Annotated in this window: 108 protein-coding genes and 1 pseudogene (2 of these 109 running past the window's edge); 62 read left to right on the forward strand and 47 right to left on the reverse strand. The window is 47.4% G+C overall.

Annotated features, from left to right (window positions below; all coding sequences use genetic code 11):
* Both ABV409_RS05550 and ABV409_RS05555 read right to left on the reverse strand, forming a co-directional pair.
* Window positions 1-189: the 5' end (the start) of a DUF2975 domain-containing protein gene (locus ABV409_RS05550; protein ID WP_353876551.1), read on the reverse strand. It extends 327 nt beyond the left edge of the window; the window shows 189 of its 516 coding nt (coding positions 1-189); its start codon is at window positions 187-189; its stop codon lies beyond the left edge, outside the window.
* Between the two features lie 58 nt (window positions 190-247).
* Complete coding sequence (locus tag ABV409_RS05555; protein ID WP_353876552.1) at window positions 248-775, reverse strand: GNAT family N-acetyltransferase; 528 nt, start codon at window positions 773-775, stop codon at window positions 248-250.
* Window positions 776-835: 60 nt separating this feature from the next.
* On the opposite strand from ABV409_RS05555, the gene ABV409_RS05560 reads away from it, so the two are divergent.
* Genes ABV409_RS05560 through bioD form a run of 3 tightly spaced genes read left to right on the forward strand, consistent with a single transcriptional unit; the run spans window position 836 to window position 2,962 of the window.
* Complete coding sequence (locus ABV409_RS05560; protein ID WP_353876553.1) at window positions 836-1,960, forward strand: aminotransferase class I/II-fold pyridoxal phosphate-dependent enzyme; 1,125 nt, start codon at window positions 836-838, stop codon at window positions 1,958-1,960.
* Window positions 1,950-2,333: a putative signal transducing protein gene (locus tag ABV409_RS05565; protein ID WP_353876554.1), complete on the forward strand. Its 384-nt coding sequence runs from the start codon at window positions 1,950-1,952 to the stop codon at window positions 2,331-2,333. Before ABV409_RS05560 ends, ABV409_RS05565 begins: the two co-directional genes overlap by 11 nt.
* Entirely contained in the window at window positions 2,330-2,962 is a 633-nt protein-coding gene (bioD, locus tag ABV409_RS05570) for a dethiobiotin synthase (RefSeq protein WP_353876555.1), read from the forward strand. The genes ABV409_RS05565 and bioD overlap by 4 nt, the downstream gene beginning before the upstream one ends.
* On the opposite strand, the gene ABV409_RS05575 is transcribed toward bioD, so the two are convergent.
* Complete coding sequence (locus ABV409_RS05575) at window positions 2,937-4,427, reverse strand: ArnT family glycosyltransferase (RefSeq protein WP_353876556.1); 1,491 nt, start codon at window positions 4,425-4,427, stop codon at window positions 2,937-2,939. The genes bioD and ABV409_RS05575 overlap by 26 nt on opposite strands.
* A 51-nt stretch (window positions 4,428-4,478) precedes the next feature.
* Here ABV409_RS05575 and bioA point away from each other — a divergent pair, with 51 nt between their 5' ends.
* From bioA to ABV409_RS05595, 4 genes are read left to right on the forward strand one after another with little or no spacing between them, the layout of a single operon-like run.
* On the forward strand, window positions 4,479-5,774 hold the full coding sequence (gene bioA / locus ABV409_RS05580; protein ID WP_353876557.1) for an adenosylmethionine--8-amino-7-oxononanoate transaminase: 1,296 nt from the start codon (window positions 4,479-4,481) through the stop codon (window positions 5,772-5,774).
* A 2-nt stretch (window positions 5,775-5,776) separates the two neighbouring features.
* On the forward strand, window positions 5,777-6,946 hold the full coding sequence (locus ABV409_RS05585) for a beta-ketoacyl synthase N-terminal-like domain-containing protein (RefSeq protein ID WP_353876558.1): 1,170 nt from the start codon (window positions 5,777-5,779) through the stop codon (window positions 6,944-6,946).
* 60 nt (window positions 6,947-7,006) lie between these two features.
* A complete protein-coding gene (gene bioB / locus ABV409_RS05590) occupies window positions 7,007-8,107 on the forward strand; it encodes a biotin synthase BioB (RefSeq protein ID WP_353876559.1) in 1,101 nt (366 codons plus the stop codon).
* 56 nt (window positions 8,108-8,163) lie between these two features.
* Complete coding sequence (locus ABV409_RS05595; RefSeq protein WP_353876560.1) at window positions 8,164-9,036, forward strand: cupin-like domain-containing protein; 873 nt, start codon at window positions 8,164-8,166, stop codon at window positions 9,034-9,036.
* On the opposite strand, the gene ABV409_RS05600 is transcribed toward ABV409_RS05595, so the two are convergent.
* The 3 genes from ABV409_RS05600 to ABV409_RS05610 all read right to left on the reverse strand — a co-directional run bounded on the left by ABV409_RS05600 (window position 9,029) and on the right by ABV409_RS05610 (window position 11,638).
* Complete coding sequence (locus ABV409_RS05600; RefSeq protein WP_425589992.1) at window positions 9,029-9,454, reverse strand: regulatory protein RecX; 426 nt, start codon at window positions 9,452-9,454, stop codon at window positions 9,029-9,031. The genes ABV409_RS05595 and ABV409_RS05600 overlap by 8 nt on opposite strands.
* 97 nt (window positions 9,455-9,551) lie before the next feature.
* Entirely contained in the window at window positions 9,552-11,099 is a 1,548-nt protein-coding gene (locus ABV409_RS05605) for an Rne/Rng family ribonuclease (protein WP_353876562.1), read from the reverse strand.
* A 248-nt stretch (window positions 11,100-11,347) separates the two neighbouring features.
* On the reverse strand, window positions 11,348-11,638 hold the full coding sequence (locus ABV409_RS05610) for an HU family DNA-binding protein (protein ID WP_353876563.1): 291 nt from the start codon (window positions 11,636-11,638) through the stop codon (window positions 11,348-11,350).
* A 121-nt stretch (window positions 11,639-11,759) separates the two neighbouring features.
* Between ABV409_RS05610 and mutY the strand changes: the two genes are divergently transcribed.
* The 4 genes from mutY to gldD are packed head-to-tail and all read left to right on the forward strand — an operon-like array spanning window position 11,760 to window position 15,179.
* The gene (gene mutY / locus ABV409_RS05615; protein WP_353876564.1) at window positions 11,760-12,794 is read left to right on the forward strand and encodes an A/G-specific adenine glycosylase; all 1,035 of its coding nucleotides are present in this window, start codon (window positions 11,760-11,762) and stop codon (window positions 12,792-12,794) included.
* A 21-nt stretch (window positions 12,795-12,815) separates the two neighbouring features.
* Window positions 12,816-13,271, forward strand: coding sequence for a single-stranded DNA-binding protein (locus tag ABV409_RS05620; RefSeq protein WP_353876565.1), 456 nt, complete (start codon window positions 12,816-12,818; stop codon window positions 13,269-13,271).
* Between the two features lie 25 nt (window positions 13,272-13,296).
* Complete coding sequence (locus ABV409_RS05625; RefSeq protein WP_353876566.1) at window positions 13,297-14,619, forward strand: gliding motility-associated protein GldE; 1,323 nt, start codon at window positions 13,297-13,299, stop codon at window positions 14,617-14,619.
* A complete protein-coding gene (gldD, locus tag ABV409_RS05630) occupies window positions 14,616-15,179 on the forward strand; it encodes a gliding motility lipoprotein GldD (RefSeq protein ID WP_353876567.1) in 564 nt (187 codons plus the stop codon). The genes ABV409_RS05625 and gldD overlap by 4 nt, the downstream gene beginning before the upstream one ends.
* Window positions 15,180-15,181: 2 nt before the next feature.
* Here gldD and ABV409_RS05635 read toward each other — a convergent pair whose 3' ends face one another.
* Both ABV409_RS05635 and ABV409_RS05640 read right to left on the reverse strand, forming a co-directional pair.
* The gene (locus tag ABV409_RS05635) at window positions 15,182-15,595 is read right to left on the reverse strand and encodes a hypothetical protein (protein ID WP_353876568.1); all 414 of its coding nucleotides are present in this window, start codon (window positions 15,593-15,595) and stop codon (window positions 15,182-15,184) included.
* 101 nt (window positions 15,596-15,696) lie between these two features.
* Window positions 15,697-16,113, reverse strand: coding sequence for a hypothetical protein (locus ABV409_RS05640; protein ID WP_353876569.1), 417 nt, complete (start codon window positions 16,111-16,113; stop codon window positions 15,697-15,699).
* A gap of 229 nt (window positions 16,114-16,342) precedes the next feature.
* Here ABV409_RS05640 and ABV409_RS05645 point away from each other — a divergent pair, with 229 nt between their 5' ends.
* The 3 genes from ABV409_RS05645 to rpmA all read left to right on the forward strand — a co-directional run bounded on the left by ABV409_RS05645 (window position 16,343) and on the right by rpmA (window position 17,718).
* The gene (locus tag ABV409_RS05645; protein WP_353876570.1) at window positions 16,343-16,789 is read left to right on the forward strand and encodes a DUF4199 family protein; all 447 of its coding nucleotides are present in this window, start codon (window positions 16,343-16,345) and stop codon (window positions 16,787-16,789) included.
* Between the two features lie 102 nt (window positions 16,790-16,891).
* Window positions 16,892-17,431 (forward strand): 50S ribosomal protein L21, encoded by a 540-nt coding sequence (rplU, locus tag ABV409_RS05650; RefSeq protein ID WP_353876571.1) that lies wholly within the window; start codon window positions 16,892-16,894, stop codon window positions 17,429-17,431.
* Between the two features lie 26 nt (window positions 17,432-17,457).
* A complete protein-coding gene (gene rpmA, locus ABV409_RS05655) occupies window positions 17,458-17,718 on the forward strand; it encodes a 50S ribosomal protein L27 (protein WP_353876572.1) in 261 nt (86 codons plus the stop codon).
* 47 nt (window positions 17,719-17,765) lie between these two features.
* Here rpmA and ABV409_RS05660 read toward each other — a convergent pair whose 3' ends face one another.
* Window positions 17,766-18,305 carry a DUF1569 domain-containing protein gene (locus ABV409_RS05660; RefSeq protein WP_353876573.1) on the reverse strand — a complete coding sequence of 180 codons (540 nt, stop codon included), beginning with the start codon at window positions 18,303-18,305 and terminating at the stop codon, window positions 17,766-17,768.
* Between the two features lie 160 nt (window positions 18,306-18,465).
* Complete coding sequence (locus ABV409_RS05665) at window positions 18,466-20,850, reverse strand: TonB-dependent receptor (RefSeq protein WP_353876574.1); 2,385 nt, start codon at window positions 20,848-20,850, stop codon at window positions 18,466-18,468.
* A gap of 259 nt (window positions 20,851-21,109) precedes the next feature.
* On the opposite strand from ABV409_RS05665, the gene ABV409_RS05670 reads away from it, so the two are divergent.
* Entirely contained in the window at window positions 21,110-22,168 is a 1,059-nt protein-coding gene (locus tag ABV409_RS05670) for a sensor histidine kinase (RefSeq protein WP_353876575.1), read from the forward strand.
* Window positions 22,168-22,926: a LytR/AlgR family response regulator transcription factor gene (locus tag ABV409_RS05675; RefSeq protein WP_353876576.1), complete on the forward strand. Its 759-nt coding sequence runs from the start codon at window positions 22,168-22,170 to the stop codon at window positions 22,924-22,926. The genes ABV409_RS05670 and ABV409_RS05675 overlap by 1 nt, the downstream gene beginning before the upstream one ends.
* A 70-nt stretch (window positions 22,927-22,996) precedes the next feature.
* On the opposite strand, the gene ahcY is transcribed toward ABV409_RS05675, so the two are convergent.
* Window positions 22,997-24,313, reverse strand: a complete 1,317-nt coding sequence (gene ahcY / locus ABV409_RS05680) for an adenosylhomocysteinase (protein ID WP_353876577.1) — start codon at window positions 24,311-24,313, stop codon at window positions 22,997-22,999.
* Window positions 24,314-24,381: 68 nt separating this feature from the next.
* Between ahcY and ABV409_RS05685 the strand changes: the two genes are divergently transcribed.
* The 12 genes from ABV409_RS05685 (at window position 24,382) to ABV409_RS05740 (ending at window position 40,022) form a co-directional block, all read left to right on the forward strand.
* Window positions 24,382-25,023, forward strand: a complete 642-nt coding sequence (locus ABV409_RS05685; protein WP_353876578.1) for a 4'-phosphopantetheinyl transferase family protein — start codon at window positions 24,382-24,384, stop codon at window positions 25,021-25,023.
* Between the two features lie 34 nt (window positions 25,024-25,057).
* Window positions 25,058-25,318, forward strand: coding sequence for a YkoF family thiamine/hydroxymethylpyrimidine-binding protein (locus ABV409_RS05690; RefSeq protein WP_353876579.1), 261 nt, complete (start codon window positions 25,058-25,060; stop codon window positions 25,316-25,318).
* Complete coding sequence (gene pnuC / locus ABV409_RS05695; protein ID WP_353876891.1) at window positions 25,302-25,934, forward strand: nicotinamide riboside transporter PnuC; 633 nt, start codon at window positions 25,302-25,304, stop codon at window positions 25,932-25,934. Before ABV409_RS05690 ends, pnuC begins: the two co-directional genes overlap by 17 nt.
* On the forward strand, window positions 25,895-27,988 hold the full coding sequence (locus ABV409_RS05700; RefSeq protein ID WP_353876580.1) for a DUF4301 family protein: 2,094 nt from the start codon (window positions 25,895-25,897) through the stop codon (window positions 27,986-27,988). The genes pnuC and ABV409_RS05700 overlap by 40 nt, the downstream gene beginning before the upstream one ends.
* Before the next feature lie 103 nt (window positions 27,989-28,091).
* Window positions 28,092-28,268, forward strand: a complete 177-nt coding sequence (locus tag ABV409_RS05705; RefSeq protein ID WP_353876581.1) for a hypothetical protein — start codon at window positions 28,092-28,094, stop codon at window positions 28,266-28,268.
* 288 nt (window positions 28,269-28,556) lie between these two features.
* Window positions 28,557-28,853: a hypothetical protein gene (locus ABV409_RS05710; RefSeq protein WP_353876582.1), complete on the forward strand. Its 297-nt coding sequence runs from the start codon at window positions 28,557-28,559 to the stop codon at window positions 28,851-28,853.
* Window positions 28,854-29,142: 289 nt separating this feature from the next.
* Window positions 29,143-31,404, forward strand: coding sequence for a TonB-dependent receptor (locus tag ABV409_RS05715; protein ID WP_353876583.1), 2,262 nt, complete (start codon window positions 29,143-29,145; stop codon window positions 31,402-31,404).
* A 357-nt stretch (window positions 31,405-31,761) separates the two neighbouring features.
* Window positions 31,762-34,797 (forward strand): ATP-binding protein, encoded by a 3,036-nt coding sequence (locus ABV409_RS05720; RefSeq protein WP_353876584.1) that lies wholly within the window; start codon window positions 31,762-31,764, stop codon window positions 34,795-34,797.
* 297 nt (window positions 34,798-35,094) lie between these two features.
* Complete coding sequence (locus tag ABV409_RS05725) at window positions 35,095-35,460, forward strand: hypothetical protein (protein WP_353876585.1); 366 nt, start codon at window positions 35,095-35,097, stop codon at window positions 35,458-35,460.
* Complete coding sequence (locus tag ABV409_RS05730) at window positions 35,457-36,248, forward strand: hypothetical protein (protein ID WP_353876586.1); 792 nt, start codon at window positions 35,457-35,459, stop codon at window positions 36,246-36,248. Before ABV409_RS05725 ends, ABV409_RS05730 begins: the two co-directional genes overlap by 4 nt.
* Before the next feature lie 49 nt (window positions 36,249-36,297).
* Window positions 36,298-38,397, forward strand: coding sequence for a hypothetical protein (locus ABV409_RS05735; RefSeq protein ID WP_353876587.1), 2,100 nt, complete (start codon window positions 36,298-36,300; stop codon window positions 38,395-38,397).
* Window positions 38,394-40,022 (forward strand): OmpA family protein, encoded by a 1,629-nt coding sequence (locus tag ABV409_RS05740; RefSeq protein WP_353876588.1) that lies wholly within the window; start codon window positions 38,394-38,396, stop codon window positions 40,020-40,022. The genes ABV409_RS05735 and ABV409_RS05740 overlap by 4 nt, the downstream gene beginning before the upstream one ends.
* A gap of 26 nt (window positions 40,023-40,048) precedes the next feature.
* On the opposite strand, the gene ABV409_RS05745 is transcribed toward ABV409_RS05740, so the two are convergent.
* Window positions 40,049-40,486 (reverse strand): Rieske (2Fe-2S) protein, encoded by a 438-nt coding sequence (locus ABV409_RS05745; protein WP_353876589.1) that lies wholly within the window; start codon window positions 40,484-40,486, stop codon window positions 40,049-40,051.
* 177 nt (window positions 40,487-40,663) lie between these two features.
* Between ABV409_RS05745 and greA the strand changes: the two genes are divergently transcribed.
* The gene (gene greA, locus ABV409_RS05750) at window positions 40,664-41,140 is read left to right on the forward strand and encodes a transcription elongation factor GreA (RefSeq protein WP_353876590.1); all 477 of its coding nucleotides are present in this window, start codon (window positions 40,664-40,666) and stop codon (window positions 41,138-41,140) included.
* Window positions 41,141-41,198: 58 nt separating this feature from the next.
* The gene (locus ABV409_RS05755) at window positions 41,199-41,591 is read left to right on the forward strand and encodes an HIT family protein (protein WP_353876591.1); all 393 of its coding nucleotides are present in this window, start codon (window positions 41,199-41,201) and stop codon (window positions 41,589-41,591) included.
* Here the strand turns inward: ABV409_RS05755 and ABV409_RS05760 are convergent.
* A complete protein-coding gene (locus ABV409_RS05760; protein ID WP_353876592.1) occupies window positions 41,584-41,934 on the reverse strand; it encodes a hypothetical protein in 351 nt (116 codons plus the stop codon). The genes ABV409_RS05755 and ABV409_RS05760 overlap by 8 nt on opposite strands.
* A 2-nt stretch (window positions 41,935-41,936) precedes the next feature.
* On the reverse strand, window positions 41,937-43,085 hold the full coding sequence (locus ABV409_RS05765) for a sensor histidine kinase (protein WP_353876593.1): 1,149 nt from the start codon (window positions 43,083-43,085) through the stop codon (window positions 41,937-41,939).
* A gap of 121 nt (window positions 43,086-43,206) precedes the next feature.
* Between ABV409_RS05765 and ABV409_RS05770 the strand changes: the two genes are divergently transcribed.
* From ABV409_RS05770 to aat, 3 genes are read left to right on the forward strand one after another with little or no spacing between them, the layout of a single operon-like run.
* Window positions 43,207-43,584, forward strand: coding sequence for a DUF3127 domain-containing protein (locus ABV409_RS05770; protein WP_353876594.1), 378 nt, complete (start codon window positions 43,207-43,209; stop codon window positions 43,582-43,584).
* Window positions 43,585-43,586: 2 nt separating this feature from the next.
* Window positions 43,587-44,963 (forward strand): short-chain fatty acid transporter, encoded by a 1,377-nt coding sequence (locus ABV409_RS05775; protein ID WP_353876595.1) that lies wholly within the window; start codon window positions 43,587-43,589, stop codon window positions 44,961-44,963.
* A gap of 33 nt (window positions 44,964-44,996) precedes the next feature.
* Window positions 44,997-45,671 (forward strand): leucyl/phenylalanyl-tRNA--protein transferase, encoded by a 675-nt coding sequence (aat, locus tag ABV409_RS05780; protein ID WP_353876596.1) that lies wholly within the window; start codon window positions 44,997-44,999, stop codon window positions 45,669-45,671.
* Between the two features lie 4 nt (window positions 45,672-45,675).
* Here aat and ABV409_RS05785 read toward each other — a convergent pair.
* From ABV409_RS05785 to ABV409_RS05800, 4 genes and pseudogenes are all read right to left on the reverse strand, one after another.
* Window positions 45,676-47,334, reverse strand: a pseudogene (locus ABV409_RS05785) (solute:sodium symporter family transporter).
* 103 nt (window positions 47,335-47,437) lie between these two features.
* Complete coding sequence (locus tag ABV409_RS05790) at window positions 47,438-48,001, reverse strand: DNA-3-methyladenine glycosylase I (RefSeq protein WP_353876597.1); 564 nt, start codon at window positions 47,999-48,001, stop codon at window positions 47,438-47,440.
* Between the two features lie 121 nt (window positions 48,002-48,122).
* Window positions 48,123-48,509 (reverse strand): hypothetical protein, encoded by a 387-nt coding sequence (locus ABV409_RS05795; RefSeq protein WP_353876598.1) that lies wholly within the window; start codon window positions 48,507-48,509, stop codon window positions 48,123-48,125.
* Window positions 48,493-48,882 carry a hypothetical protein gene (locus tag ABV409_RS05800; RefSeq protein ID WP_353876599.1) on the reverse strand — a complete coding sequence of 130 codons (390 nt, stop codon included), beginning with the start codon at window positions 48,880-48,882 and terminating at the stop codon, window positions 48,493-48,495. Before ABV409_RS05800 ends, ABV409_RS05795 begins: the two co-directional genes overlap by 17 nt.
* Before the next feature lie 125 nt (window positions 48,883-49,007).
* On the opposite strand from ABV409_RS05800, the gene ABV409_RS05805 reads away from it, so the two are divergent.
* From ABV409_RS05805 to ABV409_RS05830, 6 genes are all read left to right on the forward strand, one after another.
* Window positions 49,008-49,694, forward strand: a complete 687-nt coding sequence (locus ABV409_RS05805; RefSeq protein WP_353876600.1) for a TetR/AcrR family transcriptional regulator — start codon at window positions 49,008-49,010, stop codon at window positions 49,692-49,694.
* On the forward strand, window positions 49,687-51,369 hold the full coding sequence (locus ABV409_RS05810) for a peptidase domain-containing ABC transporter (RefSeq protein ID WP_353876601.1): 1,683 nt from the start codon (window positions 49,687-49,689) through the stop codon (window positions 51,367-51,369). The genes ABV409_RS05805 and ABV409_RS05810 overlap by 8 nt, the downstream gene beginning before the upstream one ends.
* Window positions 51,362-52,714 carry an HlyD family secretion protein gene (locus tag ABV409_RS05815; protein WP_353876602.1) on the forward strand — a complete coding sequence of 451 codons (1,353 nt, stop codon included), beginning with the start codon at window positions 51,362-51,364 and terminating at the stop codon, window positions 52,712-52,714. The genes ABV409_RS05810 and ABV409_RS05815 overlap by 8 nt, the downstream gene beginning before the upstream one ends.
* Complete coding sequence (locus ABV409_RS05820; RefSeq protein WP_353876603.1) at window positions 52,711-54,114, forward strand: TolC family protein; 1,404 nt, start codon at window positions 52,711-52,713, stop codon at window positions 54,112-54,114. Before ABV409_RS05815 ends, ABV409_RS05820 begins: the two co-directional genes overlap by 4 nt.
* A gap of 3 nt (window positions 54,115-54,117) precedes the next feature.
* Window positions 54,118-55,026, forward strand: coding sequence for a YitT family protein (locus ABV409_RS05825; RefSeq protein WP_353876604.1), 909 nt, complete (start codon window positions 54,118-54,120; stop codon window positions 55,024-55,026).
* A gap of 78 nt (window positions 55,027-55,104) precedes the next feature.
* Window positions 55,105-55,731 carry a thioredoxin family protein gene (locus tag ABV409_RS05830; RefSeq protein WP_353876605.1) on the forward strand — a complete coding sequence of 209 codons (627 nt, stop codon included), beginning with the start codon at window positions 55,105-55,107 and terminating at the stop codon, window positions 55,729-55,731.
* Here the strand turns inward: ABV409_RS05830 and ABV409_RS05835 are convergent.
* The 5 genes from ABV409_RS05835 to ABV409_RS05855 form a co-directional block, all read right to left on the reverse strand.
* Complete coding sequence (locus ABV409_RS05835; RefSeq protein WP_353876606.1) at window positions 55,714-56,433, reverse strand: hypothetical protein; 720 nt, start codon at window positions 56,431-56,433, stop codon at window positions 55,714-55,716. The genes ABV409_RS05830 and ABV409_RS05835 overlap by 18 nt on opposite strands.
* Window positions 56,434-56,517: 84 nt before the next feature.
* Window positions 56,518-57,213 (reverse strand): tRNA pseudouridine(55) synthase TruB, encoded by a 696-nt coding sequence (truB, locus tag ABV409_RS05840; protein WP_353876607.1) that lies wholly within the window; start codon window positions 57,211-57,213, stop codon window positions 56,518-56,520.
* Window positions 57,214-57,247: 34 nt separating this feature from the next.
* Window positions 57,248-58,042 carry an undecaprenyl-diphosphate phosphatase gene (locus tag ABV409_RS05845; protein ID WP_353876608.1) on the reverse strand — a complete coding sequence of 265 codons (795 nt, stop codon included), beginning with the start codon at window positions 58,040-58,042 and terminating at the stop codon, window positions 57,248-57,250.
* Between the two features lies 1 nt (window position 58,043).
* The gene (locus tag ABV409_RS05850; RefSeq protein ID WP_353876609.1) at window positions 58,044-58,307 is read right to left on the reverse strand and encodes a DUF3098 domain-containing protein; all 264 of its coding nucleotides are present in this window, start codon (window positions 58,305-58,307) and stop codon (window positions 58,044-58,046) included.
* Window positions 58,308-58,404: 97 nt separating this feature from the next.
* A complete protein-coding gene (locus ABV409_RS05855; protein ID WP_353876610.1) occupies window positions 58,405-59,283 on the reverse strand; it encodes a cell division protein FtsX in 879 nt (292 codons plus the stop codon).
* Between the two features lie 90 nt (window positions 59,284-59,373).
* Between ABV409_RS05855 and ABV409_RS05860 the strand changes: the two genes are divergently transcribed.
* On the forward strand, window positions 59,374-60,240 hold the full coding sequence (locus ABV409_RS05860) for a UbiA family prenyltransferase (RefSeq protein WP_353876611.1): 867 nt from the start codon (window positions 59,374-59,376) through the stop codon (window positions 60,238-60,240).
* A gap of 1 nt (window position 60,241) precedes the next feature.
* Here ABV409_RS05860 and ABV409_RS05865 read toward each other — a convergent pair whose 3' ends face one another.
* Window positions 60,242-62,122, reverse strand: coding sequence for a T9SS type B sorting domain-containing protein (locus ABV409_RS05865; protein WP_353876612.1), 1,881 nt, complete (start codon window positions 62,120-62,122; stop codon window positions 60,242-60,244).
* A 94-nt stretch (window positions 62,123-62,216) separates the two neighbouring features.
* Between ABV409_RS05865 and leuS the strand changes: the two genes are divergently transcribed.
* The 3 genes from leuS to ABV409_RS05880 all read left to right on the forward strand — a co-directional run bounded on the left by leuS (window position 62,217) and on the right by ABV409_RS05880 (window position 67,204).
* The gene (gene leuS, locus ABV409_RS05870; protein ID WP_353876613.1) at window positions 62,217-65,015 is read left to right on the forward strand and encodes a leucine--tRNA ligase; all 2,799 of its coding nucleotides are present in this window, start codon (window positions 62,217-62,219) and stop codon (window positions 65,013-65,015) included.
* Between the two features lie 312 nt (window positions 65,016-65,327).
* Window positions 65,328-66,428 carry an alanine dehydrogenase gene (gene ald / locus ABV409_RS05875; RefSeq protein WP_353876614.1) on the forward strand — a complete coding sequence of 367 codons (1,101 nt, stop codon included), beginning with the start codon at window positions 65,328-65,330 and terminating at the stop codon, window positions 66,426-66,428.
* 80 nt (window positions 66,429-66,508) lie between these two features.
* Window positions 66,509-67,204, forward strand: a complete 696-nt coding sequence (locus tag ABV409_RS05880; protein WP_353876615.1) for a zinc metallopeptidase — start codon at window positions 66,509-66,511, stop codon at window positions 67,202-67,204.
* 31 nt (window positions 67,205-67,235) lie between these two features.
* Here the strand turns inward: ABV409_RS05880 and ABV409_RS05885 are convergent, their stop codons facing one another.
* From ABV409_RS05885 to ABV409_RS05895, 3 genes are read right to left on the reverse strand one after another with little or no spacing between them, the layout of a single operon-like run.
* Window positions 67,236-68,153 (reverse strand): lipid A-modifier LpxR family protein, encoded by a 918-nt coding sequence (locus ABV409_RS05885; RefSeq protein ID WP_353876616.1) that lies wholly within the window; start codon window positions 68,151-68,153, stop codon window positions 67,236-67,238.
* A gap of 11 nt (window positions 68,154-68,164) precedes the next feature.
* A complete protein-coding gene (locus tag ABV409_RS05890) occupies window positions 68,165-68,635 on the reverse strand; it encodes an Lrp/AsnC ligand binding domain-containing protein (protein WP_353876617.1) in 471 nt (156 codons plus the stop codon).
* 48 nt (window positions 68,636-68,683) lie between these two features.
* Complete coding sequence (locus ABV409_RS05895; RefSeq protein ID WP_353876618.1) at window positions 68,684-70,057, reverse strand: saccharopine dehydrogenase family protein; 1,374 nt, start codon at window positions 70,055-70,057, stop codon at window positions 68,684-68,686.
* 81 nt (window positions 70,058-70,138) lie between these two features.
* On the opposite strand from ABV409_RS05895, the gene ABV409_RS05900 reads away from it, so the two are divergent.
* Both ABV409_RS05900 and pckA read left to right on the forward strand, forming a co-directional pair.
* Entirely contained in the window at window positions 70,139-70,522 is a 384-nt protein-coding gene (locus ABV409_RS05900; protein ID WP_353876619.1) for a DUF423 domain-containing protein, read from the forward strand.
* A gap of 73 nt (window positions 70,523-70,595) precedes the next feature.
* Window positions 70,596-72,212: a phosphoenolpyruvate carboxykinase (ATP) gene (gene pckA, locus ABV409_RS05905; RefSeq protein ID WP_353876620.1), complete on the forward strand. Its 1,617-nt coding sequence runs from the start codon at window positions 70,596-70,598 to the stop codon at window positions 72,210-72,212.
* Window positions 72,213-72,268: 56 nt separating this feature from the next.
* Here the strand turns inward: pckA and ABV409_RS05910 are convergent, their stop codons facing one another.
* From ABV409_RS05910 to ABV409_RS05920, 3 genes are read right to left on the reverse strand one after another with little or no spacing between them, the layout of a single operon-like run.
* Window positions 72,269-73,012, reverse strand: a complete 744-nt coding sequence (locus ABV409_RS05910; RefSeq protein WP_353876621.1) for a uroporphyrinogen-III synthase — start codon at window positions 73,010-73,012, stop codon at window positions 72,269-72,271.
* 4 nt (window positions 73,013-73,016) lie between these two features.
* Window positions 73,017-73,643: a DUF4271 domain-containing protein gene (locus ABV409_RS05915; protein ID WP_353876622.1), complete on the reverse strand. Its 627-nt coding sequence runs from the start codon at window positions 73,641-73,643 to the stop codon at window positions 73,017-73,019.
* Window positions 73,644-73,669: 26 nt separating this feature from the next.
* On the reverse strand, window positions 73,670-75,346 hold the full coding sequence (locus tag ABV409_RS05920) for an ArnT family glycosyltransferase (RefSeq protein ID WP_353876623.1): 1,677 nt from the start codon (window positions 75,344-75,346) through the stop codon (window positions 73,670-73,672).
* 117 nt (window positions 75,347-75,463) lie between these two features.
* On the opposite strand from ABV409_RS05920, the gene ABV409_RS05925 reads away from it, so the two are divergent.
* The 3 genes from ABV409_RS05925 to ABV409_RS05935 are packed head-to-tail and all read left to right on the forward strand — an operon-like array spanning window position 75,464 to window position 77,973.
* Window positions 75,464-76,192, forward strand: coding sequence for a polyprenol monophosphomannose synthase (locus tag ABV409_RS05925; RefSeq protein ID WP_353876624.1), 729 nt, complete (start codon window positions 75,464-75,466; stop codon window positions 76,190-76,192).
* Between the two features lies 1 nt (window position 76,193).
* Window positions 76,194-77,528, forward strand: coding sequence for a dihydroorotase (locus ABV409_RS05930; protein WP_353876625.1), 1,335 nt, complete (start codon window positions 76,194-76,196; stop codon window positions 77,526-77,528).
* Between the two features lies 1 nt (window position 77,529).
* Window positions 77,530-77,973 (forward strand): DUF4296 domain-containing protein, encoded by a 444-nt coding sequence (locus ABV409_RS05935; protein ID WP_353876626.1) that lies wholly within the window; start codon window positions 77,530-77,532, stop codon window positions 77,971-77,973.
* On the opposite strand, the gene ABV409_RS05940 is transcribed toward ABV409_RS05935, so the two are convergent.
* Window positions 77,945-78,955, reverse strand: coding sequence for an NAD-dependent epimerase/dehydratase family protein (locus ABV409_RS05940; protein ID WP_353876627.1), 1,011 nt, complete (start codon window positions 78,953-78,955; stop codon window positions 77,945-77,947). The genes ABV409_RS05935 and ABV409_RS05940 overlap by 29 nt on opposite strands.
* Before the next feature lie 86 nt (window positions 78,956-79,041).
* Here ABV409_RS05940 and tyrS point away from each other — a divergent pair, with 86 nt between their 5' ends.
* On the forward strand, window positions 79,042-80,340 hold the full coding sequence (tyrS, locus tag ABV409_RS05945) for a tyrosine--tRNA ligase (protein WP_353876628.1): 1,299 nt from the start codon (window positions 79,042-79,044) through the stop codon (window positions 80,338-80,340).
* A gap of 20 nt (window positions 80,341-80,360) precedes the next feature.
* Here the strand turns inward: tyrS and ABV409_RS05950 are convergent, their stop codons facing one another.
* The 5 genes from ABV409_RS05950 to ABV409_RS05970 all read right to left on the reverse strand — a co-directional run bounded on the left by ABV409_RS05950 (window position 80,361) and on the right by ABV409_RS05970 (window position 86,374).
* Entirely contained in the window at window positions 80,361-81,344 is a 984-nt protein-coding gene (locus ABV409_RS05950; RefSeq protein WP_353876629.1) for a long-chain-fatty-acid--protein ligase, read from the reverse strand.
* 67 nt (window positions 81,345-81,411) lie between these two features.
* Window positions 81,412-81,735 (reverse strand): T9SS type A sorting domain-containing protein, encoded by a 324-nt coding sequence (locus ABV409_RS05955; RefSeq protein ID WP_353876630.1) that lies wholly within the window; start codon window positions 81,733-81,735, stop codon window positions 81,412-81,414.
* A 128-nt stretch (window positions 81,736-81,863) separates the two neighbouring features.
* A complete protein-coding gene (locus ABV409_RS05960) occupies window positions 81,864-82,166 on the reverse strand; it encodes a T9SS type A sorting domain-containing protein (protein ID WP_353876631.1) in 303 nt (100 codons plus the stop codon).
* A 149-nt stretch (window positions 82,167-82,315) separates the two neighbouring features.
* Entirely contained in the window at window positions 82,316-83,527 is a 1,212-nt protein-coding gene (locus tag ABV409_RS05965; RefSeq protein WP_353876632.1) for a multidrug transporter, read from the reverse strand.
* Between the two features lie 21 nt (window positions 83,528-83,548).
* Window positions 83,549-86,374, reverse strand: a complete 2,826-nt coding sequence (locus ABV409_RS05970; RefSeq protein WP_353876633.1) for a TonB-dependent receptor — start codon at window positions 86,372-86,374, stop codon at window positions 83,549-83,551.
* Between the two features lie 197 nt (window positions 86,375-86,571).
* Here ABV409_RS05970 and ABV409_RS05975 point away from each other — a divergent pair, with 197 nt between their 5' ends.
* Entirely contained in the window at window positions 86,572-87,258 is a 687-nt protein-coding gene (locus tag ABV409_RS05975; protein ID WP_353876634.1) for a response regulator transcription factor, read from the forward strand.
* Window positions 87,258-88,310 carry a sensor histidine kinase gene (locus ABV409_RS05980; protein ID WP_353876635.1) on the forward strand — a complete coding sequence of 351 codons (1,053 nt, stop codon included), beginning with the start codon at window positions 87,258-87,260 and terminating at the stop codon, window positions 88,308-88,310. Before ABV409_RS05975 ends, ABV409_RS05980 begins: the two co-directional genes overlap by 1 nt.
* Here the strand turns inward: ABV409_RS05980 and ABV409_RS05985 are convergent.
* The gene (locus ABV409_RS05985) at window positions 88,238-89,350 is read right to left on the reverse strand and encodes a glycosyltransferase (protein ID WP_353876636.1); all 1,113 of its coding nucleotides are present in this window, start codon (window positions 89,348-89,350) and stop codon (window positions 88,238-88,240) included. The genes ABV409_RS05980 and ABV409_RS05985 overlap by 73 nt on opposite strands.
* 71 nt (window positions 89,351-89,421) lie before the next feature.
* Between ABV409_RS05985 and trmB the strand changes: the two genes are divergently transcribed.
* The 7 genes from trmB to ABV409_RS06020 all read left to right on the forward strand — a co-directional run bounded on the left by trmB (window position 89,422) and on the right by ABV409_RS06020 (window position 94,038).
* Window positions 89,422-90,090, forward strand: coding sequence for a tRNA (guanosine(46)-N7)-methyltransferase TrmB (gene trmB / locus ABV409_RS05990; RefSeq protein ID WP_353876637.1), 669 nt, complete (start codon window positions 89,422-89,424; stop codon window positions 90,088-90,090).
* 3 nt (window positions 90,091-90,093) lie between these two features.
* Complete coding sequence (locus ABV409_RS05995) at window positions 90,094-90,723, forward strand: LysE family transporter (RefSeq protein ID WP_353876638.1); 630 nt, start codon at window positions 90,094-90,096, stop codon at window positions 90,721-90,723.
* Window position 90,724: 1 nt separating this feature from the next.
* The gene (locus ABV409_RS06000) at window positions 90,725-91,060 is read left to right on the forward strand and encodes an MGMT family protein (RefSeq protein WP_353876639.1); all 336 of its coding nucleotides are present in this window, start codon (window positions 90,725-90,727) and stop codon (window positions 91,058-91,060) included.
* A gap of 144 nt (window positions 91,061-91,204) precedes the next feature.
* Window positions 91,205-92,344, forward strand: a complete 1,140-nt coding sequence (locus tag ABV409_RS06005) for an Mrp/NBP35 family ATP-binding protein (protein WP_353876640.1) — start codon at window positions 91,205-91,207, stop codon at window positions 92,342-92,344.
* Between the two features lie 2 nt (window positions 92,345-92,346).
* Window positions 92,347-92,586, forward strand: a complete 240-nt coding sequence (locus ABV409_RS06010; RefSeq protein WP_353876641.1) for a NifU family protein — start codon at window positions 92,347-92,349, stop codon at window positions 92,584-92,586.
* 59 nt (window positions 92,587-92,645) lie between these two features.
* Complete coding sequence (locus ABV409_RS06015) at window positions 92,646-93,704, forward strand: NAD(P)/FAD-dependent oxidoreductase (protein WP_353876642.1); 1,059 nt, start codon at window positions 92,646-92,648, stop codon at window positions 93,702-93,704.
* A gap of 1 nt (window position 93,705) precedes the next feature.
* Entirely contained in the window at window positions 93,706-94,038 is a 333-nt protein-coding gene (locus ABV409_RS06020; protein WP_353876643.1) for a 2Fe-2S iron-sulfur cluster-binding protein, read from the forward strand.
* Here ABV409_RS06020 and ABV409_RS06025 read toward each other — a convergent pair.
* The gene (locus ABV409_RS06025) at window positions 94,035-95,771 is read right to left on the reverse strand and encodes an ABC transporter ATP-binding protein (RefSeq protein ID WP_353876644.1); all 1,737 of its coding nucleotides are present in this window, start codon (window positions 95,769-95,771) and stop codon (window positions 94,035-94,037) included. The two genes, ABV409_RS06020 and ABV409_RS06025, sit on opposite strands and share 4 nt — an antisense overlap.
* A gap of 129 nt (window positions 95,772-95,900) precedes the next feature.
* Here ABV409_RS06025 and ABV409_RS06030 point away from each other — a divergent pair, with 129 nt between their 5' ends.
* Complete coding sequence (locus tag ABV409_RS06030; RefSeq protein ID WP_353876645.1) at window positions 95,901-98,072, forward strand: acylase; 2,172 nt, start codon at window positions 95,901-95,903, stop codon at window positions 98,070-98,072.
* Here the strand turns inward: ABV409_RS06030 and ABV409_RS06035 are convergent, their stop codons facing one another.
* From ABV409_RS06035 to ABV409_RS06045, 3 genes are all read right to left on the reverse strand, one after another.
* A complete protein-coding gene (locus ABV409_RS06035) occupies window positions 98,073-98,708 on the reverse strand; it encodes a hypothetical protein (protein WP_353876646.1) in 636 nt (211 codons plus the stop codon). It lies immediately after the preceding gene.
* A gap of 98 nt (window positions 98,709-98,806) precedes the next feature.
* The gene (locus tag ABV409_RS06040) at window positions 98,807-99,940 is read right to left on the reverse strand and encodes an acyltransferase family protein (protein ID WP_353876647.1); all 1,134 of its coding nucleotides are present in this window, start codon (window positions 99,938-99,940) and stop codon (window positions 98,807-98,809) included.
* A gap of 98 nt (window positions 99,941-100,038) precedes the next feature.
* Window positions 100,039-101,199: a helix-turn-helix domain-containing protein gene (locus ABV409_RS06045; protein WP_353876648.1), complete on the reverse strand. Its 1,161-nt coding sequence runs from the start codon at window positions 101,197-101,199 to the stop codon at window positions 100,039-100,041.
* A 92-nt stretch (window positions 101,200-101,291) separates the two neighbouring features.
* Here ABV409_RS06045 and ABV409_RS06050 point away from each other — a divergent pair, with 92 nt between their 5' ends.
* Window positions 101,292-102,557 (forward strand): aminotransferase class V-fold PLP-dependent enzyme, encoded by a 1,266-nt coding sequence (locus ABV409_RS06050; RefSeq protein ID WP_353876649.1) that lies wholly within the window; start codon window positions 101,292-101,294, stop codon window positions 102,555-102,557.
* Here the strand turns inward: ABV409_RS06050 and ABV409_RS06055 are convergent, their stop codons facing one another.
* The gene (locus ABV409_RS06055) at window positions 102,558-103,457 is read right to left on the reverse strand and encodes a metallophosphoesterase (RefSeq protein WP_353876650.1); all 900 of its coding nucleotides are present in this window, start codon (window positions 103,455-103,457) and stop codon (window positions 102,558-102,560) included.
* Window positions 103,458-103,571: 114 nt separating this feature from the next.
* Between ABV409_RS06055 and ABV409_RS06060 the strand changes: the two genes are divergently transcribed.
* Entirely contained in the window at window positions 103,572-105,944 is a 2,373-nt protein-coding gene (locus tag ABV409_RS06060) for a GAF domain-containing protein (protein ID WP_353876651.1), read from the forward strand.
* On the opposite strand, the gene ABV409_RS06065 is transcribed toward ABV409_RS06060, so the two are convergent.
* Complete coding sequence (locus ABV409_RS06065; protein ID WP_353876652.1) at window positions 105,945-107,138, reverse strand: Pycsar system effector family protein; 1,194 nt, start codon at window positions 107,136-107,138, stop codon at window positions 105,945-105,947.
* Window positions 107,139-107,191: 53 nt separating this feature from the next.
* Here ABV409_RS06065 and ABV409_RS06070 point away from each other — a divergent pair, with 53 nt between their 5' ends.
* Complete coding sequence (locus ABV409_RS06070) at window positions 107,192-110,893, forward strand: metallophosphoesterase (protein ID WP_353876653.1); 3,702 nt, start codon at window positions 107,192-107,194, stop codon at window positions 110,891-110,893.
* Here ABV409_RS06070 and ABV409_RS06075 read toward each other — a convergent pair whose 3' ends face one another.
* The 4 genes in view from ABV409_RS06075 to ABV409_RS06090 are tightly spaced (at most 24 nt apart) and all read right to left on the reverse strand, a layout consistent with a single transcriptional unit that may run on beyond the window.
* Window positions 110,894-111,757, reverse strand: a complete 864-nt coding sequence (locus ABV409_RS06075) for a hypothetical protein (protein ID WP_353876654.1) — start codon at window positions 111,755-111,757, stop codon at window positions 110,894-110,896.
* Complete coding sequence (locus ABV409_RS06080) at window positions 111,750-112,655, reverse strand: GyrI-like domain-containing protein (protein WP_353876655.1); 906 nt, start codon at window positions 112,653-112,655, stop codon at window positions 111,750-111,752. The genes ABV409_RS06075 and ABV409_RS06080 overlap by 8 nt, the downstream gene beginning before the upstream one ends.
* Window positions 112,656-112,679: 24 nt before the next feature.
* On the reverse strand, window positions 112,680-114,008 hold the full coding sequence (locus ABV409_RS06085) for a vanadium-dependent haloperoxidase (protein ID WP_353876656.1): 1,329 nt from the start codon (window positions 114,006-114,008) through the stop codon (window positions 112,680-112,682).
* Window positions 114,009-114,015: 7 nt separating this feature from the next.
* Window positions 114,016-115,343, reverse strand: the final stretch of a protein-coding gene (locus ABV409_RS06090; protein ID WP_353876657.1) for a VCBS repeat-containing protein. Its footprint extends 1,909 nt past the window's final position; 1,328 of the gene's 3,237 nt are visible here — the last part of the coding sequence; its start codon lies off the right edge, out of view; the stop codon is at window positions 114,016-114,018.

Raw genomic sequence — 115,343 nt, forward strand, 5'->3', positions numbered from 1 at the left:
GAATGGGGCATTGATCATGTTTTCCTTAAATAAGGGTGCTCCAATATAGAATCGCCCATCTGCAACCTTATACGTTTTGAAAACGAACGATAATAGAATGAAGGTAGCAAGTAAGCTACAACCTAGGGCGAACAATCGGGCGCCATAATAGCACCATGTTGAAAGGGATTTTGGACCAAAGAATTTCATATGTTATTGTTTAACGATAATAAAATTATAAAAATAATTGATAAACAATAAAAAAATATTAAAAAACAATTAACGACCATTCCTTATCTCCCGATCGATAGCGTTTCAATTCTCGGAACCCAACCGCCTTGTGGGCCTGCATGGAGCGCACGTTTTTTACATCGACCTCGGTTATGATCTTGTCGAACCGATTTGTTAGGAACCGCTGCATGTGGGTATAGAGCCCTCTAAAAACCCCCTGACCCCTGTAGTTTTTGGCCACGCAGATTTGACCCATAACAAGGTAGCGATCGTTCTTGTCCATCGCTTTTTTGATTTCAACGAACATGGATCGCAACACTTCGATTTCATCGACGAATTTCGGATGCATGGAGAGGGCATAACCCACTACTTCATTTTGATGGACGGCCATGGTGTGGGGTACGACATCGTGCATGGCCTTCAGCAAAGGAAAGGTATGTTCGACGGTTAGAAACCCTTGGCTTCGCATTTCTTGCTGCGACAAGTTGGCGGGTAGATTGAGGCGTTGAAGGGCTAAAATCTGCCTTAAATGATCGTCTGTTCCTGTCTGTTCATAACGGACCATATGACTTAAAGATAGTACATTTGGGGCATGGCGGAATTCCCACGGCGCTTAGCTCGAAAATTGCAACAACGAAAGGAAGAGGATGCATTGCGCAGTCTGGGTGCGGCAAGCGGTGATGTCGATTTTTCATCGAACGATTACTTAGGCTTGTCCGTTCATCCAGAAATAATCGGACATAGCGCAAAACTGCTTGAAGGGCAACCCAAGGTTATGGGCGCAACGGGGTCACGATTGTTGACCGGTGACCAAAAATTGTATGCCGAACTCGAATCACAACTGGCCGATTTCTTCGCATTCGAAGACGCTTTGATCTTTAATTCCGGCTATGATGCGAACCTTGGTTTGATTTCTTCGGTTCCACAGCGCAATGATCTCATCTTTTATGACGAACTGGTACACGCCAGCATTCGGGAAGGTATCCAGTTGGGAAACGCCAAGGCCTATAAGTTTGCCCATAACGATATCGAGGCCTTGAACAAGCTGGTCGAAAGGCGGTTGTCGGATCGAAGTCCCGGACAGGAAGCGTACGTCATTACCGAATCGGTTTTTTCTATGGATGGTGATTCCCCCGATCTTGTGCGGTTGGCGGCAATCTGTGACAAATATGGGTTGCATCTGATCGTTGACGAGGCGCATGCCCTAGGGGTTTTCGGCAAGGGGTTGGTGCATCGCTACGGCCTGCAAAATTCCGTATTCGCCCAAATAGTGACCTTTGGGAAAGCTATGGGGAGTCATGGAGCGGTCATTTTAGGGAGTGCCATGTTGAAGGCGTATTTGCTCAACTTTGCGCGCAGTGTGATCTACACCACGGCCTTACCCGGTCACAGCTTGGCGGCAATATGCGCTGCTTTTGATTTCTTCGACACCCCTTCTGGCCGGTTACTTTCGGAAACCCTGGGGCGCAATATCGCCCTATTCAAAAAAGAAATATGCGACCACGGCCTTGAAGGATTATTTTTGGCTAGTGATTCGGCCATTCAAGTGGCCATGATACCCGGAAATGCTAAAGTCAAGGCATTGTCCGGCCAATTAGCTTCATCTGGGTATGACGTACGACCGATTTTGGCCCCGACTGTGAAGGAAGGGAACGAACGCTTGCGTTTTTGCATCCATGCGTTCAACACACCAGCGCAGATCGAAGGGGTCGTAAAGAAAATGAAACATTATTTGGAACATGGGGAATGAGTTAGTGACCATAGGGAGCTTTGAGTTTTTGGCCGACGTCATGATCATTAAGGGGAAGCTGGAATCAGAGGGCTTCACCGTTGTCCTAAAGGATGAGAATACGGTAGGTATCGAGCCTTTTGCCAGCAATGCCTTAGGAGGAATCAAACTTCAAGTGCATCGTTCGGTAGCCGAAAGTGCGAGCCGGATTTTGGATGAAATACGGAATTATGCCGTTGATGACGAAGGGAATCTCATTCAATGCCCGAATTGCAAGGCACGAAAATCGGAGGTGTATTACCAACGCAATACCCTCTTTTATAAATTATTCCCTTTTCTCGAACCGAAAAAATACCGCTGTACGAACTGTCAATTCATAACCCGAGCCGAATGAAAAAGATATTTATCACGGGCATTTCGACCGAAGTGGGCAAAACGATCGGCTCGGCCATCGTTACCGAAGCCTTGGAAGCCGACTATTGGAAGCCGATTCAAGCAGGGGATTTGGAAGATTCGGATAGCCATAAGATCCAAAGGCTTGTTTCTAATTCAAAAACCCTTGTGCATCCCAATAGCTATGCCTTGAACACGCCTATGAGTCCGCACGCCGCGGCTGATATCGATGGTATCCAAATCGGTCTTGCCGGCATCCGTCCCCCTAAAACCGATAATCATTTGGTCATTGAAGGCGCTGGAGGACTTTTGGTGCCGCTGAACGATACCGACACGATTTTCGATTTGATCCAGGCTGACTATAAGGTAATCGTGGTGTCTCGGCATTATTTAGGGAGTATCAACCACAGCCTATTGACCATCAAGGCGCTACAGGACAAGGGATTCAAACCCGGTATTATTTTTAGCGGTGACGAACATCCGACGACGGAAGAGATCATCTTGAAAAAGACCAAAGCCCGTTTCTTGGGGAGGATCGAGGAACACCCGAAATTCGATGCTGCTTTGATCGGCGCCTATGCCGCACGATTTAAAAACGCATTGACTACTTTTTTATCCGATGATGAATGACCGCATGGTCAACGGTATCAATGACCTTGAAGGCATTTGCCAAATAAGATTCGATATACCTATTCGCTTCGACGAACTCTTTGTCGAATGCCGTTCTATTCTTACGGGTCACTACATAGTCGGGTTGTACGTCTTCCATGATAAAGCGCAACTCTTCGATTCCGGTCGTGCGGTCTTGCAGCATAAAGGGAAAGAGCTCATCGCGAACCAAATTGCTGGGGTGGGTGGCCGCTTTGGTCGGGGGTCGATGGTCCATAATCCAATACCCGATGTGGTATTCTAAAAATAGGGTCCGTTGCGGGCTAAGGTCCTTGGCTTCGAAATAACGGGGAACATCGAACCCTTCCCCGTTGTAAAAGGAGCCCGTTTCGTTTTTCGCTTTCAAAATATGGGCGTATTCCAAATACGTCTCTACCGGAAGGAGTACCAAAGTCAAAAGTGCCACGGGTTTGTACCAAGGTTTTAAGGAAATGCCGCTACGTGCTACCATCATCGCCAAAAAGAGCGCTAAAAAAGGATAGACCTGAAGTAAATAGTGCCCATTGACCTTACCTATTTGAAGGAAGGAAAACAAAATTCCCAAGGTTGCCAAAAGCAATAATGCAACTTCAAAGGAGCGCCACGGTACCATTTTTTTCCATATCCCAAAACCCACAAGTGCCGTGATACCCAAAACAAGAGGTAATACATCGAAGACAGAGTGGTTTTTCGAACCACTATAGGCCAGAGGGGCTTCAAATACCGATTGCCACCAGAGATGGAACAGGCCCTCGTTTTGATAGGGTATGGCCGTCGCGTAAACCACGAGCAACACCATACATCCGATCCAAACCAACTTTTTGAGCGTCGGCCATATGCCCTCGGTTTTGAGCCCGAACCACGCCATCCCCAAAAAAATGGAAACCAGGGCATAGCCCATGTTGAGTTTCGTCATGATGGTCAAACCCAATAGCACCCCTGCAGTTGCCGTCCAAAGCGTACCCTTTTTAGTAGCCAATAGGAAGAGTGCCGCCATAAAAAAGCAACTTGAAAGATGCTCCGACATGACCCCTTGAACGCTGCCGAACAAGCTGTACAACAAAACGACCAATAGACCAGACCAAAACCCGGCTTTCTTTCCAAGCAGCCCCTTGCCCAATAAAAAAGTCAAGAGGGCGGTCAAGGCAACGACCACCGTACCTGCGAATCGAATGGTGAAAAAGCTTTTCCCGAAGACGTATATAAGTCCCCCGAAAAAAAGAAAGGTGACCGGCGGTTTCAAGTCCCATAGTTCCGTATAGGGCAAGAACCCATCAACCCAAGCCTGGCCCATCAAGATAAAAGTACTTTCGTCGCGATCGACATAATCCCTGAAAAAGAATGGGAAACGCAATGTTAACGCGGCAATCAGGTAAAAAAGGAAAATGGCCTTTGAAGAAGCCTTTCGGTACATTTTGGTGATATGGTTGACCGGTTTTTTAAGCAATGTGCCAATCGGATTTTATAGTTTTAATCGCATCTTTGCAAGATAGATAAATTGAAACGCTTGATTCCGTTGAAGGCTGTAAAAAAACTTGTTGAACGTGACCGCGAATTGCTTTGGCATCCGCTGACCCAGCATCAGACCGCGGCGGCACCATTGGCTATTGTCAAAGCGAAAGGTGCCCTGCTCTATGACGAGAGCGGCAAGGCCTATATCGATGGCATCGCTTCGTGGTATACCAGCATGTACGGACATGGTAACAGCGCTATCACCAAGGCCATGGCCGAGCAGATGGAGGCCCTTGATTTCGTCATGTTCAGTGGCTTTACCCATGAACCGGCCATTACCCTGGCAGAACATTTGATGGCCATTTTACCAGAAAACCAAGCCAAGGTTTTTTTCAACGATAATGGATCGACAGCGATTGAGGCCGCTATCAAGATGTGCCTACAATATTACCACAACAAAGAGGAAAAGCGGGATACCCTGATCGCTTTTGAAGGCGGTTTTCACGGTGATACCTTTGGGGCTATGAGCGCCTCGGGCATCTCTTCTTATAATGGCCCTTTCGAAGCGTTCTTGCTAGAGGTAGAGCGCATTCCCGTGCCAACGGCAGCGAATATCGATGCGGTACTTGAACAACTGGAGGGCATCTTGAGTACCCGCGCTTGCGCGGCTTTTGTTTTCGAACCCCTGATCCAAGGTGCCGCCGGGATGAAGATGCACGAAGCAGCGCATTTAGATCGATTGATTTCGAAATGTCGCGACCACCAAGTGCTTTGCGTGGGCGATGAGATCATGACCGGATTTGGAAAGACCGGCAAGAATTTCGCTTCCGATCACTTGGATAACAAACCTGATATCCTCTGTTTGGGCAAAGCGTTGACCGCAGGGATGTTTCCCCTGAGCATTACAAGTTGTACACAGGCCGTTTTCGATGCTTTTTTAAGCGCCAGGGTAGAAAAAGGATTCTTTCACGCGCATACATTCAGTGCACATCCGATCGGTTGTGCCGCGGCCATCGCCGGACTTCGGCTTTTGAATTCAGAGCACATCCGTGAACGTCGATCGGCCATTGCCAATGCGCACCTTAAGTTCGCTGAGCGCCTGGAAAAACACCCGAACGTTGCTGAAATACGCTGTAAGGGGGTGGTGCTTGCCGTAGACTTTAAAAGCAAAAGAGACCGCTATGGGAGCTTCCGTGACGAGCTCTACACGTTTTGTATGGATCGGGGTGTCATATTGCGACCTTTGGGGAATACCCTGTATACACTGCCACCATATACTATCGAAGATGCTCAATTGTCACGGATCTATGAAGTGATTGAAAGCGCACTCAACTCGTTTTGACCATGTTGAATAGTCCGATATCATTGACTTCGCTTGCTTCGATCTCCCCTTTGGGGATGGATCCCAAGGCTATATGGGAGGCCTATTGCGATCAGCGACATCGCATTTCGAAAACATCGATCGGTAAGCATTCGTTTTGGGCAGCGGTTCTTGATGGACAGCTCAGGGCCGAGGTAGCTAAACTTCGAGAAACCTCAAACCAATATGCCAAATTGGATGATTCCGTCCTTTTTGCGATACATGCCTCGCGAAGGGCAGTAGCCGAAGCCGGATGGGAAGCCGGAGCCGACTTCGGAATCAACATCGGTTCTTCTCGAGGGGCGACTTCCTTGTTCGAAACCTATCATGGAGAGTTCTTGAAGTCGGGGAAGACACCGACCTTGAGTTCGCCGACAACGACCTTAGGGAATATAGCCTCTTGGGTGGCACATGATCTAAAATCGGGTGGGCCGACCATTTCCCATTCGATTACCTGTTCAACAGCGTTACATGCCTTGATCAATGGAGTAGCTTGGTTACAAAGTGGGCTTGCCGACAAATTCCTTGTCGGGGGCAGCGAGGCTTCGATTACGCCTTTTACCATTGCCCAAATGCGGGCCTTGAAGATCTATGCTGAAGGAGACCATGACTATCCTTGTGAAGCATTACAGCTAGATAAACCAACGAATACCATGGTATTGGGTGAAGGGGCTGCCGTAGCTTGTTTGGAAAAGGGGCAACGACCCTGGGCCATAGCTACTATCGTGGGTATGGGCTATGCCACCGAACCTTTACAGCACAGTGTATCCTTGTCAAGCGATGCGAAGTGTTTTCAGGATGCGATGCGAATGGCTTTGGGTTCCATGGAAACCGATGCTATCGATATGGTGGTGATGCATGCCCCAGGAACGATCAAAGGTGATCGATCTGAAGTAGCGGCCATTCAAAAGGTCTTTGGAAAGCGACAGCCTATGTTGACTACCAACAAATGGAAGATAGGCCATACCTTCGGAGCCTCCGGTATGCTCAGCGTCGAACTGGCCGTTTTGATGTTGCGGAACCAAAAGGCGGTTCCCGTACCCTTCGTGACTTCAGAACCATATACGGGCCCTGTGGATAGGGTGATGGTCAATGCCGTCGGTTTTGGGGGAAATGCCGTAAGTATCGTACTCGAACGACCGGGCATTGGCTAAGATGCTTTCAAAAAGAAAGATCCCTTGGGGATTCAACGCGAATTCACCTATTTTTGAACCATGATTGAGACACGACACAACTGGACCAAGGAAGAAATTCTCGAGATTTACAACAAGCCTTTGATGGAACTGCTGTATGAAGCGGCTACCGTGCATCGGGCATACCATGATCCGAATACGGTGCAAGTTTCTACCTTGTTGTCGATCAAGACCGGGGGCTGTCCTGAAGATTGTGGCTATTGCCCACAGGCTGCAAGATACCATACCGATATCGAAGGCAATGATCTGATGTCGGTACAACAAGTTAAGGCCCAAGCATTACGTGCGAAAGCTTCCGGAAGTTCAAGGGTCTGTATGGGAGCCGCTTGGCGAAATGTGAAAGACGGACCTGAATTCGATCAAGTCTTGGAGATGGTCCGGACCATCAACAAATTGGATATGGAGGTGTGTTGTACTTTGGGCATGGTCACTGAAAACCAAGCAAAGCGTCTGGCCGAAGCAGGATTGTATGCCTATAACCATAACCTGGATACTTCGGAAGAGTATTACAAAGAAGTCATTTCTACCCGTGGGTACGAAGACCGTTTGGAAACTATTGAAAATGTTCGAAAAACCAATGTTACCGTTTGTAGTGGTGGTATCATCGGTATGGGTGAAGCAATCGCTGATAGGGCAGGGATGTTGGTCGCTTTGGCCACTTTGGATCCGCAACCCGAGTCGGTACCGATCAATGCTTTGGTAGCGGTCGAAGGCACGCCTATGGAAGAGGAACAGCCGGTTGGGATTTGGGAAATGATCCGCATGGTTGCCACGACCAGGATCGTCATGCCAAAAACCCAGGTACGCTTGTCGGCCGGTCGAACCAGCATGAGCCGCGAGGGCCAAGCCATGTGCTTTTTTGCCGGGGCCAACTCGATTTTCGCAGGCGATAAATTGTTGACCACACCCAACCCTGATGTGAATGAGGATATGGCCATGTTCAAGACCTTGGGGCTTAATCCGCAGCAACCTTTTGAAAAAGCTCCCCAACCAGTCACAGTTGAGGCTTCCGATTCGCAATTGGAAAGCCAAGGTGAGAAGCCCAAATGGTCACGGCCCGAACACCAGATCGAACGAAACGAACTGGCCAAATCAAAGGCCAAGTTGGTCCGAAAGGGGTAAATTCTTACGGTTTACGAAGCTTTTGCTAACTTAGCTTGCTTGAAACAAATTCGATTTTGGGACTTAACCTTCAAGAAATTCCGCGGGTAAGCACCCTGACCAAGGAAGCCTTTATCCGAGATTACTTCAAACCGCAACGACCGGTGGTCATTGAGCGGTTTATCGAAGATTGGCCGGCTTTCGAGAAATGGAACCTCGACTATATCAAATCAGTAGCCGGTGATAAGGAAGTACCCCTTTATGATGATCGCCCGGTACGCCATGACGAAGGGTTCAATGAACCTCATGCGAAAATGCGAATGGCCGATTACGTGGATCTTTTGAAAAGGGAACCAACCAAATTCAGGATTTTTTTATGGAACGTGCTTAAAGAAGTACCGATACTCCAAAAGGATTTCACGTACCCTGATTTCGGATTGCGGTTGATGAAAGGGCTGCCCATGCTTTTTTTCGGGGGTACCGATTCGTATACCTTCATGCATTACGATATTGATTTGGCCAATATTTTCCATTTCCATTTCGAAGGCAAGAAACAATGCATCCTTTTTTCGCAATCCGAGACCAAGTATTTATATAAGGTTCCGCATTCCTTGATTACTCGGGAAGATATCGATTTCAGTGATCCTGATTTCCAGAAATGGCCAGCTTTGAAAATGGCGAAAGGTCATGTCGCCGATCTGGAGCACGGTAACGTGATTTATATCCCAGAGGGCTATTGGCATTATATGCGTTATGTCACCCCAGGTTTTTCGATGAGTTTACGGGCCATTGCCCGAAAGCCCAAAAACTTGGGCAAAGCACTGTACAACATCTTCGTCATGCGGCATTTCGACAATCTCATGCGCAGGTGGAAAGGCCAAGCCTGGATCGACCGTAAAAATGAGCGGGCCCTTCAATATACCAACGGGCATTTGAACGGCATCAAGTGAGTTCGTATACCTTTTGGTAAACTAAATCGCTTTCCCAACCCCGATATAAGAGATAATCGGCTAATTTTTTTCTTTTTTTCATCAAATCGGTGGCTTCGATCTGCGCTGCTTTTTTTTCGGCCAATTCGTCGAAAGTCGCATGATAGGCCTCATCGGTGATTTCGGCAAGTGCCGAGTTGATATTGAACCGCGAGATTTCGCGCATGCGCAATTCGCGAACGATGCGGGTCTTGCCCCATTTTTTTTGATTGAACTTGCCGCGGGCGAAGCTTTTGGCGAAACGCTCCTCATTGAGGAAATTCGCCTCGATAAGGTGGGTGATGATTTGATCGATGGCTCGGGGTATCATGCGCATGTCCTTGAGCTTTTGCACCACCTCTTTATGGCAACGCTCTTGATACGCACAGTAACGTTCCATTTTTCGGGTTGCTTCTTGAACGGAATGGAACTTGGTCGGGTGCATGTCCAAATGTATATAAAACAAAAAAGCGACCCCAAATATGGAGTCGCTTTTCTTATCTCAAAACTTTGCCCGACTTATCCTTGAATCGATATTCAAGATACGTATAGGCGTCACGTGGTTGGATTTTAATCCAAACCTTATGTTCTAAAAACCATTGGTAACGGATGGATCTGAACCCTTTGGTCAGATAGGCCGCGATAAATGGATGGATGTTCAAAACAATGCCTTTTTTGTTTTTAGGATTTTTTAAAATCCGTTCTAGATCGGCATTGATCTTATCGATCAAGACGATGGGCGCTTCAACCTCTTGGCCACTGCCATTCGGGTTTTTCTCGCTGGTCTTGATGTTCATTTCGGGCCTTACCCGTTGTCGGGTAATCTGTACCAATCCGAATTTACTTGGTGGTAGGATCTTGTGTTTCGCACGATCGTCTTTCATCTCATCCCGAAGGTGGTCGAAGAGCCTTCTTCGATGTTCCCCTTTGGTCATGTCTATGAAATCGATAACGATGATTCCTCCCATGTCACGCAATCGAAGTTGTCTGGCGATTTCAGAAGCAGCGAGCATATTGACTTCCAATGCCGTGTCTTCTTGGTTTTTCGCCTTGTTCGATCGGTTACCACTGTTGACATCGATGACGTGCAACGCCTCTGTGTGCTCGATGACCAAATAGGCCCCTTTGCTCATTGAGGCGGTTCTGCCAAATGATGTTTTGATCTGCCGTTCTATCCCGAATTTTTCATAGATAGGGGCTGATCCGGTGTACTGCTTGACGATGGATTCTTTGTGTGGCGCGATTTCGTGCAGATAGTCCTTGATGTTTTCATAAAGGGCCTCATCATCAACATGGATTCCGGTAAAGGAATCGTTGAAGACATCACGGAGAATGGAAGATGCCCTGTTGAGCTCTACCAATACTTTGGATGGATGTTCGGCCTTGTGTAGTGACTTGCACATTGCGATCCACTTGTCATACAAGTTTTGTAGATCTTTGTCGAGTTCTGCGACTTTTTTGCCTTCTGCGACGGTACGTATAATGACCCCGAAACCTTTTGGCTTGATACTGGTAACAAGCCTTTTAAGTCGATCTTTTTCTTCCTTGCTCCCGATTTTCTGTGAAACGGAGACACGGTCTGAAAAAGGGACCATGACCAAGTATCGGCCGGCTATCGAAAGCTCGGAACTGATTCTCGGACCTTTGGTCGAAATGGGTTCTTTTACAATTTGTACCAATAAGGATTGATTGGATTTAATGACATCGTTAATACTGCCATTCTTATCTATATCTTTTTCAAATGGAAAAGCTCTAAGGGAAAAGTCTTTCATTTTTCCCGTTCTGGCTCTCTTGATGAATTTCAACATCGAAGCTAATTGTGGGCCAAGGTCATGATAATGCAGAAAGGCATCTTTCTCATAACCTACGTTTACGAAGGCTGCATTTAGGCCGGTAACAGGTTTTCTGATCTTGGCGAGGAAAATATCGCCTACTGAAAAACTGTTGTTGTCTTCTTCTTTATGGAGCTCTATGAGTTTTCCATCTTTTAGTAAGGCAAAATCGACGGCATCAGAACTTGATCTTACGATTAATTCTCTATTCACCTTTTCGATTTTTATCCGCTTACCGCGGATGGATTAAACAATATGGAACCGGTTGTTAAAACCGATTGGATTTGAATACTTGTGAACCTGGTATGTCAAAGAACGTGTTAAAATGAAAAAGTAGTTGTTACAACTACTTTTTCTTGTGTCGGTTAGCTCTTCTGCGCTTCTTGCGCTTGTGTGTCGCTACCTTATGTCTTTTTCTCTTTTTTCCACTCGGCATATAGCTTGGCTTTTTTGTTTGGTTATTATTTTACCTGAACGTTGCTTTTCACTCCTTCTACAAAAACCTTTGCAGGTTTAAATGCAGGAATATTGTGCGCAGGAATCTTGATGGTCGTATTTTTCGAAATATTCCTTCCTGTCTTTTCAGCTCTTGTTTTGATGATAAAGCTGCCAAAACCTCTCAAATAAACATTGTCGCCATTTTCCAAAGATGCTTTTACCTCTTCCATGAAAGATTCTACCGTTGCTTGCACATCTCCCTTTTCAATACCCAGCTTTTCTGAGATTCTAGATACAATATCCGCTTTCGTCATTTTATGTTTAATTTTCGTTTTTTTTAGGCTTGCAAATATATAAATTTATATCATTCTTTAGCTTAAACCTCTAAATTTTAAGTATATAAACTGCGTCTTCGATCGGTTAGTATTTTCGCGCATGGTTTTTTCCGAAATTATTTTGAATTGGTACGCTAAGAACAAGCGTGATTTGCCTTGGCGAGCCTCCCGCGAACCTTATCGGATATGGCTTTCCGAAGTCATGTTGCAACAGACCAGGGTGGCCCAAGGAATGCCCTATTACGAAAAGTTCATTGCGGCCTATCCGACGGTACACGATTTGGCAGCCGCCAGAGAAGAAGAGGTCTTGAAACTTTGGCAAGGGTTGGGATATTATTCAAGGGCCCGTAACATGCATGCTACCGCCAAAACCGTCGTATCCGAATACCAAGGACGATTTCCGGAAACCTATGACGGGCTCGTTCGACTAAAAGGAGTGGGCGATTATACGGCCAGCGCTATTGCGAGCATCTGTTTCGATTTGCCCGAACCCGTGGTCGATGGCAATGTTTATCGCGTTTTGGCGCGGTATTTCGGTGTCGATTTGGCGATCAATTCATCAAAAGGGGCCACCTATTTCAAAGAATTGGCACGCACCGTCATGGCCGCTGACGACATTCGCGATTACAATCAGGGGATAATGGAATTCGGTGCCATACAATGCGCCCCAAGAAATCCCGATTGCGACTGCTGCCCCCTACAGCCGGGTTGCATGGCCCATGGGAAAAGCCAGGTTGGGGAGTTGCCGGTGAAAATACGGAAGACGGCTGTTAAGAAACGCTATTTCAACTACCTGGTCTTTCGGGATCCGCTGGGCAAGACCTTGCTCGAAAGGAGAACCGAAAAAGGGATTTGGCAACATTTGTACCAGTTTCCGCTGTTGGAATCGACCGGGGAGTTATCCGAAATCGGACACAGTAGCGGTTTGCCCATCGAAATCCCTAAAAAAGGAACACGGATCAGCTTGTTCAATGAGAAGCCGATCGTGCATAAACTCTCCCACCAGCATCTGGTCACCAAGTTTTGGATCGTCGATGTCGATAACCCATTGCCGGATGGTATTGCATGGGAAGCGTTAAATGGATTTCCGGTCCCGGTTTTGATCGCCGACTTTATCCAAAGCGTTAAATTTTAGTACTTTTGCCTAAATAAGATTATGAGCGGAACATTGAACAAAGTGATGCTCATCGGCCATTTGGGCGATGAGGTCAAAGTACATTATTTTGAAGGAGGCGGATGCGTAGGAAGGTTCCCTTTGGCAACCAATGAGACCTATACCAATAAGCAAACCGGTGAGAAGGTGACCAATACCGATTGGCATAATGTGGTGGTGCGCAATAAGGCCGCTGAAATTTGTGAGAAATACTTGAAAAAGGGTGATAAGGTATATGTAGAAGGACGGTTGAAAAACCGGCAATGGCAAGGCGAAGACGGCAATACCCGATATACCACCGAAGTACATGTACAGGATTTTACCTTTTTGACGACCAAAAATGAGAGCATGGCCCCAACGAATGCCGGCCCATCAGCTGCGCCGACCATGCCCCAAGCCCCATCAGGTGGGGAACCATCGGTTGCTGAAACCGAACAGGATGACGATTTGCCATTCTGAACCAGCTAATTAAAATCAAGCGGCATTGGACCCTGACCCCAGTTGTTTCCTTTATTTTTCGTTGGCCCTTAGCGGGATGTTGACGGCTAAGGTAGTCGTATTGGTGCTTCTTCTTACGGGTTCGGCCTTGATATCCGGGGCTGAGGTCGCCTTATTCGGTCTTTCGCAGACTGATTTGAATGAGTTGGAGGAAGAAGGCAGTGCCCGCGGGAAACTCATCGTCGATCTTCTCAAAAAGCCAAAGAAGCTCCTTGCTACGATCCTCATCGCCAACAACGCCATTAATATCGGAGTGGTCTTGTTGTTCAGTGATATCGGAGACTATTGGTTTTCGGCGATCGATCAGTTGTTGTTCGGGACCCTATCGCTCCGCTTCCTGCTTGAAGTAGTGGTCGCCACCTTCTTGATCCTGATGTTTGGGGAAATCCTTCCAAAGATCTACGCGAACCGGAATCGGAAGGTATTTTCCAGTTTTATGGCTACTCCGTTACGTATTTTAAACGTGGTCTTTGCTCCTTTGAGCATCCCAATGCACGGGGCCATGGGGTATTTGCACGAGAAATTGGGTAGGGAAAAATCGAATTTGAGCGTTGATCAATTATCCCAAGCCTTGGAGTTGACCTCCGAAGGCGATACCACTAAAGAAGAACAGAAGATCCTTGAAGGTATCGTAACCTTCGGGAATACGGATACCAAACAGGTCATGCGCCCGCGTATTGATATCTTCGCCCTAAATGAGGAAATGAAATTCCCCGAGGTGATGGAAGAGATCAAAAAGAACGGGTTTTCACGGATTCCGGTATTTTCGGAACATATGGACAATGTTTCCGGGGTGCTCTATGTTAAGGATTTATTGCCCTATCTCGAACGCAAGGTCTTTGATTGGACCAGCCTGATGCGCGAACCGTATTTCGTTCCTGAAAACAAAAAGTTGGATGACCTTCTTTTGGAGTTCCAAGAGCAGAAAAAGCATCTGGCGATCGTGGTCGATGAATATGGGGGTACCTCGGGTATCGTCACCCTCGAAGACATCATAGAGGAAATTGTGGGTGATATCAGCGACGAATTCGACGACGAGGACCTGGTCTTCTCGAAACTTGACGAATACACCTATGTGTTTGAGGGGAAAACGACTTTGAAGGATTTTTATCGGGTGGTGAAAATCGCCGATGAAGATGCCTTTGAAGATCGAAAAGGTGAATCGGAGACCATTGCCGGGTTCGTATTGGAGATTTCCGGAAGCTTTCCCAAGCGCGGCGAGAACGTCCGGTTCGGAAATTACCAATTCGTAGTCGAGAGCCTTGATAAAAAACGATTGAAACAAATAAAAGTTACCCTGCCCAAATGAAATCAAGACACCTAATGCCCATCGTGTTGCTCATATGCTGTTTTGGCTGTAAGGAAACCCCCTTGCCCAAGCCCAAGGCGATGTTGCGTCTCGAGTTCCCGGAAGCCCATTTCGAGCGCTATGGATCGGACTGTCCTTTCGATTTCGATAAAAACCGGGCTGCCGGCTTGACCCAAGAAGAAAATTGTGCGATGGTCTTGGATTATCCGCAAATGAAGGGATCCATTTACGTTACTTACAAACCGGTTACGGGGAATTTGGACAAATTACTGACCGATGCCCAAAAACTATCTTATGAACATGTGGTAAAGGCCGACAACATTATCGAACAGCCCTTTATCAACGACGAGGGCCAGGTGTACGGCATGTTCTATGAAGTCAGTGGTAATGCGGCGTCACAGTCTCAATTTTATGTCACCGATAGTGTATCACATTTCGTAACGGGTTCGCTTTATTTTTATGCGAAGCCCAATTACGACTCCGTTTATCCGGCGGCCATTTATTTACAACGTGATATCCGTAGGATAATGGAAAGCTTGCAGTGGCAAGCGAACGATTGATCCTATTGAAGGATCGCTTTAGCCGATGCGATACTGCTATCGATTTGCGATTTCAGTTTGTTCAGCTTATTCTCTTCTTCAGTCAACCACCGCTGCTTTTGTCCGCTCAGTGCTTTTCCTTTCATCATTTCGTCTGCGGTGAAGCGTGAACCGAACCCTTGCATCCAATCTGCCATGGCTTTATTGGCCAATTTCAAATCGGTGACCGCCCGATCGTATTTTTGGGTATCGCCACCAGCTTTCGATTTGGTCTGCAATTGCCCGATCAAACGCACCATCGTCCCCATATCCTCGGCCATTAAGTCGTCGTGAACTTTCATTACCCGTTCCATTTGGGTGGTTTCAGTAGAAGCTTCCTGGCCATATCCACTCGAAATGGCGGCTAGAAAAATGAAGAAGGATAGCAGTTTTTTCATGAATTTTTTTTGCAAGATACTAACGGCCCCAAGACCGTGAAATAGTGATCGATTAATAGGCGTTTTCGTGGTTCAACGGTTTTTCGGGTCCTTGTTTGGGGTTATTCACTTAACAGCTGTTGTGCCCTGGCGATACTGGTGTTGATTTCTTCCCGCAGGGCTTTCACTTTGGCCTCCTCTTCAAGGAGCCATTCTTGTTTTTGCGCGGTAAGCGTTTTGCCGTTCAAGATCTCATCGGAATCGAAACGGTTTCCAAATCCTTGCATCCAATCCATCATGGATTCATTGGCCGCCTGAAGTTCCTTCATTGCCGCTTCATGGGCTTTGCCAGAGGCTGTAGTATCCACTTTTTCCTTGAGTTCCGCGACCAATTTTCCAAGGGTCCCCATTTTTGGCATTACTTCATCGTGAATGGCCATAACCTCTTCCATTTTTGAAGGGGTATCCGGTTCGGTCTTCGCTTGTTTGCAGGCTACCATTAATGTGAATAACGATAGCACCGCCAGAATTCGTTTCATAAAACCTCGTTTAGTGGGCAAAAATAAGAAAGGCTTGGTGAACGATCACCCTTTGCTATGTTAAGCCTTGAAGCTGATTCCAAGAAAACCCGATGCGGCTTTGACCGGCCTGACAAGGTATGGCGCTATCCGGATGTGAAATTGCGCATTTTCAATGGGTTAGCTTGGGCTTCACTTGGGTCTTACACAGAAATTATGTAAATTAAAAGTCCAACCGAAAACAAGGATCATGAAAAATTTGAGCTTACCCATCCGTTTTGGAATCGTGGCCAGTGGTTGCCTAGTGGCCTACTTCTTGATTTTATCCTTACTGGGGAAACATACCAACATCTTTTTCAGCCTTTTTAATGGGGTAATCACCGGTTTCGCTATTTTCGAGACCCTCAAGGTGACCAAGTTAAGGGAAGGGGAAGCTTTTAACTATGGCAGTGCGTTTAAAGCCGGAATGACTACTGGTGTTGTCGCGACGATTTTGTTCACCATCTTTTTCGCGCTGTATTCCACCGAACTGAACCCTGTTTTCCTGGATGAACTTTCAGCGGTTTGGTCAAAGGATTACACGAATTTCAAGGGAATCGTCTTTTTCACCGTCGCGATCATGGGCTTTGCGACCACCCTTGTGCTGACCCTATCGTTCATGCAATTGTTCAAAACCTCCAATAATCTGAAAAAATAATTGCTCTGATTGCCAATTACAGCTTGTAGATTAAGGATTTAGCGCTATATTTGCACCCGCTATTTGCGAAAATAGAATCAATATTAATCAAGTTAACGCATTATGTACGCAATTGTAGAGATGGCAGGGCAGCAATTCAAAGTTGCGAAAGACCAAAAAGTGTACGTTCACCGTTTGCAGACCGAGGAAGGTAAGAAAGTCACATTCGACAAAGTCCTTCTTTTGGATGATGGTAAGAACGTAACCGTTGGCGCCCCGGTCATAGACGGCGCGGCCGTAGAGGCCAAGGTCGTCAAGCATCTGAAAGGCGATAAGGTCATCGTCTTCAAAAAGAAAAGACGTAAAGGCTATCGTAAAAAGAACGGTCACCGCCAGTATTTGACGGAAATCGTTGTTGAAGGAATCGTTGCCAAAGGCGCCAAAAAAGCGGCTCCTGCAAAAGCCAAGGCAGAGAAACCTGCTGAAGCCAAAGCGGCACCTGTCGAAAAGAAAGCAGCTCCAAAGAAGGCGGCCGCCCCGAAAGCGACCGAAGATTTGAGCAAGAAAACCGTAGCCGAACTTAAGGAATTGGCAAAAGCCGCAGGGATCTCCGGAATTTCTTCCATGAAGAAAGCCGAATTGATCGAAGCGTTGAACAAATAAGAAATACGAACTAAAAAGAAAATATCATGGCACACAAAAAAGGTGTAGGTAGTTCTAAGAATGGTAGGGAGTCGGAATCGAAACGCTTGGGCGTTAAGATTTTCGGAGGCCAAGCGGCAATCGCCGGTAACATCATCGTTCGTCAACGAGGAACAAAGCACAACCCAGGTGACAATGTATACGCGGCGAAAGACCATACGTTGCATGCCAAGGTAGATGGCATCGTCAAATTCGAAAAGAAAACGGGTGGAAAGTCATTCGTTTCCATCGAACCTTTCGAAGCGTAGAGACGATGACATAAGAGTTGAAAAAGCCCGGCTAATGCCGGGCTTTTTTATTTCGCCATGATGTCTTTGATGATCTTCAAGTGATGGTTGGTATGCACTTCTAGAAAGCGCCGGGTTTGGTCACGATCCAGATGATCGAATACCGGATGCTCGAAATACGCCTTTTCCGTTAGGTTATGGATCAGCGATAAATTGGTCCGTGCCAATTCCAATTGGGCATGTAGACTGTCCAATTCGATCTGTTCAGGGGGTCGAACGTTCGCCGGCGACTGTGCCGCTCCCCTAGGAATATGCCCTGTGGTATGCACAAAGACGCGTTGCATGTTGAATTTGGATTGGTAACGTTCCGGATCCGACGCAATAAGCGCACTGGATATGCGATTGATGGTTTTAAGCGTGTGATCCAAATGCCACTCGACATTGGCTTGTGAAACCGAAAGATTGGCCGTTTTACGATGGTCGAAAAGGGCTTCTACTTCGGCCAATTGGGAAACAAGGAAGTCTTTCTCCGTCTCTCGGTTATTGATACGGACGGCGATCAAGACGATCGCTAGGAGTACAAGGATGGTGATTGCTGCTTTTTTCATGATTATGTGGTTTTCCAACCCCACCAGAAAAAGGCCGGGCCGGTCGTTTTTGGCTTTTTGAGCGTAAAGGAAACCGCCCTTGGCCGCTTGGTTCGCCCGGTGGCATCCCGTTCAAAGGTAGTTTCCTTTTTTGGTTTCATCGTCAGTGTTTTCGCTACGCTTAAAATTGGAATTTATATCCGAAATCAGGAAAAAACCCGATTTGGTCGACTTGATCGATCTCATTGGTCAATCTGTTGTACCTTCGAACGAATACGTTCTCGTTCGCCGTTACGTTTTGGAAATCGAAATAGAATTGGTGTGATCTTTTTTTGTTCCGGCTGTTGATTTTCAATCCGAATTTCACATCCCATCTAAAGTAGGCGTCATACTGCTCACTGAAGGCCAGGTCTTCTTGTAAGACTTCAAAACCGACCTGTTGTGAAGCGGCCAGATCCACCGGTGTGAAATAGCGCCCACCTGAAGTGGTCACCCGGGTATCTACGAACCAGACATTTTTGCCCGAGGCCCCGGTTTTAAACTCTTTACCTGCTAAAAGATTGACGACATACCCATTGTTGAAAGGGGTGTTGCGTTCGATTCCGTCGCTTCCTTCGTATTTGCTTTCGAAAAACGAACTGGTCAATAGCCCGTAATAGCCATCACTGAAGAATTTCTCAAGCGTCAACTCGATGCCTTGGTTATAGCCCGTACCTTCATTTACCAGTGAAACACGGTCATTGTCGAAAATGAAATTCGCCCCTTCGGTCAAAGTAGAATAGCTCGATGCGAAGGGTTCTACCGCCGCTTTTTCGATGTCTTGTCGATACACTTCGACTTTACCCCGCCATGAATTGCCCAATTTGACATCATATCCTAATACATAATGGCTGCTTTCGACGAAATCAAGGTCGCGGTTGGTCTGTTGCAAGCTTCCGTTGACATTTTCATTCAACAGCAATAAGGGTAAAGGAATGGTCTGATAGTGCAGTCCGTACCCGAAATTCAAGGTATGGTTCGGTGCGACATTATAATTTAAGGCCGCTCGGGGCCCCAAAGCGAATTGCTTGTTCAGGGTGCTGTATTGCGAATGCAGCCCGGCGTTCAGGGTCAGGTCTTCGGTCAATCTCCATTGACCTTGAACATAGGGTTGCAAGATGTTGAGGTTTTCATCAATGTCCCTGAAGGTAATCAGGTCTGGATCGCCATCGCCATCACCGTCGGCCTGTTCATTACGGTCGAGGAGGAGACTTTGTACATTGAAGTTTTCGATCAACAGCCCGGCCCTTAAACTGAATTTATTGTTCAACTTGGTATTGTACAGGGTCGAAAGGGTAAACCGCACCTCGGTATTGTCGGCTTCCGTATAGCGTATAACCCGCTCTTGGGGACTATCCTTATCGATAAAGCGGTCGGCTTTGAAGTCATTGCCGGAATAAGATCCCGAGAGTATCGTCCGCAGGAAGGAGTTGTCGTCAATGCGCCAATTGTACTTCAACCCGATGACCCCGAATCGCGATTCGACAAAGGTATTCTCGTCTTCTGCTGCAAAAAGGTCGTCTTCATCGATATCATCACCCAGGAATTCGATATCCGAGTTTCCTATGATACCGAATATGGATAGGTTCCCTTTATTTATTTTTCCAAAATCGAGGTTGAAACTGATATCGTTGTAGTTTGGTGTGGCCGCGGTTCCGCCGGCCCCGACCCCGAGCAAACCTACTAAGGAGTACCTAGCGGCTACGAGGAATGAACCCTTGTTGTTTCCCATCGGACCTTCCGCCATGGCTTCCACCCCGGTGAATATCCCGGTTTGTAAGGTGTATTCGTAGTCATCGATATTCCCTTTTCTAAAACCCAGATCAAAGACCCCCCCAACGGCGTTTCCGTATTCAGCCGGAAAAGCGGAGGTCAAGAAATCGGAATTTTTTAGGAGGTTCGGGTTGAGGGCCGAAACCGGACCACCGGTCGTGCCCAAGGTCGAATAGTGGTTCGGACTGGGAATCGGTACCCCTTCCAATCGCCACAACAATCCTGTGGGCGAATTTCCTCGAATGACGATGTCGTTCCGACTGTCATCCGGTGCCGAGACCCCGGCAAAATTGGCGGCCAAACGCCCGACATCGCTTCGACCACCTGAAAAGCGACCCACTTCCTCAAGCCCGAATTGACGGGCCGAAACAGTGGCCAATTTGTTCAAGGCCCTGTCTTTATCGGCCTCATTGGTCAATACGATTTCATCGAGTTGGTTGAAAGATTCCAGCAAACTGATCGATAAAAACACGTCTTTACCAGTGGTGACTTCGATGTTCGGTATGGTGGTACTTTCAAAACCGATATAACTGACCCGGATGGCTCGGCGCCCAATCGGAACCTCCTTCATCGAAAAGCGCCCGTCGAAATCGGTGATGACTCCGGTCGCGGTGGCGGCGTTGAGTAATTCAATGGTGGCGCCTTCAAGGGGCTGTTCCGATTGTTTGTCGATTACCGTACCCTTAATAGTTCCGGTTTGGGAGAACGAATAGAGCCCACAGAGGGCGATTAGGATCCACAGGATTTTTTTCATGACATTGTTGTTTTCCCCAAAAGTGGGCTATAACCACCTTCCATTTTTTACCGCTGTTGATCGATCGGCAAAATAGCGGTTGAAAGGTCGAATATGATGTTAACTTGATTTGGGAGGGGCGATCTGTGGAAATCACGGTTCAACCCTGGTATCGACATTTCAACCCTTTTTATGCGGATACAGTTAAAGACCATCCGCTGTTTTAAAGGGCTTGCTTACCTTTAGGGTTGATATGGGAAAATGGTTTACAAAACAAGGCTTGCGTAAGTTCTTCTTGCGATGGATGGTGGTCAATGTGGTTTTCGCCTTGATCAAGATTTCCGTCGAACATGGCAAAGGGGGTGCTGAAAGCATATTCGAACCGACGACGGTCTTTTATTATGTCACCGCCTTCCTTTTCTTTATGTTGACCTGGGAATACAACGATTGGCTGATCCATAAACAGCTCAGGGACGGTGGGTTGAACCTCAAGAACAGTTTGGTCATTTTCGGAAAGACCATGGCCTTATTGATCCCTTTGACGACTATCATCTATTATTTGGCCTTGTTTCCTCTTAGAGAGACCTTACAGATTATATGCGAAGATCCCGTTTTGGAATTTCGCGGTAATATTTTCCGGGCGTGGCTGCTTGGTGTGTCAGTGGTCTTTATCAATCTATTTTACTTTTCGATGAAGCAGAAAGACGAGTTGACCAAACAGATGGAAGACTTGAAAAAGGAAATGATGGCTTCACAATATGCCACCTTGAAAAATCAAATCAGTCCGCATTTCTTGTTCAACAGTTTGAACACCTTGACCTCCTTGATGTACCAAGATCGTGATCTCGCCTCTGATTTTGTGACCCGATTGGCCAAAACCTATCGCTATATTCTGGATAACCGCGAACACGACCTGGTCAGTTTACGCAAAGAACTCGACTTTTTGGATTCTTATGTATTCATGATGAACGTTCGTCATAAGGATGCCGTGATCATACGCAGTGACATCAAAGTCGACGCAGATGATTTCCTGATACCGACCTTATCACTCCAAATGTTGGTTGAAAATGCCTTGAAACACAATCAATACAGTAAGGAGAAGCCGCTGACGATTACGGTGGGAACCATTCAAAACGATGCTTTGGTGGTCCATAACAACCTGCAAAAAAGATCGCGCCCCGAACCCACAACTAAAATGGGTCTGCCGAACATCAAAAAGCGCTACGCCTATTACACCAACAAACCGGTATTGGTACGAGAGGAAAACGATATGTTTGAAGTGATCCTTCCGTTATTGGATGCTTCGGTTCTGAAGTCAACCTTAAAATCGATTTCCTAATGCGGGCCGTAATCGTAGAAGATGAGGAATTCGCGGCCAAACGCTTGGAACAGTTGGTCAGTGAACTGGCTCCGGAAATCAACATTATTTGTGCTTTGAATTCTGTGGCCAGCGGCATCAAATGGTTCGATGAAAACGAAGCCCCAGACCTCATTTTTCTCGATATCCAATTGAATGACGGCTATGGGTTCGATATTTTGGACGGATTGGAAGAACATCCGCCCGTCATCTTCACCACGGCCTATAATGAATTCGCCATTCGTGGATTCAAATACAATGGCTTGGATTACCTGCTCAAACCGATCGTCAAGGAAGAATTGGCCAAAGCATTAGGGAAATTCCATAAGAACAGCCTACGAAACAGCGGTTCGGGTAGTACGGAGAACCTCGAACACCTGAAACAATTGTTCCACAAAGAATACAAACACCGGTTTATGGTCAAGGTGGGCAATATGTTCAAATCCTTTAATGTGGATGACATCGCCTATTTTAAATCACATGAGGGCTTGATCTACCTATACACCCATACGGCCCAACATTATCCGATCGAATACACCATTGATCAATTGGAGAACATTCTGAATCCCATCCATTTTTTCAGGATCAATCGCAAGTTCATGGTTTCGGTCAAAGCGGTTGTCGAAATACACAGCTATTTCAATAGCAGATTGTTGCTGCGATTACTACCCAAAGAAGAAGAGCAGGTTATCGTTTCGCGTGAACGAACGACCAATTTCAAACGATGGCTCGATATGTAAAAAACCCCTGCTCGAATGGCAAGGGTTTTTCTTCGATCGGTTTCCCGAATGCTGTGTTATGTGCTGATCTTTAGTAGCGGTAATACTCCGGCTTGAACGGGCCTTTTACGGTAACACCGATATATTCCGCTTGATCTTCTTTGAGTTCCGTCAATTCGGCACCAAGTCGTGAGAGGTGCAATTGGGCCACTTTCTCATCCAAATGCTTGGGCAACATGTACACCTCGTTTTCATAACGATCGCTGTGGTTCCAAAGTTCGATTTGTGCCAACGTCTGGTTGGTAAACGAATTACTCATTACGAAACTTGGGTGACCGGTGGCGCATCCAAGGTTGACCAAACGCCCTTCGGCCAGTACGATTAGGTCTTTTCCATCGATCGTATACTTGTCGACCTGTGGCTTGATTTCGTCTTTGGTATCACCATAAGCGCCGTTCAACCACGCCATGTCGATCTCGTTATCGAAATGACCGATGTTACAAACGATGGCCTTGTCCTTCAGGGCCCTGAAGTGCTCTTCGCGAATGATATCCTTATTCCCCGTGGCAGTAATCACCACATCGGCTTTGGCAATGACCGATTCCAATTTCTTGACTTCATAACCGTCCATACAGGCTTGTAAGGCACAGATCGGATCGATTTCGGTGACCGTTACGATGGCCCCAGCTCCGCGAAAAGAGGCCGCAGTTCCTTTTCCGACATCACCGTAGCCCGCTACGACGACCCGTTTGCCTGCCAACATGGTATCGGTAGCCCGACGTATGGCGTCGACCGCACTTTCTCGGCAGCCGTACTTGTTATCGAATTTCGATTTGGTAACCGAGTCGTTCACATTGATGGCCGGCATCGGTAGCGTTCCGTTTTTCATACGATCGTAAAGGCGGTGTACCCCAGTGGTGGTTTCTTCCGATAACCCTTTGATTCCCGAATTAAGTTCAGGATAGCGATCCAAAACCATATTGGTCAGGTCACCCCCATCATCCAAGATCATGTTCAGGGGTTGGCGTTCTTCACCAAAGAACAAGGTCTGTTCGATACACCAATCGAATTCTTCTTCGGTCATGCCTTTCCATGCGTAGACAGGAATACCTGCAGCGGCAATGGCAGCGGCGGCATGGTCTTGGGTAGAAAAGATGTTACAGGAACTCCAAGTTACCTCGGCACCAAGGGCCACCAAAGTCTCGATCAAGACGGCGGTCTGTATGGTCATATGAAGGCAGCCGGCGATGCGGGCACCTTTCAAGGGTTGTTCACTTTTATATTCTTCTCGAAGTGCCATCAATCCGGGCATCTCCGCTTCGGCGAGTTCAATTTCTTTGCGCCCCCAATCAGCCAAAGCAATGTCTTTTACTTTAAAAGGAACGTAAGGAACCGTGTTAGTGCTCATTTTTTCTTAATTTACTTTCGTAGCCTGATTTAACGGCCACAAAGGTACAATTTACTTAACTCTTAGCCGTGCCCCTTTACAAAACCATAACAGTTTCAAAGGACATCACCGCATACCTCTGGAAGGTGACCGAAAGTGAGGAACAGCTTTCACACGGAATTGCACTCACCGACCATTGCCAAAAGCGACTTGATGCTATGAAATCGACCATGCATCGAAGGGCGTTCTTGAGCATAAGGCACTTGCTCCGTCAAGAAGGGTATGAAGACCGGGATCTGTATTACAATGAGTTCGGAAAACCCCATTTGGTAGACGGCAACCACATTTCGATCACCCATTCCAATGAATTCACCGCGATTATCGTCAGCCGCAACGAATTGGTGGGTATCGACATCGAAAAACAACGGGACAAAATTTTGAGGATCGCCCACAAGTTTACACCGATTCAAGAGTATCGTACCCTGGCCAATAGTGAAGCCGTGATGCGAAAATTGACCATCGTGTGGGGGGCTAAAGAGTCTTTGTATAAAATCTATGCCCAACCAGGGCTCAGTTTTTTAAACCATATCGATGTCAAGGATTTTCCCTTTGATGCCAAGACCACTACGGCGACCATTTCGTATGAAGGCAAGAAGTCGACCTACGCCGTCGATTTTTTCGAATTCGAGGGCTTTACCTGTGTTTTTGCCCGCAGTTCGAACGGTGGCTAAGACGTTTGTCGTAGTTTTACAATAAAAAGCAGGAATGGACATTTCCGTCGAACTGACCCTAACCCCATTGCAAGACGATTTCGAGCCCCCGATCATAGAGTTCATCAAAAAACTCCGGGCTTCAGGATTGCGCACCCTTGAAAATCCCTTGAGTACCCAAGTATATGGATCATATGACCAGGTCATGGATCTTTTGAAAAATGAAATAAAAACCGCGTTTATCGATTTGGATCACGTGGTTTTGCAAATGAAGATCGTCAAATCGGACCGCAGTGGATATCAACCCCATTTTTGATTTTTTCCTAGAAGCGTATCGCGGCAAACCGTCTTTCATTATCGTTCTTGAGGCCGTGGTGTTCGTAATGGGTATTGCAAGCGTCTGGTTTGCTAAAAAGGAGCACATTCTCGTGTACCCGACTGGCTTGGTTGCTACTGTAATCACGGTCTATTTGTTTTTTCGTGATGGCTTGTTGGGCGATATGATCATGAACTTTTATTGGTCGGTAATGAGTGTATATGGGTGGTGGAACTGGTCACGAAAAAAGGACAATGTGAAGGTCGTACGCATTTCACGAACTTCGAAGAACGAAAAAGTTATCGGTGTACTCCTGTTTTTGGGTACCATGCTGGTCAATTATGGGATTTACCGCATTTTCGACTATGATATCGCGCCTTCGAATTATGTTGATATTTTCACTTCGGGTATATTCTTCACGGCCATGTGGTACATGGCCAATAAAAAATTGGAGAATTGGACGCTGTGGATCCTTGCCGATATCATAACCGTTCCTTTATACGCCTCTAGGGGTTGGGGTATGTTATCTTTGCAATATCTGATTTTCACCGTAATGGCCGTTCAAGGCTACTTGGCATGGAAGAAGCACTTACACAAGCACCCAGTGGGCTCGTAAAGGTCGTTTTATTCGGTCCCGAATCAACCGGTAAGACCACCTTGGCACGACAGCTGTCCGAATACTACGATACGGAGTGGGTACCTGAATATGCAAGGGAATACCTTCAGGATAAATGGGACCGTGAACGGAAAACCTGTGAACCCCATGACCTGCTGCCGATTGCCAGGGGCCAGATGCGCTTGGAAAATGAATTGTCTAAAAAGGCGAACCGACTGCTGGTTTGCGACACCGATCTTTTGGAAACCAAGGTCTATTCGGAAGCCTATTACCTGGGGTACTGTGACCCATTGCTTGAAAAGGCCGCCCTATCCAATAAGTACGACCTGTATTTCCTGACAGGGATCGATACCCCTTGGGTCAAGGACGATCTTCGTGACAAACCCGATGAACGTGAACGTATGTTCACATATTTTCACGATACCCTAAAGCATAACGATAAGAAATTTGTTACTTTAAAGGGCGAAAAGGATGTCCGATTACGTGCGGCCATCCACCATATAGATAAACTCCTCGAACACATGATCGATCTGTCGAAAAAAGACCTTGACCAGCTTGCTGAAAAAGGCATTTCCGAAGCTCAATTGACCCAGCAAATGAACACCTTCAAAAAGGGGATTCCTTTTGTGGACCTGGAACGGGCCGCCATTGTCGATGACGGTATATTCAGGTTCGATGCGGAGCAGCAACAGCAACTGGTTTCCTTTTTCGATGACCGGGCCGAAGGCTTGTCATTGCTCAAGTTCGTTCCAGCATCCGGAGCGGCCTCAAGGATGTTCAAGGCCATGTTCAATTTTTTGGAGGCTTATGACCCCGAAGCGGAAAGTTTAGGGGAATATCTCTCGAGAACCAAGGACGCTGCGGTAGAACGTTTCACCAAGGATATGGAGCGATTTCCTTTTTATGGGGAAATCATGAAGGCTATCGGCACGGAACACGGTGAAGCCGGAAGCAAGGTGTATGCGTTCGTCAAATACATGCTCGAAGAAGATGGGATGAACTTCGGGTTCTTTCCCAAAGGCTTATTGCCTTTTCATAAATGCAAGCATGGCGGGGCGACCCCTTTTAAAGAGCACCTGAAAGAAGCCGCTTTGTATGCCAAAGGAAAAGGACTTGCCAAATTGCATTTCACCATATCGCCCCAACATGAGACCATGTTCAAGGATGAAGAGGCCCTTTCGGTTCCGCGGATTTCCCAGAAGACCGATACCGAATTCGAAGTGACCTATTCCAATCAAAAGCCAAGTACCGATACCCTCGCGGTCGATATGGAGGATCGACCATTCCGGAATTCGGACGGTTCCATACTGTTTCGCCCTGGAGGCCATGGGGCTTTGATAGAAAACCTTAACGACCAAGACGCCGATGTTATTTTTATTAAAAATATCGATAATGTGGTCATCGATGCGAATTTGCAACAAGTTGCCGATAGCAAGAAAATGCTGGCAGGATTACTGCTTCGAACCCAAGAAAAGGCATTCGACCATGCTAGGGCCCTTGAAAATGAAACTGCCGATGTTGTGGAGGTAAAACGGTTTTTGGAAACGGAATTGAACGTTCGTTTTGAACAAGCTTACGAGGCTTTGGACGAAGCCGGAAAACAAACCGCCCTTTTGGCCAAATTGAACCGCCCCATACGGGTTTGTGGTATGGTCAAAAACGAAGGTGAGCCAGGAGGCGGGCCTTTTTGGGCTAAAAATTCACAAGGCGGGGTTTCCCTACAGATCATTGAATCGGCCCAAGTCGATATGTCGAGTTCCTCCCAAGCTTCAATATTTAAGGATTCTACCCATTTCAATCCTGTAGATTTGGTCTGTGGCCCGCGCGATTATCGGGGAAAGAAATTCGACCTCATGCCTTTTATCGATACGGAACAAGGTTTTATCACAGCTAAGACCAAAGAAGGAAAAGAATTGAAGGCCTTGGAACTCCCCGGTCTTTGGAACGGGGCCATGGCGTATTGGAATACCCTTTTCGTAGAGGTACCCTTGGTGACCTTCAATCCGGTCAAAACGGTAAACGACCTTTTAAAACCCTCGCATCAGGCTGGTTGATACAGAGGTTTCAAAGCACAAAAACCGCATCGCGAATTCGCTTTGCGGTTTTTTTTGTGACTTTTTCAAAAGGATCGTGTCCAATAAGTAAAGCATCTGAAAAATGAACGATCTATTGAAATCCGGACTGATGGCAACCGCACTGATCATCACCTTGTTGTTGGCGGCCCCATCGATCAATGCCGATGTATCCGTTTCCAACGATGCCGAAGAGAAAGAAACCCTGGTGGCCGATGAACCGGTCGCCGCTATTATAAAGGAAGAACATAATCCGCTGTAGCCAGTCTGGCTCGCGGTTTTGGTTGGTTGATTTGGTTGAAAGGGCCGCAAGGTGTTCGCTTTGCGGTCCTTCATTCAACAAAACGATTTGATAATGCTATGCGACACTAACCATAGATTATCGTTCGGGGCCTTCAAGACGTTCAATGATTTGAATGACTTCCCCCAAGTGTCCTTGAGGGGCCTCAATAAAAGATCGCTTCGGCGATCTTTTGTTTTTTTAGCAAACGGGCATCTGAACTTTGGACTTCAACGTAGATACGTTAGATGTTGAATTAAAACGAAAACAATGAAGAAAACGATGCTCTACACGATACTAGCCATTACCATGACCTTGACTTCGATCGAGTCTTACGGCCACCTCAATGACATTAAGGTGCATGCCATGACCGACGGTTTCAAGAAAATCGATAGCGCCGAGCTTCCGCCACCAGTGGTTGAAGCCTTGCTCAAAGACTATCCGACCTCTCGATTGAAAGAAGCTTATAAAAACCCTCAAGGAAAGTACAAGCTGATCATGGTGTTGAAAAGTGGTACGAAGCGTACGGTGTATATCGATGCCTATGGCCGTTGGACGACCAAATAAGATCGTCATGTATTTCACAAAAAAAGGCCGTCTTGTACGGCCTTTTTGTTTTTAGGATTTTCCACCCTACATTTGCCGCATCTCAAAGGGGTGCTTTGACATCGTTCAGGGCTGAGATCATACCCATTGAACCTGGGCAGGTAATGCTGCTAAGGGATGGCCGAACGGCAAAGGTATCGCGCCTTTGCGGTGAGGGGCGGATAGGCATCGATGCCGAATTCCTGCCGTTTCACATACAAATCAAGTCAAACCAGAATAATGACCCCTTTTATTCGTGAATTTTTTACGAATGAAAATAGCATGTTCATTTTTCAGAAAAGAGATCGACTCACAATCTTTCGGTCTTCAACAACACCTAACGAACAAATTGAATGTTCCCAAACAGGGGGTACTGTTCTTTTTGGTGGTTTTCGGTCTTTTGACCAAGGGGAACGCCCAAGAACAGGAAAAAGACACGATCGAGGGCAAGAAAATCGTCTTGGAAGAGGTTTTGGTCCAAGCCGTTCGGGTGACGAAAGAGTCTCCGGTAACGTTTTCGAACCTGGATAAGGAAGAGATCGCACCGCGAAACCTTGGCCAAGACATTCCCATATTAATGAACTTTTTACCCGCGGTGGTGACCACTTCGGATGCTGGGGCCGGAATTGGGTATACCGGTATCCGGGTACGTGGTAGTGATGCCACCCGGGTGAACGTGACCATCAACGGCATACCTTATAACGATGCCGAATCACAGGGTACCTTTTGGGTCAATATGCCCGATTTCGCTTCCTCTACCGAGAATTTGCAACTCCAGCGAGGGGTAGGGACTTCTACCAACGGGGCAGGGGCCTTCGGAGCGAGTCTGAATTTGTTGACGGATGGCTTTTCGGAAGAAGCCTACGGACAAATCGGAACTTCGATAGGTTCCTTCAATACGCTACGAAACAATGTCAAATTCAGTACCGGTTTGCTGAATGACCATGTCGAAATATCAGGTAGGCTTTCAAGGATCACCTCCGATGGCTATATCGATAGGGCAAGTTCACAACTCGAGTCTTATTTTTTGCAAGGCACCTATGTCGATGACAATACCTTGGTGAAGGCCTTGCTTTTCGGAGGTCATGAAATTACGTACCAATCGTGGTTCGGTATCGATGCGGCCACCTTGGCCTCTGACCGCACCTTCAATCCCGCAGGTCAGTATACCGATGACGACGGAAACGTACGATTTTATGATAAAGAAGAAGACAATTACAAACAAGATCACTTTCAATTGCATTGGAACGAGCGATTGGATGATAATTGGAGTACGAACATCGCTTTCCATTACACTAGGGGGCGTGGGTATTTCGAACAGTTTCGTGAAGATGATGATTTTGACACCTATGGTTTTGAAGAATTGGTCGTCGATGGCGAAGTGGTCAATACTACGGATCTCATTCGCCGCCGTTGGCTCGACAATGACTTTTACGGAACCGTCTTTTCGGTCAACTATAAAGACGAGAAGTTGGATGTGATTACCGGAGGGGGGTTCAATATTTATGAAGGCGACCATTTCGGTGAAGTGATCTGGGCGCGTTTCGCGAGCAACAGTTCGATCAGGGATCGTTACTACGAAGATGATTCGAGAAAGACCGATCTGAACCTCTATTCAAAAGGGATTTTCAAACTGGATTCAAAATGGAGTCTTTTCGGTGACCTACAATATCGTAGGGTAGGCTATGAAGCCAATGGGGAAGACACGGGCATAGTCGATGATACGTTCAACTTTTTCAACCCAAAAACGGGGATTACATTCAATCTGAATCAAAACCACAATTTCTATTTTTCATACGCGCGTGCCAACCGTGAACCCAACCGAAACGATTATGAAAACGGGAATCCCAGACCCGAACGCTTGAATGATTTTGAGTTGGGGTGGCGGTATGTATCACCCGATGTTCAGGTGAATACCAATGTGTATTACATGCGCTACAAAGATCAATTGGTCTTGACCGGTGCTTTGAACGATGTTGGAGCTCCACTACGTGCGAATGTTGGGGATAGTTATCGTCTCGGACTGGAAGTCGACGCTACGGTCAGGATTGGTCGCCGTTTCGTATGGCGCCCCAATATTGCTTTAAGCGACAACCGGAACCTGGATTTTTTCTTTCAACGTGACGGCCAATTGCAGAATTTGGGTAAAACCAATATCGCTTATTCGCCGAACTTGGTCGCGGGTAATATCATTTCGTTCGTGCCCAGCGAAGACTTTCAAATATCGTTCTTGTCGAAATTCGTGGGCAAACAGTATATGGGCAACATCGATTCGGAAAACTCCGTACTCGACGCGTATTCGCAAACCGACTTGAACCTTCAATACGTTATTGAAATGAACGGGTTCTTCGATAACATCGTCCTTTCGGGCTTGGTGAACAATTTGTTCGACCAAGACATCGTATCGAACGGCTATTTTTTCACCTTCGATGACGATTTCTCCGATCCAGGTACCATCACTACCATAGAAGGGGCCGGATTTTATCCACAGGCGGGGATCAACTTCCTATTGGGGGCGACGGTGAACTTTTAAGTGTGCCTCTTTTCGGTATTGGTGTTCGCTCCGGCTAGGTATTGCCAGTTCCCCCGGGCGGACACTGCCGAAGAGGTGATTCTAAGCCCTCGGTTTCCGTGTGAGGGTCGGCAACATCCATTGGTTGATCGTGGCGTACCATCCTTCGATTCGCAAACGGCGGTTGCGCTTTACTAAATCCCTTTTCGATTGAAGCGCAGTTCGGATCTCATGGGGCTTGACCTACATTGGGTTCTTGCCGCTTCCCTATTGAACACATATGTAACGCGATTTGTTACATAAGAGGTTAAAAATTCTTTCGGAAATCCATATCATTGGAGGTCAGCTATGGCAAAAACACAGCTCACCATTGACTGAATGGACTTATTTCGATCCGTATCGCTTCTTTTTTTACTTCCGTTGTGCCTAACGGGTCAAATCGAAATTCCCTCTTTTAAGGAAGTCCTCATCAATAATGATGATGGCCTGAACTCATGGTTGATGATCGAACATATCGAACAAACCCCGGACGGGGCGCTTTGGTTTTTGATTAATGAAGGGGTGTATCGATACAACGGAATACGGGCCGTGAACGTTTCTAGATTTCTTTCGACCCGCACCGAACATCGGTTAACCGATCAACAAGCGACCTGCTTTACTTTCGATTCTGAGGGGGTGTTATGGCTCGGACGAAGGAAAGGCCTGTACAAAATCGATTTGGATCGGCTCGACATAGTGAAGATCGCCCTCGATGAACCCATGCGACCCTCGAACCATCGCAATTACATCTTGCAAATCGAAGAACATCGTGATACGATGTACGTCGGTACGGCGAATGGATTGTATTTGGTCGACCGCAACAGTGGTAGTAAGCTTAAGGGTTACTTGAACCATGGCGATCTTCCTGAACGATTTCGGGAAACCACGAAATCCGTCAAATCCATCTATCCCGGTATTGAGGAAGGCATCATCTGGGTCGCCTTGATGGATGGACTCTATCGCATCTCCAAAAAAGATGATCGTTTCGAACGCTATACCATTCCAGATCAGTGGTCCGACTCACTATCGCATAATTTTTTCCCTTCCGATCAAATTAGCGACAAGATCTATTTTCCCTCATGGGGTTTGGGTATGGTCTCTTTTGAATTTGAAACCAAAAGGTTCCATCGATACCCCACTTCCGATCAACAGCGCGATGCGCATGATCACAATACCATTCGCACGACCATACCGGTCAACGACTCCCTGATGTTTCTAAGCGCCTCAAGGATCGGCAACGGAATTTTTAACCGGAACAGCAATACCTACACATGGTTGCCCACACCTGACGAAATGAAACAGACTTGGGCCACCCAATTGTTCCGGGATATGAACGGCTTTATCTGGAGTGCTCAGACCGGTAGGATTTTCAGAACGGAAGAACCGATCCCAGGTGATTTTGGTCCTTCACCTGCCGTTTTGGATATTTCGGCGGTCTACGTCAATGGCAAGTTGCAAACCATACCCGCACTTCTGAAAAACCCGCTGCTAGAACTTAACGAATATCAAAAAGACGTGGGCTTGGAATTCACCTTGACCAGGCCCCATACGTTCACATCGGTAACCTATGAATATCGATTGTGGAATGGACCTTGGAAACCGATACCGGACGACAACTTTTTACAATTGTCCCTCAAAACCGGAAGCAATCCGGTTTACCTCAGGGCATTGTCGGCCAAGGGTACGCCAATCGCCGAAACGGAGCTTGGGTTATCCGTAGTGGTCCCGTTTTATAAGACGATATGGTTTCTCGTGTTGGTCGCCTTATTCCTAATAACGACTACCTATTTCTTGGTCCATTATCGGAACGAAAAAGCGTTGATCAATAAACTTCAGGAACTTGATATGGCGAAGTCGAAGTTCTTCAACAATATTTCGCATGAGTTCAGGACCCCGCTGACCATCATGGCAAGTCCCTTACAACGTCGTTTGGAACATGACGTGGTCGACCCTTTGGACAAAAAAGAGTTCGGTCTCATCTTGAAAAGCAACAGGCGTTTGTTGCATTTGGTCGATCAATTGTTGGAACTGTCAAAACTGGAATCAGGGAATGCCAAATTGATGGTTTCCTTGGTTCATCTTGCCCCATTTTTGAACACCTTAGCCGAGCCCTTTCAATATCAAGCTGAGAATCGCGGTAAGGCCTTTCAATTCAACAACCAACTGTCGGAAGCCTCTGTATGGTGTGATGCCCAAGCCCTGCAAACCATACTGACGAACTTGCTTTCGAACGCGATCAAATATAGTGAGGAAGGGGGCCATATCGAGCTTGAGGCCAAATACCACAAGCATATATTGAAGGTCAGGGTCGAAAACTCGGGACAACCCCTAGCAAAAGACCAGCAAGAGCGCCTTTTCGACCGATTCTACCAAACCGATCCGAATAATATCGGTGTTGGCATCGGACTCGCGTTGGCCAAGGAATTGGTCGAATTGCACAAAGGCAAGATCTGGATCGATCGTTTTTATAAAGAAGGCACGGCTTTCGAGATCGAATTGCCCATACATAAATCCGCGTATGCCGTTTCAGAGATTACTAGTGTGAAGGAAAATAAAGTCATGGAGTTGGTCACCCTTGAGGAAGCCTTGTCCGAAACTTTGGACGCTGAAGCGGATGATGACAAACCCCATATACTCGTGGTCGAGGACAATGACGATCTTCGGGCGATTTTGGTTGAGAATTTCAAGGAATCCTTCAAGGTGTCAACCGCGGGAGATGGATTGGAGGGAGAGGCCAAAGCCATCGGAATCGTACCTGATCTGATCGTTTCCGACATTATGATGCCCCATAAAAATGGGATCGACATGACCAAGGCCTTAAAACAAAATGAATTGACCGCCCATATCCCGATTATTTTGTTGACTGCCAAGGCTGGTAGCGAAAATGAACTGGTCGGCGCCCAGATCGGGGCTGATGATTACATGACCAAACCGTTCAACAATACCCTTTTGAAGACCAAGATGCTAAACCTCTTGGCACTCCGCCAAAAAATGCGTTCCCGATATAGCCAAGAAGTCGTCTTGAAACCTAAGGATATTGCGATAAGTCCACCTGATGAGGTTTTACTCAAACGCTTACAGGCGGTTTTGGATTCGAATTTGACGGAATCCTCTTTTTCTGCTCATGATTTCGCAAGGGAAATGGGATTTAGCCGGATGCAGCTGCATCGAAAGTTAAAGGCGCTTACGGGCCTTTCAACAACCGGCTTCATCAGGTCCCAACGTTTGAAACTAGCAGTCCAACTCCTTGAAAAATCGGATGCCAACGTTTCCGAAGCCTGTTATCGATCCGGCTTCAACAATCTTTCCTATTTCGCCAAATGCTTTAAGAATGCATATGGGGTAAGTCCGTCCGAGTATTCGAACAAGGCTTGAATACGACCATCCACCATCGATTTTAGACCATTGATACAGCATGTTACATAGCTGTTCAATTCTGTTACGTTCATGGCAGCCACCTTGTCGTCGCCGCCCTACATTCGTTGAGGTATTCCCGCATTGGAAGCAATGAAATGAATCGAAATGAGGACGTCTTAGAAGGAGAACTGGGCCCCTCCCACCAGTTCAAGATTTTTTTGAATATCGACCATTTGAACCAGGGGGCATACACCCTTTACATCACCTGTAAAGACAAAACGATCACAAGCATACGATTTACTAAATGATTCGGATATGAAAACAAAAGTACTGTTAGTTTCAACTCTGCTCCTGGCTACCACCTACTGGGTGGGTGCACAGGAAACCAAGAAAAAGAAAGACTCCATTGTCAACAAGCAAGACAATTTTATGGATTTGGCCACCAAATCATTCTCCGGTGTATTCGGGGAAAGCCTTAATGGGAACCCAAAGAAAATGGGAAAGGGAATGGGATTTTTGGAATTCTTGGAACAGAGCGGTTTCACTGAAAAAGAGAAAATGGAATACCGGTCTTTATATGTGATGCAAAGCCAGGAAATGACCCAAGAACAGCGCGATTCGCTCGGATTGGTATTGTCTAAGAAGATTATTGAAGGTGAAAAGAAAAAAAATAGACCATGAAAATTACGAGGATAGTCGTCATCGCGGTACTGATCTTGACCACCCACACCGCGAATGCACAGTTTTTGAAGAAATTAGGAAAGCGTGCCGAACGTTCGGCGAAAAATGCGATCGAATTCAAAGTTGGTCAAAAAACAAGAAGGATCACGCAAAGGGCCTTTGATTCGGTATTCAACAATGAAGGCAAACTGCTGAAAGGTAAAAAAGGGGCCCCGAGCTCCGATTACACCTTTACTCACAAATACGTGCTAAGGCTTGATGATGGAAAGCACCAGAGTGATTTAAACTATTTTCTTAGTGCGACGAAACTCCAGTTTGCCATTTACCAAACGCTTGATGAACAAAGTAGTATGATAACCGTGATAGACGGCGAAACCAAACGGATGCATAATTTTTCCGATTTAAAAGGAAAGAAATCGAGAATGAGCATGCAATTCAACGATCAAAAATCCTTGCAGCAGACCATGGAAACACCCGAGTTTTCCATAGAACCCACCGGCAATGAAAAAGATATCCTAGGATTTCACAGTAAAGAATATGCCGTAAGTGGTAAATATGCGGAAGGCACCATTTGGATGACCACTGAGGCGGGTGTTGGTTTTCCTTCAGAGATGTTCAAGGCCATGGTCAAGAAGAATAAAGGAAACCAATGGTTTGGGTTGAAGGGTGGTCTGGTGATGGAAATGGACATGGTCGACCTAAGCTCAAAAAAGAACGAACGCATCACGATGCGCTGTATCGAATTAAAGGCTGAAGAACTGGTTTTGGAAGTCATGCCATATAATTGATCCGTAATACCCAATGGTTTTCAATTCAATTACCACAAATTTTCGAAAGATGCAATGGACCATTAGAATCCTATTGCTTTTGGGCCCACTGTTATTTACAGGGATCGTATATGCCCAGAAGAAACCCTCGTTGACCCCACCGTCCTTAAAGGACCGCGTGAAAACCACCGTTACCCTTACACCCGACCCACAAGAACTGGGGGTGATGTCTTATTATACCGAAGACAGCGTGTTGAGGGATAGTGCCAACTATTTGATCAAGGGAACGACAACCGTTCAAAACGTGATGGTCACTGTGATCGCCAAAGATCCCAGTGTACCGCTTACCGTCGATTTTGTTAAAAAGGATTGGAAGGACCATCAGCGGTCGGGAGTGACCGAAGACGGGATTTTTCAAACATCCTTTGACACAGCGGGTGATTTTGGGATCATATTGAGCGGTAAGGACCGCCCTGCTTTTTATTTGGCTGTTTGGGCGTCGGGAGAAGTGATTCCGAAGGCCGAGACACTTTTTTACTCGAAAACCGATGTTCCTGAGAGTGTGCCTTCCGATACGACGGATTCCTATGGGTCGCTGTACCTCATCATAGCGGCGATGGCAGCGCTGATAATCATCCTGTTGTTCTTGGTCTTAAGGAAAAAACGAAAGCTTAGAAACATGGTCATCCCGCTGTTGGCCCTTCTGCTCACGCATTCCTTACCGGCACAAGGTCGCGGAGGGGTGATGAGGATCATGAACAAGATCAACGATATTATAAAAAACAAAAGTACAGGCGATGCCATTTCCGATTTGAGCGACTACGGTGAGCTCGTAAGCAAAATTCGATCCGGGGCCATTAATATGGGCAATTTCTTGGCAGTAGGAGATGAAAATTCCAGTGTCGAACTCGATCCCCTCGGGCAACCCCCGATGCCTTCATCCTGTTTGGATTCCTATACGGAACGGGAAGGCGAGTCTACTATCGAAAGCCCGTCCATCGACCGGCGATCTCCGTCAGAAGATCGTACAAATGAGGCGTCAAGTGGTACACGGACGGATGCCAATACGAAGTATGGGACGCCTGAAGCGGAAGATACCAAATACGGCGATCCAAGGGTTTCCGATATGGATCCAAAAGATACCCCGTTCAGGATGCCCTTGTATGATAAAGAAGGCAATTTGATCGATAAGGGAGATGCCGACGACCCGCCCGAAAAGATAAGCACGGACCTTGAAGGGGGAATACCGAATCCTTTCATCGGTTTTTCGTCGAGAAGTGGGGCATTCGAACGGCTTCCTAAGTATGATTTGAACGGGGGACTACTTGACCGGGGTGATTTTCCGGACGCACCCTTGTTGATAAATCCGCAAACCGGAATGCCATTTATGTCTCCCATCATCGACGGATCGGAAAGACGCTCCAGTTTTATACGACAACCGAAATATGATGCAGACGGAAGGCTGCTCGATCCAGGCGATTTTTCAAATGCCCCGAAGGAAATAGACCCTGACGGCCAATTGGATACAAACGGCGTTTTTACCGGTGATTCACGGACCATCACGCAAGAGCGGGAACCCAAGTATGATAGCAAGGGCAATCTTGTGGATGCCGGCGATGACCCCAACCCACCGAAACAGATCGAGGCTTCGAACACAACTCCCACAGCAGTGATTACCGATGAGGGTAGAAAAATGACACAGCCGTCCGATAGGCCAACTCCAACGAACCGACCGAATCACGATAGGCCGCAAAATAGGGAGACGCCATCGGATGGGATAGGCAAGAACGATGCTAAGGATGGATGTGAGTGCTTACGCAAGGCCTACCGAAATTTAGATCATGCCCGGTTTACCTTGGAAAAACTGCGGATCATTTATGCCAACTATAAAAAGAAAGTTGACTTTGGTATCAAGTTCGGCGATGATGTTTCATCCATTCACGGCGTTTCCGGTTTGGTCTGGCAGAATGAGAAGATCAAAATCTTGAAAGGCGTTAAAAACCTAGAACGGACCTATGACCAAAAACACCCTGAGTTGATAGCGAGCCTTAAAGCGGCCTTGTTGGAAATCAGTACCTGCGAGGCCATGCTCGGCGAAAAAGACTGGTACCAAAAGTTCGGATATTTTTATTTGACGTTCATGAACGATAAATACAAAAGAAAAGGATGAAAAGGCCGGTTTTGATTGTCATTATCCTGCTCCTATGCGCGTGCAAGAACGATGTCGCTAATTCCGAAAGGGCCGGGGCGGAACGGCAAATCAGCGTCGAGGTCACAACATCTGACCCAAGTGAGATCGAACCAGTGGAGTCCGAGCCAGCATCAAATGCCACTGTGGCCACGTTTTCTTCCTTGGACATGGATGGACAGACTCCTGAAACGATCATTCAAAAATTGGAAGAATTAAAAAATGATCCCACACTACCAACGGAACTCCTGCCGGTAATAGAACAACGGATTGCCTTGGAAAAAAGCAAATCCCTCGAGAATAAGGAAGCCAAAATGCTTTCGGCGTTCGATGCGGCACGATTGGTCACGGCCTTCAATGCCTTGAACGCATCGGAAGGATTGGTGGCTAAACTTGAAAAATTGGGAAAAGTGGATTCGATGATGGGCAGGGGCCCCCGAAGTGAAATCCGATTGGATACGGATGTGGCCGAATTCGTATCGGCCGAAATCGAGACCGACGCCACACCAATGTCAAATGATGAGACCTTGTTCCTCCGGGCGTTCAGCAGTGTGGTCGAAAATCAAAAGAGCGCCGCGGAAATTAGGGCCTTGATAAAGAAATTGGACAGTTTTGCCATCGATCCCAACACTAAAAGTGCGAAACCAAGCGAAGCGTTCCAAAATCAATTTAAAGTCGAACGTAGCAAGGCGAAGATAGCACTTGACTATAAGTTAAAGAAAGCCCGTCGGGCAAAGGAAAAGTTCAGGAAAATGAATCCCCATCTTTTTTTCGAAGACGGTAAGGGGGCAACGTATTTCGGGAGTAATACGGCCATCTACTTACCCATGGGCGATTTATCATTTGCCGATGAGCTGGTCGATTCGAAACATCCCGAACAACTTGGGACCGCCAGCAATATCCTTGGGGTCCCCGATGGTATCGAGCTTAGCAAAGAACGACTGGAGAACGTGCATAGCCTGGGTTTGGGAGGATCGGTCATTCTTCAATTCACCGACAATGCCCTGGTCGATGTCAACGGTCCTGATATTTTCGTATTTGAAATGGGTAAGATCGAACCCACGGCATTGGAAGTTTCGATCGATGGCAAAAATTGGGTTTCCATTGGGGAAATAGGAGGCGGAACGGCCCAAGTCGATATCGGAGAATACGTTGAACCCAACACCCTATATTACTATGTACGGTTGACCGACTTGATGACATCAAGTGCGATTCCGGGTGCGGATGTGGATGCCGTTGCCGCAATAGGAAGCGCGATGCGCTTGAACCTCGATAGCTCCGTATTGTTCGATACCGGTGCATCAAACCTCAAACCCGAAGGCGTGGTTGCGATCAAAGAATTGGTCGGACAAATCCTTTTTCTTGAGAAAGGCACCATTGTGGTCGAAGGGCATACCGATGACGTGGGTAGTTCACAAAACAATCAAAGACTGGCCCTGGCCCGGGCGAGAAGCGTCTCCGAAGAGCTGAAAAAGCAATTGAATGATCCAGGCTTCGACTTCATTGAAAAAGGGTTCGGTGAGCGTCGTCCAATAGCCACGAACGAGACCGAAGAAGGACGTCAAAAAAACCGACGGGTCGAGGTCTTGGTGGTGCCCAGGGGTTAGGAACAAAAGCGCAAGGGGGTTTGACGTCAATTCGAGATGATGACCGAATTCCCGCTCCGAACGGCTCGATAAAATAGCAAATCGTAATACCGAACGCCATCATCAGGTCGGTTGAGTTGCTGGCCCGTGAACAGACTATAGGTGAAATTTTCACAAGAACACGTAACATTTTGCCCATCGATTGTCATGGTCGAACAGGCGTTCGGGGTATGGTTTGGGCAACTGGCCTCAAAGGCGAAAAAAGTATCGTTACCGGTACGCATGACAAAAGCACCGCGGGTGCCCACGCCATTATTTCCGACATAGACCGGATTTCCGATATTGTTAAGACCGTTGTATAGGGGCAGGTTGAGGTTCAATTCGAACTGAAAACCGACTTCTTGTAAAAAGGGATTCCGATTGGTGGAATCGTTCCCGCAGGAAAGTAAGATCAGCAAGCAGAGCAACAGGGAGGGGAGCCTCATAAACCGATGATTTTGGGCAAAAATGCCTAAAATTTGTGTATCTTTGCGTTAAATCCTCGCTAAAAACCAATCAATTAGGGTCTAGCAGAGGATTTTTCTATTAAAAGGACTACAAGGTGGCATTGGGAAAATGAAATCGATTTTCCACAGTGCGCCTTTGCATTAAACGGAATGGATATGGGAAAGATATCATACTATACGGCTGAAGGATTGAAAAAATTGCGCGAAGAGCTCGATCACTTGCGTGATATCGAACGTCCTAAAGCCTCGCAGGCTATTGCCGAAGCCCGAGATAAAGGGGATCTATCGGAAAATGCCGAATACGATGCCGCGAAGGAGGCCCAAGGCCTGCTCGAAATGAAGATCTCCAAAATGGAGGCCACCTTGGCCAATGCCCGTTTGATCGATGAATCCCAAATGGATACTTCAAAGGTGTTGGTGCTTTCGACCGTAAAGATCAAGAACCAAACCAATGGGATGGAACTGAAATATACCTTGGTCGCTGAAAGTGAAGCCGATTTGAAATCGGGAAAGATCTCCGTGACTTCGCCCATTGGAAAAGGGCTTTTGGGAAAGTCGGTCGGAGAAGTGGCCGAAATACAGGTACCGAACGGGGTAATGAAATTCGATATTCTTGAAATCACCAGGGAATAACAGGATAAAATCTTTACTTTTAATCCCGTCTCACAAGACGGGATTTTTTATTTGAACCATGGCCAGTATTTTTACCAAGATCATCAACGGCGACATCCCTTCTTACAAGGTTGCCGAAGATGCCGATTACATTGCTTTTCTCGACATCAACCCAAATGCCGTGGGCCATACCCTTTGTGTACCCAAAAAGGAAGTCGATCAATTGTTCGATTTGGATGATGCCACTTATCTCGGCTTGATGGCCTTTGCGAAGAAGGTCGGCAAGGCTATCGGGAAAGCAGTACCCTGTGAACGTGTGGGCCTGACCGTTATCGGGCTTGAGGTGCCCCATGTACATATCCATTTGATTCCGTTGCAATCGATGGAAAACGCCACCTTTCAACATAAGGTCTCCATGGATACGGAAGCCTTTGAACGAACCGCTGAAAGCATCCGAAAAGAGCTTAGTTGAATCCTTCGAGGTAAAAATACGCAAGGGCTGCCGCTGCAGCCAATAGCAATAGGGTCAAAACGTAAAACAGCGTTGTGAAGCGCACCGAAGGCCGATCAGCCGCCACCAATTTTTGATAGTATTCAAAGACACGTTCAATGTCCTCCGTCCAATTCACAGGATAGATGATGGAATAACACTTTTTGCATTTGATCTCATGGGTGACTTCCCCGGTCGTTCGGTGGAAAAAGGGGTTGTAGGTATGTTTTTGGTAGAAGGTCAATTTAAGTTCCTGATTGAAACATTCCGGACAGTTATTGGTGAGGTCCGCGTGCTTGATAGCGATATTTTTTTCCTTGGCCATAGCTATACTTTAGCGCGTAGTGAAATTTGCATGATGGTACCTTCCTTGCTTGAAGAAAGTACTTTGATCTTTCCTTTGTGGTACTCTTCGACAATCCGTTTGACCAGCGAAAGTCCCAAGCCCCAACCCCGTTTTTTGGAGGTGACCCCTGGGTTGAAAATACTTTGGTAATCGCTTTTGGCGATGCCATGGCCGGTATCCGAAACCAAAATTTGGACCATGCCCCCTTTTTGTTCGATTTGGATCGCGATATTGCCTTTGCCCTTCATCGCGTCGATACCGTTTTTCACCAAGTTCTCAATACTCCAATTGAATAAGGGTAGGTTCAATAATACCGGCATTTCCGCGATATCGGAACTAAAGGAGAAGTGGATCAATTTCGAACTTCTGCGCTTCAGGTATTCATAGGCCTTTTCGGTTTCAGAAACGATATCATGTACTTGAAGTTCAGGAACCGAACCAATTTTTGAAAACCGTTCGGTAATCGTTTGCAAACGGGCGATATCCTTTTCGATTTCGACGGTGATTTCCGGATTGATCTGTTCCGACTTCAACAATTCGTTCCAGCCCAACAAGGAGGTCAAGGGAGTGCCAATCTGGTGGGCGGTCTCTTTCGCCATACCCGCCCAGAGCTTGTTCTGTTCTGAAGCTTTATTGGTTTTGAAAAAGAAAAAAATCACCGCTCCGAAAAGGAATATGATCAACATCAAAGCGATGGGATAGTATTTCAGTTTGTTGAGCACTTCGGAATTGCCATAATACAGGGTGGCCAGGACTTCCCCTTTATCGTCAACGATAATCGGGGCGTTTTCACTGGCGAATCGCTTTATACGCTTCGCAATGGCCGTCGAATCACTTTCGATTTCCTCAGGCATATTGTGGGTCTTTACCGAACCATTGGAGTTCACCAGGATCATGGGGGTGGTCGTATTGTTGCCCAAAACCTTGAGGGTCAGGTTGCCCAGTTCTTGGTCGACCGTCATTTGCAGCAGTTCGGATTGGGCAGCGGCCCAGTTTTCCATCTTTAGGCGCTCTTCTTCTTTGAATTTCTCAAAAAAGATGTTCGTGTTCCATAAAATTAGGCTTACCACCACAAATGCCGATAGCAAAATGATGACATTCGAGGCGCGCCTTTTCCGGTTGAACTGCATTGCTGTAGTATTCTATCTAAAGATAACGCAAAAAGGAAAAAATTGTTGAAAAGCCGTCTTCGAATACCTTCTCGTTGGGGTCGTTTTTATGTATTTTTGGTGATTATCTAAACGGGTTACCATGGAAGTTCAAGGAAGAATAAAAATGATCGACGAAACCAAAACGTATGGCAGCAACGGGTTTCGTAAAAGAGAGGTCGTCATCACGACCGAGGAGCAATATCCACAACACATTTTGGTAGAGTTCATCCAAGATAAATGTGATTTGCTGAACAATTTCTCAGTTGGTCAAATGGCCCGTATCAGCATTAATTTAAGAGGACGTGAATGGGTCAACCCACAAGGGGAGACCAAGTATTTCAATTCGATCCAAGGATGGCGTATCGAGAATCTTGAACAAGCCGCCGATTCGGCCAACGCCGCGCCATTGCCTCCCTTGGAGACCTTTGAGCCGGCCGATGGTCTTAATGAAGAAGAGCACGACGACCTGCCCTTTTAACCATGGGCCTTACCCGGATCATCGAAGGCTTATTTCGTAGATTCCTACCGTCCCCTTTTACCATTGCGGTGGTGCTGACCCTATTGACCATAGGCTTGGCCACCGCCTTCACCGATTCCGCTACAGGCGACAACCGTTTTTTCGAAGTTTTATCGTATTGGGAAGAAGGGGTGTGGAACAATGCCCTTTTGGTCTTTGCCTACCAAATGATGCTCATCTTGGTACTCGGCCATGTGCTGGTGCTTAGCCGTCCGATGGAACGATTGATCCTAAAAATCGTGGGATTCGTTACGAATTCGGCCAATGCAGCCGTTTTAGTCGCCCTGCCGACCCTTATCATTGCCTTTTTCAATTGGGGCCTTGGCTTGATTTTCGGAGCCATCTTGGCGCGAAAGGTCGGGGAGTATGCCCAAGCGAAGAACATTCCGATCAATTATCCTTTGGTCGGTGCTTCAGGATATGTAGGCTTGATGGTTTGGCATGGGGGTATTAGCGGTTCGGCCCCGATAAAGGTGTCTGAAGAAGGACATTTGAAAACCCTGATGTCGACCATCCAACAAAACGGGTTTTCAATCGAATTGCCCAATAGCATTTCAACGGTGGAAACCGTTTTCAGTAGTTGGAACTTGATACTCTTCTGTATTGTTTGCTTATGTATATCGGTTTTGGTGTTTTATTTAGGCAAGCAGACGGCGGCCAAACCGTTTCGTTTGCCATCGTACCACATGCAGCGTTTTGATGGGAAGGCTCCGGTCGGGGCCGAAAAGCTCGACCATTCGAAGCCCATGGCCTTATTTTTCGGACTGCTCTTACTGGGGGCGTTCTTCATCCAGTACCTCCCCGCCCTGCGCAGTTTGAACATCACCCCGAACCTGTTGAACTTTTTTATGCTCGGGCTTGCCATCGTTTTACACGGAAGTTTCGCGTCCTTTCTGAACGCCGTTGAAGAGGCCATAAAGGATGTTTCGGGTATTTTGATCCAGTTTCCATTGTATTTCGGGATTATGGGGATTATGGCCGGAAGTGGGATGATTGCCCTAATATCGGACTATTTCGTCTCGATCAGTTCGACCACGACCTTGCCTATTTTTACCTTTTTCAGTGCAGGATTGGTAAACATTTTCGTGCCAAGCGGTGGAGGGCAATGGGCCGTTCAAGGGCCCTTGGTCATCCAATCCGCAGTGCAGTTGGGAGTACCTTTGCCAAAGGCGATCATGGCTTTGGCCTATGGCGATCAATTGACCAATATGTTACAGCCTTTTTGGGCACTGCCCTTATTGGGGATTACCAAGTTGAAAGCCAAGGAAATCTTGCCGTATAGCATGTTGTTCCTCTTGGTAGGCGGTGTGATTTATCTGATCGGATTGCTGCTTTTTTAGGGGTTTTGAATACCTTTAAAAGAAAACTTTGCCTTGGAAAAGAACAGCGACGACTTTCCGTTGTATTTTTTGAGCGATAGGCTCGAATTCCCTCCGGTACACTTGGCCAACGAAGACGGGCTTTTGGCGGTAGGTGGTGATTTGTCGACCGAACGCCTTTTATTGGCCTACCAAAGCGGAATTTTTCCCTGGTTCAACGATGATGATTTGATTTTATGGTGGAGCCCAGACCCCAGAATGGTCCTCTTTCCTGAAAAAGTCCGGATTTCGAAAAGCATGCGCAAGGTCTTGGCCAAATCCGATTTTGAACTCAGTGTGAACCAACATTTCGAGGCCGTTGTCGAACAATGTGCAACGTTGACCCGCAAGGGTCAGAAAGGGACATGGATCACCGATAATATGAAAGAGGCCTATATCGGTTTGTTCAAGAAAGGGTTCGCACGTTCTTACGAGGTCAGTAAAGACGGTGAATTGGTCGGTGGGTTGTACGGTGTCGACCTTGGCCATGTTTTTTGTGGGGAAAGCATGTTCTCCAAAGTGACCGACGCTTCGAAATTCGCCTTCATCCAAATGGCGCAAGAACTCCAGCGACAAAACTATCAGCTCATCGATTGCCAGGTACATACCGCCCATTTACAGACGCTAGGGGCCGAACTGATTCCGAGACCTCAGTTTATGGATATCCTACAAGAGGGGGCTAAAATTTAAACCCTTAGGAGAATATGAAATAGGTGCTTATCACCAAGACCGAAATTACGGCGCCGATCAACATCGCATATTTCCACGGAGTCGTATCGATGGCTTCGGTCGTATCTTCGGCCATGACCTCTGTCTTCGGCATGAACCTTCCAAAGGCCAGCATGACCAAAACATTGAACACGAACAAGATGCCCATAACATGCAAATAGTGTGGGTAGGCTTCGGCCTTGATAATGCTTAATTGCGAAAGATCGGTGATCCCTTGGGCTTGTGCGGCCGCCACGGCGGTTTCCCTGAAGTGCGGTTCCAAGAACAGCAAGCTGATGAGGTACAATAGAACGCCTCCGATCATGACTACCTTAGCTCCTAAGGCCGGTACTTTCTTGGTCATGATGCCCGTCATCACCACGGCAAGAATGGGAACACTCAAACTACCCAAAGACTGTTGGATGTAGCTGAAGAGCCCGTCGGGTGCATTGGCGATAAAAGGGGCAATGGTCATTGAAATGATGCCTAGGGCCAGTCCGAATCGTTTACCGGCCTTTACCGTTTCCATATCGGTAGCATCTTTTTTGAAGAACATTTTAAACAAGTCGAATCCGAACAAGGTCGCGCTACTGTTCAGTAGGCTATTGAACGAACTCAAGACGGCACCGAAAAGTACGGCAGCGAAGAATCCGGTCAGTCCGGCAGGCAATACTTTCGCAACTAGGGCAGGATAGGCTTGATCTGCATTTTCCAACTGCCCTTCAAAGACATGCCATGAGATGATGCCCGGTAGTACAACGATTACCGGTATCACGAATTTGACGAAGGCGGCGAGTAACATCCCCTTTTGGCCTTCCTTAAGGCTCTTGGCCCCGAACACACGTTGTAATATGGATTGGTTCGTTCCCCAATAATAGATTTGGGCGATCATCATTCCGGTAAAGACCGTTCCGAACGGAATCGATGAATCGACTGCCCCTTTCATCACGAACTTTTCCGGGTTGCTTTCCCATAAGATATCCAAGCCTTTCCCGAAACTTCCGTCCCCGATCAACATCAATCCGAAAATCGGAATCAATAATCCACCGATCAACAAACCGATCGCGTTGATGAGATCCGATACCGCAACCGCTTTCAGTCCGCCGAAAATCGCATAGACCATCCCGATAAGTCCGATGGTCCAAACGCAGAGCCAAATCACCGTCCAGGGTGCCATCCCGAGCACCTCCGGAAGATCGAACATGGTGCTGAACGCTAAGGAACCTGAATAGAGTATGGTCGGTAACAAAACGATCCCATAGGCAAACAAGAACAATATGGATAACAAGGCCTTGGTCTGCTTGTCGAAACGTTTTTCTATAAATTCGGGAATGGTCGTGATACCCTTACTCATGTATTTGGGCAACAAATAAATAGCGGTGAAAATCATGGCTATGGCGGCCAAGGTTTCCCAGGCCATCACCATCAGCCCTTCGTCAAAGGCCTGACCGTTCAAGCCTACGATCTGTTAGGCCGAAAGGTTGGTCAACAGTAAGGAGCCCGCAATGGTGATCGCCCCAAGGCTCCGTCCGCCCAAGTAAAAACCATCAGCTGATTTTTCGTCGGTCTTTCGGGTGGCGTACCAAGCCACCACGGCAACGAATAAAGTAAAGCCCAAAAAAGAAAGTAAGGTAAGTAGTCCCATAGCGGTTGTTATCGTTAGTTGGTGACCTAAAATAGTGAAAATATCGGTATTGGCCGAGCTGGGTGCTAGATGCCATTCCTAGCAGGTCTTCAGTGGTTTGGAATTAGACTTGGTCATACCGAAAACAACCGACCTCATGGTCGTTGACCACTCCAACGGCTTGTAGGAACGCATAGATCACGGTGCTGCCCACGAATTTGAACCCTCTTTTTTTCAGGTCTTTGCTAATGGTATCCGAAAGCGGAGTGGTTGCCGGGGCGTCTTTATAGTTGGTCCAAGCGTTTTTTATCGGGGTATGGTCTACAAAGGCCCAAAGGTAGTCGCTGAAACTACCGAACTCTTCTTGTACCGTCATAAAGGCCTTGGCATTGCTTACCGTCGCGTTTACTTTTAATTTGTTCCGCACGATACCGGTATCTTGAAGTAGGGCATCGATTTTGGGCTGCTGGTACCCGGCGATTTTTCGATAGTCGAATTGGTCGAAGGCGGAACGGAAATTTTCACGTTTGCGAAGAATGGTAATCCAACTCAATCCTGCTTGAAAGGTTTCCAAGACCAGGAATTCGAATAAGATCCCGTCATCTTTTACGGGCACTCCCCATTCTTCATCGTGATAGGCTTCATAAAGTGCGTCCCCTTCACTCCAGCCACAGCGGTTGACCTGCATGCAATGCGCTTAAAGATTTTGTTCAAGATACGTATAAAGGGGCATTCGTTAAAGGAAAAGCATCGGCCCAGGAAAAAAAGGTGAACATGAAGCGGGCCAATGCTTTTACAGAGAACAAACGTTATTTTACGATCGCACCTTGAGCGCCTTCCGACTTCGGAAGAGTGAGCTCCCCTGCTTCAAGGGCTCCCTCGATATCGACCGTAAGGGTTCTGAAGGCCTTAAAGAAGCGTCTTTTATCGGTACGCTCGATTATAGCGTATGACGTTTCCTTTTCGTAGACCAGATCTTTGATGATGACGCTACTGTTCCTGAATTTCGAGAAATTCAAAATCCCGCCCCGTTTCATAATGATGTTCTTTCGGGGCACTTCGATATACTCATAATCATTGGAGGGAACGGAGGCGATTTTCAGTTCGTCACCAATGTTCACGACCGGTACCTTGTTTTGGGCATGAAGACCTATCGCGAACAGAAAGATCAGCAAGCCGTTAATCGTTGTTTTCATTTGTATTGGTTTTAGGTATGGAATCCATTTGATCGATCGGTCTCAAGATCGCTTTCAGGGTACGCCGATAGCCAAAAAAATCCTTTCCGTCTTCCCTTCGTATCACCACTGCCGTCGTTCCATCGGGCTGCACGTCCATTTGCTCGATGACCACGATGTTCCCGTGAAGGTTGAGTACCGGCCCTAAGCCAGACCTACTATTCATCGGATTGAACTGCACCACGGTCTCTAAGTATGGCAATTCGGCGATGAGTCGTTTTTCACTATCGCCCCTGCTTTCATTGAAATGCTCAAAACGGATTTCGTACAACCGCTGTTGTGCGTTGACCGAAAAGAAAACCAATCCAAGAAACACGGGTAAAAGTCGAACCATTCATCTCATTTTCAGTATAAAGATAGTATAAGTGTTAAGTATTATAGTTTTACCACCGTTAAAAATTAGTTAATCTATTAATATATAAAAGTAATACTATTATTTTTGCGGGGTAAAATTTTGATATGGAGCGATTATTGCAAAGTGTGAAAATCGGGATTAATGAAAAGATCTATGTGAAAGATCCGGAGTCTTCCGATTTGGGAAAACGCATCGTCGAACAAAGCATCGTCATGATCGATGAGATGGGTTTTGAGGCGTTCACCTTTAAAAAACTAGGGGTTAAGATCGGCTCGAACGAAAGTTCGATCTATCGCTATTTCGAGAATAAGCACAAGTTATTGGTGTATTTGACCTCGTGGTATTGGGGTTGGGTCGAATACCGCCTGGTCTTTTCGACCAACAGCATTTCAGACCCCAAGCTGAAATTGGGCAAAGCCCTCGAAGTGGTTTCAGGCGCCCCCGACCAAGACTTGCATTTTTCGCACATCAATGAGGTATTGCTCCATAAAATCGTTATTAATGAATCGTACAAATCCTTCCTGACCAAAGAGGTAGATCAAGAGAACAAGGAAGGGTATTTCGGTATCTATAAGCGGATGGTGACCCGGATCGGTGAAATGGTACATGCCTATGACCCGGCTTACGACTTTCCGATGAGTTTGGCCAGCACCGTACTCGAAGGGGTGATGCACCAGCATTTCCTCCGTTCCCATTTCGCCACCCTGACCGATTGCAACAAGACCATCAGTCCAGGGGATTTCTTCGCAAACTTGGTGTTCAATACACTAAATCCACAATCGAATGGCTAAAAACATTCTCACAGCTTGGCAAAGGTTAATTGGCCTTTTAAAGCTGGATAGAAAAGACATTCTACAGGTCTTTTACTACGCTATTTTCGCAGGTTTGGTCAATTTGTCCCTGCCACTGGGGATTCAGGCCATCATCAACCTCATACAAGGCGCCCAAGTGAGTACCTCATGGATCGTATTGGTGGTGCTCGTGACCTTAGGGGTCGCTTTTGTCGGCGTGCTCCAATTAATGCAGATACGCATTATTGAAAATGTGCAACAGAAAATATTTACACGCTCTTCCTTCGAGTTCTCTTATCGTTTTCCGAAAATTAGGATGAGCCAGTTGCGAAACTACTACCCGCCGGAATTGGCGAACCGCTTTTTCGATACTTTAACGGTACAGAAGAGTTTGTCCAAGATTTTGATCGACTTTCCAGCGGCCTTGCTTCAAATCATTTTCGGGCTATTGTTGTTGTCGTTCTACCATCCCTTTTTTATCGTTTACGGGATTTTGTTGCTGTTGTTGATTTATGTGGTTTTCAAGTTCACGGCGCAACGTGGGCTCGAGACCAGCTTGGACGAATCGGAGCACAAGTACAAGGTGGCCCACTGGATCCAGGAAATCGCACGATCTATTGTCAGTTTCAAACTTTCAGGAAAGACTTCCCATGCTATAGACAAGAATGATACCTTGGTGGTGGAGTATCTGGAAGCCCGTGAAAGCCACTTCAAGATCTTGGTATTACAGTTCATTCAAATGGTAGGTTTCAAGGTGTTGGTCACTGCCGGATTGCTGTTGATCGGTGGACTTTTGGTACTGAATCAAGAAATGAACATCGGGCAGTTCGTCGCTGCCGAAATCATCATCCTCTTAGTGATCAGTTCGGTCGAGAAGTTGATTTTGGGCCTGGAGACATTCTACGATCTGTTGACCTCACTTGAAAAATTGGGACAGGTTGTCGATAAAGAATTGGAACCCCAATCCGGTGAGCGGCCTTTTAAAAGAAACGAAGGTTTCGTAGTCGAACTAAAGGATATCTCGTATCGGGTACCCGAACGAGATAAAAAGATCATTGATGGTATTTCAATGTCGATCTCACCCGAATGTACCATCTTGTTCCAAGGCCCGAGTGGTTCGGGTAAGTCCACCTTATTGCGGCTCATGGCAGGCATTTTGGAACCTGATGAGGGTAAGATCTTTATCAATGATGTGGCCTTACAAGGAATCAACCTCAATTATTACCGCTCCCACTTAGGACAGTCATTGAGCGAGGAATCCCCTTTTGAGGGCACAATTTTGAACAACATCACTTTTGGGGATGCCGATATTTCACAGGAACAGGTGTATTGGGCCCTTGAAAAAACGAAGTTGACCGAATTCGTGAAAGACCAACCCAATGGGTTGAATACCATGTTGTATCCGGAAGGAAAACAGATCCCATATACGGTTTCGAAGAAGATCGTTTTGGCACGGAGCATCGTTCGAAAGCCCAAACTCTTGATCCTCAAAGATCCTTTGGACCAATTCGGGGAGGCAGAGGCCAATGAGATGATGGACTTTTTGGTCGACCCTTCCAACGGATGGGCTTTGGTCATTGTCAGTGAAAACCCGAAGTGGATCAAAAAATGTGGCCGTATCATCACTATTGATGGTGGCAAATTGATAAACGAAAGAAAAGGAGGCAATGCTTAATATTTCGCACAACAAGCTGAATGAGAAAGTTGACTTGACGAGGTTCAAGGCGGCCCGAAGGGTCTTCCATAAAAGGCATTTCAAACACTTCAACCGCTTTTTAATGGCCTTTGCCATTATAGGGTTCATTACGCTTTTCTTGCCTTGGACCCAGAATATCACCGGTAAGGGCTACTTGACGACCTTGACCCCGGATCAACGACCACAGACGATACAATCGCCCATTCCGGGAAGGATAGAGAAGTGGTACGTGCGTGAGGGTGATTTTGTGGCCAAAGGCGATACGATCCTGTTTATTTCAGAGGTCAAGAACGAATATTTCGATCCGAATTTGGTCGCCAGGACCGGCCAACAGATCAAGGCCAAGGAAATGGCGGTTACTTCGTACCAAGAAAAGGTCAAGGCGCTGAACACCCAAATCGGGGCTTTGACCAATGAGCGCGGTTTGAAATTGGAGCAGGCCAAGAACAAATTGCTGCAATCGAAATTGAAGGTGCAAAGCGATAGTATCGATCTTGAGGCGGCCAAAACCAACATTACCATTGCAGAAAGACAGTTCAATCGGGTCGTACAGTTAGAATCTGAAGGCCTTAAGGCATTGACCGATGTGGAGGAAAAGCGCCTGAAGTTGCAAGAAACCCAGGCGAAGTTGATCTCACAACAGAACAAGTTATTGGCCAGTAGGAACGAGGTGATCAATGCCGAAGTAGAAATCAATCGGGTACGTGCCTCATATACGGATAAGATTTCAAAGGCGCAGAGCGATATGTTCACCGCCCAATCGAACCAGTTCGACTCCGAAGCCCAGGTAACGAAATTGGAAAACCAGTATACGAATTACGAGATCCGAAACGATTTGTATTATATCAAGGCCCCGCAAAGTGGGTTTATCAACAAAGCCTTGCAAGGGGGTATCGGTGAAACTTTTAAGGAAGGAGATCGACTGGTAGGGATCATGCCCGCCAATATCGATATGGCGGTAGAGACCTTTGTAGAACCGATCGATTTGCCCTTGCTCCATATTGGCGAAAAAGTGAGGATCCAGTTTGACGGATGGCCGGCGATCGTTTTCAGTGGTTGGCCCAACGTCTCTTATGGAACTTACGGGGGCACCGTGGTCGCGATCGAAACTTTTATCAGTGAAAATGGGAAATACCGGGTGTTGTTGGCCCCAGATGCCGACGATCACGACTGGCCGAAAGACCTCCGGGTCGGATCAGGGGCCAATACCATTGCCCTTCTTGAAGACGTACCGATTTGGTTCGAACTATGGCGGCAATTGAACGGTTTCCCCCCCAATTATTATCAACCCCAAAACGACATGGCCAAGGCCGATAAGAAATGAGGACAAGACTACTTGTTTGTTGCCTTCTGATATGCGTCGGTACGGTTGGTCATGCCCAGAACGACAGCCTGACTTTGCGGTTCAATGAGTACTTGGGTTATGTCAAAAAGTACCACCCGATCGCCCGACAGGCCCAATTGACCATTGGGATCGGCCAAGCGAATTTGATGAAGGCCCGAGGAGGCTTCGACCCCAAGTTGGAAGTCGACTATGATCGCAAGGAATTCAAGGGCACCGAATATTGGGACCGCCTGAACGCGACCTTTAAGATACCGACCTATTTTGGCATCGAACTGAAAGGGAACTTCGAGCAGATCGAGGGGGAATTCACCAATAGGGATGAGTTCTTACCCGAAGACGGCCTATACAGTGCCGGGGTTTCGATGTCGTTAGGGCAAGGGTTTTGGATCAATGAGCGAATGGCCACGCTTCGCAAGGCCAAGTTCTTCAGGGAACAGTCAAAAGCCGATCAAGACCTTTTGGTCAACCAAGTCCTGTTCGATGCAGCCATGGCGTATTTTGATTGGTTGCAAGCGCATAAGGATGCGGGGATTTTCAATAACTTTTTAGGGAATGCCCAAGTTCGATTCGAAGGGATAAAAAAGAGTGCCCTGGCCGGAGATCGGGCAATGATCGATACGGTAGAGGCTAAGATCGCGGTCCAAAATCGGCAATTGAGCTTGGAGCAGGCCAAAGTTAAGTTGATGAAGCGTTCGCTCGAATTGTCGAATTTTCTGTGGATCGAGAATGTGCCCGTCGAACTCCAACCAGGGGTCATACCCGAGCCCGATTTGAGTGGCGCCATTGATGCCACCTTAGAGATCATGGGGAAACCGTTGGATAGCTTCACTTTGGAGAACCATCCGAAGCTCCGCTCTTTGGACTATAAAATCGATGGCCTGACCGTTGACAAGCGACTAAAAGCCAACAAATTATTGCCTAGGATCGATGTCGAATACAACTTTTTGACCGAGACCCCCGATCAGATTGGAAGTTTTCGTTTTGAAGACTACAAAGGCGGGCTGACCTTTCGTTTCCCTTTGTTCCTGCGTAAGGAACGCGGCGATTTGAAATTGGCAAAATTCAAATTACAGGATGCCGAATTCGAGCGTGATAACGCCCAGGTCGAGATCCAGAATAAGGTGCTGGCGATCTATCGTGAATTGGATTCGTTCGATACCCAGAACCTATTGATCGAAAACATCGTGACCGATTACGGTACCCTCTTGGCCGCTGAAGAACGCAAATTCAGCTTCGGTGAAAGCTCCTTGTTTTTGATCAATTCCCGAGAAAGCAAGCTGATCGATGCCCAACTCAAGCAAAACGAGCTGCGTAACAAATTTTTCGGCACCAAGGCCAAGCTGTTCAAGAGCCTGGCCATCAACCCTGAAAGTTTATAGGATATGGAAACCGCAGCTGCCGAAAGAGGACTAGATTCCAATCCAGATAAAGAAAGGGGCGTCGGCCCCTTAGGCGAAATCCGTGATGTGGTTTTTATCGCCTTGGGGATTTTTTCAGCCGCCTTCGGTCTTGAAAGTTTCCTATTGCCAAACACCTTTATCGATGGTGGGGCAACCGGCATTTCCTTGTTGATATCCGAAGTGGCTTTGATCCCGCTTTCGGTATTGATCGTTTTGGTGAACGCGCCGTTCTTGGTGCTCGCTTATACGACGATAGGCCGCCAATTCGCCTTAAAAGCACTATTGGCCATATTAGGATTGGCGTTGATCTTGGCACTGATCGATTTTCCTGAAGTGACCCAAGACAAGTTGTTGGTCGCGGTTTTCGGAGGCTTTTTCCTCGGGGCCGGAATCGGTCTTTCCATTCGGGGCGGGAGTGTGTTGGACGGTACCGAGATTTTGGCGATTTACCTGAGTAGGAAATTGACCCTGAAAATCGGGGACGTGATCATCATCATCAACGTATTCATCTTTCTGGCGGCAGGCTACTTGCTTTCCATAGAAGCGGCCTTATATTCGATGTTGACCTATTTGGCGGCTTCGAAGACTTTGGACTTTATCGTAGATGGTATCGAGGAATATACAGGCGTCACCATCATTTCGCCTGCTAGTGAGGAAATCCGTGCAATGATCACCGATAAGATGGGCCGGGGTTTAACGGTCTATAATGCCATCGGAGGCTATGGCAAACAAGGAAAAAGAAACACCTACGACGTCATATACACTGTGATTACCCGGCTTGAGATCAGGAAACTCACCGCTGAGATCGAACGAATCGACAAAGGGGCGTTCGTCATCATGAGCAGTATCAATGATACCCGTGGTGGGATGGTGAAGAAAAGGAAGCTATGACCTGCCCAGACGGAAACCAAGCTGTTAGCTTTTCCAAATTGCAACGACCATTGCATTTCAAGATTCAAAAGCAAAACAATGAACGAAACGGTTGATATCGAGAAACAGGAAGCCATGATTACGAAGGCACTTGATCAAAGCATGGACTATACGACCTACCGCGACTACGTCGCCCGTTTGGCCCGTGAAGGTGCAAGTTCAGGACCGGCCCAAACCGAAGCCCTGATCAATTATACCCAACTCAATGACCGAAGGATGAACCGTTGGGACAAGACACTGAAGTTATCCCAGGAACAGTTGGATTCAATTGCCGGAAGTGATCGTAAATTGACGTTTTTGGTGCTCACCGAAAGTTGGTGTGGTGATGCTTCCCCGAGTTTGCCGGTCATGAACAAGATCGTCGAAGCCAATGTGAACTTTGATTTAAAGATCGTGTTGCGCGATGAACATGAGGATTTGATGGATCGCTTTTTGACCAATGGGGCGCGGTCTATACCCAAGTTGCTCGTCTTAGAGGGTGAAGATGGTACCGTAGTCGATACATGGGGCCCCAGACCCAGCAAGGCCACTGCTATGGTGAAGGCTTATAAAAAAGCACACGGTGCCTTGAGCCCTGAATTCAAACAAGAGCTACAAGTTTGGTATAATAAGGACAAGGGAAAGAATATCGCAGAAGATCTTTTAGGACTACTTGCTTTGGAATAGGTAGGTGATCGTTCCGATCTGCGAAGCTTTGTTCGAACTGTTGAATTGCGCTTTCAACGCATAGGCTATGGCGTTCTCAATCAAACAATAGTCATTGGTACCCGAACTTTTAGCATTGAAATCGGCCTCGAAGACCTGACCACTGGCGTTCACCTTGATATTGATGACCACCTTACCCCCTTCGAGACAGGTGTAAATGGGTGGCGGCAATCGATAGGCATTGCGGTCGACCAAGGAATATGAAATCGACGTCCGCTTATCGGCCAAATGGTTGGTGAACTCTTTCTTTTGGGCTTCCTTTTCACCCAATTCCTCTTTGCGGGCTTCCCGTTTTTCAGCCAATTCCTTTAAACTGGCGTTGAATCCTTCGGTGTTCGCATTGAAATCGTTGGGCGCTTGGGTCATGGCCCGTTCTTCCATAAGCTCTTCGAGGGTCTTTAGAGGTTCCGGTGTGCCGTAGGTAGGTTTTGCGGTTTCATTAAAGGCCATATGGCTCTTGATTGGATCGGCATTGGCCATTTCTTCCATGCGTTCCTCCTCTTCTTTGATCAGCTCCTCAATATCTTCGTCGGCCAGACTCATTTCGATGACATACTCATCTTCTTGGGTGGCGCCTAAATGGATGTTATATAGCAATAGCACCATTAACGACATCGCGAAAAAGGTGATCAAAAACGATAATTGCTTCCTATTCAGATCCATGGTTTATCTATAACCCGAAATTCGGGTAATTATTTTGCTTCATCCGGTAATACGCCCTGACCGATGCTTTTTCCTGTAAAAGACCTAGCCGAGCCGTTCCCTGAATTCTAAAGGACTTATCGCATTATCTACGTCAAAATCCCCTATTTTGGTTCTCCGCAAACCACTTAGGTAGGCCCCTGAGTCGAGTGCGAGGCCGAAATCGTAGGCCAAGGACCTGATATAGGTCCCTTTGCTACAAGCCACTTCAAATTCGATATCGGGAAGGGCAAAGCTACTGATTTCGAAAGCGCTGATGGTTACTTCCCGTTCCTTGACCGCTACCGTTTTTCCTTCCCGGGCCAATTCATAGAGGCGTTTTCCGTCTTTTTTCAAAGCCGAGAACATCGGGGGTGTTTGTCGTATGGTGCCAATGAATTTGGTCGTGGTGGCCCTGACCAGTGCCTCGTCGATATGATCGGTCGCGAAAGTCGCGTCGACTTCGGTTTCAAGGTCATAAGATGGTGTGGTGCTTCCTAGGGTGATGGTGCCCGTATAGGTTTTGGCCTGGCCTTGGAGTTCGGGTATTTTCTTGGTGAATTTACCGGTGCAAATGATCAAAAGCCCTGTTGCCAACGGGTCTAAGGTACCGGCATGCCCGATTTTGATCTTTTTGAGGTCGAATTTTTTCCGGAGGGCCCATTTAAGGCTATTGACCGCCTGAAAGGAGCTCCATTCCAGAGGTTTATCGATCAGTAAGATCTGACCGTCCAAATAGGCGTCCTTAGTCGTTGGAATCATGGATGTTGGGAAAAATTCGGGAAAAGATAGCGATTTACCCCCAGATGCTCCAAGCGATGGCGATAAGTCCGACGACTACGCAATAGATGGCAAAATAGGTGAGTTTGCTTTTCCTGACCAATTGGATCATCCAGGTACAGGCTACCAATCCCGCCAAGAAAGCGGCAATGAAACCGGCCCCCATGGCCCCCATTTGGGCACTTTCGAAATTGATATCCCCACTGAGAAGGTCTTTGGCCACTTTTCCGAAGATCAACGGAACCACCATCAAAAAGGAGAACCGAGCCGATTTGGTCTTATCGATCCCCAAAAGCACTGCGGTTGAAATCGTGGCGCCACTTCTTGAGATTCCGGGCAGCATAGCGACCGCTTGGGCCATGCCGATTACAAAAGCACTACGGAACGATACCCCTTTGGCCGTTGTCTTGGCCATATCCGCCAAATACAACAACACGGCGGTGATGATCAACATGATGCCGACGATCAAAATGGCCCCATCGAAAAACACTTCCATAAAATCTTCAAGGAAAAATCCGATCAAGGCCGCCGGAATCATCGAAATCACGATTTTTACGGCGAACTGGAACTCCTCGTTCCACTTGAACTGAAAGATGCCCTTGATGATCTCAAGCACGTCTTTTCGAAAAATCACGATCGTACTCAAAGCCGTGGCGAAATGCAGCACTACGGTGAACAATAAACTTTCTTCAGGGATGGAATTCGCTCCGAGAATGGCTTTGCCCAATTCCAAATGACCACTGGAGGATACCGGAAGGAATTCGGTCAATCCTTGGATGATACCAAGGATTATCGCATCGATTATATCCAATTTACTTTTTCTTTTTGTTGGGGTCCAACAGAATGGCATAAATCTGAATGCCAAGTCCGATCAAAACCAAGGTCGGGGCCAAACGGATTCTTCTAAAACTATAGATTTCAGGGTTGAATACATTTGGATCGTCACTTCCCCCACCGCTCATCAAAATAAATCCCAAAGCGATACATGCCAATCCGATAAATAGGAAGACATAGTTCTTCTTTTGGAAGATGAATTCAGGTTTTTGTTTCTGAACCGTACTATTTTTCTTACTCATTTACTCGAATTTAATAACGCAAGTTACGCAATCTAATTGTTTGGAATCTAAATATTTTCAGAAGATCGATCGCTTCGTTTCCCCAGGTGGTGCAAGCTTAATAATACAGGTCGTCGGTTCTGAGGTTCAAAAACCGCTGTGTCGCGAAATAGGTGCTCAACAAGGAAATGATCACCCCTAAGGCCAAAACCCCGGCAAAGAGAATGATCAGCACCCCAACATCCCCGAAAATGTCAAGCTCGGGAAAATTCCGGTCCACATAATAGGCGACCATGGCCAGGGCGAGCAAGGCCAAAAGGGCCCCGAAAAGTCCTAATTTCACGTTGGTCCAGATAAAGGGCCTGCGAATGAACTTTTTGGTAGCACCGACCATTTGCATGGTTTTGATGATAAACCGTTTCGAATAAATGGAGAGGCGGATCGAACTGTTGATCAAAAGTACCGCGATCACAGTGAACACCAGGCTAGCGATCAATATCCAAAAGCCGATCTTACTAACATTGTCACTTAACAAAGCGATCAAGGGTTCATCATAACTGACTTCATCGACATAGGTCCTAGCACTCAGGGATTCGGCGATTTCGGCAATCTGGGCTGGCGAAACGAATTCGGCGTTCAAGGTCACATCCACAGAATTCTTTAGGGGATTATACCCCAAAAACTCCACAAAGTTTTCGCCGATATCCTCGCTGTATTCCTCTGCGGCATCTTCCTTTGAAACATAGGTCGCGGTTTTGGTGTACTCGGCCAAGGCCAAACTTTTTTGAAGCTGATCGATCTCAACCGCTTTGGCGTTGTCTTTAAGGTAGACCGACACCGTGATCTGCTCTTTGAAATGATCGGCCAATTTTTTCGTATTGAGCACCAACATGCCCAAAATTCCCAGCAGGAATAAGACCAGTGCAATACTCAGGGTAACCGAAAAATAGGAGGAAATCAAGCGTCTGCGCTGATACCGTTCAATATATTGACTCATCGATGGGTTTCGTTACGTAAAAATAGAAAAGTAAATTCGAATTCAAGTGCTTCCTATCTTTGTAATACGATTGTTTTCCGACCGCTGCCTATGCAAAGATTCCTACTCGATTTGAAAATTTCCAGGCCGGGACTTTGGTTTCCGACGGTTTGGATTTATTTGGTCCCTTTTGGGGGTCAGCAAGGCTTTGTCGAATCTCCCCTTTTTTGGATCGGTCTGCTTTTCGTAACCTTTCCATTAAATTACTTGGTGTACGGCCTTAACGATTATAATGATGTCGAAGCCGATGCCATCAACTCGCGAAAAGGGAATTTTCTTTTTGGGGCTCGGGCACGACAAGAACAACTGCGTCCGATTTTACAACGGATCACCTTGGTAGTCCTACCGTTTTTCGTTCTTTTTGTTGTCGTTGGGGGCTTCAGTATGTTCGTGTTGTTAGGTCTGATGGTGGTCGTCAACCTCCTGTATAATTTTGAGCCTTTTCGATTAAAGGAACGCCCCCCTTTTGAAATTGCCATTCAATCCGGATATGTATTGACCGCAGTTTTCAGTACCAACTTGAACGATTTGCCGATTTTGCCATGGCAAACACTGGTGTATCTGGTCCTGTTCGCTTTTCAAGCCCATATCGCAGGTGAGATCATGGATATCGAACCCGACCGCACGGCAGGCAAGAAAACCACGGCGGTACTACTCGGTAGAACAAATAGTAAGCTCTTGATGTTGCTGTTGCTACTGGTCGAATCGTATTTACTTTTTTCTTGGTTCAACGATTTGGTATTGGCTGGGTTCCTTTTGCTTTTTTCAATTTGGTTGCTCATCGATCTGACGCTTATTTTTCGAGACCGCCCCTATACGGATCGTCAAATGCGATGGTTCGGGTACGCCATCAATACCGCAGCTCTATTATCCATGCTTTGGGTACTCTATAGTGGAAATCTTTTACGACCCGTTTAAGTCATCGTTTCAAGGCGAAATGGCCGATAAAGGTTTCCCCAGTGGTCTGTATGCGGTACCAATAATCGGATGAGGGTAAGGGCCGCCCTTGCAAGGTGCCGTCCCAGTTGAAGGAAGTGTCCGAAGTCGAAAGCAGCAATTTGGAATACCGATCGTAGATTTCAAATGAAAAGGCCGGATCGCTTTGAAAACCCTCTAGGGCGAACCGATCATTGACCCCATCGCCATTTGGGGTGAAAAAGCGTGGAATGACCCGGTGGAGAAATGGGAAACGAACGACCCCACAGCCTGTTTTTTCTCGAACAAAGGCGGTGTAGACCCCACCCGCTATATTATCGAAGACCGGGCGGTCTTGATATCGAATGCCATCCAAAGAGAATTCGAAATCCCCTTCGTTCATCATTTGAACCGTGATTTGTCTATGGTCTGATACCACGGTTTCGATCACCGGCAGATCGATTTGGTTCAAGACGATTTCTTTGATGACCGAACAGCCGTTACCATCAGTGACCCGTACCTCATAGGTTCCTGGACTGTCAACGCTAATTTCAAAAGTAGTCTCCCCTGTCGACCACAGGTATTGGGCATTGCCGACCTCGGCATTCAAGCTGATCGAACGGCCCTCGCAAAAGTCCAACTGTTCGTCGGTCACTTGTGGCAGGGGGTAGTACACCAAGGTGACGGCCGTTCGGGTATCCGAAACACAACCCGCCAGGTTGGTGACCGATTCGGCATAAAAAGTGCCTGCATTTTCGGGCTTATAGGAGGTGCCCGAAGCCAAAGGCGTGCCCCCGGTAGGGGTAGCATACCAATCGACGCGAATTCCGTTCGGTACCGTTGCCGAAACCCTACCGATTTCGTCTTCACAAAACCCCACATCGCCCAAGCTCATGGGGGGTAAGGGGGTGGCGACAATGTCGATATCGAATCGATCTGAAATGGTATTACAACTGTCATTGCCCAGGTTAATGGGATCTTCAGCGACCTTTACCCGATAGGATACGCTAGAATTCAGTGAGGGGGTCGTGTAGGACTGATTCGTAGCCCCTGCGATATCGGTCCAGTTGACCCCATCGGTGCTTTCTTGCCATTGATAGGCGTGGGTAGCGTAAACCGAAAAGTCAGGAACTGCGGTCAAGGTCGTGGCGATAGGGGCTTCTTGGTCGCAGATCGCGATTGAGTTGTTGTTGGCCGTATCGGTCAGGGTGATGGCGTCACCGCAGGTGCGAAAAACGATATCGTCGATTGCCAGATCGTTGCCACAACCCCCTGCACCGTTATTGATCATTTTCAAAATAACCGAAGTCTGCCCGGGTAAGGTTTGGAAGACCAAGGCATACAGTTCCCAAATTGGGGAGGCCTTATCGAAGATATCGCCGGTATCCCCACTGGCGAGCAGGTTGGTATCCGTGTCGTCCCATATTTGGAAACGCACGTTCACTGGAATCCCGTTGAAATTACAACCCGGACTCGTGCTCGGGTGCAAGTTCATCAACCAAGAAGAGAATTCGTAAGAGGTGTTTTCACAAAGCCCATCGATCCTGCGCCGAAAGAATTCCCCAGGGGTAAAACTCGCGTTGACGATGAAGGCCTTGCCATTGGTGTCACCAGGGGTGTGGTCGGTGGTATCGAACCAATCGAAGTAGTTCGTTCTGCTCGAGATGGTGTAATTGCCGTCTACCGGTTGATTCGGTCCGCCATCTACGTAATTGTAGGTGGTGGTGCCCGGGGGTAGGGGCGGGCCGTCCTGTAATCCAGTTCCAAAAGTCTCGGTGAATATCGGGCTGCCCGAGTTCCCATTGCAGGTGCCCAGCTGCGCCAAACTTTCCCAACAGAAAAGAAGGAATAAGAAGCAAAGGCTAGGAAGCAAGGTCTTTTGCAATCGCAAGGGTTTCAAGTTATTCGGAATCGGATTTTCGCTTTCCGCTTTTGCGGATTAAAGCTATTTTTGCGCAACCAAAGGAGGAATATATAAAATGAATTATAATTTCAGGGAAATCGAGGCCAAATGGCAGAAATATTGGGCGAAGCACGAAACCTTCAAAGCCAGTAACGATAGTGAAAAACCGAAATTCTATGCTTTGTCGATGTTTCCCTATCCTTCAGGGGCGGGATTGCACGTGGGGCACCCCCTTGGGTACATCGCTACCGACATCCAGGCACGTTACAAGCGCCACAAGGGTTTCAATGTGCTCCATCCGATGGGGTATGATTCTTTTGGCCTGCCGGCTGAACAATATGCCATACAGACCGGGCAGCACCCGGCCTTGACGACCGAAACGAATATCAACCGGTATCGGGAACAGTTGGATCAATTGGGCTTTTCGTTCGATTGGGGGCGTGAGGTACGAACCTCCGATCCGGCCTACTACAAATGGACACAGTGGGTGTTCATCCAGCTCTACGATTCGTGGTACAATACCGATGCGGATCGCGCCGAAGCCATCCCCACTTTGATCGATCGCTTTGAAGCTAGCGGTAATGCAGCGGTCAATGCGGTTTGTGACGACGATACTCCCAGCTTTGATGCTGCAGGGTGGAAGGCCTTTTCGGCCACTGAAAAACAACGCATTCTTTTAAAATACCGCCTCACCTATCTGGCCGATGCTGAGGTGAATTGGTGTCCGGCCTTGGGCACCGTATTGGCGAATGATGAAATCGTCAATGGCGTTTCGGAACGTGGGGGGCATCCTGTGGTACGCAAGAAAATGACGCAGTGGATGATGCGCATCACGGCCTATGCCCAAAGGCTCCTGGATGGTTTGGATACCATCGACTGGCCCCAGCCTTTGAAGGATTCACAGACCAATTGGATCGGAAGATCCGAGGGGGCCTCGGTGCGTTTTAAACTACAAGATCATGAGGGGGCTATCGATGTGTTCACCACCCGACCCGATACGATATTCGGGGTGTCGTTCATGACCCTTGCCCCAGAACATGACCTGGTGGCAAAAATCACCACGCCGGATCAAAAAGAGGCCGTTGAGGCCTACGTTGAGGCGACGGCCAAACGGTCTGAACGCGATCGATTGGCCGATGTAAAGACCATATCAGGGGTCTTTACGGGGGCATTTGCCGAGCATCCCTTCACCAAAGCACCCGTTCCGGTTTGGATCGGTGACTATGTGTTGGCCAGTTACGGAACCGGTGCCGTGATGGCGGTACCCTGTGGCGATCAACGCGATTATGATTTTGCGAAGCATTTTGATATCGACATTCCCAATATTTTCGACGGGGTCGATATTTCCGAAGAAGCTTTCGCTGACAAAGCGAATACCGTCATCGCCAATTCTGGGTTTTTAGATGGGATGGGGTGCCAAGACGCCACCAAAAAGTGCATCGCCGAATTGGAAGCGATCGATCAAGGCGTGGGCAAGATCAATTACAGGCTCCGCGATGCGGTGTTCAGTAGGCAACGGTATTGGGGAGAGCCTTTTCCGGTCTATTATGTCCATGGCATGCCACAAATGATTTCCGATGCCCATTTGCCCCTTGAATTGCCCGAGGTCGAGAAATATTTGCCTACCGAAGCGGGGGATCCGCCTTTGGGGAATGCGACGCATTGGGCCTGGGATACGGTATCGAACGCTGTTGTTGCTAATGAGAACATCGATCATAAAACGGTATTTCCGTTGGAATTGAACACCATGCCGGGTTGGGCGGGCAGTTCGCAATACTTCAACCGCTATATGGATCCCACGAATAACGAGGAGATTTATGCGAAGGAAGCCATTGCCTATTGGCAAGATGTCGACCTCTATATCGGAGGTAGTGAACATGCGACTGGCCACTTGTTATACAGCCGTTTTTGGCAGAAATTCTTGTTCGACCGCGGCATAGCACCAAAAGACGAATATGCCCAAAAACTCATCAACCAAGGGATGATTACCGGGACCTCGGCTTTCGTTTATAAGGATTTGGATTCCGATACGTTATATTCAAAAGGACTGATCGAAGGTAAAAACGTCATTCCGATACATGCCGATGTTTCTCTGGTGAACACTTCGGATGAACTGGATGTTGTCGGATTCAAAAAATGGCAACCCGAATACGATTCGTCCGAATTCGTGCTTGAAAATGGCAAGTTCATTGTAGGAAGGGAAGTGGAGAAAATGTCGAAATCAAAATACAACGTCGTCAACCCCGATCAGATCTGCGAAGACTACGGGGCCGATAGCCTGCGCTTGTACGAGATGTTCCTCGGGCCTTTGGAGCAGTCAAAGCCTTGGAATACGGCAGGTATTACCGGGGTACACGGGTTTTTGAAAAAACTCTGGAAACTCTACACCACCATTTCAGACGACCGCCCAACGGCTGAGAATCTCAAAACCTTGCACAAGACGATCAAGAAGGTGGAAGAGGATATCGAAAACTTCAGTTTCAATACCTCGGTTTCTACCTTTATGATCTGTGTCAACGAATTGGGTGCCCAAAACTGTACCAGTCGTGCGGTTTTGGAACCATTGGCCATTTTGGTGTCCCCCTATGCTCCCCATATCGCTGAAGAGTTGTGGGAGCGGTTAGGGCATACGAGCAGTATCGCCGATGCCCCTTTTCCTGAATTCGATGGCAGTCATTTGGTCGAAAGCTCCAAAGAATACCCGATCTCGTTCAATGGAAAGATGCGCTTTAAATTGGAATTGTCTCTGGACTTGGACAAGGCCGGTATCGAAGCCGCGGTCTTAGCACACGAACAGACCCAAAAATATTTGGAAGGCCGAACCCCGAAAAAAGTCATCGTCGTGCCCGGAAAAATCGTCAACATCGTGGGTTGATGCCATTCCAACTGCTGAAAATAAAGAGGTGCCCGTCTAAAAGGGGCACCTTTTTTTTGTGCCATACCGAACCATGGGATGCGTAGCAACCACAATGCTGCAGTCTGCAAATACATTTCTTTTCGATAATTGATGAATAATAGGGGTAATGAATTAAAAAAAGTACATATTATAAATTATACCCCCTATTTAAAGGGGGGTATAGTTTAAAAAACAGATAAAAATATCTATTGACCCCTGCATTTCATCGAAAATATTTTCGACAACCGGTTTTTTCCCACAATTTTGGATTATAACCAAAAACCGAAAACAATGATCGTAGGTATTCCGAAAGAAATCAAGAACAACGAAAGCCGTGTGGGTATGACCCCTGCCGGAGTCTTTGAACTGGTACAACACGGCCATACCGTTTATGTACAGTCTACCGCCGGTGAAGGCAGCGGCTTTTTCGATGCCGATTACCAAGAGGCGGGTGCTGAAATCTTAATGGGGATCTCCGAGATTTATGCGGTCAGTGACATGATCGTCAAAGTAAAGGAACCGATCGAACAAGAATACGGTTTGATCCGCGAAGGCCAGATCGTATTTACCTACTTTCATTTTGCTTCTAGCGAGGCCTTGACCTTGGCCATGATCCGACAGAAGGCCGTATGCATCGCCTATGAAACCGTTGAAGATGAAGAGGGCACTTTGCCCCTATTGACCCCAATGTCTGAAGTGGCAGGTCGTATGGCCATTCAGCAAGGGGCCAAATACCTCGAAAAGCCCGTTAAAGGGCGTGGGGTCCTACTGGGGGGTGTGCCCGGTGTGGCCCCAGGAAAAGTACTCATCCTTGGTGCGGGTACCGTGGGGATCCAAGCCGCGAAAATGGCGGCAGGCCTTGGGGCCCATGTCACCATAATGGATGTGAATATGAAGCGCCTACGTTATGTGAACGATGTGATGCCCAATCACGTCGTGACCGATTATTCAAGCGAATTCAGTATTCGCAAGCACATTAAGACCCACGATCTGATTGTCGGCGGGGTCTTGTTGAAAGGGGCCAAAGCACCGAACTTGATCAGTAAGGATATGCTTAAGGAAATGCGCCCTGGCACCGTTATTGTCGATGTGGCCGTCGATCAAGGAGGTTGTGTTGAAACCTCCAAACCGACTACCCATGAAGACCCCACCTACATCATCGATGACGTGGTACACTATTGTGTGGCCAATATGCCCGGGGCCGTGCCCTATACCTCGACCATTGCCCTGACCAACGTGACCCTGCCCTATGTGCTCAAATTGGCCGATATGGGGTGGCAACGTGCTTGCAAGACCGACGCCGCCCTGGCGAAAGGGCTGAATATCATCGAAGGGGAAGTGGTGTATACCGAAATCTTGGAAGCCTTCGGTTGGGAACCGGTGATGGCCTAACGAACATTTTGTCAGGTTTTCATTTTGGCGGGATTTTTGCTTTTATATGGTATCTTTAATCAAATAAAACACGAAACGTCATGATGGGATATTATATTTTGATAGGTGCGATCGCCCTATTTAGTTGGATGGTCAGCGCCCGATTGAAAAGCAAGTTCAAGCACTACTCGAAGGTGCATCTACAAAACGGGATGAGCGGTGCCGAAATCGCCCAAAAAATGTTGGATGACCACGGAATTCGGGATGTAAAAGTCATTTCGACCCCGGGAATGTTGACCGATCATTATAATCCGAAAAACAAGACCGTTAACCTCAGTGAAGGGGTATATAACCAACGCAACGCCGCGGCAGCCGCGGTGGCCGCACACGAAGTGGGCCATGCGGTGCAACATGCACAGGCCTATGAGTGGTTGACCATGCGTTCGAAATTGGTCCCGATAGTCAGTGTGACTTCGGGCATGTCGACATGGGTGGTCTTTGGGGGCTTGATGCTCGGGGCCGCTGCCGGAGTCGGTATGGGGTATTGGATCGCCATCGCCGGTTTGGTCATGATGGCCTTTGCTACCCTATTCAGCTTCATTACCCTTCCAGTCGAATACGACGCCAGTAAAAGGGCCTTGGTTTGGCTCAAACAAAAAGGGGTGGTGACCCAAGCCGAATACAAAGGTTCGGAAGACGCCCTGAAATGGGCTGCACGCACCTATTTGGTGGCTGCGATCGGTTCTTTGGCGACCTTGCTTTATTGGGGCTTGCAGGTGCTTGGAGGTCGCGATTAAGCGTTCATCCACAACACGACATCGATTTTATTTACCAGCCAAGGGCATAGGCTACGATGATGTAGGTATGCCCTTTCGCTTGTGGGGTTTCGGCCGAATTGTAGCGTACCCCTAAGCTGTAGTCGTGCCTGTTGTTGCGGTGTTTGAGATCGACACCCATGATCAACAAGCCGTTTTCGATATCACGGATGACCGTCGAATCGTCTCCCAAGAGGTGCCCTTCGATCAGGCCATTGTAGCCGACTTGTCGGTAGGCCGCCTGTAAGGTGATATACAGTTCTTTTCCCATACCGCCCAAGCGCTTTGCAGCCATACTTTCATCAATCGAATTGCGTCGACCAAGGTGCAGGTATACACCAGTTTCTGCGAAAACATCGCGGGTACCCAAGGCCAGCTTCGGGCTGATACCCAGAACGATGCCGAACGGGTTCGGATGCAACCACCATTCTTTGATGTAACGGCCATAAAAATTCAAGTGCAGGCGGTTATCTAGTTCGGCTGTCCAAATGGGCGATCCCGCAATGGATAGGGCGCGATGGTACCAGCGTTGGAACCCCCCGGCACCCGAGTTGACCCCGGCAAGTCCGATCAAGGCACCCAGTTCATAGAACCGTGAGGTTTCGGCCAGGTTCCAACGGCCGTGTATGCCTGTGAAACCCACATAGGGCCGATCGAAAAGTGCCGGATTTGTCGATTGGGTCTGTGATGGGGTAAAGACTTCTTGGCCAAGGCCAAGGGCAATTTGTTCCTTGGTTCCGAATACCCCTTTTGCCAGTTTTTTGCGGTAGGTCAGAAAAAGCCCAGAAGTGTAATAACGATCGGTCTGTGCGAAAAAATCGTTGTCATGGCGTATTTCCAGTTGTTGGGACACGCTTGCGGACGTATCCGCAGCTTGGGGAAACACGGTTATACTTAGTAGCGATACCAACGCACCGGCAAGCAACTTCATCAAGGCTTCCGTTAAATGGAGATTTGTCTATCGATCTGTTGGGCCAGCGAAATAAAGGTCTCCGTTCGGGATACCCCCTCGATCTGTTGGATTTTCTTATTGAGTACCGTCATCAAATGCTCGTTGTCCATACAGAGTACCTTGATCAAGATCGACCAATTTCCAGTGGTGTAATGGCATTCCAACACCTCAGGGATGCTTTCCAGCTCTTTGACCGCTCGTGGGTTGGCCATGGCCTTGTCTAGAAAGATACCGATATACGCCATGGTCGTAAAACCCAAGACCTTGGGGTTGATGACGAACTTTGACCCCGCGATGAGTCCGGAAGCTTCCAGTTTTCGAAGCCGTTGGTGAATGGCGGCCCCTGAAATGCCGATGTTGCGCGCGATTTCCAAAATAGGGCGACGGGCGTCTTCCATAAGATACCTTAGGATTTTCTTGTCGATCCCGTCGATTTTGACCAGATTGTTAGAAGATTTCATGCAATTTCGCTCAAGTATTAAGCGAAGGTAACATTTAGAATCAAATTGTTAGCTTGAAATCGCATCGGGATTGTATCCGATATATGGCATTTCGTATTCCTTGAAATGAATGCCGTAATCTTGGAGTTCCGATAAAATCGGGCGGTACACCTCTTTGGCGATCGGAATCTGGATTCCTGGGGTGGTGATCTTGCTGTTGAGGATGTTCAGGGTTGCCATGGCCACCGGTAAACCTACCGTTTTCGCCATTGCGGTATGGGTCTGTGTTTCGCCGATCACGACCATATTGGCGTCGATCTGTTTCTTGACGCCGTTGATTTCGTACCCGAATTTATGGTACATCACGATCATGTCCTTATCCTCTTTTTCAAGGCTCCAGCTATCTTCCAAGATGTATTGCAGCATCTGGGCCGGGGTGGCTTGCTTTAAGGGTATTTTCTTATCGGGGTTGAAGAGGTCAAGCTCGACGAGTTTACTCCAAAAGATATCATCTTGATCGATTTTCAAGTAATGGCGTAGTTTGAGTTCGACCGAGTCGGTCAATGAATAGGGTAAGAATAGGTTGATGAACTCCCGGTACGACATCCCTTCAGAACCTTCGACCACATACCCATCATCGGTCATACCGAGCTGTACGAAAATGTTCCAGGCTTTTGAAAAGCCGACACGGCGCATGGTGCCACGGTATAGGGTCAAGACATCTTGAAGCCCATAAGCATCGCGATACCAGAGGGAGTCGCGATTGGCGTAGCCTTCAAAACTACCGTATCCTTCGATTTCCAAAAATTCGGTCCGGCGGAAGAGTTTGTGATAGGGGATGTATTTATAAGTGCCTTCTTGAATGAACTTCGCAGCTCCCCCTTGGCCGGCGAGCACCACGTTCCTCGGATTCCAAGTAAACTTGTAATTCCATAGATTGGTGTCGCTTTGGGGGGCGACCAAGCCACCGGTGAACGACTCGAACAACAGCATTTTGCCTCCTTCATCCCGAATCCGATCGATGATCTCCATAGCACTCATATGGTCGATACCCGGATCGAGGCCGATTTCGTTCATAAAGACCAAACCTTTGTCCTTGACTTCTTTTTGCAATCCTTTGAGCGCTTCGCTGATGTAAGATGCGGTGACCAAATGCTTGCTGAATCGTAGGCAGTCTTGGGCTACTTCGAAATGCATTCGCGCCGGCAACATCGATACCACGATATCGGCCGCTTTGATCAGTTCGCGACGCGTGTTTTCATCGAGGATGTCCAAGCGTACGGTCTTGCAATTGGGATGTCCGCTAACGGCAGGGGCAATCGCTTCCGGGTGTAGATCGCCAATGGTGAGTGCCAACGATTCATGCACGGATTTTTCCAGAAAATAGTCCAGAAGATAAGAAGTGGATTTTCCGGCACCGAGAACCAAGATGTTACGCGTCATGTGGGTTTGGTTTACCTTTGCGGTATTAGAATGCTAAAGTATCAAATTGTTATATTTTTAAAAATAACCCGTATTTAAGTTATGAACAAAACAATTGTATTGACAGGTTTGGTCTTGGGTGCCCTGGCGGTGATCTTGGGTGCTTTTGGCGCACATGGCCTAAAGAAAATATTGTCGACCGTCGAATTGGCGACTTTTGAGACCGGTGTAAAATATCAAATGTACCATGCCCTCTTCTTATTGGTTTTAGGGAGCCTTCCGCTTGTTGGCGATGAAGTGAAGACACGGGTGTTCTATTTGATTCTATTGGGCATCATTTTCTTTTCCTTTTCCATTTATGGTTTGGCGACGAACGCCTTAACCGGATTCGATTTCAAAAAAATAGGGTGGATCACCCCGATCGGGGGTTTGTTGCTCATTTCGGGCTGGGCGTATTTGTTCTTTGCCGTTTTGACCAAAAAATGATGGAAATCAACAATAAATTCGAGGCCTAGGGGTTATAATTTTTTAGCTTTGCAGCAACAAAAACCAATATTTTATGGCAACGACTGCCTCATCATCGAAAACGATTTCGTTAAAAGCGATCGGAATCGATCATTCCGATATCAAGTATCAGCTTCCATCGGAGGAACTCCATGAAGAAACGGTAAACCTTGGCATGGGAAAGACGGCCTCCCTGGGGGCCTTAGCTGTCAACACCGGAGAGTTTACCGGACGTTCACCCATGGATCGTTTCATTGTCAAAGACGCCATAACTGAAGACAAGGTGTGGTGGGGAGACATCAACATTCCATTTGAAAGTAAGAAATTCGATGCCCTTTACGATAAGGTCATCGCCTATCTGAATACGAAACCGCTTTATGTTCGGGATGCCTATGCCTGCGCGGAAACGGCCTATCGATTGAACATCCGGGTAGTAAACGAGTACCCATGGTCGAACATGTTCGCGTATAACATGTTCTTACGACCGACTGAGGCCGAACTGGAAGGATTCGACCCGGAATGGACGGTGATCAATGCACCGGGTTTTATGGCGGATGCTGCCGTTGACGGTACGCGCCAACACAATTTCGCCATCTTGAATTTTACACGAAAAATCGCCCTGATCGGCGGTACCGGGTATACGGGCGAGATTAAAAAAGGTATTTTTTCGGCCTTGAACTTCATTCTCCCGGTATTCAAGGACACCCTACCGATGCATTGCTCGGCCAATGTAGGGGAAGCTGGGGATACGGCCATCTTTTTCGGTTTATCAGGAACCGGTAAGACCACGCTTTCGACCGATCCCAATAGGAAATTGATCGGCGATGATGAACACGGATGGACCAATGCCAATACCGTCTTCAATTTTGAAGGGGGTTGTTATGCCAAGGTGATCAATCTCTCCAAAGAAAAGGAACCAGAGATCTACGGGGCGATCAAACCGGGTGCTATTTTGGAAAATGTCATAATGGATGCCACCGGAAAAGTCGATTTCGAAGACACCTCGATTACACAGAATACCCGGGTGAGTTATCCCATATACCATATCGATAACATCCAACAGTCATCCATCGGCAAAAACGTCAAGAATATTTTCTTCTTGACAGCGGATGCCTTTGGGGTGCTGCCCCCGATATCAAAGTTGACCCCGGCCCAAGCGGCGTATCACTTTATTTCAGGGTATACCGCGAAAGTCGCTGGAACCGAAGCGGGAGTAGTCGAACCACAACCCTCCTTTTCAGCATGTTTCGGTGCTCCTTTCATGCCGTTGCACCCCACCACTTATGCTGAAATGTTGAGTAAGAAAATGAAGGAAGCCGGTGTTGATGTTTGGTTGATCAACACGGGGTGGACCGGCGGCCCGTACGGTGTCGGTACGCGTATGGAATTGAAATATACCCGTGCCATGATCAGTGCGGCCCTTAGTGGTGCCCTTGGCTTGTACAATTACGATAACTACCATATCCATTCCGTCTTTGGTGTGGCACAGCCTAGGGAATGCCCGGGAGTGCCTACCAAAGTCCTAAGCCCAAGAGCTACATGGAATGACGACGAGGCGTACTACACGACGGCCTTCAAACTCTCGAATGCCTTTCGAGAGAATTTCAAGAAATTCGAATCGTTCGCGAACGAGGAAATACGAAGGGGCGGACCGCAACGCTATGCCTTCTAAAACAAAAAAGCACTTGATTCAACATCAAGGGCTTTTTTTATGGGTTTCGACCGCTGTTATTTATTCACACTGGTGATGTATTTCTGCAAGGCCATGGTCATCGATGGCGTTTCAGGGGTCGGCGCTTGGATATCGATACGGAGACCAGCCGCGGTGGCGGCTTTTACCGTACTGTTTCCGAAAACCGCGATGCGCGTGTCGTTCTGTTCGAAATCAGGGAAGTTCTTCAACAAGGATTCAATGCCTGATGGACTGAAAAACACCAAGACGTCATAGTATACGTTTCTTAGGTCTGACAGATCGCTGATCACCGTTTTGTAGAATATCCCCCGGGTCCAATTCACGTTCAATTCGTCCAAGGTATTCGGTACGATGGGTTTTAATGAATCGGAAGAAGGCAACAAGAACGTCTCGTCCTTGTATTTCTTAAACATAGGTACCAAATCGTTGAACATGCGTTTGCCCACATAAATCTTACGCTTACGGTACACTACGTATTTCTGAAGGTAATAGGCTACGGCTTCCGACTGGCAGAAATATTTCATGGTATCCGGCACCTTGAACCGCATCTCTTCGGCAATACGGAAGAAATGATCGACCGCGTTCCTACTCGTCAAGATGATGGCCGTAAAATCGTTCAAATCGATTTTTTGTTGGCGTACACTTTTTGCACTTTCCCCCTCAACATGGATGAAGGGTCTAAAATCTACCTTTACTTTCGATTTTTCAATCAATTTTGAATAAGGCGAGTTCTCCATTTTCGGTTCTGGCTGTGAGACCAAAATCGTCTTTACTTTCATATTTTCAACCTTTTATGGTGCTATAAAAAATAAGCAAGGGTGCAATTTCGAGTGTGCAAAGGTACAAAATAAAATAGAAAAGATTTGCCATAATCAACTTTTGAGTGTTCCGAATCGCATTGATCAAACCGATGAAATTTATGAACAAGATTAAGCCAAAACTTACATAAATGGCAATAGAGGTATGGGTTTGGATGTAGGTTAGATAACAGCAGCCCAAAAAAGCGATCAGCGCGCTGTAATTGAAGTAGGATATTTTTTGAAAGATCATATCGCGCATCAACTCCGGGCGTTCGAAAAAATAGCCGTTCGCAAGCTGCAAAACGATTTTAGTTACGATAAAGCCCAGAAGCAATAAGAGTACGATCCATAACATGGTCGGGTAGAAGGTAAGTTCACGATGGTCGAGACTGTTTCTTGACAGGTAAATGAACAGGGTAAACGAGATCAATTGGAACAGCGTAACCAAGATATGGAACCCACTGAACAATCGTCCACGCTTTTTGGTCATGGCGATATAGCGATTGTTGAAGGGCAATTGTACGAAGTTCTTAAAAACCGTACTGAAGAGGTATTTGCTTAGGGCCAATAACACCAGACCCAGAAATATCGTGAGGGTGACCCAATCCAATGATTCTATGTTTCTCGGGAAGGCGTTCATTCCAAAACCTTGATGCTTGTACTATTAATACCTGCTTCCAAGCCATTTTCGGCAATTGCGAATTTAAGATAGCTAGGTCGATTTGCGGTTACTTTGGGCCACCTTGCGTTAAAAAAGGTGGTATCATTGGCCTTTAATTCGGTGGTGCCCGGTATGCGCGTTTCATAATCGAAGGAAACCAAGGTGTCCAATTCCTTGTAACGGTCTAAATAAGCCAGTCGAATATCCAGCTTTTCCAAAGCGATGGCCGAACCATACGGATTGTAGACCGAAAAGCGAAACCCTTCTTGTTTCATATAGGCATCGCCAAGCAATTCACATTGCAATTTTCGATAGGTTTCGAAAGCATCGATAAAAGTTCCTTCGAATTTCGAATCGTCGACGTTTCGATAACTGAAAACGACGCTCGAATCAGGGAGCACATCCGCTTTGGCGACATAAGCGACTTTCTTGTGTTGCATCCATGCCTCCGAGGAGTCGATCGAATATTGGTTGCGGCGGTAGGTGATGGTATTGTGGGTATAGGAGGGTTCGCCCGAATAAAACGAAAACATAGGTGCCCTGCGATAGCTATTGCGAAAGACCACAGGCGTCTCACCGACCTTGGCTTTCAATCGCTCGACCCAAACGGCATTGCCATGGGCTTCATAGGTAAAGGGAAGCAAAGAAGGGAAAATCAGCCAAAGCCGTGCATACAGCACAATGACGAAACTCACAAGCGACATGCGGAACATCCAAATCCTACTGTTTTTATTGGCGATCAAATGGCGAAAAGCCAAAACGGCCAGTGGGATACAGATGACAATGGCCCATTGGGCCTGCGCCCGCCGTTGAAAACTCGATACGAAAAAGAAGGCAATGACCCCATAAGTCAAATAGAGCAGGGCTTTGGTAAAACGGTCTTCGGCCTTCGTCTTGAAAAGGGCCCTGTATACCCATGGAAACAACAGGCCGAAAATAACGATCAAGTTGAGGAAATAGCCCAAGGTAAACTCGGCAAAGCCATATTCGTGGTTCGGTCGTTCGCTCAAGTGGTAGGCAATGGTAACGAACGCATTGTCGTTGAGCCATAGGAAATGGGGGAGGTAGCAAAGCAGGGCCACGCCAACAGCGATCCAGGCATTGCGTTGTTTCAACAATCCCAAATTCGAAAGTAGGACGAAAACAATGACCAAGACCGCATGGTATTTGCTATACATCAAAGCCGCCATGAGTACTCCTAAGAGCAGGCCATTTTGCAACGAAGGGTTTTTCAAATAGCCTTTATAGGCCCATAAAAAGCAGGCCGTGAAAAAAAGCAAGGGGGTGTCGGGTAGCGTAAAAAACCCATAGACGTTCAATAAGACCATGGCCGATAACAACAAGAAAAAATGGGCCACGTACTTGTTTTTACGCGGATCATCAACCAAAAGCCAGAGTGCCATAAAGGTGCCTGAGCCGAAAAAAACCCCGACCAAGCGAACCCCTAATTCCCCGTCAAACAGCAAGCCACCGAGCCAAATCATCAAGGCGACCATCGGGGGGTGGTCGAAATACCCCCAGTCCAATTGGTTGGAGTAGTACCAATAATAGGCCTCATCATAGATCAGATCCGTATAAATGCTTTGCAAAATGTTGAGCAGGAACAGCCCGATTAAAAAGGCCCAAAACAGCTTGGGGAATTTCTGTAGCATGTTTGAAGGTTGATCGCCGTTCAAAGGTACTAATTCGATCAGTAACGCCATCTTAAGCCGTTAACGATTGCCATCGAACGTTGATAATAGCTTATTTTTGACCCTTAAACCGCTGAGGTGGCAGATGGCATTGTAATCATACCGACTTATAACGAGATCGAGAACATCGAAGCGATCATTCGCACCGTTTTCGACCTTAAGAAAGACTTTCATGTACTGGTGGTCGACGACAATTCACCAGACGGAACGGCCCAAGCCGTGCGCCAACTGCAAAAGGAGTTTTTCGACAGACTGTTTTTAGAGGTCAGGACGGAAAAATCGGGACTGGGCACAGCCTACATCCACGGGTTCAAATGGGCTTTGCAGCGCGAGTATGCGTACATCTTTGAGATGGACGCTGATTTTTCGCATAAACCCAGTGATTTACTGCGCTTGCACCGGGCGTGTTTGAACGGGGCAGACCTTGCCGTAGGCTCACGATATAAGAAAGGGGTGAACGTCGTGAATTGGCCTTTGGTGCGGATCTTACTTTCCTACGGCGCTTCTTTTTATGTGAAGATCATCACCGGAATGCGCGTGCACGACCCGACAGCCGGATTTGTCTGTTACCAACGAAAAGTTTTGGAGACCATCGATCTCGATGCGGTCCGATTTATCGGCTATGCCTTCCAAATCGAGATGAAATACCGGGCCTACCTAAAAAAATTCAAGATCGAAGAAGTGTCGATCATCTTTACCGATCGGATCAATGGAAAATCAAAGATGAACTCCGCGATCGTTAGGGAAGCCATTTTCGGGGTCATCAGTATGAAGCTCCGAAGTATCTTTAAGAAAAACAATTTTTGACATGTCTAGAATCTTGTTGAAAAATGCGAAAGTGGTCAACGAGGATGCCGTTTTTGAATCGGATATCCTGATCGATGGCCGGTATATCGCGAAATTGGATCGTGATATTTCAGATCCCCAGGCCAGGGTAATCGATATGCAAGGCCATTATGTGTTACCCGGTATCATCGATGACCAAGTGCATTTTCGGGAACCTGGATTGACCCATAAAGGCACTATTGCCAGTGAAAGTAGGGCGGCCTTGGCCGGGGGCATCACCACCTTTATGGAACAGCCCAACACCAAACCACAGACCACGACCATAGCCGAACTGGAAGCCAAGTTCGACCGGGCGGCCCAAAGTTCCTATGCCAACTATTCCTTTTTGTTCGGAGGCACCAACGACAATTTGGAAGAACTCAAGCGGCTGGATCCAAAAGCCTGTTCGGGTGTAAAGTTGTTCCTGGGTTCTTCAACAGGCAATATGTTGGTCGATGATGAAGCCGTACTCGAACAGATTTTCAAGAATACCGAAATGGTCATATCGGCCCATTGTGAGGATGAAGGAACCATACGTGCCAATTTGAAAGCGCATACCGACCGCTATGGGGAAGCCATACCGATCGCCAGCCATCCGATCATCCGCAGTGAGGAAGCGTGTTACCTTTCTTCTTCCAAGGCCATAGCCTTGGCCCGAAAAACCGGCGCCAGACTGCATGTGTTCCATGTATCGACCGCTAAGGAAACCGAACTGTTTACCAATGCCATCCCCCTAAAGGAAAAAAAGATTACCGCAGAAGTCTGTATCCACCATTTATGGTTCAGTGATTCCGACTATGCGGATAAAGGGACGCTGATCAAGTGGAACCCTGCGGTCAAGACCGCCGCGGATCGTGATGGACTTTGGAAAGCCTTGAACGACGACCGCATCGATATCGTCGCCACGGATCACGCCCCACATACCTTGGCTGAAAAACAGAACCCCTACCTCTCGGCACCTTCGGGCGGCCCCTTGGTACAGCACGCCTTACCGGCCATGCTCGAGAAAGTGGCCGAAGGGGCCATTACCCTTGAAAAAATGGTTCGAAAAATGTGCCACAACCCGGCCGATCTTTTCGATATCGAAAAACGCGGATTCATCAAAGAAGGCTATTTTGCCGATTTGGTCGAAGTGGACACCCAAAGCCCATGGCGGGTCGAAAAAGGGAATATCCTGTATCAATGTGGATGGTCACCCTTTGAAGATCTTACCTTCGGGGCTGCGGTAAAACGAACCTTTTTAAATGGCCGACCCGTTTATGAGAACGGAAAGGTGTCTGAAGAACGCCATGCCATGCGATTAACTTTTGAACGGTAGTATGAAACGGTTTTTGTTGTTTTTGAGTGGATGTATGTTGCTGGTCGGTTGTGCCGAAAAGGTCATCGAGCCACCTGCAGACTTGTTGACCGAAGAACAAATGGGCGACATTATCTATGATTTGGCCGTTTTGAATGCTACGAAGGCGACGAACAAGGCGGTGATGGAAAACAACAACCTACAGATCATGCCCTTCATTTATGAAAAATACGGCATTGATAGCGTGCGATTTGCTCATAGTGATCAGTACTATGCCTCCATCCCTTTGAAATATCAGATGATTTACGAATCCGTCGAACAACGCCTGCAGGCACAGATTAAGGTAATCGAAGACGAACGAAAGGAAAAGGCCGAAAAATCAAGGGCTTCGGCTGATAAAAGACGCGATAGTCTAAAAAAGGTCGATAAACCACCAGTCATTCGGGATAATGGTCCCGATAGATAGCAGCGGTTTTGGCAATGACCGCTGAAAGCGGTTCGAAGCTAAAGCCTTCCAAGGCCTTGATTTTCGAATGATCGTAATAGTCCCGTTTGGCAAAGAGCCGGGCCGTCCGTTTGGAAAGCCTTCTCCGTTTCCCACCCAAAACCGACTTTAACCAATCCAAGCGCCATAACAGTTCCAATTGCCAAGATTTCAGCACTTTTTTAGGGGGTTCCAAGTTCATGGCCGACGCTATTTGGGTGACCAGTTCTAGGTAACTAAGGTTCTCATTGACCAAGACGTATCGCTCGTTTTTTAGGTCGGACCCCATCAATAACTGCATGGCCAGAACGGTATCCATGACGGTGACGAAGCCGGTACCGTTGGGCAAGACGAATTTTTGCCCGCGCGCTACGCTGTGGAAGAAAAGGCCGCTGCCGCTTTTGAAAAACCCAGGTCCGATGATCACCCCCGGATTGACGATGACCACATCGACCCCTTCTTGCGAAGCGCGCCAGACTTCCATCTCAGAGCGGTATTTCGAATGGCTGTACCCAGTGTTCGGAAGGTCTTGCCATTCGGTTTCTTCAGTAACCCAAGCCTCACCCACAGCCGGACCGATGGCCGCGATCGAACTGACATAGCAGAGTTTTTCGATGCCATGGGCGATACAGAGGTTCACCACGTTTTTGGTGCCCCCCACATTGATTTTATGCAAACGCTTGTCGTCTTTTGGGTCGAACGAAATCAGGGCAGCGCAATGGTATACCTTGGCCACGCCTTCAAAATGCGAAGCAAGGGTGACGGGGTCGGTAATGTCACAGGCGACCCATTCGATGCGATCGAACAGTGCTTTTGGGTCATCCGTGTAGTAGGAGAACACCTCCTCGACCATTGCTTTGCGTTGCTCGGTGCGATAGGTCGCCCTTAAGGGTTCGCCTTGCTGCGCCAATTTGTAAAGTAGGTGCGATCCCACCAGACCGGTACCCCCTGTAATCAATACCATCCCCAAATTTACCGAATTGACCGATAATTTTTTGAATATCGTGCTGCCAAGATTTTATATTTGCAGCGAATCTTAGAAATTCACGAATGCGGAAGAATTTTGTTGCTGAATTGAAATGGCGCGGGATGTTGCATGATGCCATGCCCGGAACCGAAGATCATTTATTATCGGACATGCAGGCCGCCTATGTAGGGATCGATCCTACGGCCGATTCCTTACATATCGGACATTTGGTCGGGGTCATGATGCTTCGCCATTTCCAATTGGCCGGGCATAAGCCCGTAGCCTTGGTTGGAGGGGCGACCGGAATGATCGGGGATCCTTCGGGAAAATCGGCCGAACGAAACCTGCTCGATGAAGCTACCTTACGGCATAACCAAGAGGCCTTGAAAAATCAACTGGGCAAGTTCCTTGACTTCGACGGGCAGGAACCCAATGCGGCCGTATTGGTCAACAACTATGATTGGATGAAGGATTTTTCGTTTCTCGATTTCATCAGGGATGTGGGCAAGCATATCACCGTCAATTATATGATGGCCAAGGATTCGGTCAAAAAGCGGCTCTCGTCAGAAGCGAAAGAAGGCATGTCTTTTACCGAGTTTACCTATCAATTGGTACAGGGCTATGATTTCCTTCATTTGTTCCGCACCCATAATTGTACGCTTCAAATGGGCGGTAGCGACCAATGGGGCAACATCACCACCGGTACGGAGTTGATCCGCAGGATCGGCGGCGGCAAGGGCTATGCGTTGACCTGCCCACTCATTACCAAGGCCGATGGTACCAAATTCGGGAAAACGGAAAGTGGGAATGTGTGGTTGGATCCCAAGCGTACGTCGCCCTATCGTTTCTATCAGTATTGGTTGAACACCTCCGATGCCGATGCGGCCAAATACATCAAGATCTTCACCTTCCTTAGTGAAAACGAGATATCGGACCTGATCGCCCAACACGAAGAAAGTCCGCATTTGCGGCAGCTCCAAAAGAAGTTGGCCGAAGAGATCACGACCATGGTGCACTCGCGGCAAGACTACGAGAACGCCGTAGGGGCCAGTGAGATCCTGTTCGGAAAATCGACGGCAGACAACCTCAAACAACTTGATGCGCAGACCTTTTTAGAGGTATTCGAAGGCGTGCCCCAGGCGAGTTTATCAAAAAGCGAACTGGAAGAGGGCTTGGATATGATCGGTGCCTTGGCGGCCAAAACCTCTTTTTTGGGCTCCAATGGGGAAGCCAGGCGCGAATTGAAACAAAACGCCATTTCGGTCAATAAGGAAAAGGTCAAGGAAGATTATCGCATTACCGCAAAGGATTTGATCAACGATCAATTCGTATTGCTACAAAAGGGGAAGCGAAACTACTTCGTCTTGGTGTTCAACACCTAACTATTCCGAAACCCTTTGGATCAGACGACCATAAGGTTGCACCCCCTGATGTCGGCGTGATCGAACCTGCCGAGCACTTCGAAACTTCCGTCTTCATAACCCTTGCCCAAATCTTGGGTCGCGATAAAGGGGCACGAATAGGCATTGGCCAAATCAATGATGTTGATACCCCCGGTTTTACCCAAGGCTTGATAGCTTAGTGGATCCTCGGTATCCCTGATGAGAACCCGCATCCAAGGGGGGCAATGGAAGATCCCCAATCCGTCGGAGTAGGCCTGTGAAAGTAATTCGGTCATGCCGTACTCCGAGTGGATGGCATCCACCCCAAAACCTGCACACAACTGCGCATGTAAGGCTTCGCGTACCAGTTCCTTTCGCTTGCCTTTCATTCCGCCTGTTTCCATAACGATCGTATGCTTGAGTTGGAAAGGGAAGGCTTCGACCAAATCGAGCAAGGCATAGGTCACCCCAAGGAGCAGCGTTTTCTGACCATGTGATTCCAGTTGCTGCAAGCGCTCTTTCAAGCCTTCAAGATCGTTCAGGTAGAACCCGCTTTCCGGATGCTTCGAACCGCTGATCAGGTCTTGGGCCATATAGACCAAAGAGGACCCTTCCCTTTCGAGATAGGAGGGCAACAAGGCCAGAATGCAATACCCTGTCAAGGGGCCATAGAACCGTTCGAAGGCCTTTCGAAAACCCATTTCATATAGGGCGAGGTCGGCTACATGGTGTCGGCTGGTCACCGATCCGGTGGTCCCGCTACTCGTAAAGGTGATTTCGGCAGGCATGCCCGTGGTTTGAATGGTCTTGGATTTGAAAAATTCTATGGGTAGAAAAGGGATTTGATCGATCTGTTCCACCTTTTTGGGAACCACGCCCAAATGGTCACAGAATTCAGCATAGACCGGATTATTTTGGTATTGGAAGGCAAAGAGTTCCATGGTCTTGGCATGGAATTCCGCTTCGGAAGCGAGGGTGAAGATCGATCGGGTATCAAAGGCCATCTTGGCAAAATTACCAAATAAAAAACCCCTTCGAAAGAAGGGGCCTCGCTTGTGTTAGTTTGGGTAGTTATTTTACGACCAGCTTGCGGGTCATGGTCTTTTTATCTTCCGTCACTTGCAACACATATACCCCAGGAACCAGTCTAGAGATGTTCAAGGTGTTGGTCGCGATGCGGTCTTTCAATACTGCTTCACCGAAAATATCAAAGACCTGGATGTCTTTGGTGCCGTTGGTAGCGGTAGTGATATAGATTTCTTCTCCATAAGCTGGATTCGGATACATTTTGAATCCTTTGACTTTCGGGGTTTCAGCGTCGTTGACACTGACCAATTCTTGTCCGATGGAAATGAGTGGAAACGCCATAAGTAGAACTAAGTAGATTTTCTTCATCAATGCCAATTTGGGATAATAGCAAAGTAAAGGTACGGAAAGGAATTCCCTACAAATAGAAATTGTTGTGAAACCCAATTAATTGTAGGTCAGTCCGATGAAGCGCAAAAAACGTCGGTGAAATGCGTTTATTTGATGATCAGTTTTCGGGTCACCACCTTGTTCCGTTCCCGAACGCGAAGGATGTAAACCCCTTTGTCCAAGCGTGAAACATTGAGTTCGTTCCCTAAAATCGTGGTCTCCATCACCTGGGTGCCCAATACATCGAAAATGTAGATTTGCTTGGGTGCTTTTTGGGCGGTATCGATATATATCTTACCGTTTACCGTAGGATTGGGATACAATTTGAACCCTTCGATATCGGCATCCGTTTGCTGTGAGAACGCAAAGGATGAAACGAAAAAGAAAGCAATCAAGTAGAAGTGCTTCATAAAGTATTGGTAACAAAGGGTATGCCACAAATATAACCAATTTGCCTGCCAGCGATCGACCGTATGTCGAAAAAGCCTACAATTTTCGATAAAGTGCAAAAAAAAGCCCCGCTTTCGCGGAGCTTTATGGTTTTATGATGCTTTTGGTATTAGTTGATCCCTACGGTCCAACCTGCTCCCCAAGTAGCGATATCGGTTCCTGTTCCGTTTCCGACACCTGAAATCACATCGGCTTCGTCAAAAGTAAAGCCCGTATCGTTTTTCAAGGTGGTGGTTACGTTATCGAAAGTCACGTCGATGATGTTCAACAAATCGTCAAGCACGCCTTGGCCGGTTGGGTTGTCGCCCATATCGCCGTCCAAATCGAAACCTTCGGCATAGTTCGAGATCAATACGTTGGTAAAGATCACCTGGGTACCCGCGCGCAAACGAATGGCTTCATCGCTATCGTCTTCGCCATCACCGACTACGGTGACATTGGTAACGTTCGGTGCTGAAAAGTAACCACCTTCGTTGCTGAAATCGGTATTGTACCCGTCACATTCGAAAGCTTTGTCGTGAGAGGATCCGTGCTGTACGTAAACATCGGTCAAGTTGCCGATATAGCCTTCGGTCCAGTCGATGGAATCGTCTTCGGAATTTACGACGACCAAGTGGCTTGCGTTAACGGTGCCTCCAAAGAATTCGAATCCATCATCGGAACCTTCGTAGATCTGAATGAAATCCATGGTAGTCCCGTTCCCAACGGCATAGGCTGAAAGTCCGTTCAACTCGGCGTTGCCATCAATGGCCCCACCTGCATATTCGATACGCATGTATTGGATGTTTCCAGAATTATCGGCTGGGGTGTTGCCACCATAAGAAAGGCCACCGACTTCAGAAGTCGCGGTATCGGTAGAACCGTCAGCTGTTGAGTTGATCGGGGCACGGCCACAGATGACCAAACCTCCCCAATCCCCTGAAGAAGGGCTGCTAGCGTTAGACGTCAAAACGATGGGCTCGCTGGCGGTACCAACGGCATTGATTTGGGCACCTTGTTGGATAGCGATGTAGGCATTGACCCCAACAGGTTGGGCACGTACGGTCATTCCGGCAGGAATGGTCAAGGTCGTACCACTGGCCATAAGGACCGGACCTGTAACGGTGTACTCGATCGTTGGATCCAAGGTAAGATCTTCAGTGTAAACCCCACTTAAGTTGACTGCGGTTACATCGGGATCCGTGGTACCGTCACCGGTGGTGTTATTGGTGGTATTGTTCACAATGCTATTGTCATTGATCACAATATCGGAAGTATCGTCACTTTCACAACCAATAAAGATTGCAGCGGCTATACCTAAAAATAAAAACTTGTTTTTCATTGTTCTGAGTTTATGGAATAATTAAAATTTATATTTAAGGGTTAGCCCTACGTTAACCCCGAGATTATACGAGCGAATGGTAATATCCCCGATACCGGTACCTTCTCGAACGAAGGATACATCGGGATCCAAGATGTTCTTGGCCGAAAGGTTGGCCTCAAAGTGTTCCCCAAAAGCATTTCTCCAAACGAAATCCAAGGTGGGTACCGCCTTTTCGACGATATTGCCAAGGCTTCCTGCACCTAATGAAAAGATGCGGTCGGAGAAGTAGGAGAAAACAACAGTCGCTTTGGGTTTATAGGTCCCAAAGGAAGTCGGACTGAAATTCAAATCCGTATTGATGACAAATGGGGAAGCGCCTTCCAATTCATCCGAATCCCGGTTGAACGAGGTGCCAAAAGTATTTTCCTCCCCAGCGGGAATGTCTTTTAAATCTTGATCTGTGCTGATGTAGGCGGCGTTCAAACCGAACGAAAGGATGGCATTCTCATCTGCATCGGTCAATAGGTTTTTGCGAAGTTCCAATTCGACCCCGTAAATATCGGCCTGTTCACCCGTTCTGAAATAACGTTGGGTTCCTGTCGCATCGGCCGCTACCACGCGGTTAACGGGATCTTTGATCGTTTTCGCGAAAGCCGCTACCGAGATGATCTCACCGCGTTCCAAGAACCATTCGTATTTGAGATCGAAATTGTAAACATCGGAGTAGGTGGGGCCATCCCCATTCAAGCCACCCAAGAGATCCGGGTTACCACCGACCCTTTGGGTAACGGATTCATAAACGAAAGGGGCTACTTCCTTGAACTCCGGAAAAGAGGCCGTTTTACTGGCGGCGAAACGCAGGTTTGAGTTGTCGTTCAAGGCATAGCGAACGTTCAAACTCGGCAAGAAGATGTTCTCGTAAACATCCCGTACCCCTGGGTCATCTGGGCGGATGTTGATGACGTCATATTCGACCCTCTGATCGAAAGACTCCAAGCGGATGCCGGGAACGAAACTCCATTTTTCCCCAACCGTTAGTTCTGCCGAAACGTAACCTGCATGCACGTTGAGGTTTCCTTTATAGGTGTTTTCAGGAAGTCCTGGGCGGTTTCGGTTACCGATATCGTTATTGATCGGATTCAAAACGATCAAATCATACAGACCGCTACCATCAGGGATGTTGATATTGGTCACATCAAAAATCGAGTTGAAATCATTCACATCGGTCACTGGGGTAGCATCACGATCTTGGATCTCGTAACCATAACGGATACTGTTGAAACGACGTTCTTTGCGACGACCGTTGTACCCGAAATTCCACTTTAGGTTTTCAGAGGCTTTATACCCGAAATTCACATAACTGTTCAACTCATCGTCTTCGATACTTTGGAAAAAACGTTGGTTGTCAAAAGGGATGTTGGTATAGAACACGGGGTTGGTGTTCGGGTCACTATCCAAAGCGAACTGATAGTTCTCCAAGGTAATCCGCTTTCGATCTGGTTCATCGGAAAATACTTTATTGAAACCAGCGCCCCAATCCAGGCTCCATTTGTCATCGAAGGTATGCTCACCGGTCAATTGGTTCACGAAGATCATGTCTTGGTTGAACTGTACGTTCATGACATAGAACCCGCGATCCGTATCGATGATGGCATCCCTATTGGTTCCCTCCCCATTGGTTCCATAAAATCCGACGGCATCCGTGGAGCTGTTTACGAAAAGGGAGCTGTATTTCACCTTGTGGTCATCATTGATACGGTACGTGATATTACCAAGTGCCGTTGTTGTAGTACCGTAGGCGAACTCACGTACGTTTGGGAAATCGACTTTCAGTACATTGGTAAAATCCCGGGCAGGACCTTCCCACAGTTGGTAGCCGTTGCTAAAGCTAGCGGCACCGAAGAAGCTCAATCGCGATTCATCGTTGAGGTTCCAAGAGTACCCCCCTTCGATTTCGCCAGAAAAGTTAACCGGGCTTGAAGCATCCTGAGGATCGACGCCATGTGATAGAACAATCGCAAAAGGATCGTTGTCGTAACGGTTATAGAAGCCAAAGAAACTAGGGCCTTCGCTGCGAACGAAATCCTCTCCACTTGCGTTCGAATTGAAACCCGTACCCAAGCTGACGGCAATGTATCCGTCACCCGTATATTCTTTTGAATCGACGTTGACGTTCCCTGCGGCGAAATCGCCGTAGAAAGTCGATCCATAGGCTTTGCGTACGGAAACGTTCTCAATGATGCCCGCACCGAAAAGATCCAAATCGATGTTTTTCTTGTTGACATCGTTCGAAGGCAACGACAAGCCGTTCATAGTGGTGTTTTGGTAACGATCACCCAAGCCGCGAACGTAGACATTGCTCGACCCCTGTTGCTTTGAGATACCGGATATCTGGGCAACCGCAGCAGCGGCATCGTCAATACCTTTAAGTGTCAATGCTTCCGCACTGATCGCTTCTTGAATGGTCAAGGCCTTTTTCTGTTCGAGCAAAAGGGCGATTTCCGAATCTTTTCTTGCTGTGGTCGTGATGACGACTTCGTCAAGGGCAAACCCTTGGGAAGCACTCATGGGCACATTGACCGTGGTTACCTTATCGGCTTCGACTACCACATTCGGAATTTCAATGGTTTCGTAGCCCAAATAACTATAGACTACGGTATAAGTGCCGGGCTCCAAACCGGGAATTTCATAAAGCCCATCAAAATCGGAGGTCGTACCGGTGGTCGTGCCTTTGATCAAGATGTTGGCGAAGGCCAAGGGATCGTTGTTCAATTCCTTGTCGGTGAGCTTTCCGACGATAGAACCTGTCTGTGCGTATATTATAGAGGAAAATAACAGTGCTGTTAAAGCAAAAAGGTTTTTCATTGTGTTTTCGTTGTCCGGTATTCGTTGATTTTATCTCGGCGCAAAGGAAAACAGGTGGTGTAAAAGTCGCGTTAGTTGTCCGTTAAGAGTTTATTTAATAACCATTACCATAAGGTTATGACATTAAATCAATGTTAAGTGGCAAAACGGTTATTGTATTATCTTTACATTTGATGAATTACGCTTAAAAGCCGACCATGAAAACAAAAGATATCAAGATCCTTTTGGTAGACGATGAGCCTGATATTCTGGAGATTGTGAGTTATAACCTTTCTTCCGAAGGATACGAAATAAGTACGGCAACCAATGGGATCGATGCCGTGGCCAAGGCAAAGAAAAAACATCCCCATCTGATTATTTTGGATGTAATGATGCCCGAAATGGACGGTATTGAGGCCTGCGAGATATTGCGTAAAACAGCGGGTCTCGAAAATACGATCATCACCTTTTTGACGGCCAGGGGCGAAGACTACTCACAAGTTGCCGGATTTGATGCCGGGGCCGATGACTATATCACCAAACCGATCAAACCCAAGGTATTGGTCAGCAAGGTCAAAGCCCTATTGCGTCGGTTGAAGGAAGACAAGACCGAAGTTGAGGATATCGTGCAAGTCGGGAACATCATTATCAATCGCGAAGAGTACAAGATCGTGAACGATGGTAAAGAGATTGTTTTACCCCGGAAGGAATTCGAATTGCTGTCCTTGTTGACTTCCAAGCCAAGTAAGGTGTTCAAACGGGAGGTGATTTTGGACAAGGTGTGGGGCAACGAAGTGGTCGTCGGCGGGCGTACCATCGACGTACACATTAGAAAACTTCGCGAAAAAATCGGCGACCATCATTTCAAGACCGTAAAAGGGGTGGGCTATAAGTTCGTGCTCTAATGGCGATCAAGCTCCGAAAATCATATCGGTTCGCCCTCCGATCTTCTTTGTTCATATCCATTTTACTCTGGCTCGTTTTAGGGCTTATCCTTTATTATACCGGGAATCTGGATTGGGTCGTACTGGCCATTTTCTTTCCGATTTCCTTTGGAATCGCTTTTTTGATCATCCAGTCCAGGGTCGAACGTTTCATTTACCGAAGGGTCAAGAAGATCTATGACGATGTGTCGCTTTTGGAATCCTCTTCTTTTTCTTCAAAGCCCATCACCACCGACATGAAAACCTTGACGGAAGAAATCGAAAAATTCGCCCAAGACAAGAAAATCGAGATCGATACCCTGAAAATCAGGGAAGAATATCGAAAAGACTTTTTAGGAAACGTATCCCATGAACTGAAAACCCCGCTGTTTACTGTACAGGGGTATATTTTGACCCTACTCGATGGGGCGATCAAAGACAAAAAGGTCAGCGAGAAGTATTTGAAACGCGCCAGTAAGGGCGTCGAACGTTTGATCTATATCGTTCGCGATCTCGATATGATCACCAAGTTGGAGACCGGAGACCTCAATTTGGAAAAAAAGGAATTCGATATCATCGAGTTGATCCAAAACGTTTTTGAATTGCTCGAAATGCGTGCGGCCAAAAAGCAGATCGCCCTGACTTTCGATATGGAGTACACCCGACCCATCTATGTAATGGGGGATTCCGAAAAAATCCAACAGGTCATTACCAATCTGCTGGTGAACTCCATCAAATATGGCCATAGCAACGGAACCACAGAGGTCAGTGTTGAGAATTTGATCAAGAACAAGGTCATAGTTAGGGTTACCGACAATGGTGAGGGTATTCCGAAACAACACATTTCCCGATTGTTCGAACGGTTTTATCGGGTCGACCAGAGTGGTAGTCGTAGTGAGGGGGGCTCTGGGCTCGGTTTGGCCATCGTAAAGCACATCATCGAGGCGCATGACGAAAAGATCTATGTCGAAAGTGAGCTCGAAGTAGGTTCGGAGTTTTCGTTTACTTTGGAGAAAGCGGTGAACAAATCCTGATAGTCGACCGTGCTTTCCATTTGGGTCAAACCCTTGAACTTTTTGACCCGTTCCAACTGGGTCAAATCAAATTCTTCTTGGGTGCAATAAGGCACCATGTTTTGTTTTTGCAGCCTTTCGGCCAAATACTCTTGTTCGTATTGACCTGGGGTCGGAATGAAGAATGCCTTTTTTTCCAATTTGGCCAGGTCCATCACCGTGGTGTACCCTGAACGTGAAAGGACCAATTCGCTTTTGTTCAAGGCTTTCCCAAGCGCTTCCGATTTCATGAAATTCGCGATGTCGACACGGCCTCTCGCGGTTTTCAAAGTCCCTTTCTTTTGTTGGGCCTCGATTTTCCCTTTAACGAATAGGACCCGCCCCTCGAAGGTTTCCAGTGTTGACAGTAGTTTTTCCTCAAGAATGGTCCGCTGGGGTTCAGGACCGGAGAGTAAGACCATGAGATCGTATTTTTTGCCGCTGTCTTTTTTCGAAAACCGGCTCAATGGACCCAGATACCTGATGTTGCCCTTTGGTTTTTTCAAATGGCCCAATTTCCCGGTCAGGTTGGGTTTGCTTTCCACATCGGGCACCCAGCATTCCGTGAATTTTTTGATGATCCTTTGGTGCATTTTAGAACTGAACCAAGTGGTGTTTCCTGAAAGTACGTTCAATTGATGGGTGATGAATACGCAAGGCACTTTTTTCGAGTATACCCCCAAACGGTTGTCTGAAATTATGCCATCAAGTTCCAGTTCCTTGACCAAGCGTTTTACGGCCTTTTTCTCCTTGGCGATCGCTTTGAGCACCTTGGGGGAATCCCAAATCATCTTGATTTTGAAGTGCTTGCCCTTTTCAGCGTATGTTATTTTGTAAGATGGGAGCTCGTAGGCGGGTAATTCAGGAAACTCTTTGCGAAGTAACCTCAGGGCGACTCCATCGGAAGCGAGTAGGGGCTGATGCCCCTGATTTAAAAGTTCGTTGATGATCGGGATGCAGCGGGTCGCATGTCCAAGCCCCCAGTTCAAAGGGGCGACCAAAATTTTTTTACGTTCGGTCATGAAACACAAAGAAAGCAATGGATGTATGCATTTCGATTTCCTTAGTTTTGCCAAATCATTAAGATATTGTTTTGGGAAGCAAGAACAAGCTCAAAAGATTTCAAGAAAACAGCACCTTCGCCAATGTGATCCAACCTACTCGCGAGGAAGTCGCTCAAGGGTTCCCCTTAAGGGGCAAATGGGGCGAACACTTCAAGAACGACCACCCGATCGTCTTGGAACTGGGTTGTGGTAAGGGCGAATACACCTTGGGCCTGGCACGTCAAAACCAGGATAGGAACCATATCGGAATCGATATCAAAGGGGCCCGAATTTGGCGCGGTGCCAAGACCGCCCTTGAAGAAGGGCTTTCGAATGTCGCCTTTTTACGGACCCAGATCGAATTGTTGGATGCGTTGTTCGCGCCTGGGGAGGTGGCCGAGATCTGGATCACTTTTCCTGATCCCCAAATCAAGTACAAGCGCACCAAACATCGCATGACCAACCCTGATTTTTTAGCACTGTATCGCAAGATCCTCGTACCACAAGGTATCGTCCATCTCAAGACCGACAGTGAGTTCATGCACGGCTATACCCTGGGATTGCTGAGCGGTCTTGGCCACGAGATCTTGTATGCCAATCACGATGTGTATCGCAACGCAGGCAGCCCGAAAGAAATACTGGACATCCAAACCTTTTACGAAAAACAGTATCTTGAAGTTGCTAAACCAATAACATACCTCCGCTTTCGGATACACTGATCGATGACCCATCTGCTAATTTTGTTTTTCGCGACCTTTTCGGCGGCCTTTATGGCGACCGTACCTCCAGGCTTGCTCAATATGAACGCCGCGAAGACCAGTGTTGAAAAAGGCAAGCTGAACGGGGTCATTTTCAGTTTGGGCGTATCGACCATGATCGTATTGCAGGCCTTGTTGGCGGTGTATATTTCCAAATTCCTGTACAACAATCCGCAAGTGATCGATTGGCTGTTGAAACTGGCCATCGGTGTTTTCGCTTTTTTTACGGTGTATTTCTTTTTGTCGGCACGACGGAACAAAAAGAAACAGATCAAAACCGTAAACCTGAGCAAGAAGAACAGTTTTTTCAAAGGCATGCTCTTGGCAGCCTTGAACCTGTTGACGGTGCCGTACTACAGCAGTTTGAACGCGATGTGGAACGAGGCCGGCTGGATCAAATTCGAACCCGGGGATATCGTGACCTTCATCTTGGCGGCCGGTTTGGGCACCTTCGCCGTGCTCTATCTGTATACCTTCTATTTCAACAAGTTGGAAATGAAGACCAACCGTTTTTCGAAGAATTCGAACTATATTTTGAGTGCCTTGATGCTCGTCCTATTGATGATTACCTTGATCCGTATATTCTATAACTGAAATGGACAACACCAATTTTTTTGACAAAGTCTACGCAGTCGCCCAATTGATCCCCTATGGCAGGGTCACCTCTTATGGTGCCATTGCGAAATATCTTGGGGCCGCCCGCAGTGCACGCATGGTCGGTTGGGCCATGAACAATTCACATACCAAAGACGTGCCGGCGCATCGGGTCGTGAACCGGGTAGGGGTATTGACCGGCAAGCATCATTTCGATGGCACCAACCTCATGCAACAATTGCTCGAAAACGAGGGAGTCAAGGTGGTCGACAATCAGATCGTTGATTTCGCCAAACACTTTTGGGATCCCGTAAAAGAACTTTCAGGAGACCTCTAGTATATTGGTTTTAACGATGCCACCATCTTGATTTTCAATCATTCCGCTTTATACTCTTAGTCCTGCGCCCTATCTTTGTAATTTAGAATCAATTTAAGCGACTTTGCCCTATGAAAACAGGGTCAAGGAGCTCAAAACCGAAATATGAAGTTCACGAAAAAACAGGTGTTGGCCGCTCTTGAGGGAATCACGGTTCCCGGAGAGGGTCAAAATATGGTCGAAAGTGGTGCGGTGACCAATGTACAGGTGTTCGGTGACGAGGTCGAGGTCGATATTACCATAGCGAACCCCAGCCTTCAAGCCCGCAAGAAGACCGAAGTGGAGATTTTGAAGATCATTCATGAAAAGGTCTATGCCAAAGCGAAGATCAAGGTCAATATGAAGGTCAACGCCCCGGCCAAACCCAAGGTGAACGAGATCAAAGGCAAACCCATTCCCGGCATCCAGAATATCATTGCCGTGGCTTCCGGTAAAGGGGGGGTCGGTAAGTCTACCGTAACCGCGAATTTGGCGGTCACCTTGGCAAAAATGGGATTTAAGGTCGGTTTGCTCGATACGGATATCTACGGGCCTTCGATGCCCATCATGTTCGATGTGGCGTTGGAAAAGCCCTTATCGGTCAATGTCGATGGTAAGAATAAAATGAAGCCGGTCGAGAATTATGGGGTCAAATTGTTATCCATCGGCTTTTTCACCCAGCCCAATCAGGCGGTGATCTGGCGGGGACCGATGGCCAGTAAGGCCTTGAACCAAATGATTTTCGACGCCCATTGGGGAACCCTTGATTTTCTCTTGTTGGATTTGCCCCCAGGTACCGGAGACATCCATCTGAGCATCATGCAGTCGTTGCCCGTTACCGGTGCGGTCGTGGTGAGTACCCCCCAAGAGATCGCCTTGGCCGATGCCCGTAAAGGGGTGGCCATGTTCCAGCAAGAAGCGATCAACGTACCCGTATTGGGAATCGTTGAGAATATGGCCTATTTTACTCCGGCCGAACTACCTGATAACAAATATCATATCTTTGGTAAGGATGGAGCGAAACATTTGGCCGAAGACCTTAAGGTGCCTTTCTTAGGAGAGGTTCCTTTGGTACAAAGTATCCGCGAGGCCGGGGATGTCGGAAGACCCGCTGCCTTACAAACGGCAACCCCCATCGAATCGGCTTTCGAGGAGCTGACCAAAAATGTCGTTCAGGAAATGGTGCGACGGAACAAAGACCTTCCGCCGACGGAAGCGATCAAAATCACGACCATGGCCGGATGTGCCGCGGTCCAAAAGAAATGAGTATGACATCGGAAGAAATAAAAAGCAACGTTGAGAAAGCATTGGACGAAATCCGTCCTTTCTTGCAAAGTGATGGAGGTGATATTTCCTTGATCTCCATAGACAACGATACCTCGGTAAAGGTCAAACTCGAGGGCAATTGTATCGCTTGTAGTGTCAATCAAATGACCTTGAAAAGCGGAGTGGAAATGACCATCAAGAAGTACGCACCACAAATCGAGGAAGTCATCAATTTGAGCTGACAAAAATCATGGATGCCCACAAAACCACGCTGTAGTTTTGTGTGAAATCCCCACTCCTTATGATCAAGACCGATATCCTCATTATTGGCGCGGGCCCCACAGGGCTTTTCGCGGTATTCGAAGCCGGGTTGCTACAACTGCGTTGCCATCTCATCGATGCGCTACCACAGGCAGGGGGGCAATGTGCCGAAATCTATCCGAAAAAACCCATTTACGATATTCCTGGTTTTCCTGAAGTATTGGCGGGTACCTTGGTCGATAACCTCATGGAACAGATCAAACCCTTTCAACCGGGTTTTACTTTGGGCGAACGTGCCGATACACTGGAAAAATTGGAAGACGGCACCTTTGTGGTGACGACGAACAAAGGGACCCGACATCATGCGCCGATCGTTGCCATTGCGGGTGGTTTGGGGAGTTTCGAGCCACGCAAGCCTATTTTGGACAAGCTCGCTTTTTATGAAGACAAAGGGGTGGCCTATATGATCCGCGAACCTGAGATCTATCGCGACAAACGGGTGCTGATTGCCGGAGGGGGCGATTCCGCTTTGGACTGGGCGATTTTCTTGGCCGATGTCGCCGCTGAGGTCACTTTGGTACACCGGCGCAATGAATTCCGCGGTGCCTTGGATTCCGTTGAAAAAGTACAGGAACTGAAAAACGCCGGTAAGATCAAACTCATTACCCCGGCCGAAGTCCGCGAACTAAAAGGAGAAGACCGCCTGACCGCGGTGGTCGTCGAGCGCACCAGTACCAAAGAGCGTTTCGAATTGGAAGTTGATGATTTCATTCCCTTATTCGGACTTTCACCGAAACTCGGTCCAATGGCCGATTGGGAACTCGAGATAGAAAAGAACGCCATCAAGGTCGATAACGCACTCGATTACCAAACCAATATTCCCGGGGTGTACGCCATCGGTGATATCAATACCTATCCGGGTAAATTAAAGCTGATCTTGTGTGGTTTCCATGAAGCCACCTTGATGTGCCAAAGTGCGTACCAACGCATCCATCCCGATAAAAAATACGTCATGAAATATACTACCGTAGGGGGTGTGACCGGTTTTGATGGCAGTAAGAAAGAGGCTCCGAAAGCCGTAATCAAAGCAATCGATTGATATGTCCGATATCCGTATTACCATCATTGACCGCGAAGGGGTCTCCCATGAGGTAGACGCCCCTACCGATATGAACATGAACCTTATGGAAGTCGTACGTTCTTATGAACTCGCACCGGAAGGTACCATCGGTATTTGCGGTGGCATGGCGATGTGTGCTTCGTGTCAGTGCTATGTCAAGTCTACGCATGAGCTGCCTGAAAAGACCGATGATGAGGAAGCGATGTTGGCCGAGGCTTTTTTTGTTGAAGACAACAGCCGGTTAGGATGCCAAATCCATATGACCGAAGCTTTAGACGGCCTCGAGGTTGAACTGGCCCCTGAAGAAGCTTAAATACGCGCTTGGTAGGTAAATAGATTGTAGTACCGACCTTCTTTCGCAATGAGTTGGTCGTGGGTGCCCCGCTCGGCGATTTCCCCTTTTTCGATGACCAGAATCAAATCTGCCTTGCGAATCGTACTCAAACGGTGTGCGATGACGAAGGTGGTCCTGCCTTTGGTCAATTCGGCCAAACTCTTTTGGATTAAGGCCTCGCTTTCGGTATCCAAATTCGAAGTGGCCTCATCAAGGATCAGGATTTTGGGATCGGCCAATACAGCGCGGGCTATGGCGATGCGCTGGCGTTGCCCTCCCGAAAGTTTGATGCCCCGTTCACCGATGAGGGTATCCAACCCGTCGTCGAACCGATCGGTAAATTCATCCACATAAGCCGATACCACGGCCTTTTGCAGTTCTTCTTCGCTGGCATTCGGTCGCGGGAAGAGGATGTTCTCCCGAATGCTCCCTTCGAAAAGGAAGTCATCTTGCAAGACTACGCCCAAATACTGCCGATAGCTGTTCAGGTCTATTTTAGAGAGGTCTTTGCCGTCAATGGTAATGGTGCCCGAATTGGGGGTCAAAAAGCTCGCCGCCAAACCTGCGATGGTCGATTTGCCCGAACCGGAACTGCCCACCAAGGCGATCACTTCACCGGCCTTCGCTTCGAACGAAATACCATGCAAGACCTCTTTTTCTTCTTCATAGGCGAAAGATACCTGGTCGAAAACCATATCACCCTGTATGGCCTCCAGTTCGATGGTACGGTCGTTCTCTTCGGCTTCGATGGTCTTGTTCATTAATTCCTCAGTACGATCAAGACCTGCCAAAGCTTCGGTCAATTGACTGCCGATATTGCTCATTTGAACGATGGGGGCGATCATCAACCCCAATAGAAAGGTAAAAGTCAAGAACTCCCCAACGGTCAGCTCATCGATCATGATCTTATACCCACCGATGCCCATGATGCCGGTGGTAGCTACCCCCAACAAAAAGGTAGAGCTACTGGTCATAAAGGCGGTGGCGGTCAAACTTTTTTTGACGTTCTCGAAAAGGCGATGCACCCCACTTTCGAAGACTTTGGCTTCCTGTTCCTCGGCATTGAACCCTTTGATGACCCGTACACCCCCCAAAGTTTCGGTAAGGCGACCGGTAACTTCGGCATTGATCTTGCCCCGATTTCTGAAAATCGGTCGAATGATCTTGAACGCTTTCAAGGCGATGATCGCGAATATCGCCAAAGGGACCAAAGTGAACAAGGTCATGGAAACACTGATCTGTAACAAGAGTACCAGCGCCACGATAGCGGTAACCGTACCCCCGACCAATTGCACCAAACCGGTGCCTATCAAATTCCGGACCCCTTCGACATCGGTCATGATCCGCGATACCAATTCGCCTGACTTGGTATTATCGAAAAACCGGATCGGCAACGACAACACCTGTTTCTGCACTTTGGCACGCAGCTCAGAGATCAAGAACTGCGCCTGGACACTGAGGATCCGCGTCAATAAAAACGACGTGACCGCTTGGACCAAGATGGCACTGATCACTACGCCTACCAGTACTTTTAAAAAGGCGATGTCTTTATTGGGTATGATATCGTCCATCAGGTATTTCAACGACATCGGCGCAACGAAACTGGCCGCCTTACTGATCACGATCAATAACAGCCCAATGAACACCAAATTTCGCTTCGGCCATATAATGGTTTGAAAGGCCTTTAAAACGCTTACTTTTTTATCTGCCATGGATTATGGAATCTACAGCCAAGGTAGTTCAAATAAACCAGCTGTTCTGCGAGAATATTTTTGGAACGTCGATTTTTATGCTGAACCGCCATTGGTTACCTTTAAGCATACTAAAATGAACGAAAACTTATGAGAGGCGTATTACTATTGTTCGGTTTGATCGTGCTGGGGTGTACCCAGCAAAACAAGGATGCCGAGGTCTTGGAGTGGGAAGCCCGTGCGGCCGAGGTGACCATCATCCGCGATGATTTCGGCGTACCCCATATCTATGGCAAGACCGATGCCGATGCGGTCTTCGGCCTGTTGTATGCGCAATGCGAAGACGATTTCAAACGGGTGGAACAAAACTACATCTGGGCCATTGGGCGATTGGCCGAGGTCGAAGGGGAAGATGCTCTCTATAGCGATCTAAGGGCACGTTTGTTCATGACCAAGGAGGAAGCCATCGCCAATTATGAGAACAGTCCGCCCTGGTTAAAGGAATTGTGCGATGCCTTTGCTGATGGGATCAATTACTATTTATACACCCACCCCGAAGTACAGCCCCGCTTGTTGACGCGATTCGAACCTTGGATGCCGATGTATTTCAGTGAAGGCAGTATCGGGGGCGATATCGAACGGGTCAGTGTCGCCAAACTCAAACGGTTTTATGAAAGTGGTCTGGCCCTTCCCGAACCCGAATTGCAAGAGCTGGAAAAGCAAAAGGAAATGGCCGAACCCCAAGGGTCGAACGGGATCGCCATTGCCGGCGAATTGACCGAGAACGGGAACCCCCTATTGCTGATCAATCCGCATACCTCATTTTATTTTAGGGGAGAGGTGCATGTGGTCAGTGAAGAAGGGTTGAACGCCTACGGAGCGGTTACCTGGGGGCAGTTTTTCGTGTATCAGGGATTCAATGCGAAAACCGGTTGGATGCATACCAGTACCTATACCGATGTGATGGACACCTACAAAGAGAACATCAGGATGCAGAATGGAAAACACTTTTACCGTTACGGGGAAGAACTCCGTGCCGTTAAGGAAAGTGAGGTTGTTTTGAAATACCGGGCCGGTGATAGTATGGTCGAAAAACGCTTCCCGATGTACCATACCCACCACGGTCCAATCACCCATGCCACCGATGGGCAATGGACGGCCACTGCCATGATGTGGGAACCTTCAAAAGCCTTGGAACAGTCCTATATAAGAACCAAGCAATCGGGTTATGACGGGTTTCGACAAATGATGGATATCCGAACCAATTCCTCCAACAATACCGTCTATGCCGATGCCGAGGGGAACATCGCTTATTTCCATGGCAATTTCATTCCCAAACGGGACGACAGCTTCGATTTTACCAAAGCCGTAGACGGCAGTGATCCCAGAACCGATTGGCAGGGATTGCATACCGTCGATGAGAATATTTTGGTGTTGAACCCAGGCAATGGTTGGATCCAGAATTGCAATTCGACCCCCTATACCGCCGCTTTGGAGTTTAGTCCGAAACGGGGTGATTATCCACGCTACATGTCTCGGGATCAAGAGAATTTCAGGGGTGTACATGCCATCGCTTTGTTGACCGATCGTAAAGCACATACCTTGGATGGCCTCATAGCATTGGCCCATGATCCGTATTTGCCGGCCTTTGCCGAAATGATCCCTTCTTTGGTCGACGCCTATGGTTCGGGTGGCACCCATCAAGATATGGCAGAAGCCATTGCGGTCTTAAAGGAATGGGATTTTACTACTTCCGAAAATTCGGTCGCGATGACCTTGGCGCACTATTATGCCAGCAATTTTATGAAGATGGGCCGCCGACCGCAAGGGAAAAGTTTTATGGAACTCATTCAATATTGGAGCAGTGGGGAGACACCGGAGAACGAAAAACTGGCCGTTTTTGAAGCTACTTTATCTGAATTGGAGGCCAAGTTCGGTAGTTGGAACATCCCCTGGGGAGATGTCAACCGGTACCAGCGTTTAGACGGTTCGTTACGCCAAGCTTTTGATGATGCCAAACCCAGTATGCCGATCGGTTTCGCCAGTGGCCGCTGGGGTGCCTTGGCCGCCTACGGGGCTCGCTATGATAATGGCACCGCGAAAATCTATGGTACGCGGGGCAACAGTTTTGCCGCTGTGGTCGAATTCGGAGATCGTGTTAAGGCCAAGACCATTTTGGCCGGTGGGCAAAGCGGGGATCCACAATCACCACACTTTGACGACCAAAGCGAACGCTACGCCAAGATGCAATGGAAAGAGGCGGCCTATTACAAAGAAGATGTGTTGAAAAGGGCTAAACGGACCTACCGGCCAGGGGAATGATCATTCACCGGGTTCCTTAATGACGATCAAACTGGCTTTTGATCCCGTTGAGAGGTTCCAACGGTTGTTGTGCAATACTTTGCCCGACTCATCGGTCACGACGACCTGGGCCGTGTTCGGACCTGAAGAACCTTGGTTCAACGCTTCGAAATCAAGACGGTTGAACCCTTCGCTCAAATCGATATTGATTCCTTTGAAAGAACCTGATAATAACATGTTGTACTCAACTACTTGGCCGTTGACATAGATTTTAACGCGGTCGCCATCGACATATTCATGATCTCGGGCCACGATACCGATGAATTTGGCATTGGTCTTGAAATCACCGAGGTATTGGTCACCGAAATGCTTTTTTGAATTGTTTTTTTCCGGTTCCCCGACTTTGGGGTCGATTTTCAGCCCATAGCCTGCCTGTACCAATTCGCGGTCGGGCAACATTTTGATCACCCGCTCTTTGGATATCAAATCCTCATCGATTACCGAAGGCATGCGCAATAAGGACCCTTGACTGCTCGGTAAAGCATCCAAATTGTTTTTACGTCCGATTTCAAGGGGTTTTGTGGTCGGAATATCCCCTTGGGCCAAGACCGCTGGGGCGCCGAGCAGCAAAAAAGATATGATCAGCAGGTATCGCATGGTTCTTTCAGTCGTTGGAACAACTTAAAATTAACAATTACCCTGCCACTTTGCCCTAAAACGCTGTTAAAAGTTGGCTTCTTTCGATAAAACGCGCATTAGGCCTTCTTGCCCTTAAGTCCGAAAAACGGGTGTAAAAAGCGGATTCGCAAGATGATGAAATGGTAGATCAGCCAACTGATCCCGAAGGTTCCGATGACCAGAATAGTCCCTTTTACCAACAACCCCCAGTCTTTATCATATACATAATAGGCAAGTATGACCGTAATGGTCTGATGCAAAATATAGAAGGGGTATACGGCCCGGTTCGCATAGGCCAGGTGCTTACTGGGTTTGTTGAGGTATTGGGCACCATAGGCGAAAATGACCAGGATCCAAGACCAAAGGTTGGTGACCTTTAAAAAGGCTTCGCCCAAATGCTGTGGTAATTCGTCTTTTTCGACAAAAAGCCAGCGACAGATCAAAAGGGTAAACGCAAGGATGCCTACCCAAAGGGCTTTGGACTTTACCTTGTCCAAAGCGGTCCAGAAGGTGGGCCCAGTGCACAACAAGAGAAATCCGTAGAAGAACAACAGCCCGTAAAAAGCGAGTGTAAACCAATCGCCGATGAGTGCATGGGTGGTCGGGAAAAAGGGCTCTACAAAGGCTTCGACAAAGAAGAGCGGTATGATGAACCAGTAAAAACCGAAGGTTTTATCCAATTGACGTTGGGTCCAACCGACGAGTTTCGACGGCCGCCTTTTCAATCGCAGGAACAATGGCCCTAAGAGTAAAGAGAACAGGAGAAGGTATGGAAGGAACCATAAGTGGTGCCAACTGATATCGCCTTGTGGGTAGGTGCCGTTCCGGAAGGCCATGGTCCGATAGTATTCCATATAGGTGCCTGTAAAATCCCCGTCCACTAGACGTTCAATATAGATCTGTGGCGGTACGATGAGCAACATCCCAAAGAGTAAAGGAACGCCCAATCGCCCTACCCTTTCCCAGGAGAATTGTCGCAAATTCCGTTTGGAAAGGGCATAGTAGGTGCCCATCCCCGAAATAGTGAACAAGATCGGAAGTCGCCACTGGTTCAAGAACAACATCGGCCAGATGAGGTCATCGTAAATCCTTTCGTTTTTGATATGCCACCCCCAGGGCACGAAAAACATGCCCACATGATAGAAGATCAATAATGCAAATACAATGACCCGTAGCCAGTCAAGATCGTAACGTCTGATTCGTTTTTCCATGATGAATTGATTTTGCCCAAAATTCGATCATGGGGTGGAGGGATGAAAATTTTCACCCCTTGAAGAAGTCCTGAATTACAATTCTGGAGAAAACCGGTCTATTTCTGGGTCTTAGCGAATACCGAGGGTGATTCACCCACATGCCGTTTGAAAGCGTTATAAAAGGCTGATTTTGATTTGAATCCGACCGAATTGCCAATGGCTTCGATGGTCAAATGGCGGTAAGCAGGGTCGACCAGTCGCTTTTTCGATTCGGCGATCCTTTTTTGGTTGAGGTAGTCGTTGAAGTTGAACCCGGTTTCAAGATTGATGGTCTTTGAAAGCTGGTTCGAACTGGTCTGCAATTCGGCGGCCAGATCGCCCAATGAGGCGTCCTTCCCTAAAAAATACCGCTGTTCTTCAATAAAAGTATCAATGGTCGCGAAATCGGCCGTGGTCGTTGCAAGCGTTTCATACTTATCGGCAATCCACGATTTTTCGAAAAAACGGGATTCGGAAAGGATGAAAAAACTACTAGCATAAGTGATACAGGTCATGGCAATGACGATGAAATGATCGCCCGAATCGTCTTCATAGCGTAAAAAGACCGTTAAGATCAAGGCCAACAAAACGACCAAAAAAATCAGGGTATTCCTGGTAAAGGCATATTTATCCAAACGTATAAATCGGGTCGCTTGTTTTTTCGCCTTTCTGTTTTTGATGACCAAGCCTATGGATAGGGAGAGGTAGATCGCAAAACTGAAAAGGACCAGCCAACGAAATTCCCCTTTAATCCAGTGGTATCCAAAACTGACGTCCTCAGGTACCGAGGCCATGGGTATTGAATCGTGATACGCATCGAGATAGGCGTTTAGTTTGACGACCAAGGGGTTGGTGAAATAACCGATTTGACTAAGCAAATAGAGCAGGGGAACCAAAAGATGGATGCCGTGCTTCTTCATCTGGATCGGTTTGCGGGTGAGCAACGAATAGGTGAACAAATAGATGCTCGGGGCGATCAACAATACGATGAATTCGGTGGAATCATTGAGATGGAGGGCGTACTTCATCAAACCTGTGTAGCACATGTAGGTATCGGTGCATACGATGGCTTGAAACAACAACGACCAGCCGAAAATGCGAATGGTCGTATTCAAATTCGCCCGTAGCAAGATGATGAATGCCAAAAAATAGGCCTGGGCGACGCCCAAGAACATGATGTGGGATACCAAATTGTACCGGACTGGAATTTGATCGATGAGCTGTTGCAGCGGATCCAAGTGGTGATTAAATTGTAAATTGTTGGTTGTCAAGAGCAAGATAGCATTCTTTTCCGTGCACTGTGATGACATCACCAACAAACCTTATCCTTATGGACAAACGTACTTTTTTGAAACGGGCGGGGCAATCGGCCTTGGCGGCTTCGGTATTCGGTATGCCTTGGGAAGGACAAGCAGCTACACCCTGCTCGGAACCCTATCCTGAAGGCGACGATGAGGCGTTTTGGAAACGAATCCGGATGGATTATGCCCTGAAACCCGAGTATATCAATCTAGAAAACGGCTACTACAATTTCGTACCGACCCCGATCCTGAACAAATTCATCGAAAACGTGCGCATGGTGAATTATGAAGCGTCGTACTATATGCGTACCGTGCAATGGCAAAACAAGGATACCGCTGCCTCGCGATTGGCATCGTTGATCGGTTGCCCTGCCGATTCCCTGATCATTACCCGGAACACCACCGAATCCTTGGATATGGTCATCGGGGGCTATCCCTGGCAGAAGGGCGATGAGGCGATTTATGCCCTTCAGGATTATGGGGCCATGCGAGATCATTTCCGTCAAATCAAGGATCGGTATGGCGTGGTGTGCAAAGAGGTTTCGGTACCCAACCATCCTGAAAGTGATGAGGCTTTGGTGGCGCTTTATGAATCGCAAATCAGCAAGAAGACCAAATTATTGATGATCTGCCATATGGTCAACATTACCGGCCAGATCCTTCCGGTAAGGAAGATCTGTGATATGGCCCATTCCTACGGGGTCGAAGTACTTGTCGATGGGGCTCATTGCGTGGGGCACATTCCGGTCGATATCGCGGCACTTGGATGTGATTACTATGGTTCCAGTTTACACAAATGGTTGAGCGTTCCTTTGGGTTCAGGCTTGTTGTATGTCGATAAGAGACACATTGGAAAAATATGGCCACTCTTGGCCGATCACGTAACGGAAGCCGATAACATCAAACGCTTGAACCATACAGGCACCCATCCGGTGCATACCGATTTGACGATACATGATGCTATCGATTACCTTGAATTGATCGGGTTGGAACGAAAAGAGCGGCGGCTTCGTTTTATTCAACGCTATTGGAGTGATAAACTACGCGAGGTGCCGAACGTGGTCATCAATACGCCGGTCGACCCGCAACGTAGTTGTGGCATCGCCAATGTGGGGATCAAAGGCCTGAAACCTTCTGAAATGGCCAAAACGCTACTCGAATCCTTTGGTGTTTGGACGGTGGCCATCGATTATGCCAATGTGAAGGGCTGCCGCATTACCCCCAACGTCTATACGACCACGGAGGAACTCGACCGTTTCGTTTCGGCGGTAACGACCATGGCCGCTAAAGTGTGATCAGTTGGTCTCGATGTAATCCGAAAGTCGTTCAGGACCTTCGAGCAGTACTTTGACGATTTGTAAGGTACCGTCGGGTTTGGTGGCGATCTGCCATTTGATCAATGATATCTCACCATTGACGATTTCGATACCCGTGATGCTTCTTGGATGTACACAGCTACCGTCATTGAAAAATGGGATCTGACCTGGTTCGGGAAACCTGGGGCGATGGGTGTGACCGGCTATGGTCATGCGCAACTTGTTCTTCAGGATCCATCGTTTGACCCGTTTTTCGATTCGAATGAGTTCTTTGTAATTTTTGGCCGGGCTTGTGGGGTCGGCAATCCCCCAGACTTGCAAAGGCTTCCATAGCACCCGTACCAGAAAACGCCCTACCTGCCAGAAATTGTAATTCCACCAATCGGCTTGATGGCCATGGGTACAGAAAATCTCTTGACCGGTCTGCCCGTGTTTTAAGACCAGGGCTTCGTGATAGGCGATACCTTCAAAGAGTTCATGGTCTTCACCATCTATGGGTTCAAAATAATGGGATAGGTGTTTGGCCACATAGTCCGGTTTGCGGTATACCATGTCGTGGTTGCCCCAGACCATGTGCAGGCGGTTTTCGAGGTGGAATTTCCGCAACAGTTGAAACACGTTTTTGTGGGCTTCGAAAATCGAAGCGAAATGGAGGTTTTCCCAAAGTTCATCGCCATCCCCCAGTTCGCAATAATGGTACCCTTCCCTGAAATAGTGGTTCAGTGCGTGAAAATAGATGTTTCGGTTGTTCGCGAAATCATCGGCGAAGCTATTGTCACCGCGGTGGCAATCACTGAAAAAAATGAATTTCGAAGCATCGTCGAAGGGCACGATCTTCGCGTTTTCATAGGCCCGATTCAATCTGGAGTGCGATGACATGGTCGATTTTTGCTAAAATATCCAAAATTCGGCTGAATTATGTAAAGATTCCCTTAACATAGGGGTATCGCTTCTTTTTGTAATTTTACTCCCTCAACCAAGACCAATACTGGTATGGAAAAGTATTACGAAGGCGAAGCACCACTGGTACAGCTCGTTAGTTTTAACAAATTGTTGGAACATTATGACGAGCAAGCGAAGGGCAAGGATGAATTTCTTGCTGCCCGGGCAAAATACGTGCTCGAAGCCGCAGCACCTTATCCGGAACTTCGTGATGGTTTTACCGACCTCAAGGTGCTTGAGGACCGCAAAGACGTGATCCAGATCATTCTAGCGGATACCTTTTCGGGTGTTTTGACCAAGAACGAGATCAAAGCAGCCTCCATACCCTACGCGAATTTGGTCTTCAATTCTTCGGAACGTTTTCGAAATATCCTTCAGGCCGCCGGCGATGATTTCGAATTGGAAATCAGGAACATGCCCGAGAACCTGCATTACATTATGCAGTGTACGGTCATCTTAGGATTCCATTACGGGTTCCAGCTTGACTTCAAACGTCCCTTGTTCTATGACATTCCGGATGCCAATGGGGTCATGCGGCACTACCGCATCCTATACAATGCCGATTTCATGGAGTTGGAGCCAACGGATCAGGCCAAGGACTTGGACCAAAGCGATTTGGAGGAACTCTTGGAGAATTTCGATAATCTGGAGTTGTGGAAGGAAAAAATCCCGCCCAACAGTTTTGTTTCCAAAGGTTTCGTGATTTCGAACATGTTCGACGTTACCGCAGAGCATTCGATCAGTGAGATCAAATCGACCTTGATCGGCAGCAACAAACGCGGTAGCGACAACTTTATGGACGATTTTCAGGATACCTTCCGTTCGCTGTTCAATCTAAAGAACATCACGGTGGGGTTCGCGGGTTATGACCCGAATACCAATCGTTTTTTGAAAATCCATGGAAAGGGAATCGAGAGTTACATCCTGAAAGGCAAGGAAATGGAATCCTGCGATGTCATGCTCTGTGACTATTCATACGGCAAACTGTTCGATGAAAGCACCTATTTCGCCATTTCGAACGTCGAAAAATATGTTGAAAAATCTGGAGGGGGCCAGCCCTATAAGAACTTACACGAACAAGGGGTAAAGAGTGCCATACTGGCTCCGATCGCCGACGACGGTAATTTGTTGGGCGTGCTCGAACTGGTGTCGACCAAAGTAAACGAGTTGAACAGCATCAACGCCAATAAGCTTATCGACGTGATGCCCTTTATCGTTTCAGCCGTGTTGCGTTCCATTGAGGAAGAGCAAAACCTGATCGATGCCATAATCCAACACGAGTGTACCACGGTCCACTCATCGGTCTATTGGAAGTTCCAAGAAGAGGCTAAAAAGTTCATGACCGATGAATTGGAAGGCAGGCACCCGGTCTTTAAGGAAATGGTCTTCAAGGATGTTTATCCGCTATACGGTCAGATCGATATCAAAGATTCCTCGAAAGAGCGCAATAACGCCATTCAGCGCGACCTGATGATCCAATTGTCGGAAATCAACCAAGTATTGACGGCGGCGCATCAAAAATTCAAGTTGCCCATCTATGAAGAATTGATGTTCAGGGTGAACAACAATTTGGAAGAGATAAAAGACACTTTGTTAACGAATAGCGAGCAGGCGATTTTCGATTTCGTCCAAGAAGAGATCAAACCGGTTTTCCATCATTTGAAAAGGGAGGATGAGACCTTGAAAGCCCTAGTCGAGAATTACGAAGGGCAAATCGATGAAAGCACGGAATCGTATTACGACCACCGCAGGAACTATGACCAAAGCGTCATGGAAATCAATATGCAATTGGCCGCTTTATTAGACAAAAAACAATACGAGGCCCAGGAGATGTTTCCCCATTATTTCGAACGCTATAAGACCGATGGGGTAGAGCACAACATGTATATCGGATCGACGATCGCGAACGATCGGAAATTCGACGAGCTCTTTTTGAACAACCTTCGATTGTGGCAGTTGCAGGTGATGGTCGAGATGGAGAACAAACATTATTCATTAAAGCCGAAGTTACCGGTACAATTGGATGTGGCTTCACTCCTCTTGGTCTATAGCACACCTTTGGCCATCCGATTCAGGATGGATGAAAAGCGTTTCGATGTCGACGGCACCTACAACGCCCGTTATGAGATCATTAAAAAGCGCATCGACAAATCGTATATCAAGGGCACCAATGAGCGCTTGACCCAAAAAGGGAAATTGGCCATTGTATACTCCCAAAAGAAAGACGAACGCGAATATTTACGCTATGTTACTTTCTTGAAATCAAAGGGGTATTTTACCAACAATATCGAAATTGTCGAACTGGAAGGTTTGCAAGGGGTGACCGGGCTCAAGGCCATTCGGGCCGAAATCCTGTACAAAACGGATGAAACCTCCGAACAGACGTATACCTATGATGATTTGATGGAGGAATTGAAATCCTGATCAAAAAGTCAATCGATCGGGTCCGAAAAAGCGGAAGGCGATTCCGAAGGCGAGGACCGAAATCACGATTCCCGTAATGAAAATGGTATAGGTAATCCTTAGGATTTTATATTTCCGGTTCAAAACCAAACCCAAAAAGTAGAGGTCCTTGGTCAACGAGGAGTAGATGTATTCCTTGTCTTTGACCAACTCTTGAATGGCCCACTCATACTCGTCCAGTTTCATTTGATGGAAATTGCCAAAAAAGAGCAAATTGACCTTTTTCTGTTCCACATCCTGTTTGGTGAATTTGCCCGTGGTAACATTGGGTCGGGTCGCCAATACCGCCAAAATCATGGAAACGACACTGAACACGATGAAAATCAAGGTCGGGTAGATCAAATAAGCGTTGGAAGGATTGTCCAACTTCGGGATCAGGTTCGACAGGGCCACCGAAATGATGATGGCATTGACCGAAAGCAGGATATTCGCCTTGGTATCGGCAATATCACTTAAAGTCAAATGGTTTTTTAGGGTGACCCTGAACAAGGTCTGTATGCCACGATCTGGGCTCTCGCTCTTGTATTTCGCTTTAAGTGCTTCTTTTTTGGCGATTTCTTTTTCGGTCTTCTTTTCCTTGACCAGTTGTTTCAGGTTTTTGTCCTTCGCTTCTTCCCAGTTTTCGAGGGCGTATTCGGTATAGTAGCGATGCTCGTTGCGAAACATCTTGATATTCGCGTCACGCCATTCCTTTTGGGTGTAGGTGGCGATTCCCAATAGTTCGAGTTCTTCTTTCAGGAAATCCGTGGTCTCCCAATAACTTCTTTGGGCAAAATGCGAGGCATCGGCATCCCTGATGATCTGTTCGTCCAGATTTTGGGGTTCATGGTGACGCTTGGTGGCCATGATGATCTTGCCAATGTTGGCGGTGTTTGCGGCCGGGTATTGCTCTTTTTCAAGAAAAGCGGTTGCAATGTCACAGCTGGCGGCCTCGTGCTCGGCAGTACCCCGGGTATACCCTGTGTCATGGAACCATGCCGCGAGCAATAACTGTTCGTTCTCGGTTTCCGATAGCTGATAATGTTCGAGCAACTCTTTGGTACTTTCGACTACCCGTTGGGTATGCCTTAGATTATGGTAGAGAAACTGCGGCTTCAATGCGCTTTCCAAAAGTTCGGTAACAAAATGCTCAGCTTTTTGAACGATTTCCGACATAGTTGTATATTGAATAATCCAAAATACGAAATTTTGGAGTTAAGAACACTGACATGAAGAATTTCCACCTCCCCCTTTTCCTTTGTTTTCTGGTCGTTGGATGCGCGACCTACAAAACGAAATATGCCGAGGCCACTACCTTGGGCAACCCGACCCCCGATGCGGAGGTGGCCCATACGTTCTATTTGGTGGGTGACGCAGGCCTTTCACCCGATGGTGGGATGAACGCGGTCTTACGGAATGTCAAGACCAAATTGTCGGAAGAGACCGGTGAGAGCTCCATCCTATTTCTCGGTGATAACATCTACCCCGCCGGTTTGCCGAAGAAAGGTGCCGAGGGCTATGCAGCGGCAGTAAACCAACTCGACGCGCAAATCGAGGCGGTAAGTGGCTTTAAGGGACAGACCATTTTCATCCCTGGCAACCATGACTGGTACAGCGATGGATTAAAGGGTTTGAAACGTCAAGAAAAGTACATCGAAGACGCTTTGGGCAAGGGAACTTTCGCTCCACAAAACGGTTGTCCGATCGAAAAAATCGAAATCAGTGATGATATCGTGGTCATTGCAATTGATTCGGAATGGTATGTTACTGATTGGGACAAACACCCGACCATTAACGATGAATGTGAAATCAAGGACCGAAACAAGTTCTTTGAGGAAATCGAAGGCCTAGTCAAAAAGAATAGGGATAAGACCACCATTTTAGCATTGCACCACCCGATGTTCACTTATGGGTCGCATGGGGGTTATTATTCCTTTAAACAACATTTGTTTCCGACGCATGGTAATTTTCCTTTACCGGTACTGGGGTCTTTGATCAACCTATTGCGAAAAACGACTGGGGCCTCACCTGCTGATTTACAGAACCAACGCTACAATACCATGAAAAAACGCATGGTAACCCTGGCCCAATACTCCGAGAAGGTCATTTTCGTCTCGGGTCACGAACACACCCTGCAGTACATCGTGGAAGATAACACCCCGCAGATCGTAAGCGGTTCGGGGGCCAAGAAAGGTGCGACCCGACTTTTGAACGGCAGCAGGTTTTCTACAGGTCACATGGGGTACGCGGTATTGAAAGTCTATGAAGATGGGGCGTCGCATGTCGAATACTTTGGGGTCGAAGATGAAAACGCCACATCGCTATATACGACCGAGGTACTCCCTGCCAAGCGCAAGGCCTTCACCTTTTCGGGGTCTGAAGTTGTTCCGGACCATGTCGAAGCTTCGGTATATTCCGAAGCCGAGATCGATAAAACCGGTTTTTACAAGACGGTTTGGGGGGATCGCTATCGCGAGTTCTATGCGACCAAGGTCAAGGCACCAACGGTGCGTCTCGACACCCTATTCGGCGGTTTGACACCCGTTCGAAAAGGGGGTGGGCACCAATCGAAATCACTACGATTACAGCATGAGGATGGAAGGCAGTTCGTGATGCGTGCCCTTCGCAAAAGCGCAGAACTGTACCTACAAGCCTTGGCTTTTCAGGAAGAATATATCATTGGGGATTTCGAGGAAACCTTTACCGAGGCGATTTTGCAGGATTTCTATACCGGATCCCATCCTTATGCCCCGTTTACAATTGGCCCACTTTCCGATGCGGTTGGTATCTACCATACCAATCCCAAATTGTATTATATCCCAAAGCAAGCAGCGCTCGAAGAGTATAATGAAAACTTTGGTGATGAGCTTTATATGATCGAAGAACATGTGTCTGAAGGGCACGATATCGCCAGTTTCGGCTATGCCAAGAAAATCGAGAGTACCGATGACATGATCAAGAAATTACGCAAAGACGAAGATTATTTCGTCGATGCCAGTGCTTATGTCAAGGCCCGTTTGTTCGATATGATGATCGGTGATTGGGATCGGCACGTCGATCAGTGGCGATGGGTACAAGAAAAAGATGGGAACGGCAATAAAGTGTTCAAACCCATACCCCGTGACCGCGATCAGGCGTTCTCGATCATGGGTGATGGGGCCTTAATGGGCTTTGCGACCAAAACCGTACCCACCCTTCGCCTTTTTGAAGGGTTTAATGAAGAGATCCGTAGTGTACGTGGATTCAACTCCTCACCGATGACCTACGCGCTCGATTTGGCCTTGTTTCCCCAAACCACCTTGGACGATTGGGTGCGTGAAGCGAAGTATATCCAAGATCATATCGATGCCGCCGTAATCGATGGGGCTTTCGAGTCTTTTCCTGAAGAAGTGCGTGGGGCCACCACAGAGCGCATTAAGAAAGTTTTGTTGGCCCGAAAAGCTGATTTGGTCGAGACCGCCAAAGCGTACTATGGCATTTTGAACAAATACAGTGTCATTACCGGCACGGACAAAGACGATTATTTCGTGATCAACTCCTTGAACGATGGTATGGTCGATGTCAAGGCCTACCGCATCAAGAAAGGGGAGAAAGCCGATTTGTTCTTCGATAAGCGGTACGATCCGGCGATTACCAAAGAATTGTGGATCTATGGTCTCGATGACGACGATGTCTTTGAGGTCAATAGCAATTCAGGGGCGATCAAGGTCCGCTTGATCGGTGGTCAGAACAACGATGTCTATAAAATCGCCCAAAAAGCGCGGGCGGTACATACCTATGATTTCAAGTCAAAAGAGAATACCTATGATGAGGCTTTTGGGGGCCACCTTCACAAAATCGATGATTACGATACGAATACCTATCAGTTTTTGAAGATCAAGGCCAGCAACAACCAATTGCTGCCGGCGATCGGGTTCAATCCGGATGATGGGGTGCGATTGGGGTTGACCAATACGTACACCTTCAATGGGTTCAGGCAAAACCCATTTACACAACAGCATACGGTCAATGCCCTCTTTTATTTTGCTACCAGTGGTGTCGATTTGAGCTATAATGGGGAATTCGCGAATGTTTTCGAAAATGTGAACCTCGAACTGAATGCCCGCTTTACCAGTCCGAATTTTGCCATCAACTTCTTCGGATTCGGAAATGAAACCGTGAACAACGACGACGATGAACCCTTGGAATTGGATTTTAACCGGGTCAAGATCCAGACCATCACCTTTGCACCGGCTTTGGTTTGGCGGGGTGAATTGGGATCGAAATTCAGTCTAGGGGCTTCCTACGAGAACTATGATGTCGAAGAGACCGAAGGTAGGTTTATCGAAGGCTTTTTTACAGATCAAGGCAGGGATACCGAGCAGGACTTTTTCGGAATGGAGGCCGGATACAGTTATTCAAATAGCGATTACGATGCGTTTCCGACCTTGGGGATGGCCTTTTCATTGCAAGGTGGGTTCAAGACCAATTTGGGTGAATCGGGTCGTGAGTTCGGGTATATTATTCCGAGTTTGGCCATCGACCATAAATTGGTGGCTGATGGAAGCTTGGTGCTGGCTACCAAGGTCAAGGGCCATTTTAACATCGGCAACAACTATGAATTCTACCAAGCCGCCAGTATCGGGGCCAACAATGGACTACGAGGATTCCGTTTTCAAAGATTTACGGGCCGTTCGGCATTTTTCCAGAATACAGATCTACGGTTGAGTTTTCGACAACAAAAGACCGGTTTGCTACCGGTTACCCCTGGAATTTTCGGTGGGTTCGATTATGGTAGGGTCTGGTTTCCGGGCGATGATTCCAGTAAGTGGCACAATTCGTACGGAGGTGGTTTCTTCGTGAACGGGGCCAATGTACTTTCTGCGAACGTGGGGGTTTTCAATAGTTCGGATGGCATTCGGTTCGCCTTTGGACTTGGGTTCGGGTTCTGATCAATCCAAACGGTAGGTGTAGAGATTCCTGCCTTTGGTTTTTGATTGTTCGTCTGCTACCAACAGGGTTTGCTCATCGAGAAAGCAGACCGATTCGATTTGCGTTTCGTATTTGAAATACACGGTTTCCATCGTTCCTTTTGCAATGGCATCGAAGGAAAAGTCACGAATGAGGTAAACGTAGCCATATCCCAACAAGGCAATGGTCGATCCCGAAGGGGAAATCGCGGCCGCAGTGACGGAGCAATGGTCTTTTTCAGTACACAGGACCAAGGTGTCCAATAATTCCGCTTCGTATGTTCCAGGGGTATCCGGAACCCGATATACCAGTGTTTTCCCATTATAGGGGCGGGTCCTGTTCTTCGTGAAGATATAGAGGAAATCGCCATGATGGAAAAAGCCTTCCGTATCATAAAGCATATCGCTCTTTTTTGGGGGGAATTTTTGCTGCTCCGGATAAGAGAATGCGATTTTCCCAGCCTTGATCTTGTTTCCTTTTTCCGTTGTCGGGTTCGGTAATTTGTAGATAACGAGATCGGTCCGTTGGTTCGCATTGTTGCCGAAATCACCGATATATAGGTGTCCTGAGGCATCTCTGGTCAAATCTTCCCAATCGGTGTTTTTCGCGTTTTTAACTTCTAGATCGCGGATCAACATCCCATCGAGTCCGACTTCGTAAATATGGTCTTTGTTGCCATTGTCCTCAATGACCCAAGCTTTGTTGTCTTCGTAAACGGCTATTCCTGAAACCTCACTGAGCTTATTCGGAAAACGGCCTTGGAATTCGAGTTTACCATACCAATCTTGTTGTGCACAAGACTGCATAAAGACAAACCCCAACAACAACAGCAGCCATTTATTCATCGCCCTCTTTTATCGGAAGATAGATTTCGGCCCGCCATTCAATTTCATTACCCCCCATATTGGGGTTGTTGAAAAAGAATTCGATGGGTTTGGGTTCGACGGCAATGTTATGGGTTTTAGCATAGTCCAAAAGGGCATACCAGGCGCGATCCGAGGTGATGTAATTTCCATTATAGACCGCTTTGAGTACTTTTTTCCCGAAAAACCGCTTGTATTCGATTTCGGGATACTCGGGTAGTTTTTCGGATCGGATGATGGGGTAGCAAAAATTGTATTTCAAACTATCCGTCTTTCTGTTCCAATCAACGACTTCAACAAAGGGCAGGCCATTCAGTTCAACTTGGTTTTCGACCAGTACGGAGCTTAAAAAAGGATAGTTGCGCATCATGCCCGAGGCTTTTTCCATTTGGGTTCCCGTGACCGGGATGTAGGCGCAAAAGGTCGATGGTAATTCATCTTCCCCAACGATGGTAACTTTGAAATTCTTGATATGTTCTTGCAGCACGGTATTGAATTCCAACAAGGTCTTGCGGGTACGCTTCTCGAATTCGGTATCGGAAAAAGGAACTTGCAGTTTGTTGGCGAAACTGTGGTCAAGGTCTTTGACGTTGACTATGATTTTCGAGGTCGAGTCGGTCAAGGGCACGATATTCCAATCGTAGCGGTTGATCGAATCCCCGAATTTCAAAAATTGGGAAATTTCGTTAAGGTCAGCGGCTTGTTCAAGGTCGCCCTTGTTTTCCAAAGAACGGTGCCAGGTCTTGATGGTTTGGTTGATGGCCCCGGCAAAAGTCTTCACCTCAAAGCGAACGGTATAGTCGGACGGTTTGATGAACAAATACCAAATGAGCCCCCCAAGGAGCACGATAAGGAGCAAAAAAAACGATTTTCGTTTCATAATCTTTGACGCTAAAAGTTGCTTCTACTGATTAGAGGTCATCTGTAAGTTATCGACTACGAATTGCCCTAAATCACGGCCTTGTTTCACACCGACCTCGACGGCTGCCCGGTAATGGATCCCACCATACATACGACTGATAGCCGCTTCATCGGCTGCTTGCCTGAAGGAGGTGAACGACCGGACGGGAAGGCCATAGGCTACTTCGGTATCGTCATCAAATGCGAACCCATCTCCATAGATACTGGTCAATGCCGTAGCCGCAGCCCCAGAGACCACGCTATGACCACTGGTATATTCTGGAAACGGAGGGGTTTGCAATACCGGCTCCCAACTATCGTCAATGTGTTCGTTGATCAAGGTTTCGGGTCGTATCAGGTTACTTCGGTATTTTTCATCCCAACAGCTGATAAAGGCATCGGCGATGGCGATCGACGTTTTGGTGTAGGTGTAGACCGTACCCATCAAATCGGAGTCGGTTTTTTTGGCGGCGATCTTTGCAATGCCGATCCAGTGAGCCCCTGGTGTAATTTTTTTGGTGGCGAACATCAAATGCCCCCTGGTGACGGAAACATAAGGGTTACAGTCCCAGAATTGGGCTATGGCCACTTCTTCGGAGGCATCCCCTTTGGCGGTGATTTCGTTACTGATGTCATAGACTTCTTTGACTTCCTTATAGAAGTCCGAACCCTCTTCCATGGAAAACGGAGGAGGAGGTGTCGGTCTGAACTGATTGGATGAGTCGATAACGAACGGACGGATCTTGTTCCAATGGGGTTCGATACCGCTCATGTATGCCGGTGGGGTCGGTTGCCAGCGTGAAGGATCTTCGGAGTCGACCGAGAATTTGGGCATGGTACGCGTTTGCTTGTAATTGTCTTTGTCCATCCATTCCGCTACATGTTCGGCGACCACCAAGCCATACGTTTTCGACTGTTCGAATACTTCATTATTGCGATCGCTCCAAATAGCATACAGACTATCCCTAAAGGTCTCGATACGATCTTCTGAAAAAATGAGCCGTTTGCTCAAATCCATATGGGCGACCAAGGCAGCAACATCGTGGTTGACCGACTCGGAATCCGGATTTGGGATGGGGCTGAAATCGCGGAGTTGCCCTGCCAAAGACGTATGCCCCTCGTTTTTCAATGCCAATATCTCATATGCGGCGATATTCGGATAGGCATAGATCCGGCTGGCTACCGGGGGTGAAAAAATGTCGTGGATCATGACTTCGGTGACCTTATCGACCGATTCATGGTAATCTTGAGGAGTAATCACTAGCGGTTCGTTCTTCTTACATGAAACGAAAACCATCAACCCCATCACTACGTACCCCAATCTCATTTTCATATTCGTTTTATTTAGTGGTTAATCGATACACTTGGGCCTTGTCATCATTGAACGTGGCCAATAAATATTGTTTTTTCCTATGGCCGATCATCGTCAGATGGCGTAAGGATCGTTGGGTAAAATCCAACCCTAGGACACTGCCGCTGATCACGGAGCCTTCATTTTCGATCAGCGCCCCCGGAAAGGAGTCGAACCGCCCGTGATAGGGTTTTACACCGAAATAATTGCCCCCGACCAAGACCTCATCGGCACCGTCACCATCGAAATCAGCGGTAACGAATGCAAGCAATGGGGCCACTTGGAGTGTTTCGGGGAATGCCTCGAATCGGAACACCCCGTTTTGGTTTCTCAAGAATCCGGATCGCAGCTCGTCAACCTCAAGGGTAGTGGCCTTTTGAAGGGCGTCCTGTTCAAAGAGCCTTTCGACCGGTTCTCCCGCAAACTCGCGATACGCGTTGAACTTTTTTCTCAAGAAAACCAGTTGCGATGCTAGCCCGTCTAAGCCCTCTAAGGTATAATATTGCCCTTCTTTTTCAAAGACCGTCACGGTTTCCGTCTGCCCGTTGTCATCGAAATCGGCGCACAACAATTTAAGGGGATAACGTTTTGATGCTTTGAATTTACTATTCGTACCCCAGTTCCCTAAGAGGTAATCGGTATCACCGTCACCATCGATGTCAAAGGGGTGGATACCCTGCCATAGCCCGTTTAACCGCAGGTCGGAAGTTTCTTTGAACGTTCCTTGCAGGTTCTTGAAGAAAAGCGGTGACATCCATTCCCCAACGATGATCAGATCAGTGGTGCCGTCCTTATCGAAATCATCCCAGAGCGCATCGGTGATCATGCCCTGTCGTTCCGATTCGATTTTTTGGTGGATGCTGAACCGACCTTCGTCGTTTCGCAACAGATAGGAGGGTGTTTTTTGTCCGAATTTACCAGTGGCCGAATGACAACCGACAAAAAGGTCTTGATCGCCGTCCTCATCAAAATCAAAGGCCTTCACTACGGAAACGTTTTCAAAATATTCGGGAATTTCCTGTTTGGTGAAGGAGCTGTCTTGACCTTGATAATAGGAATCGATCAGTGCGCGGGCCTTTCCGAAAAAATCGGATCCCCCGGTACCGATGAACAGGTCATTACGGTCATCACCATTCAAATCGGTGATCAGGGCCGCCACATCTTCCTTGATCGAATCGTGGGCCATGGCCATCATTTTGGAACGAATATAGCTTGAATCGGCTTGTAAATAGATCTGGGAGGGCTTGAACTTAGATCCCCCGAAAAAGAGATCTTCTTTGCCATCACCGTTCAAATCGCCATAGGCTACGGCCGGCC

Origin of the sequence: Flagellimonas algarum, from assembly GCF_040513375.1 — a bacterium.
In the GTDB taxonomy this organism is placed as follows: domain Bacteria; phylum Bacteroidota; class Bacteroidia; order Flavobacteriales; family Flavobacteriaceae; genus Flagellimonas_B; species Flagellimonas_B algarum.

What these genes read in the sequence shown, in the direction of transcription:
- ABV409_RS05610 (WP_353876563.1), bottom strand. Translation starts at nt 11,638, where the DNA reads ATGACGAAAGCGGATATTGTATCTAGAATCTCAGAAAAGCTGGGTATT.
- ABV409_RS05810 (WP_353876601.1), top strand. Translation starts at nt 49,687, where the DNA reads ATGGCTAAAAACATTCTCACAGCTTGGCAAAGGTTAATTGGCCTTTTA.
- ABV409_RS06035 (WP_353876646.1), bottom strand. Translation starts at nt 98,708, where the DNA reads ATGCGATACCTGCTGATCATATCTTTTTTGCTGCTCGGCGCCCCAGCG.
- ABV409_RS05995 (WP_353876638.1), top strand. Translation starts at nt 90,094, where the DNA reads ATGACCCATCTGCTAATTTTGTTTTTCGCGACCTTTTCGGCGGCCTTT.
- ABV409_RS06065 (WP_353876652.1), bottom strand. Translation starts at nt 107,138, where the DNA reads ATGTCGGAAATCGTTCAAAAAGCTGAGCATTTTGTTACCGAACTTTTG.
- ABV409_RS05975 (WP_353876634.1), top strand. Translation starts at nt 86,572, where the DNA reads ATGAAAACAAAAGATATCAAGATCCTTTTGGTAGACGATGAGCCTGAT.
- ABV409_RS05795 (WP_353876598.1), bottom strand. Translation starts at nt 48,509, where the DNA reads ATGAAAACAACGATTAACGGCTTGCTGATCTTTCTGTTCGCGATAGGT.
- ABV409_RS05985 (WP_353876636.1), bottom strand. Translation starts at nt 89,350, where the DNA reads ATGACCGAACGTAAAAAAATTTTGGTCGCCCCTTTGAACTGGGGGCTT.
- ABV409_RS05825 (WP_353876604.1), top strand. Translation starts at nt 54,118, where the DNA reads ATGGAAACCGCAGCTGCCGAAAGAGGACTAGATTCCAATCCAGATAAA.
- ABV409_RS06075 (WP_353876654.1), bottom strand. Translation starts at nt 111,757, where the DNA reads ATGAATAAATGGCTGCTGTTGTTGTTGGGGTTTGTCTTTATGCAGTCT.
- ABV409_RS06080 (WP_353876655.1), bottom strand. Translation starts at nt 112,655, where the DNA reads ATGAAACGAAAATCGTTTTTTTTGCTCCTTATCGTGCTCCTTGGGGGG.
- ABV409_RS05855 (WP_353876610.1), bottom strand. Translation starts at nt 59,283, where the DNA reads ATGAGTCAATATATTGAACGGTATCAGCGCAGACGCTTGATTTCCTCC.
- ABV409_RS05970 (WP_353876633.1), bottom strand. Translation starts at nt 86,374, where the DNA reads ATGAAAAACCTTTTTGCTTTAACAGCACTGTTATTTTCCTCTATAATA.
- ABV409_RS06040 (WP_353876647.1), bottom strand. Translation starts at nt 99,940, where the DNA reads ATGGAAAAACGAATCAGACGTTACGATCTTGACTGGCTACGGGTCATT.
- ABV409_RS06010 (WP_353876641.1), top strand. Translation starts at nt 92,347, where the DNA reads ATGACATCGGAAGAAATAAAAAGCAACGTTGAGAAAGCATTGGACGAA.
- ABV409_RS05745 (WP_353876589.1), bottom strand. Translation starts at nt 40,486, where the DNA reads ATGAGGCTCCCCTCCCTGTTGCTCTGCTTGCTGATCTTACTTTCCTGC.
- truB (WP_353876607.1), bottom strand. Translation starts at nt 57,213, where the DNA reads ATGATTCCAACGACTAAGGACGCCTATTTGGACGGTCAGATCTTACTG.
- ABV409_RS05735 (WP_353876587.1), top strand. Translation starts at nt 36,298, where the DNA reads ATGCAATGGACCATTAGAATCCTATTGCTTTTGGGCCCACTGTTATTT.
- ABV409_RS05640 (WP_353876569.1), bottom strand. Translation starts at nt 16,113, where the DNA reads ATGAAACGAATTCTGGCGGTGCTATCGTTATTCACATTAATGGTAGCC.
- ABV409_RS05815 (WP_353876602.1), top strand. Translation starts at nt 51,362, where the DNA reads ATGCTTAATATTTCGCACAACAAGCTGAATGAGAAAGTTGACTTGACG.
- rpmA (WP_353876572.1), top strand. Translation starts at nt 17,458, where the DNA reads ATGGCACACAAAAAAGGTGTAGGTAGTTCTAAGAATGGTAGGGAGTCG.
- ABV409_RS05980 (WP_353876635.1), top strand. Translation starts at nt 87,258, where the DNA reads ATGGCGATCAAGCTCCGAAAATCATATCGGTTCGCCCTCCGATCTTCT.
- ABV409_RS05645 (WP_353876570.1), top strand. Translation starts at nt 16,343, where the DNA reads ATGAAAAATTTGAGCTTACCCATCCGTTTTGGAATCGTGGCCAGTGGT.
- ABV409_RS05765 (WP_353876593.1), bottom strand. Translation starts at nt 43,085, where the DNA reads ATGCAGTTCAACCGGAAAAGGCGCGCCTCGAATGTCATCATTTTGCTA.
- ABV409_RS06070 (WP_353876653.1), top strand. Translation starts at nt 107,192, where the DNA reads ATGAAGAATTTCCACCTCCCCCTTTTCCTTTGTTTTCTGGTCGTTGGA.
- rplU (WP_353876571.1), top strand. Translation starts at nt 16,892, where the DNA reads ATGTACGCAATTGTAGAGATGGCAGGGCAGCAATTCAAAGTTGCGAAA.
- greA (WP_353876590.1), top strand. Translation starts at nt 40,664, where the DNA reads ATGGGAAAGATATCATACTATACGGCTGAAGGATTGAAAAAATTGCGC.
- ABV409_RS05665 (WP_353876574.1), bottom strand. Translation starts at nt 20,850, where the DNA reads ATGAAAAAAATCCTGTGGATCCTAATCGCCCTCTGTGGGCTCTATTCG.
- ABV409_RS05910 (WP_353876621.1), bottom strand. Translation starts at nt 73,012, where the DNA reads ATGAAAGTAAAGACGATTTTGGTCTCACAGCCAGAACCGAAAATGGAG.
- ABV409_RS05740 (WP_353876588.1), top strand. Translation starts at nt 38,394, where the DNA reads ATGAAAAGGCCGGTTTTGATTGTCATTATCCTGCTCCTATGCGCGTGC.
- ahcY (WP_353876577.1), bottom strand. Translation starts at nt 24,313, where the DNA reads ATGAGCACTAACACGGTTCCTTACGTTCCTTTTAAAGTAAAAGACATT.
- ABV409_RS05710 (WP_353876582.1), top strand. Translation starts at nt 28,557, where the DNA reads ATGAAGAAAACGATGCTCTACACGATACTAGCCATTACCATGACCTTG.
- ABV409_RS05805 (WP_353876600.1), top strand. Translation starts at nt 49,008, where the DNA reads ATGGAGCGATTATTGCAAAGTGTGAAAATCGGGATTAATGAAAAGATC.
- ABV409_RS05920 (WP_353876623.1), bottom strand. Translation starts at nt 75,346, where the DNA reads ATGCTACAGAAATTCCCCAAGCTGTTTTGGGCCTTTTTAATCGGGCTG.
- ABV409_RS05715 (WP_353876583.1), top strand. Translation starts at nt 29,143, where the DNA reads ATGAAAATAGCATGTTCATTTTTCAGAAAAGAGATCGACTCACAATCT.
- ABV409_RS05690 (WP_353876579.1), top strand. Translation starts at nt 25,058, where the DNA reads ATGGACATTTCCGTCGAACTGACCCTAACCCCATTGCAAGACGATTTC.
- bioB (WP_353876559.1), top strand. Translation starts at nt 7,007, where the DNA reads ATGATTGAGACACGACACAACTGGACCAAGGAAGAAATTCTCGAGATT.
- ABV409_RS06005 (WP_353876640.1), top strand. Translation starts at nt 91,205, where the DNA reads ATGAAGTTCACGAAAAAACAGGTGTTGGCCGCTCTTGAGGGAATCACG.
- ABV409_RS05955 (WP_353876630.1), bottom strand. Translation starts at nt 81,735, where the DNA reads ATGAAGAAAATCTACTTAGTTCTACTTATGGCGTTTCCACTCATTTCC.
- tyrS (WP_353876628.1), top strand. Translation starts at nt 79,042, where the DNA reads ATGCGGAAGAATTTTGTTGCTGAATTGAAATGGCGCGGGATGTTGCAT.
- ABV409_RS06020 (WP_353876643.1), top strand. Translation starts at nt 93,706, where the DNA reads ATGTCCGATATCCGTATTACCATCATTGACCGCGAAGGGGTCTCCCAT.
- ABV409_RS05725 (WP_353876585.1), top strand. Translation starts at nt 35,095, where the DNA reads ATGAAAACAAAAGTACTGTTAGTTTCAACTCTGCTCCTGGCTACCACC.
- ABV409_RS05900 (WP_353876619.1), top strand. Translation starts at nt 70,139, where the DNA reads ATGAACAAAACAATTGTATTGACAGGTTTGGTCTTGGGTGCCCTGGCG.
- ABV409_RS05790 (WP_353876597.1), bottom strand. Translation starts at nt 48,001, where the DNA reads ATGCAGGTCAACCGCTGTGGCTGGAGTGAAGGGGACGCACTTTATGAA.
- mutY (WP_353876564.1), top strand. Translation starts at nt 11,760, where the DNA reads ATGGTTTTTTCCGAAATTATTTTGAATTGGTACGCTAAGAACAAGCGT.
- ABV409_RS06030 (WP_353876645.1), top strand. Translation starts at nt 95,901, where the DNA reads ATGAGAGGCGTATTACTATTGTTCGGTTTGATCGTGCTGGGGTGTACC.
- ABV409_RS06000 (WP_353876639.1), top strand. Translation starts at nt 90,725, where the DNA reads ATGGACAACACCAATTTTTTTGACAAAGTCTACGCAGTCGCCCAATTG.
- ABV409_RS06025 (WP_353876644.1), bottom strand. Translation starts at nt 95,771, where the DNA reads ATGGCAGATAAAAAAGTAAGCGTTTTAAAGGCCTTTCAAACCATTATA.
- ABV409_RS05660 (WP_353876573.1), bottom strand. Translation starts at nt 18,305, where the DNA reads ATGAAAAAAGCAGCAATCACCATCCTTGTACTCCTAGCGATCGTCTTG.
- ABV409_RS05700 (WP_353876580.1), top strand. Translation starts at nt 25,895, where the DNA reads ATGGAAGAAGCACTTACACAAGCACCCAGTGGGCTCGTAAAGGTCGTT.
- ABV409_RS05950 (WP_353876629.1), bottom strand. Translation starts at nt 81,344, where the DNA reads ATGGCCTTTGATACCCGATCGATCTTCACCCTCGCTTCCGAAGCGGAA.
- ABV409_RS05820 (WP_353876603.1), top strand. Translation starts at nt 52,711, where the DNA reads ATGAGGACAAGACTACTTGTTTGTTGCCTTCTGATATGCGTCGGTACG.
- ABV409_RS05890 (WP_353876617.1), bottom strand. Translation starts at nt 68,635, where the DNA reads ATGAAATCTTCTAACAATCTGGTCAAAATCGACGGGATCGACAAGAAA.
- ABV409_RS05850 (WP_353876609.1), bottom strand. Translation starts at nt 58,307, where the DNA reads ATGAGTAAGAAAAATAGTACGGTTCAGAAACAAAAACCTGAATTCATC.
- ABV409_RS05885 (WP_353876616.1), bottom strand. Translation starts at nt 68,153, where the DNA reads ATGAAGTTGCTTGCCGGTGCGTTGGTATCGCTACTAAGTATAACCGTG.
- ABV409_RS06060 (WP_353876651.1), top strand. Translation starts at nt 103,572, where the DNA reads ATGGAAAAGTATTACGAAGGCGAAGCACCACTGGTACAGCTCGTTAGT.
- gldD (WP_353876567.1), top strand. Translation starts at nt 14,616, where the DNA reads ATGAAATCAAGACACCTAATGCCCATCGTGTTGCTCATATGCTGTTTT.
- ABV409_RS06055 (WP_353876650.1), bottom strand. Translation starts at nt 103,457, where the DNA reads ATGTCATCGCACTCCAGATTGAATCGGGCCTATGAAAACGCGAAGATC.
- ABV409_RS05720 (WP_353876584.1), top strand. Translation starts at nt 31,762, where the DNA reads ATGGACTTATTTCGATCCGTATCGCTTCTTTTTTTACTTCCGTTGTGC.
- ABV409_RS05775 (WP_353876595.1), top strand. Translation starts at nt 43,587, where the DNA reads ATGGGCCTTACCCGGATCATCGAAGGCTTATTTCGTAGATTCCTACCG.
- ald (WP_353876614.1), top strand. Translation starts at nt 65,328, where the DNA reads ATGATCGTAGGTATTCCGAAAGAAATCAAGAACAACGAAAGCCGTGTG.
- ABV409_RS05940 (WP_353876627.1), bottom strand. Translation starts at nt 78,955, where the DNA reads ATGGTATTGATTACAGGGGGTACCGGTCTGGTGGGATCGCACCTACTT.
- ABV409_RS06050 (WP_353876649.1), top strand. Translation starts at nt 101,292, where the DNA reads ATGGACAAACGTACTTTTTTGAAACGGGCGGGGCAATCGGCCTTGGCG.
- ABV409_RS05770 (WP_353876594.1), top strand. Translation starts at nt 43,207, where the DNA reads ATGGAAGTTCAAGGAAGAATAAAAATGATCGACGAAACCAAAACGTAT.
- ABV409_RS05620 (WP_353876565.1), top strand. Translation starts at nt 12,816, where the DNA reads ATGAGCGGAACATTGAACAAAGTGATGCTCATCGGCCATTTGGGCGAT.
- ABV409_RS05835 (WP_353876606.1), bottom strand. Translation starts at nt 56,433, where the DNA reads ATGGATCTGAATAGGAAGCAATTATCGTTTTTGATCACCTTTTTCGCG.
- ABV409_RS05565 (WP_353876554.1), top strand. Translation starts at nt 1,950, where the DNA reads ATGGGGAATGAGTTAGTGACCATAGGGAGCTTTGAGTTTTTGGCCGAC.
- ABV409_RS05555 (WP_353876552.1), bottom strand. Translation starts at nt 775, where the DNA reads ATGGTCCGTTATGAACAGACAGGAACAGACGATCATTTAAGGCAGATT.
- pckA (WP_353876620.1), top strand. Translation starts at nt 70,596, where the DNA reads ATGGCAACGACTGCCTCATCATCGAAAACGATTTCGTTAAAAGCGATC.
- ABV409_RS05755 (WP_353876591.1), top strand. Translation starts at nt 41,199, where the DNA reads ATGGCCAGTATTTTTACCAAGATCATCAACGGCGACATCCCTTCTTAC.
- ABV409_RS05760 (WP_353876592.1), bottom strand. Translation starts at nt 41,934, where the DNA reads ATGGCCAAGGAAAAAAATATCGCTATCAAGCACGCGGACCTCACCAAT.
- ABV409_RS05675 (WP_353876576.1), top strand. Translation starts at nt 22,168, where the DNA reads ATGCGGGCCGTAATCGTAGAAGATGAGGAATTCGCGGCCAAACGCTTG.
- bioD (WP_353876555.1), top strand. Translation starts at nt 2,330, where the DNA reads ATGAAAAAGATATTTATCACGGGCATTTCGACCGAAGTGGGCAAAACG.
- ABV409_RS05965 (WP_353876632.1), bottom strand. Translation starts at nt 83,527, where the DNA reads ATGAAAAACAAGTTTTTATTTTTAGGTATAGCCGCTGCAATCTTTATT.
- ABV409_RS05585 (WP_353876558.1), top strand. Translation starts at nt 5,777, where the DNA reads ATGTTGAATAGTCCGATATCATTGACTTCGCTTGCTTCGATCTCCCCT.
- ABV409_RS06085 (WP_353876656.1), bottom strand. Translation starts at nt 114,008, where the DNA reads ATGAAAATGAGATTGGGGTACGTAGTGATGGGGTTGATGGTTTTCGTT.
- ABV409_RS05730 (WP_353876586.1), top strand. Translation starts at nt 35,457, where the DNA reads ATGAAAATTACGAGGATAGTCGTCATCGCGGTACTGATCTTGACCACC.
- ABV409_RS05635 (WP_353876568.1), bottom strand. Translation starts at nt 15,595, where the DNA reads ATGAAAAAACTGCTATCCTTCTTCATTTTTCTAGCCGCCATTTCGAGT.
- ABV409_RS05830 (WP_353876605.1), top strand. Translation starts at nt 55,105, where the DNA reads ATGAACGAAACGGTTGATATCGAGAAACAGGAAGCCATGATTACGAAG.
- leuS (WP_353876613.1), top strand. Translation starts at nt 62,217, where the DNA reads ATGAATTATAATTTCAGGGAAATCGAGGCCAAATGGCAGAAATATTGG.
- ABV409_RS05960 (WP_353876631.1), bottom strand. Translation starts at nt 82,166, where the DNA reads ATGAAGCACTTCTACTTGATTGCTTTCTTTTTCGTTTCATCCTTTGCG.
- ABV409_RS05880 (WP_353876615.1), top strand. Translation starts at nt 66,509, where the DNA reads ATGATGGGATATTATATTTTGATAGGTGCGATCGCCCTATTTAGTTGG.
- ABV409_RS05935 (WP_353876626.1), top strand. Translation starts at nt 77,530, where the DNA reads ATGAAACGGTTTTTGTTGTTTTTGAGTGGATGTATGTTGCTGGTCGGT.
- ABV409_RS06015 (WP_353876642.1), top strand. Translation starts at nt 92,646, where the DNA reads ATGATCAAGACCGATATCCTCATTATTGGCGCGGGCCCCACAGGGCTT.
- ABV409_RS05600 (WP_425589992.1), bottom strand. Translation starts at nt 9,454, where the DNA reads ATGGAACGTTACTGTGCGTATCAAGAGCGTTGCCATAAAGAGGTGGTG.
- ABV409_RS05895 (WP_353876618.1), bottom strand. Translation starts at nt 70,057, where the DNA reads ATGACGCGTAACATCTTGGTTCTCGGTGCCGGAAAATCCACTTCTTAT.
- ABV409_RS05705 (WP_353876581.1), top strand. Translation starts at nt 28,092, where the DNA reads ATGAACGATCTATTGAAATCCGGACTGATGGCAACCGCACTGATCATC.
- ABV409_RS05800 (WP_353876599.1), bottom strand. Translation starts at nt 48,882, where the DNA reads ATGGTTCGACTTTTACCCGTGTTTCTTGGATTGGTTTTCTTTTCGGTC.
- ABV409_RS05860 (WP_353876611.1), top strand. Translation starts at nt 59,374, where the DNA reads ATGCAAAGATTCCTACTCGATTTGAAAATTTCCAGGCCGGGACTTTGG.
- ABV409_RS05930 (WP_353876625.1), top strand. Translation starts at nt 76,194, where the DNA reads ATGTCTAGAATCTTGTTGAAAAATGCGAAAGTGGTCAACGAGGATGCC.